The sequence below is a fragment of the Alteromonas sp. P256 genome (assembly GCF_036864455.1).
GTDB lineage: Bacteria > Pseudomonadota > Gammaproteobacteria > Enterobacterales > Alteromonadaceae > Alteromonas.
This window is the reverse complement of the sequence record NZ_JAZETM010000004.1, coordinates 173,014-288,356: the sequence shown is the minus strand read 5'-3', so window position 1 is coordinate 288,356 and position 115,343 is coordinate 173,014. Positions and strand designations below refer to the sequence as shown.

The window sequence follows — 115,343 nt, the reverse complement described above, 5'->3', positions numbered from 1 at the left end:
CATTGGGATCTCCTTTTTACACCATTACAACTAATACAGAGCAACTTCCCTCTGTACATTTTTTATCACAGCCGCACTGAGAATAAAACACTTATATTTACTTTTTATTAACAAAGTGTGGCATTTTCATGACATTGTTCAGGGCGAGCAAAGTCTATTTGCAGCGAGTAAACCCATGGTGAGTGTTAGACATTGTCTTAAACGCTGGCCAAAAAAAACGGCCGGGGGTAAGCCGACCGTTCAGTTTATTATTTGCACCAAGGCGGGGTGTGTTGCTACCCCATACTTTCCTTATTTTGGTGCATTCGCTGCTCTGAAGCGGGCAATCAATTGTTGCGTTGAAGCGTCAAAGTTGTCTTTGTCTGCTTCGCCTTGAATGCCTGCAAGTACTTGGTTTCCAAGTGCTTTACCTAACTCCACGCCCCATTGGTCGAAGGAGTTAAGGTTCCAGATAACGCCCTGAACGAATACCTTATGTTCATACGTTGCAACCAACGCGCCAAGTGTTTTAGGCGTAAGGCTATCAAACAAAAAAGTATTGCTTGGTTTATTTCCCGGCATGGTTTTATGAGCGGCTAGACGCTTGCGCTCTGCGTCGTCTAGGCCCTGACCATCTAGGTCTGCATAGCATGCTTCAAAAGTTTTGCCCTGCATCAGTGCTTGGGTTTGACCAAAGCAGTTTGAGGCCAACATTGCATGATGAGTGTCATCTTGATTCGGTACGTTAAGCGGCAACATAAAGTCAGCTGGAATGATGCCAGAACCTTGGTGGATAAGCTGGTGGAAACTGTGCTGACCGTTAGTACCTTCACTTCCCCAAATAATTGGCCCTGTAGGGTAGTCTACGCTTTCACCGGTTTGCGTCACCTCTTTACCATTACTCTCCATGTCCAGCTGTTGTACATAGGCTGGAAGACCACGCAAATAATGATAGTAAGGAAGAAGAACGTGAGACTGTGCATCAAAGAAATTGCGATACCAAACGCCAAGCAGGCCTAATAGTACCGGCATGTTCTCTTCAAGAGGCGCGGTGGTGAAATGGGTATCCATTTCAAAAGCACCTTCAAGCAGTGCTTTGTAGTTATCAAACCCAAGTGCTAATGAAATAGGAAGGCCGATAGCAGACCACAATGAATAGCGCCCGCCAACCCAGTCCCACATTGGGAAGATGTTATCTTCGCTAATTCCGAAGTCAGTGGCCGCTTTAACATTTGAAGATACAGCAACGAAGTGTTTAGCAATGTCTTGCTGCGTGCCGCCTGATTTTAAGAACCAATCTTTTGCAGTGAGTGTGTTTTGGAGTGTTTCTTGTGTCGTGAATGACTTGGAAGACATAACAACAAGGGTTTCTTCAAAATCTACACTTGAGAGCACGTCGTGAATGTGACAGCCATCAACGTTAGCAACGAAGTGTACTTTAACGGCGTTAACAGTGTGAGGCTTAAGCGCCTCAGTCATGATCTTAGGACCTAAGAACGAGCCGCCGATACCAATTGCAACAATATGTTTAACGGGCTTGCCGGTGTAGCCTTTGTGTTCACCACTGTGAACCGACTCGGTAAAGGCTTTCATTTTTTCAAGCGTTGCATGCACTTCAGGCATGACATCTTCGCCATCAACCATTACTGGGTGGTCAGAGAAGTTGCGCAGTGCAGTATGCAATACCGCGCGGCCTTCGGTGGTATTAATGTGTTCGCCTTCGAACATGCTTGTTCGAATTGTTTCTAAATTACATGCACGGGCTAAATCGAAAAGTGAAGAAAGCGCATCGTCGTTTACACGGTTTTTAGAATAATCTAAATAAATGCCGCATGCGTTAAGCGTCATCTTTTCTGCGCGATCATTATCAGACGCAAACCAGTCTCGCATATGTGCGCCTTTAACCGTCTCGGCTATCTTACTTAACGTTTTCCACTCGGGCAGTGATGTTAATACGCTCATTTACTCATCGTCCTTATGCGTTTAGCTTTTCGCGAAGTAAGGTTTCAAGCTTATCTTGGTCAGCGGCGAAATTACGGATCCCCTCTGATAGTTTTTCCGTTGCCATTGCGTCTTGATTCATATCCCAACGGAATTCGCTTTCAGTTAAGCGCGGACCAGGCGTTTGTGTTGCGCCATTGTCTTTAAGCATTACTTCAAGCTCACCGGGTTCATTGGCAAGTTCTTCAAGTAAAGCAGGGCTAATGGTTAAGCGATCGCACCCTGCCAACGCCTGAATTTCACCAATATTGCGAAAGCTGGCTCCCATTACTACGGTGTTGTAGCCGTGGTCTTTGTAATAGTTGTAAATGCTAGTGACCGACACTACGCCTGGGTCTTCGCTGGCAGCGTAAGACTCTTTGCCCGTTGATTTCTTGTACCAATCTAGAATACGGCCCACAAAAGGAGAAATGAGATAGGCGCCTGCTTCAGCACATGCTCTTGCCTGCGCGAAACTGAATAACAAAGTAAGGTTGCACTGAATCCCTTGTTTCTCTAAAACCTCTGCCGCTTGAATGCCTTCCCAGGTCGATGCAATTTTAATAAGAATGCGTGATTTATCGATACCCGCGTCTTTATAAAGCTGAACGAGGCGTTCTGCTTTTTCGATAGTGGCCGCAGTGTCGAAAGATAATCGAGCATCCACTTCGGTAGAAATGCGACCAGGAATCGTGCCTGAAATTTCTTTACCAATAGCGACCGCGAGTTTGTCTGAGGCATCAATAAGCTGCTGGTCAGCGTCATTCGACTGCAATTTAGCCCAAGCTACGGCGTCGTCAATCAAGCTTGCATACTGTGGTAAGCCAGCTGCTTTTAACAATAAAGACGGATTAGTTGTAGCGTCGACAGGCTGGTATTTTTTTATAGCGTCAATGTCACCGGTGTCGGCAACAACGGTAGTGATATCACGTAACGATGCTAGCTGATTGCTCATAATTCTCTCTATTAGTCATTCAAAATTTGTACAACTTGTCAGAGAGACAAGTTGAATTAAATGGTTCGTTTTTCTGCGAGTAGGGAATTAACGTTTGATTACGTTAATGAAATTCTTATTAGGCATAGTTATACCAAAATCATGTGACAAATTATAGCTTACAGGCGCTAATTTACTGCTAATCGGATTTCTCTGTTAAGCCAATTTGTATGTTTGTTGCAGGGTGTTATTTTTTCACTATCAGGTGGTGATATACTCAGGTTTATAAGAGCTAGTCTGCAGAAACCTAAGGAGTTGACATGTTAGTTGTAGTTTCCCCAGCAAAGAATCTTGATTTCGAAACTGAAATTCCAGTGAGTACGTTTACTCAGCCAACCATGATGGACGATACAAAGCGTCTTATGGAAGTGTGTCGCACTTTGTCGCCAGCAGACTTATCGTCACTAATGAAAATTAGCGATAAGCTAGCAACCCTAAACGCCAATCGTTTCGCTGAATTTTCTACTCCTTTTGATAAAGACAATGCCCGTCAGGCCATGTATGCGTTTAACGGTGACGTTTACACCGGGCTTGATGCATATACCCTCAGCGATGAATCGGTAGCTTTTGCACAAGATCACTTAAGAATCTTATCAGGGCTGTATGGTCTTTTACGTCCGCTTGATCTAATGCAAGCCTACCGCTTGGAAATGGGGACAAAACTGTCAAACCCAGAGGGAAAAGACCTGTACGAATTTTGGGGCGACCGCATTACGAAAGTACTGAATGAAGCCCTTAGTGCACAAGGTGACAATGTGCTTATTAATTTGGCGTCTAATGAATATTTCAAAGCAGTAAAGAAAAAAGAATTAGACGGCATGGTTATTACCCCTACGTTCAAAGACTGCAAAAACGGGCAGTATAAGATAATCAGCTTTTTCGCTAAAAAAGCGCGAGGCCTAATGGCCCGTTATATTATTGAGAATAAAGTGGCTGATGTAGACGGGTTAAAAGCGTTTGATACTGATGGTTACCAGTTTAGTGAAGAACAAAGCTCCTCAACTGAGCTTGTCTTTTTGCGCAACCAAGAAGCGTAACCCAATAAGAGTAACCCAAGAAGAATAACCTCGAGACGAAACCAGAAGACGTAATACTTAGCCGGCACGCCAGATGGCGTGTCGGTCTTGCCGTCTGCATACATTCGGTTATTTTAATACTGATACCTCTACCAACAGACTCTGTTTCGTACAGATACCTAGAGCTTTCCTCTTAAACAGCCCCCTTCGTATATATTGCGTAACAATTGATATGCACTCATGCATAGCACTTTGTGTGGATAAGGCCTAAAGTAGGCGTTAATCAATTAGGTTTGTAATTTTCGGGGGCAGGGGCCATATGAACTGTTCTCGACAAAATCTATTAAAAATAAAACGACAAGGGAAAAGGTATGATTATCAGAAAAATGCTGTTGATTAGCAGTGCAGTCGCACTAGCGCTAGGTACATCAGTTGCTATCGCAAATTCTCATAATGACGCTCTAAAAGAGCCAACCGTTATGCAAGAAGCTCAAAATGAGCATGAAAAACTTTTCGCGCTTTTTGCAGCATCCGATGAGCGTAATTTAGCGCTGAACCCTGTAATGGCTATATTTCGCGGTGATATGCGACGGGCAGATCGCTTGGGCGATTTTTTAACTGATGCTCATCAGTTAGCAAGCCGTACCAATACGCAGCTCAATTTATCGGAACTTGCGCAAATTGATAGACGCAAGCTAGATGATACTGACAAATTGGCTTATGACGTATTTAAATACAATCAAGAGCGCGCACTTGAGATGTCCTCTCCTGAGATAAGCGCCTTAACCGAAGTACGTCCTGTTAATCACTTTAGTGGGTTCCATACTTTCTATCCCTCATTTGCAAGCGGTAAGGGGGCAGCTCCTTTTAAAACCGTTGAAGACTACGAGAACAACTTATCACGCCACAAAGACTATATTGCCATTTCAGACCGCGCGATAGAGCGTTTTAAAGAGGGAATGGAATCTGGCGTGTTAGAAACTACGCTCACCATAGACCGCGTTATTAAGCAGTTTGATACACAGCTAGCAATACCGCTTAAAGAATCGCAGTTTTGGGGGCCTATGACCATGCTTCCAGAATCATTTTCTGATGAAGAAAAGGCTCGTTTAACGAGTGAATATGAGCAGGCTACGCAAGACATTTACGATGCAACCACTCGTATGCGCGACTTTCTTCAAACCGAGTACTTACCTGTTGCTCGTGAAACCATCGGTTTGAGCGACATGAAAGGCGGAGCAAAGCTTTATGAGCTAATGGTAGAAGGCTCGACTACATTGCCTTTGACTCCTGACGAACTGCACGAACTTGGTCTTAGAGAAGTAAAGCGCGTTAAAAACGACATGCTAGCAATAAAAGACGAAGTGGGTTTTGAAGGCACGTTAAACGAATTGTTTGATTTCGTGCGCACAGACCCACAATTTAAGCCTGAAAGTCGTGAAGCACTAACCCAAAGTTACTATCGTATTGGCAAAGAGGTAGACAAGAAAATTGGTGAGTATTTCTCATTATTGCCAAAGTCAGAGCTAGAGATAAAGCCTTACGATCCGGCTATTGAGCAGTTTAGCGCCGGTGGTTCTTATCAACCGGGTACGCCTGATGGGTCACGTCCAGGAACGTTTTTCTTTAACGCCTATGATTTACCTAGCCGTTTAACTACCGGGAACGTGACGCTATATCTGCACGAGGGTGCACCGGGCCATCATTTTCAAGTAAGCCTTGCTCAGGAAAATGACTCTTTGCCTTCATTTATGCGCTTTAGCTTTTTGCCCGCTTTCGGCGAGGGATGGGCGTTATACTCTGAAACGCTAGGGTACGAAATGGGCTTCTTCGACGATCCGTGGAACCGTTACGGCACATTGCAAGATGAGCAGTTAAGAGCCATGCGCTTGGTGGTTGATACCGGTATTCACGCAAAGGGGTGGAGCAGAGAAAAAGCCATCGACTTTATGCTTGATAACTCTGGCATGACGCGCACTGAGGTAGTGGCAGAGGTAGAGCGTTATATTGCTATTCCCTCACAAGCCTTATCTTACAAGGTTGGCGCATTAAAAATACAAGAGTTGCGCGCACGGGCTGAACAAGCCCTTGGCAAGAATTTTGATATTCGAGAATTCCATGCGCAGGTATTAAACACAGGTGGTATCCCGCTGGCTATTCTTGAACAAAAAATAGACCGCTGGATAGCTAGTAAAAAAAGCTAGTCATCAAAGTTAGCCTATTAAAAAAGTACGCACAAAGCCAGCTTTTGCTATCTCCAGCTTTTGCTATTAAGTGAAAGCTGGTTTTTTGATCTCACTTCCTCTACTCTAAAATTCAGCCCGTCGGGACTGGAAAGTAAAGTATGGGGAACGCAATGAAGCAACATAATAGATTTGTCGCGTCTTTAGCCGCTATTGGCTTTGTCTGTGTAGCGTTAAGCCTTTCTGGCTGTCAAAGCACCTCACAGCAGGTGAGTAGCAGCGATGATGTTTCCAGCAATCTGTCTTCTACACTCAACTGGCAAAGCGACAAATTTAGCCAAACCAAGGTTATTAAGCCTCATGAGATATTGGCGCTCACACCCAACCAAAAAGCGGAATTTTTATCCTTTTTCAATAGCGACGAACAGCAAGATGTGTCCCCCAATTTTCGTATATCCAATTTTTTAGAGAAATGGGCTACAGATTTTAGCTACGCAGGAGACACATTTACTGCAACAGAAGCCTTTGAAAAAAGGTCGGGAAACTGCCTGACGCTGGCAATACTAACCACTGCACTGGCTAACGTTGTTGGGTTAGATGTATATTACAAAAAGGTGTTCACGCCGCCTATTTACCGGCGTCACAATCATGTTTTGACCACCTCTGCCCATGTTAAAACCATTGTGCTTGGCCCTGAGGCGGAAGAGAAAAAGCTTGGCGTTGTTTATTTTCGTAGTCGCACTGTTATCGATTATTTCCCGTCATCACTTAACGACACAGGGGAATACGTAGCCTTTAACGATTTTATTTCTATGTATTATCAAAATAAGGCAGCAAAGGCGATGGCAGTGAATAACTCGTCGCTAGTCTACAGTTTACTATCAACCGCAATGCGCCAAACCCCGCTTAATTCAGAAACCCTTAACGCTTTGGCGGTGTTTTATCGTCAGAACATGCTGCATAAAAAAGCGCGAGACATATATGAATTTGCGATTGAGAATAATGTTGAATCTATACACACCTTATCGAACTACGCTGTGCTGTTATCCGAGGTAGGAGATAGTGCAACATTAGCGAAAATAGGAAGTAAGCTATTGGACGTTGAAGAGAGCAACCCCTATCAATGGTACGACCAAGGCGTTAAATATTTAGATCAAGGCGAAACAAGAAGGGCTGTTGCCCTTTTCAACAAGTCTATAAAAACCGGGCCCTATTTAAGTGAAGGTTATATGGGGTTAGCAAAAGCATACTTTTTACTCGGCGATATAGAACGTGCAGAGTCTAAGCTCAAAAAAGCAAAGGAGCTCGCTTTTGGAGAAAAGGAAAGAGGATTATACGCTGCAAAGCTTGATGCCCTGCAGCGTGTTAATAGATTTACCGATTAATTAGCAAAGTAACTTTATTCTTTAGACAACCAAAAACGCTTAGATTTTCGCAGCCAATTCGGCGCCCTGACGAATGGCTCTTTTAGCATCAAGCTCCGCCGCCACATCCGCGCCACCTATGATGTGTACCTTAAACCCAGCTTCTTCAAGAGGCGCTTTTAATGGCGTATATGGCTCTTGGCCTGCACATACAATGACGTTATCGACTTCCAGTAGTTTTGGTTTGTCGTTAATAACAACATGAAGCCCCTTGTCATCAATTTTCTCGTAAGATACGCCATTGATCATTTGCACGTTGTGAAGTTTAAGGGACTGACGGTGGATCCAACCTGTTGTTTTGCCTAAGCCCTTACCCACTTTTGTAGTTTTACGCTGAAGTAAAAATACTTCGCGAGTCGTGGGTGTGAGCTCTTTTTCCTTAAGTGCGCCGCCGGCGGCATAGCTTTTATCAATTCCCCAATGCTGCAGCCACTTGTCTCTATTTTCAGTAAGATCTGCATCTTCAACTAGGTATTCAGCGACATCAAACCCGATGCCTCCGGCACCGATCACCGCTACCCGTTGACCTACTTCAGCATGATCCCGCAATACGTCGAGATAACCCAACACTTTCGGGTGGTCGTGACCTTCAATCGTTAAGCTTCTAGGTTTAATTCCGCTCGCTAATATAACCTCATCGAAGCTTCCATCTTTTAATGTCTCTGTGGTTGCAAGAGTATTTAAATGAATAGTGACATTGGCGCGCGCTAATTGATATTTAAAGTAACGAAGGGTTTCATAAAACTCTTCTTTCCCCGGTATTTGCTTTGCGTAATTAAATTGACCACCAATCTCGCTAGCTTGATCATAAAGGTGCACATCGTGCCCGCGGTCGGCGGCGTACATCGCAAAGGATAGGCCTGCTGGCCCTGCACCAATAACCGCCAGTTTTTTCTTGTTAGAGGTTGGCGAGAAGGTGAGTTCGGTTTCATAGCAGGCTTGCGGATTAACTAAACAGCTTGCACGCTTTTGTTCAAAGGCATGGTCTAGGCAGGCTTGGTTACAGGCTATACAGGTGTTGATAAGCTTCGATTCATTTTGCATTGCTTTGGCAACAAAGTGAGCGTCGGCAAGAAAAGGGCGCGCCATGGAAACCATGTCTGCGTGACCCTCTGCCAAGACTGACTCAGCAACTTCTGGCGTATTTATTCGGTTAGTCGTCACCAGCGGCAATGATACCTCTGCCTTCATCCGCTTGGTTATCCAAGTGAAAGCCGCGCGCGGAACCGAGGTTGATATGGTTGGCACTCTCGCTTCATGCCACCCAATACCTGTATTGATGAGCGTTGCGCCTGCCTTTTCTATCTCTTTAGCTAAATAAACCACCTCACCCCATTGGGCTCCGCCTTCCACTAAATCCAGCATTGAAAGACGGTAAATAATAATAAACTCAGCCCCTACTTTTTCACGCACACTTTTCACTACCTCGATAGCCAGTCGCGCTCTATTTTCCAGACTGCCGCCCCACTCATCATCCCGTTGATTAGTGCGCTCACAAAAGAACTGATTGATGAGGTAGCCCTCTGACCCCATAATTTCTACGCCGTCATACCCAGCCTCTTGAGCTAAACCTGCGCAATTTGCATAGTCTTTTATTGTGCTTTTGATACCGCTTGAAGACAGTGCTCTGGGTTTAAAGGGGGTAATAGGGGATTTCACCGGTGAAGCTGATACCGCTAGAGGGTGGTAGCCGTAGCGGCCAGAGTGAAGAATCTGCATGCATATCTTGCCGCCTTCAGCGTGAACAGCCTCGGTAATAACTTTGTGTTTCTTAGCGTGTCTCTTACTGGTCATTCTCCCTGCAAATGGGGCTACCCATCCAGAAATGTTGGGACTTATTCCTCCCGTCACAATGAGGCCTACGCCGCCTTTTGCTCGCTCTGCATAGAATGCAGCTAATTTATCAAACCCGCCTTTTTCCTCCTCTAAGCCTAAATGCATAGAGCCCATCAAAGTGCGGTTTCGCAATGTGGTGAAGCCTAAATCGAGAGGCTCGAGAAGGTGAGGGTAGGGCGTAGTCATAGTCATTTATTTCTCTTTTTATATTTTTATGGGTTGCCTCAGGTCTTCTGAAGCGCTTTATATAAAGCAAAACGTGTTGAGGTGGATAATCTAAATTGCACAGGCCGCAAAGCAAGCGTTTCAACATATGATTCGCAGTTTACAAGCCGCACCTAACAAGCGCCTCTTATGCCTAATACAACATAATAATATGTGAATACATAAAATAATGCTGTTCTGATTATTTACTAGGAACAGCGTATCGTAAAGAGAGTTTATTAAAATATAGCGGACACAAAAAACGAGGTCAAAGACCTCGTTTTTAAAAGGTAGTCACTAAGGGCAGGGCGCCTTAGTCCACGTACATTTTTTGTTTAAACTTAAGGGTTTGCTTTTCAGCGGCTCTTTGAGCGGTGACTTCAAAGCGATAGGTCTCTTGGTCGCGAAACGGTAATACCGCCAAATAATAAATAGCATCACCATCTTCCACTTTCTTAAACGTCAACTGCTTTTTACTACCGAGCAAGTTTGTTGCGTTGCCAGTCACTGATACTCTCTGAGCTTCGCCAGAATCTTTATTTAACACCGAAATATTCACTAGTGCGTTGTATTTACTGCGAACGATACCGTAACTAGCTGCCACCTCAGGTGTTAAAAACGGCGTATTCACTACCATGTAGTGCATATCCCATTCACCAAGAGTTTCTTTTTGCTCCGCATGAGCCTGTACGCTTAGGCACATGAGTAACGTACCTATAAACACTGATGACAATTTTCTAACTATATTCACCGCTGTTCCTCGCATTGACATTAATTGCACCGTTTTTCTTCGATTTTTGGACCGCGTTAGCGTAACTCCTCACCTACGTAAACCTTCACCTACAAAGAGAGAGAGGATTGCCCGTTCATCATTTATACACTCATAGCACTCTAAGCGCGTCTTGGATCAGCAGCTGTAAAAACTGTAATCCAATAATTGCGATAAGCACCGACAAGTCAAGGCCGCCCAGGGGAGGGATAACTTTGCGAATAGGCGCTAGAAACGGTTCGGTAAGCTGATGTAGCACATAGTCTACAGGAGACTGACCCTGTGAGACCCAGCTTAAAATTGCCCGCAATAGCAGCACCCAGAATATAAGCGACAAGGTTTCTTTTATCACACCCATGACTGACATTATGGCAATTCCGATCGGGTTTAGATTACCGCCAGATATCAATATTAAGGTAGTGATTTTAAGCGCACAAACTGCAAGCGCTAGCACAAAGGTGGCTGTATCAAATCGACCTATGGACGGAATAACGCGTCGCAACGGTCCTACAACCGGATGTGTGGCCTTTACGATAAACTGGCTCATTGGGTTGTAAAAGTCTGCCTGTACCATCTGCAGCCACAACCTCAAGATGACAATCATCAGGTAAAGGTTAAATAATGTATCGACTAAAAATACCGTTGCGTTCATCTACTGTTTTTCCTGAAAAAACGATTCCTAAAAAAGTGTCTCAAAAACGTTAAAGTTGTTTTGCCATTTCTTCGGCTCGAGCGACGGCAGCGCGCATAGACTTGCTGACAATATCTTTCAAGCCTTCGTCAATAAACGTATTCACCGCTTGTGCGGTAGTACCGCCTTTAGAAGTAACTTGGGCACGAAGCTCGCTTAATTCAAGGTCTGGGTTATTGCACACCATTTCGGCTGCACCTAGCATAGCTTGCTGCACCATAAGACGAGACTGGTCTTTATCAAACCCCATATTCATAGCTTCTTCTTGCATATTCTGAAGGAACAAGAAGAAGTACGCAGGACTGCTGCCAGCAGCAGCAATGACACCATTGATACCATCTTCTTCATTAACCCAAACGGTTTCACCTACGCTGTTCATTACATCATCTACGTAGGATCTGTCTTCCTGCGTCACTGTGTCGTCGGCATACATACCCGACATGCCTTTACCCAATAAACTTGGCGTGTTGGGCATAATACGAACTACTGGGTAATCACCACCTAACATCTCTTGCAAGCGAGACACCGGAAGGCCTGCTGCAATACTCAAAAAGAGCTTACCCGCTAGGTCATTGTTTTTCTGTAAGTCAGCGCACATGTCGCCCATAATTTGCGGTTTTACTGCAAGCACAATGGCATCGGCAAACTGGCAGGCTTCATCGTTAGATTGGGTGGTTTGTATGCCAAACTCTTCTTTCAACTTGTCTAATTTCGGCGTAGACGGGTTTGCTGCAAGTATATTTTCTTTTGCATAGCCAGACTGAATTAATCCACTAATGATGCTGCGACTCATGTTGCCTGCGCCAATAAAGGCTAATTTTTTCTGTTGCATGTAAATCCTATTTGTTGTCTGTGTAATGCTTAAATCAACACGCATAATTGCACATAGGTAATGACGCAATTGCGTATTGCTTAGTACGTAGTTTAGTTGTGTGTTTAAACATTGGCGTCTCATTTTTAAGCGCTAACGTTGCACTTTTCAGCGCTGACGGCTCCCATTCAAACGCTGACGGCTCTCATTCAAACGCTGAAGACTCTCATTCAAACGCTTTGGAGGAAACGACTCAACCACGTTTACCAAAAATAGCAGTGCCTATACGCACCATTGTAGAGCCATTTTTGATGGCAGCGTTCATATCGCTGCTCATTCCTACTGATAGGGTATCAAAATTGGCCAGCGATTTGTGGTAATGGTCATATAATTCTTTCAGTTTACCGAGACTATGCGCTTGTTCCTCTTCGCTTGGATTGGCTTTTGGAATGGCCATGATACCGCGAAGACATAATTTTTCTTGCGATTCGATAAACTGAATTAAGCCATCAAGTTCGTTAGGTTTAACACCAGATTTACTGTCTTCATCATCAATATTAAGTTGAATACATACATTTAGCGCAGATAAGTTGTCGGGGCGTTGATCATTTAATCTTCGCGCCACTTTTTCTCTATCAACCGACTGCACCCAGTCGAAGTGTTCGGCAACGACCTTGGTTTTATTCGATTGAATAGGGCCTATCATGTGCCACTCTATATCGGTGAGGTGAGCAAGTTCCTGAACTTTTTCAACACCTTCCTGAACATAGTTTTCTGCGAACAATCGTTGTCCTGCTTCATACGCTTCAATGATATCCGATACGGGTTTAGTTTTGCTTACCGCTAGTAATTTGACTGAATTTGGTGGACGATGTACTGACGTAGCGGCTTGTGTAATTCCCTCTAGTGCGGAATTTATTCTTTCTGCTATTGTTTGCATTATTCACCTTGTTATGGAGAAGTGGTTGTGGATATTACCGAACTTTTAGCGTTTAGTGTTAAGAATAACGCCTCAGATTTACATTTGTCAGCCGGACTCCCGCCGCTTATTCGCGTTGATGGCGAAATGCGTAAGCTCAATGTTCCAGCCCTCGATCACAAGCAGGTTCATGGCCTTGTTTATGAAATCATGAACGACATGCAACGCAAAGAATACGAGGAAAACTTAGAAACCGATTTTTCTTTTGAAGTAAAAGGCCTATCGCGATTTCGTGTTAACGCGTTTGTGCAAAATCGCGGCGCAGCAGCGGTGCTTCGTACAATCCCAAGCGATGTGCTTACTCTAGACGACTTAGGTGCACCGGATATTTTCAAAGAAATTATCAATCAGCCAACTGGAATTGTGTTAGTGACTGGCGCTACCGGCTCGGGTAAAAGTACCACATTGGCGGCGATGGTCGATCACATTAATACTCACAAGCGTGAGCATATTCTTACCATAGAAGACCCCATTGAATTTGTGCACGACAATAAGCTTAGCTTAGTTAATCAGCGTGAAGTGCATCGGGACACACACTCGTTTAACAATGCGCTGCGCTCGGCGTTACGTGAAGACCCCGATGTTATTCTTGTAGGCGAGCTACGTGATTTAGAAACTATACGCCTTGCTATCTCCGCCGCGGAAACTGGTCACTTGGTATTTGGTACCTTGCATACCAACTCAGCGCCAAAAACCATTGACCGTATTATCGACGTGTTTCCGGCAGAGGAAAAGTCTATGGTGCGTTCAATGTTATCCGAATCTTTACGAGCGGTAATATCGCAAACCCTATTGAAAAAAGTTGGCGGCGGACGAATAGCTGCCCATGAGATTATGGTGGGAATCCCGGCCATTAGAAACCTTATCCGCGAAGATAAAGTGCCGCAGATGTACTCGGTTATTCAGACCGGTCAGGCTCATGGCATGCAAACCATGGATCAGTGTTTGCAGCGCTTGGTGGCAATGGGCGTGATTACAAAGCAAGATGCTGCGGCTAAGTCTGTTGATAAACAATCGATGAATAACTTCTAAAACGTTTGCTAAACATCCATATTCAGATCTAATTTTTCAGGTTTAAAACCCAGGAACCATAATGCTAGATTCGCTTTTACAAAAAATGATCGACGGGAATGCCTCAGATTTATTCGTCACGGCCAACTTTCCAATTAGTGCAAAAATTAACGGCAAGCTAACGCCCATCTCCGATTCAGATACCTCTGAAGAATTAGCGTTGTCTTTGGTTCATGAAGCGATGACAGAAAAGCAGCAACACGAGTTTCATACATCAAAAGAATGTAACTTTGCTATCGTTAGAGAGGGAATTGGGCGTTTTCGTTGCTCTGCTTTTTGGCAGCGTGACCAAGCGGGAATGGTTATTAGGCGTATTGTAACTCAAATCCCTAAAGCCGATGATTTAGGGCTACCGAGAGTCTTAAAAGAAATCATAATGGCAAAACGCGGGCTCGTGCTATTTGTAGGGGGAACCGGCACCGGTAAATCAACCTCCTTGGCCGCGTTAATTGGCCACAGAAATGAAAACTCTCACGGTCACATTCTTACCATTGAAGACCCAATTGAATTTGTGCACGAACACAATAACTGCGTTATTACCCAGCGTGAAGTGGGTATAGACACCCAGTCTTTTGATGATGCGTTAAAAAGCTCTCTACGCCAAGCACCAGATGTCATTCTTATTGGTGAAATTCGCTCTATGGAGACAATGGAATATGCCATGTCGTTTGCTGATACAGGGCATTTATGTGTCGCTACGTTGCACGCTAATAATGCCAACCAAGCCATTGAGCGAATAATGCACCTAGCGCCAAAAGATATGCATGACAAGCTGCGTTTTGATTTAAGCTTAAACATCCGCGCCATTGTTGCGCAGCAATTAGTGCCTACGCCAGACGGGAAAGGCCGAGTAGCGGCAATAGAAGTGCTACTCAATACGCCGCTGGTAAGCGACCTTATTCAACGCAACGAGATTGGCAGCCTAAAAGAAGCGATGAAAAAAGGAAAAGAGCAGGGTATGCAGAGCTTTGATATGGCCCTGTACGACCTGTATAAGCAAGGACGAATTGAAATGGACCAAGCGCTGCATCACGCTGACTCACCAAACGACCTTCGCCTTATGATTAAGCTAGATGCCAGTGATAACTCAAGTTTGGGAACGCTATCGAATGTGTCTTTTGATATGGATGAATAGCCACATGAGTAGGAGCGCCGCGGGAGTGACTGCTTGAAAAAACTGTTTTCCTCTGAGGATGCGTTTGAACTTCAGGCAGTGCGCAGCGAGCTTGATGCGCTTAGTATTCCCTACATGGTAAAAAATGAATTTGCTAGCGGAGCACTTGGTGAATTGCCCTGGCAAGAGGCACAGCAAGAGCTGTGGCTGGTTGACGACACGTGGTTTCATCGCGCTTCAAAGGTGGTAAACGGCATTAAAGCCAACTTCGCATCTAGCCAAGGTGGTAAGGGCCAAGAAGGGCGCGAATGGGTATGCAACCGTTGCGGTGAAGAAAATGGCAGTGCGTTCGAAGTTTGCTGGCAATGCGGCGATGATCTATAAGGCTACGAGAATCCAAAGGGCTAATAGTAGAGGGCACATTTTCAGGCGCCGACGCTTAAAAATCGTTTTAAAGCCTTACTCGTAGGCGCTTTCTATCCAGCTAGTAAAAATAACGCACGCCGACACACTATCAACTTTCTCTTTTGTCAGTTTTTTATACCCACCTAGCTCGAACAGCATGGCTTTAGCGTCGGTGGTAGTTAGCCGCTCGTCGCACACCTCCACTTTAACCCTAAAGCGATTGTGCAAGCGGTTAGCAAACTTGCGAGCCCGCTGGGTCATCTGCTGCTCGGTCCCGTCCATATTTAGCGGTAGCCCAACAACGACCACATCAGGAAGCCAATCCTTATATAAGGTTTCGATAAGGTCCCAATCGGGAATGCCGTCTCTGGCTTTCAAAGCAGGAAGGGGCGATGCGGTTCCTGTGACTTCTTGGCCTACGGCAACGCCAATGCTTTTAGTTCCAAAATCGAAGGAAAGTATGGTTCTGTTGCCAAGTTTATTTCCCATTTTAGGCATGACCAGAGCCTGGCGCTAATTGCCACACATCGACGCCAAGCTTGTTGACAGTAGCTTGCCATTTCTTATGGATGGGAGTGTGAAACAAGATTTCCTCATCAGCTTCAATCGTCAGCCATGCGTTATCTTGCATTTCCTGCTCCAATTGCCCTTTAGACCAACCGGCAAACCCCAGCGCAATAATGGCATCATCAGGGCCTTCATCGTTACCTATGGCGGTTAAAATGTCTTTTGACGTTGTTACCATCACCCCTGGTGCTAGGGCTAAACTCGAGGCCCAGCCCTTTTGTGTAGAGTGCAATACAAACCCTCGCTCCTGACTGACCGGACCGCCTGCGAGTACGATGTCTTCGGCTTTATCGTCTGACACCGTGAGTTCTTTATCGGTTTGCTCTAAAAGTTGCTTCACATTCATTGTGGAGGGTTGGTTAACCACAATACCCATGGCGCCTTCTGAGTCATGCTCACAAACATAAATCAAAGAACGAGAAAAATAAGGATCGTCTAGGCTTGGCATTGCTACCAAAAAGTGATTTTTTAAACTGGTTAACTCTGTCATATTTTTTTCACTTTCAGTTTATTTCTCTCAAAGTTCATCGCGTTCAGTTTTTATAAAGGCTGAGTTTCGTCAAGCCTAGCTTTTACTTGACCTGGGTTTTACCAAACCTGTGCTTTACCAAACCTGAGGTGCACTAAGCCTTCAGTGCCAAGCGTTTCTCTATTGCCTCAAACAGCTTCGCCATAATGTTGATACCGAAATGACGTTCAATTTCTCGTACGCATGTGGGGCTAGTAATGTTTATTTCCGTTATTTTATTGCCAATCACATCAAGCCCAACAAAAAGAATGTTGTTTTCTTTCAGCGTTGGTGCAATGGCTTCTGCTAACGCTCTGTCTGATCCAGAAATGGGTTGGGGCCGTCCGGTACCGCCAGCGGCTAAATTACCCCGAGTTTCTCCCTTGGTTGGTAAACGAGCCAAGCAATAAGGAATAACTTCACCGTCTACAATGAGTACGCGCTTGTCACCGTCTTTTATTTGCGGCAAATATTCTTGAACCATCATATAGCGCGCGCCTAGGTGAGTCAGCGTTTCAATGATGACCCCAAGGTTATTGCCGTCAGGCTTCACACGAAATATGGAAGCTCCGCCCATACCGTCAAGAGGTTTACAAATAATATCTTGGTACTTAGCGTGAAATTCACGAATTGGCACTTGGTTATTAGCAACAAGCGTAGCGGGAATATGTTCAGGGAAGTATGAAGTAAACAGCTTTTCGTTGTAATCTCGCAACGCCTGAGGGTTATTTACCACAAGGGCGCCTGCATCTTGTGCCAACGACAGCATTTGAGTGGCATAGAGAAATTCGCTGTCAAATGGCGGGTCCTTACGCATAAGCAATACATCGATATCACCAAGGTGAACCGCATTGGTGTCGGTAATATCGTAAAAGTCTGCGGGCTGATCTTTCACTGTTACCGTTTTCGCCAAACCCATTGGCTTACCGTTTTCTAAGTAAAGATCCTTAAGTTCAAAATACACTACAGTTGCACCGCGGCGCTGGGCTTCTAGCATCATTGCGAGGCTGGTATCTTTGTGTGGTGTGATGGCCTCAATGGGGTCCATGATTACGCCGACAGTATATTGCATTAGGTTCTCGCTTTTATATTAACGGTAGTCACTATGACCTTATACCCCTTTATGTTGGGGCGCTATACCACAGTTCAAGACAGCAGTACTGAGTTTAAAATTTTAATATACATTAAATGAAACAGATGCCTGCGCCACTGCTTAAACAGAATTCAGGCTACTCAGAAATCGCCATGTTGAGCTTGCAGTATGCTTAATGACGTGAGGGCTGCAGTTTCTGTTCTTAAAATTCGTGGACCTAAGCTTACCGACAGGTATCCATTTTCATTGGCCTGATGGATTTCTGTCTCAGAAAGGCCGCCTTCAGGTCCCACTAGCAATCTGTACCCTTGGGTATTGTAGGGTTGTTTAGCGAGAGGCTGTGACGCACCCGGAGCAAGGACTATACGAGAACTAGAAGTAGATTGAGACAACCACTGAACAAGGGAAACCGGTTCATTAAGCGTAGGCACTCTGTTTCGACCGCTTTGCTCACAGGCACCGAGGATAATTTTTTGCCATTGTTGCAGCTTTTTTTCCCAGCGTGATGGCTCTAATTTCACTGCACACCGCTCAGTAATGATTGGGGTAATTTCACTTACGCCCAATTCAACGCTCTTTTGCAACACCATATCCATTCGGTCACCTTTAGAAACGCCTTGACCTAAATGCAGATGCAGAGGTGACTCATTAGAGACAGACAAGCAGGCATCAATCTCAACGATAACGTTTTTCCGCTGTACACTGATGATTATTCCACTGTACTCATTGCCATCGCCGTTAAACAAAACAATTGGTCGATTAGGTTTTAGGCGTAAAACCGTTGCAACATGATGTCCTGCTTCTTGGGTAAGCTCAAACTCTTGTTCTAAGGCGATAGGCTCGGGGTAATAAACTCTAGGTATACGCATGAAAAATTTGCAGTTGTCGTTTTTGCGTATAATACGTGGGGAGGGGGTCTACATGCAACGCCGACGTCAGCGAAATCGGCGATAACACATTTAAACACGTTCTTTCTCGTCCTATATAACATCAGCACACTGAATTAGGTCAATGAGCGACTCAATATTATGAAAAAGTGTTACAGGACCAGTGCGAACGCTAAATAGAGACGTCTACGCGGCGCGGGCTGAATCCGTGGAACCCGACTGTAGAGAGTGAGTAGACGCCGGCACTGCATTTTCGCCTTTATCGACGTTTGTGTCTCGATGAGCCCGCGCGTGTTTGGTATGTTTGCCGGTGTCTGCTCGCAAAGAATAAACAAAAATTCCAGCAACGACAGCAAATAACGTGGTTAAGAGCAACATACGATAATCCTTTTTTATAATAATCTACTAAAGCATCAGTGTGGCTGTGGTTTTTATACAAAAGCGCACTTAATGTCTTTGCATTAGGAGTTCAATGAACCGACTTTCATTGAAAAGTCGATGCAATTTCCTAATGCACCATCCGTGAAGCTTTAGTGTAAACTTTTTTGATTAAAAAAACATCAGCACTTTTCTTATTACACTGTCTAAAAAACTATCTACGTGATCAATATGAAGATTTAAAATGGAGTATTTAAATTTATACGTAAACTGGGACGTGTTGCTCTGCATTGAATGGTTTCGATTTAGTCCGCTAGACCTTTAACCATTCGCCTTATTTAAATAGCTCACAGGTGCTGCAAGAATGTACAGCAAAGAACAACACGCCCTAAGACGATGTGCAAAGCATAAGTGAGAAATGTGACAGGTGAGTGAACACAAAATAAAGTTCGAAATGAAATCAAAATTATATTTGCAATGACAATAGAAAACGTAAATGTATAACCATAAAACTTACTACTTTTTGATAAAGAATGCCCTCTATAAGCTGCGTCCGCGTTAGACTTTAGCTTAGTTTTATAGATTAACTTAGTTTAACTATTGGTGATGTTAGTTTTTACTGATACCGTGAGTTGCATAGTAAATATAAACTCAACAAGGAATAATTATGGAAGAACAACTCTCGCTCTTTTCTGCAAGTGACGTTGAAAGGTATATAAATGATTACGCAATTCCATGGGGTATTAATATCGCCATGGCAATCGCAATTTATGTGATTGGTAAAATAGTCGTAGGCCTGTTGTTATCAGTTTTCAGACGCGTAATGGCCAAATCTAAATACGACGACATGCTCGTCGATTTCTTAGAAGCAATCATTAGCGCCATATTAATGCTTTTCGTTATTGTGGCATCGTTAGACCAACTTGGTGTTGATACCACATCGCTTGTTGCTATTTTAGGTGCAGCTGGACTAGCCATTGGTTTGTCATTACAAGATTCGCTCAAAAATTTCGCAGCGGGCGTTATGCTTCTAGTATTTAAACCCTTCAAATCGGGTGATTTTGTTGAGGCTGGCGGAACAGCGGGTTCTATTAAAAAGATTGGCATCTTCACTACCACAATGACAACACCTGATAACAAAGAAATTATCGTACCAAACGGTAATATCTACAGTGGAAACATCACCAATTATTCTGCTAAAGCAACGCGTCGCGTTGATATGGTAGTTGGAATTGGTTATGACGCTGACCTACTGAAAGCAAAAACCGTTCTACTAGAAATGATTGCTGCTGATGAACGAATTTTAACGGAGCCTGCACCACAGGTTGCTGTGTCTGAATTAGCCGATAGCAGCGTGAATTTTGTGGTTCGCCCATGGGTGAATGCAGCAGATTTCTGGGGCGTTAAGTTCGACTTCACTGAAGCGGTTAAATTGCGTTTCGATGAAGAAGGTATCTCAATTCCGTTTCCACAAATGGATGTGCATTTGCATAAAACAGATGGCGAATAAGACTACGCCCGCTTGATAATCAAAAACGCCGCTTTTAAGCGGCGTTTTTTTGTTACTGTTACTTTGAATTATTGCTTACAGTTGGGACGATTGTTCGTGGCTTGATAGTCAGCAAGCGCTGGGCTCATGTTTGCTCTTAAATCATCAATACGCGTTTGTGGAGCCGGATGAGTAGATAAAAACTCCATTGGGCTATTTCCTCCACTCGCTGCCTCCATATTCTGCCAAAGGTTGACAGACTGACGAGGGTCAAAGCCTGACTTTGCCATTAGCTGAAGACCTATTTCATCGGCCTCTGATTCGTGAGTTCTGCTGAAAGGTAATTGAACGCCAACCTGCATACCTAACCCGATAGCCGCCATAATAGGGCCAGACTGAGGCACTTCATTCGCTGCTAGCACTTGGCCTGCTGCCTGAGTACCCATATTAATTAAGGTAGATTGAGACATGCGCTCGTTTCCGTGCTCAGCGATTACGTGTCCTACTTCATGTCCAATGACTGCTGCAAGCTGGTGCTGGTTTTCAGCGACACCAAGAAGGCCAGTATAAACCCCTATTTTACCGCCAGGTAAGGCAAATGCATTGACTTGCTCGTCATCAAAAACAATCACTTCCCATTGCCCATCGAATACAGAAGCAGGCACCTGTGCAGTAATTGCATTGGCAATACATTCTACGTAGGTATTTTGTACAGGCTTGGTAGAAACTTTGAGTTCTTCTTTCATGCCTGAAAACGCTTGTGCTCCCATCTCAGACAACTGGGAGTCAGAAAAAAGCAGCACTTGGTTTCTGCCAGTTGGGGAGGTAGCACAGGCTGATAGTGCGAGCGCTGCGGCCACCGCCGCTGATAAGGTGAATTTCAATTTCATTTTGAGTCCTTTGTGTCTTTAACATCGTTTGGCTTTGGGCTTGATGATCTTTGGTCTGCACGTTTACGCAGTTTTTAAGCCAAAAAAGCGCATAAACGTGCAGACCAAAGGTCATAAGGCTAACGCTAAGCATACCTTTATTTTTGTTGCATCAATAGTGGCTAAATTATTTAGTGGTGACCGAGGTACGTAGCGGGAAAAATATCATCGCTAATTATGTAGTTGATAGCCCTTGGTAAAGCCTTTGCCAAATTAATATTTGTGTCATAAACTGGCTTTAATTTATACATAGAAGTTACATGATATTTCTGTTGTACTGGAATTATGTTGAACAGATACCTATACCTGCTGATTGTACTAGTGCGCAGGAAGCGATACCTATTTCAACAGTTCAACACTGAATAACACACTAATAAAAAGGAAATAAAAATGGCGGTGCGTAATAAATTCAAGTACGGATTACTCGCTCTTCTTGTGTCTGCATCATTAACGGGGTGTGGTCTGGATGGCGATGATGGTGAGCAAGGCGAAACGGGTGCTCAAGGGCCTCAGGGTGAACAGGGAACACCTGGCGCAGATGGTTCTGACGGTACTGATGCATCAATTGGTATCGCCTTAGATGTCGTTGGTCGTGCATTTTTAGGTAATCAGGGCGCTGCGGAAATTGTTCAATATCACGCAGATACCCAGACGATTTACGCGACTAACACCTCAACGAATACTATAGCGGTTATTCCCGCAAGCACTGTCACTACAGCGGCGTTGGGCGACCCGATAAACTCAATAAACCTGACACCCTCTACTGTTGATTTACCAGCGGACGTCAATGGTGTTGCTTTAGGTGGTGTTAATAGTATTGCGGTTAGCGGTGATCTTATGGCTGTTGCCGTATCCGCAGCAGTGAAAACTGACAACGGTTATGTGCTTTTCTACAATGGTTTAGATAGCGCAACGCCGGCATTTTTAGATTCGGTAGAAGTGGGCGCATTACCAGATATGGTGACGTTCACTCCTGATGGCGGCAAAGTGTTAGTGGCAAACGAAGGCGAGCCTTCGGACGATTACACGGTAGACCCAGTTGGTTCGATATCAGTTATCAATGTACTTGCCAGTGGTGAACCAGAAGAAACGGGAACCACCGTTGGGTTCACTGCATTTAATGGTTCACAAGCCGAGCTTATGGCACAGGGCATGATGTTTCCCAACCCATCTGGTCGCACAATCAATGGGACTGCCATTGCAACGACAGTGGCCCAAGACCTAGAGCCTGAGTACATCGCAGCAACTAACGACGTAGCGTACGTCAGCTTGCAAGAAAATAATGGCCTAGCGGTTTTAGATTTAGAGGAGTTAACGGTTGATGTTGTTGGGTTAGGTACGAAAGCATGGGCTGATTTGAATATCGATATTCAAGAAGACAGTTCAGTAAGCTTTGGTCAGTACACCGGTTTATACGGCGTGTATCAGCCAGACAGCCTTGCTACTTTTACTTGGAAAGACGCTAACTTTATAGTGACAGCTAATGAAGGTGATGCTCGTGAATACTTCTTTGATGCCGCTGATGATGCTGCATGTACCGCTGCAGGTGGCGTTTCTTTTGATGAAGACGACGGCTGTTTAGCGTACACTGATGAAGTACAAGTGGATGATTTAGTTGCAGAAGCAAACTCTGAATTAGCGATGTTGCAAGCTACTGGTGAAGCTGATGATTTGCGTGTTACGACAGCAATGGGTGATGCTGACAACGACGGTGAATACGACGCTGCATTTACCTACGGTGCACGTTCATTCACAATCTGGGATCAAAACGGTTTAGTGGTTTTCGATTCAGGTGATGATTTTGAACGCATTACGGCGTCGGTGCACGGCGCGCAGTTTAATAACAACAATGATGAGAACGAAAGCGATTCACGCTCTGAAAACAAAGGGCCTGAGCCGGAAGCCATTACTGTTGGTCAAATTGGCGATCGTACGTACGCCTTTATCGGTCTAGAGCGCATGGGCGGCATTTTCGTTTATGATGTGACTAATCCGTATGATGCGCAATTTACCGAATACGTAATTAACCGTGACCTAACTGAAGGCCTAACCTCTGACGATGTGATTGGCGACTTAGCGCCTGAGAGTTTAGTATTTGTTAGTGCTGACGATAGCCCAAGCGGTGAAGCGCTGCTGGTTGTCGGTAACGAAGTAAGTGGCACCGTTTCGGTATGGCAAATTAGCCAGCTGTAATAAAATATGACAACAACCTAGTGCGTTGTAATAGTGATAAAAACCCGCTTGAAAGCGGGTTTTTTTGTTTGCCCAGCGAAGCTGGCAAACCCGTCAGGTTGAAAGAAACCTGAATCACCCTGACTGAGGGGAAGATAATCCGAATGGCAAGGGCGTTGTTGGCCAACGGCAGGGTCCGAAGGAAGCCATAGGAAGTTAGAGGTACACAACGCAAGTGAACCTGATTCGGCAAGACAGGAGGGTAAGCGTGCAAAATAGCGTGAAGCCCGATACTCGGTCAGTCCTGTTTTGTGCTTGAGGGTGGGATTTCTAACAGGGAGCCAGTGCAGTAACTGGGGAAGCCTGGCACCTAAACTTACTTAGAGTAAGTGGTTAACGTTCAAGGGGAGACTCAAGATGTTAATCGGTGTGAGGTGGCAGATGAAGCCGTAGTAGTGAGTAAAGTTCGGCCTGTGAAAGCTAGTAATGGTGTGGAGGATAAAACCGAACTGACCATCAGCAGTGTTTGATGGCGTCCTTATCAGTCAAAAGCTGATTAGGATGGCGAAGGGCGGAAGTACATAGTCAGTCTGTGATGAGCAGATGTTTTTTTTTCAGTGGTACACGAATCGATTAGCTATCGACGTCTTTGTACTTGGTTTGTCGCAGAAACGATAGACTGGCTACGAAACGGTACATGGGAGTAATGTGGACATGTTGAGTAGATTGCCATTTGGCTAGCACGCTCAACTACCATGTGAAATAGACCAACACGAAGAGAAGGTATCGGCCCCACACAGCACACTGTCTTCGAGAGGAAGCGTGCGGGTTTATTATAGTTTGTACGGTCACTTGCTTAATAAAGCAAGACTGTTCAAGGGATTTAAAAAGGTATTCAAAGCGAAAGGCGCGGCCGGAATAGATGGGCAGAGCCTGAGTGCGTTTGCCTCAAATCTGGATAATGAACTTACGCAGCTTCTTCTCGAACTCAAAACCAAACGCTATCAAGCGCAACCGGTAAGACGGGTAGTTATCCCGAAAGACGGTGGCGGCGAGCGTCTGTTGGGAATCCCAACGGTAAGGGATAGGGTCGTTCAGCAGTGCTTAAATGACCTCCTAACCCCCATCTTCGAAGAGCAGTTCCACCCATCAAGCTTTGGTTATAGGCCGAAGCGGAGCTGTCATGATGCTATCAATAAAGCCACGATGTTTATCCGTCGATATAGGCGTCAACACGTGGTGGATATGGACCTGTCGAAGTGCTTTGATAAGCTGGACCATACGCTTATCATTAAGAGTATCAAAAGACGGGTCCGTGATGGCAGCGTGCTGAGCCTTATTACTCAGTTCTTACAAAGTGGAGTGATGGTAGATGGACATTGGCAGCAAACAGAAACAGGCAGTCCGCAGGGTGGGGTAATAAGTCCACTGATAGCGAACATCTATCTGGATGCGTTCGATGAGGAAATGAAACAGCGAGGGCACAGAATAGTGCGCTATGCTGATGACATCCTTATCTTGTGTTGCAGTCGTACAGCGGCAGAGAATGCCAAAGCACAAGCCACACATATCTTAGAAGGAAAGCTAAAGCTAAGTGTCAACACGGAGAAAACACATATCACACACAGTGACGATGGCGTGAAGTTCCTCGGTGTTGAAATCGGGACGAAACATACCCGCATACAACCTAAGAAACTCACCGCGTTTAAGGCGAAGCTAAAGCAGATGACGAAACGCAATGGCGGAAAACCCCTGCAATCAGTCATCAATGCACTAAACCCACTGCTAAGAGGGTTTGGTTACTACTTCAAGATAGCCAATGCGAGCAGGGCGTTCAAGTAACTTGCGAGCTGGCTACGAAGGCGCTTGCGCAGTATCCAACTCAAGTTATGGAAGAAGGCGAGCCGCCTCCATCGCTGGCTAAGACAGCATGGTTATAAAGGTCAGTTTGCCCACATCAACATGACGAGTTGGTGCAGTGCACGCAGCCCCTTAGCTAGCTATGCGATGCCAAACAGTTGGTTCGATGAACTCGGGCTAATGAACTTGGAGAATGTTGCAACGGGATATGTGTTTAGCAATTACGCTAAATAACTATGTGCATGAGCCGTATACGAGGCCCGTATGTACGGTTCTGTGAGAGGGATGAGGCGGTGACGCCTCACCCTACTCGATGTTTCAGGGGTTTGCGAGTCACTCTAGCGCATTTACACACTGTGAACTCACTGATATATGTAAGCGCGCCTCGATGTTGGAGAATAGTTACAGAGCGACTTGATTGAGGTAAGCTATAGCAAAAGAAGTGGCGTTTTATAGGATGCCAGCGAGCAAAGATGTCGAAGGTTTGCCTAATTCAAATACACAGATTGTGTATTGATGCCTTTAATATTGATGCGTAGGTGATTCAGCCGTAAATCAAGGCACAGGCGATTGCTTTAATAATAGGGTTTGTGCCCCTGTATTTGCCATCTAAGTTCACCAAATAATAGAAGCGTATAATTAGAAGAGAGTAGCTATGTCTCAGCAAGTCGTGATAAGTGGCGTGGGTGTCTGGCACCCTGAAGAAAGCATCACCAACGAAGAATTGGTAGCAAGTTACAATGCGTATGTAGACAGTTTCAACGAAAAGAATAAACAGGACATCGAAAGCGGCGACGTAGCGCCAATGCCTTATTCAAGTGCTGAATTCATCGAAAAAGCATCAGGTATCAAAAGCCGATATATCTATCAGAAAGAAGGTGCTTTGGATATTGAGCGAATGAAGCCTAAAATTTCTCCTCGCAGCGATGATGCCTTGTCCCATCAGGCTGAAATAGCTGTTGAAGCTGCGCGCTTGGCGCTTGATTCAGCGAACGTAAATGCAGAAGAGATAGATGCCGTTATTGTGTCGTGTGCCTATACACAACGGGCATATCCCGCAATTGCCATTGAAGTACAAGAAGCACTGAAAATAGAAGGTTTTGGTTTTGACATGCTTGTGGCATGCTCAGCAGCAACGTTTGGAATGCACAGAGCATTTGAAATGTTAAGTGCCGGCAACGCTTCTCGAGTGTTGGTGATAAACCCTGAGCTAGTATCGCCGCAAATAAACTATACCGATCGAGATAGCCACTTCATTTTTGGCGACGTAGCCACAGCAACCGTTATGGAATTAGCTGATACTGCAAAAAGCGAGCATGTGTATGACGTGCTGAGCACAAAAGCGGTCACCAAGTTTTCAAACAATATACGCTCGAATTTTGGTTATTTAACCAGAGCTGAAGACGTTGAACCCTACGGTGTCGACAAGTTGTTCCATCAGGCAGGGCGCAAAGTGTTCAAAGAAGTTTGTCCCATGGCGGCCTCACACATCGAAGCACATTTAGAAAAACATAATATTACGCCTGTGCAAGTGAAACGATGGTGGCTACATCAGGCGAATATCAATATGAATACTTTGATCTGCAAGCGCCTGCTTGGCAGAGATGCCACACAACAAGAAGCGCCAATTGTACTAGATGAGTATGCTAACACAGCGTCAGCAGGCTCGGTGATTGCGTTTGGATTGCATCATCAAGACCTAGTCTCTGGTGATGTGGGCGTGCTATGTTCATTTGGTGCAGGTTACTCGATTGGCTCGTTGGTCGTTAAAAAACGCTGAGCATTTAAAATCAAGCGTTTGAAGATAAGTGCTTGAAGACGATTAAAAGAATAGCGCTTTGAAAGAGCACTTGAGAGAATTAGCCTATCGGCACCCAAATAATAAGACTTACTAGGATGACAGCGAAGGGATGGTTTCAGATTTAGGTTATGGGCTAAATAGCCTAGCGCATTTAGCACTGCTACTTTTATTGCTAACGGTAAGGAAGCCAGGTGTAGCGAAGCATTTACTTGTGCTCGCTACTGCTACCACATTCGTTTGGTCGACAAGTTTAATTACGGTGCTGTTTGGCCCTATTTCACTAAACGGGTTGTTAACTGTCGACATTGTAAAACAGCTGGCGTGGCTTCTTTTTCTTGCTGGCTGTATTCAAACGAATTTTCAAAACCTTCATCACGTGCTTCGTCGCCCTGCGACACTAATGATCATAGCGCCAGCTTTTGTCGCACTGGTCGCTCCCTATCTATTTGCTATTGACCCTACGTGGCGTTTTCTAACCCTCATTGTGCTGTCGCTGGAGGTGCTGGTACTACTCGAGGTTGTCTATCGCCAAGCTGGACGGGAACAGTGGGCGTTTAAACCCCTTATCATTTACCTTGGTGCAGCAAATGTATTTGAATTTGTTACCTATGCAAATGCAACCATGGTGAACCAAGTCGAAGTCGGATACATTGCAGCGCGCGGTTATATCTATTTCCTGCTCATGCCGCTCCTCGTTATCTCCATTCGTCGTATCCATCACTGGGGTATCGACATTTTTATTTCCCGAGATGTAGTACTGCATAGCTCCCTGTTACTTGTGGCTGGTGGCTATTTATTTGTCATGGCCGTTGTTGGCTATGCGATTAACTTTGTAGGGGGGAGCTGGGGCGCCACAGTACAAATTATTTTGGTGGTCATGTCTTTCGCCTTGTTAGCCACTGTCTTTTTATCAAATGCATTTCGAACAAAAATTAAAATATTCATCACCAAGCACTTTTTTGCTAATCAATATGATTATCGAGTGGAGTGGGTCAAGCTTACAAAATGGTTAACTCGCTCAGGGGATAGTACCTCAGACGTTTATCATTCGGGGCTAACCGGTCTACTAAATGCAATTCAATACGATTCAGGTCTGTTGTTCAAAGTATCAAGAAGCGGCTTCGATTGCGTCGCCACGGCCGCACCGCCTAGCGATACAAGCTTGAATGACAAGCAGCGCGCTATGCTCACGCAGCTTATTGAATATAGCGGTGAGAAAGGGTGGGTAATTGATACGGATGCTTATTTGGTGAAGCCCTTTGACTATGAAGGGTTAAAGCTTGATAGAGAACTCTTAAAACAGTGGGATTACCAACTATTCATACCCTTCATGCAAGATTCCCAGGTGTGGGGCTTTGCGTTATTAGCCGCGGGTGATAAAGAAAAAGTCGGTTTGAACTGGGAGGTTAAAGATTACCTCAACGCAGTATCAGAGCAAGTCGGCACCTTTATACAACATCATGAAGCAGCCCAAGTCGTCGCTGAAAATGCACAATTTGCAGCTTTCAATCGAATGTCCGCATTTGTGTTGCACGATTTGAAAAACGTGCTCGCTCAGGTAGACCTCATTCTTGCTAATGCGCAGCAGCACAAGCACAATCCCGAGTTCATTGAAGATACGTTTGAGACGCTTGAGCACACAAAAGCGCGTATGGAAAAAATGCTGAAACAATTAACCGATAAAAAGGTCATTGAAGAGAGTGTGAATGATGAACAGTATCTATCGCGCATTGCCAATGAGGTAGTAACGCAGCGCTGCAGTTCAATTTCTCCCATACCAAAAGTCCATTTGATGAAAGAAGAATCTGTTATTGTGGACAAAGAGAAAGTGGCCAATGTACTTTATCACTTAATCAGTAATGCTCAGCAGGCTACCGCAGATGATGGCGAGGTTGATGTGGTATTGACGGTTGATGGCGCAGAGCGCACGCAAATGATCATGATTGAAGATACCGGTACCGGCATGGAGAGAGCCTTTATTGAAGAGCGCCTCTTTAAACCCTTTGACACGACCAAGGGGAATGCAGGTATGGGCATTGGCGCTTACGATGCAAAAACCTACCTAGAATCTATCGGCGGCAAACTTACCGTACAAAGTGAAGTGGGAAAAGGAAGCTGTTTTACTCTGCATTTTCCCATAGAGTAGGCGATGATAGTTTTCGCGAAATAGCGCTTAGGCGCATTGAGCACGCAATCAAATACGAGCGCAGTGGATTGTTCGCGGCGTATGATGAAGTAGAAGAATAGGATGACAAGATGACAGACACCATACTGGTAGTTGATGATGACCTCGGTATCCAAAAGCAGCTTAAGTGGAGTTTAACCGACTACAACGTTGTGTTTGCCGATGATCACACCTCGGCAATTGCCCAGTTGCGACGTCATGAGCCCAAAGTTGTTACTCTTGACCTAGGGCTCCCTCCAGACCCTGCAAACGCTTCAGAGGGACTGCGTATACTTCACGATATAATTTCTCTCGCGCCTCGTACAAAGGTAATAGTGGTAACGGGCAACAGCGATAAACAAAATGCGTTAAAGGCCATCGACTTCGGTGCCTATGACTTTTATCAAAAACCTATCGACTCAGATACGATAAAGCTGTTGGTAAATCGCGCCTTAAACTTAGCAAAATTGGAACACGAGAACGCTATTTTAGCCCGTACTCGTACCGGGATGTCTCGAATTGTAGGAAACAGCGAAGCCATTCAGACGGTGGTAAGACGTGCAGAAAAAATAGCAAATACTGATATCAGTACGCTGCTTCTTGGGGAAAGTGGTACAGGTAAAGAAGTGTTTGCCCGCAGTATTCACGAACATAGCCCGCGAAAAGATAAGCCGTTCGTAGCAATAAACTGCGCATCGATACCAGAAAATTTACTGGAGAGCGAGCTATTTGGTTATGAGAAAGGCGCGTTTACAGGCGCTAACAAAACTACGCTGGGTAAAATAGAAACCGCCCAGGGCGGGACTCTATTTCTTGATGAAATTGGCGATATGCCTATTGGCTTACAGGCAAAAATGCTGCGTTTTCTTCAAGAGCGCATTATCGAACGTGTAGGTGGAAGAAATGAGATACCCGTTGATATACGAGTTATCTGTGCGACCCACAGAGATCTGCAGGCCATGGTAGCGAGCGAAACATTCAGAGAAGATTTATACTACAGGGTAGGGGAAATGCCTATTATGATCCCACCGTTACGAGACAGGGATCAGGATGTCATTTTACTCGCACGAACGTTTCTCAATACTTATCGGGAAGAATTTAAAGCGAAGGCAAAAAGTTTTTCCGAATCTGCGGTTAATGCCATGCTTGCTCACAAATGGCCTGGCAATATTCGGGAAATGCAGAATAAACTTAAATCAGCGGTAATTATGGCCGAGGGAACGGTGATACAGCCAGATGATTTAGGGTTGTTACCTGCAGATGGTGTTGACGAGCCCACCACATTAAATTTGAGAGAAGTGCGAGAAATAGCGGAAAGCAAGGCAATTCGAAACGCTTATCAAAAAGCTGAAAAGAACATGTCAAAGACAGCGGAGTTACTCGGGGTTACAAGGCCAACGCTTTATTCGCTTATTGATAAATATCACTTGGAAGATATTAAAAGTAGCGACTGAGCTAGAGAAACAGGCTTGCGTACCTGTACCATGAAATAATAGGCCGTTAAAAAGCGGCGAGTAAACACAAGAACTGTTGAGTAGTTTCCATAACGTGAAGTGTTGATTGGCTTACGCCAACTAACACTTCACAGGGCAACTTGCTAAATAGCTAGGAAATTCGTACTCGTTGAATTAGCCTTGCGAATCGCATTCACTAAATTAGTCTTGCGTGTCGCATTCGCTAACGTCGCCACCCATTTTCTTCTTCATTTTGATACACGCTTCGCGCATTTTTTCTGATGCAGCATCTTTCAGCTCTTCAGATTTTTTAGCGCCTTTGTCCATCATTTCAGAGCCCATTTCTTTGCCGTCTTCGTATGCATCAGAAGCCATATCTTTGCCGTTTTCATACGCGTCAGACGCCATCTCTTTACCTTCTTCGTAGGCATCAGATGTTGCATCTTTGGTCTCATCCCATGAACCTGCTGCTTTCTCTTTTGCATTTTCATAGGTATCAGCAGTTGCTTCGCCTGCCTTTTCCATTTCAGCCATTACTTCTTCTTTTGGCTCTTCTTTCTGATCAGAGCAGCCTGCTACGCCAAGGGTGGTAAGTAGTAGTGCTAGCGCAATTGTTTTTGTTTTCATGGTAAAACTCCTTTTGCCGGATAATTTGAGTGCTGTTGTTACAAGTTGATAAGTGTAGAACAGGCAATGAAGAATCCATATTTTAGCCTTAGTCTTCGCTTAACTTCACGAGTCTAGCTTAATTCTAAAGCAAAGTGTGAGAAGTATTTGTAAAGCGAGAATTAGCGCCGCAAACGAAGAAACTGCAATGGGTCAATGCCATAGTGAATTAAATGGGGCCGTCAATTTAGATAGCTCCAACAGGCTTACTATGCCCTGTAAACATAACCTCAAGCTGGAAAGTATTTGGCTTTACTTCCACAAACAGCAGCGAACCGCATATATGGCAAATATGATGTGTTTCGCCGCTTGAGGCATGGAGTCGTGCGACACTTGATGGTGCGCAATCTACAATGACATGCTGTTTATCAGCTTCAAGTAGTATCTTACTGTCATCTGTTGGCAGTGACGTTGAAGAATGAGCTTCAAAATGGTTGCCATCGGCTAATTCAAAATGCACAGCTTGGCATTTGCAATTTCCCCTATACATACTGTTACCTCGTTACTTCTTCAGGCCATTGAATACTAGCGATATTGTTAAATGATGTTGCTATTCTTGAACTTGGAAAGTCGAACTTACAGTCTAAGGGCGTTCGATTGGCATCTGTCGTATGATACGTTTCGATTAGTCCAATCCACCCATTTCTCCCTGAAAGTTTAGCGGCATACAACGCATAATCAACTACCGCAAACGTTCGTTGCCACGCCTTATCGAAATGAGAAATTTCGTTAGGTGGCAGCAGTGAAAACCCAATGCTGCAGGTAAGCTTAACAGTCTTGTCATTGCCAATATTAAACACAGTGCTTGCGACTGTTGCCCGGCAACGCTCTGCTAATTCAGGAAGCTCTTCTCGCGAGGAGTGACGGCAAACCACAAGAAATTCTTCCCCGCCCCAGCGGATAATTAAATCGGTATGCCTAAATACCTCTTTAAGTACAGATGAAAATCCTTCGAGCACCTTATCGCCTGCCAAATGCCCATAATCATCATTGATACTTTTAAAGTGGTCTATATCAATGAGTAAACACAGCAGATCCCGCTGCTTTGACGGCGCAGATATATTGGCAATTTCAGCCTGACTGCGTTTAATCTCTGAAGGTAGTTGCGATTCCAAGTAATGTCGATTGTATAACCCAGTGAGTGGGTCGCGTAAGCTAACATGCTCTAAGGTTTTGTAGGCTTGTTCTAACTCACTATTTTTTTCTTGCAAGATTTCAGTTTGTTGCCTAACCTCACGGCGTAAAATAATGGTTTGTTGGCGCTGCTTAAACCTACTCCACATTAAAAAGAGCATGAGTAATACTGCTACAGATGCACTCCAGAAAAGGGTGTTTTTTAGTTTTTCTCGCTCTGCTTTTGCAATAACAAGCTGTTTGGACTCTTCCAGTTTTTCAAGCTCTCCGGACTGCCTGACAAGCTCAATTTCAGCTTGAAGCCCCTTTAAGGCATTCTGGGTTTCGGAATTAAGAAGCGCCTCGCGAAGCTCTTGAACCACCGACTGTATGTCCAGTGCTTTCTCGAAATCGCCAAGGCTAACATTGGCGCTTAACTGAATAGCTAAAAAGCGCAATTGGTCTCGCACGTTCCCATGTTTTCTAGCGTCTACGGTGCCGGCGCGGGCGAAGACGAGAGCTAGGTCAAACTGTCGTTCTCGCATATAGCCCTGAGCAAGCGCTAAGCGCACATCATTGACTAAACCAATTTGTCCTGATTCCAATGCAAAGCTCATTGCCTCTTGCAACAAAGCAGTTCCTTTAGCTGTGTCTCCCGTTTCTAACAGCGCTTTGCCCATTGACATCTTTGCCTCGAAAATAGCGCCTACATCATTGGTCGATAAAAGAAGGTCAAGCCCATCAGTAATTGATAGCAGTGCCTCTTCTTTCTCGTTGTCTCTTAACTGCAGGCTTCCCATTTTGGTTTTTATCATTCCCAATAAGCGCTTATTTTCTGCATTTGCGCTCAAGTCGGAAACTGCAGAATAGGCGTCCTCATAATACGTAAAGGCGAGGGAGGTGTGGTCAAGTAAAGCGTAAATATCTCCAATATGAGATAAGCACAAACTGGAATAAGTGACGTTGTCGTTATCTCGAAATACAGCCAAAGCGAGCGTTAAAGGCTCCAAAGCGAGCTCTAATTTATCTTGCTCTTTATATACAATGCCTAACTCTAAATGCACTCTTGCTTTAAGCTGTCTGTCATTTCGCATTTCGGCAATCGATAGGGATCTGCGCAAATACTCTTCTGCTGAAGCGTAATTTGAAAGGTGCCGTTCAGCGCTGGCTAAGTGTAGAAGTGAACGAGCTACGTTGAGTAACTGGCCTTCACGTGTATAAGTTTCAAGCGCTGCGTTTAATACTGCTTTGGAAACTTTAAATCGTGAGTAGGTTTGAAGCAGCTTTCCCAGTGGTAGATAACCTGATGAGGCGTTATCTTTTTGAAGCGACGTTTCTATAAAAAGCAACGCTTGTCTGTCAGCATCTGAATACCTTTTTGCTTCTAGAAGCCCGCTAATAACGTTGAGTTCATTGAATTCGTTTTTTTTATAACTTTGTGCATGCGATGGTGTGACGAAGATACTGCTTAGTAAAAGAGAAAGAACAAGAACAAGCGAGTGAATGAGCTTTAAGCTGTAAACCACGTTCTTCCTCCTGAGTTGCGTGATAAGATTTTTAATAGTAACTCTGTAGCTGATAGCGTTGTAGGTGTCGCGTTTTAGATAGAGCTTTTGGGCTCTTTTTTTAGCGGTCCTTGTTTTTGGAGCGCTAAGTAGCAAGTGCCGCCATGATGGCATCGATATGCTGCCATCATGCATAGACGATACGCTGTTTTTAAATAGTGTCTAAGATGGCGGTTATACTTTAGTATAAATAATTAAGCGAACTGAGCCTAAACAAAGCTCAGTGTTTTATAGTCTCTATTTCTTTATGAAGCGTGTTGAGTCACCACGCTCATTTCTTTTTAGCACCGCCACCTGTGCTAGCGCTTTCTGTAAATAGAGGTTTTGTTACTTGGCGTTTGGCAAATTCAACTGATATCCATTCTCTTATTAGTGCTGATTTCGCCACACCACTATCTTGTGAGAGTAGTGAAAGCTGTGTAATGCATTCGGGTGTAAGCGTGAAAGTTGCATGGCGCATTCCTTTTGGCTTCTTCTGAATGGCATCACACTTAACCGCTTTCAGACACGGTTTTAATTGGGTGCCTTTTGGTCTTTGGTGCGGGTTTGCCTGCGTTTCTAATGGCGTTTCTTGATGTAACCCCTTACCCGCTGCGTAAGATATAGCATCGTCAATAAACGAATCGACAGTGTGAAGCGTGGCTTTAGCTGACGGCTTCGACTTTTTGAGGCTGAGTAAACTCATGCGAATCCTCCACTTTTCCCGCTAATAGCTCTTCAAACAACGTTCTTATTTCGTGAGAGGCTTTACCTTCTGGCTCACTCTCTATGACTGACTGTCCTGATTCTTCTGAGTCATCATACATATTGCGGCTAAATGTGACTGCGTTAAGCACCGGAATACCGAAAGAGCGGCATACCTCTTTCGCTTCTAAAATTCGTCCTGCAAGGCTAGGAAGAGAAGGACACTGCGTTACAACAAATGCCGCATTCATTTTTGGATTTACCATTTTACACGTCGACAATATATCTTCCATGTGAGGAACGGTTTTTAAGTCTCTGCGTTTAGGGCGAAGCGGAATAAGAATATGATCGGCCACTGCCATAGAAGAGCGAAGTGCAAGGTTGTCTTGCCCACCACAATCTATTACGACGTAATCGTAATACTGGCGAAGATTTAAAAGTTCGTTACGTATTTTTCCGTATAACTGAACGCAATTTATTTCAGCGAGTCTCGGGTTGGCTTTTCTCTCTTGGATCCAATCCGATGTGGTTCGTTGAGGGTCACAGTCGACCATTAGCACATTTGCTCCTTTTTCGGTACGCAAATACACTGCTATGTTTTGGGCTAAGCAACTTTTACCGCTTCCGCCTTTTTCACCACCGACGAGAATAATCATGGTACAAACCCTCAAGTAAACCTTTAATAAATCGTTGTGCTACCAGCGCGAACCGCGTGTTGAATTTGCGGCGTCGGTAACCCATAAAATCAAGCATAGAAACACTTGAGTGAATCTTCAGCATCAAAAACGATATTAACGAATGTAGTTAAATACCTAATCATGATTAAGTGACCGTTGATATGGCATACTCGCACCGTAACGCAGTTTATAGAGCGTGCCGCAGTTTTAAGAGGCTATCTATTGATTTGTGATCTAACACAAACTAGTCTTGTTACAACGTGTTTTTCTATTGTGTACTTGAGATGCAGAATCACTGCACCTTTAATATGTGTCGCGAATCTGCGCACAAACAACATGTGGCGTGAGTGTGCGCACAAAGCACGTAGAGTGAACAATATTCACGCAGCAAAATTTGTACAGCAAAGATAAGCAGCCCCTAGTAACAGTAATTTTAATAGTGAGAGAAATATGTCAGAGAGCCGTTTCACATCCAAAGAAGGCCAAAAAGTACCAAGCGTAACGTTTCAGTGTAGAGAAGGTGAGTCGTGGGTAGCGAAAACGACGGACGACATTTTTGCGAAAAAGAACGTTGTCGTGTTTTCTTTACCGGGGGCATTCACGCCAACGTGCTCATCTACACATCTACCTCGTTTTAACGCCCTTGCGAAAAAGTTCGCTAAGCACGGTATCGACGACATTGTGTGCATGTCAGTGAATGACACTTTTGTTATGAATGCATGGTCTGCTGACCAAGAGGCAGAAAATATTACCGTTATACCCGATGGAAATGGAGAGTTTACTGATGGCATGGGCATGCTAGTAGACAAAGCAGACTTAGGGTTTGGTAAACGCAGCTGGCGCTATTCTATGCTAGTGAAAGACGGCGTGGTTGATAAAATGTTTATTGAACCAGATGTGCCGGGCGACCCATTTGAAGTATCAGATGCCGACACTATGCTCGCATACATAGCCCCTGAAGAAGAGGCGAATGCACCGGTTGCACTCATTACTAAACCCGGTTGTCCTTTCTGTGCAAAGGCCAAAGCACTGCTTACAGAAAAAGGCTATGATTATGAAGAGCTCGTGCTGGGCAAAGATGCGACGTTAACCAGCCTTTCAGCAATGAGTGGAAGAGAAACAGTCCCTCAAGTGTTTATCGGTGGTAAGCACATTGGTGGCTCTGATGATTTAGAAGCCTTCTTCAGCTAAACGGGTTGTTGTAAGCTAAAGGTAATTTGAACACCAATTAGCGGGGCCGTGATAACATGGCCCCGTTTTTTATTGTCATATGCTAACCGCCGTTTTTTTGAGTTTTTCCGTGGAGATTTAAGGTGTCGTCAAAATTAGGTTTTAAACTACTTTCTGCGCTCATACTGTCGTTAATGTCGATGTTAGCTGGGGCGAATGAAGCCAATGAACGCTTTAAAAGCTTTTACGAGAGCGAGTGGGGACAGACACAGACTTGCCGCGAAACGGCGTTAAATAAGTTTGGCGTTTGCAGCAACGTTTTGCGAAACGAGGGAAATGCGCCTTTTATTTTGCACAATAAAAATAGCGAACGGGTTGCAGTGTTAGTGCACGGTTTAAGCGACTCTCCCTTTTTCATGCGTGCAATAGCACAAGTATTGTTTGATGAAGGTTTTTCAGTTGTGGTGCCGCTGCTACCGGGTCACGGCTTACGAGAAGCCGATGACGATATGTCGGATTGGAACCTTGCAGAGCGCTGGCAAGCCCACGTAGACGATGTCATTTCATTAGCTGGCACTATGGGAGACACTCTTGTAGTCGGCGGATTTTCCACGGGTGGTGCGTTAGCCGTTGATAACTATCTTACCAAGGAAAACAATATTGATGGACTCATGCTGTTTTCGGGGGCGTTAGCGTTGTCTGATAACGCGGAAGGCATGTCTCGAATTTGGGGTATAAAATTGCTTGCCAAAATTGTTGATGGCACTTACGAAACTCATGGTCCCAATCCTTATAAGTACCCTAACGTGGCTGGTTTTGCTGGCTTAGAGCTAATGGATATCATTAATGATATTCGCGACGTGATGGATGCTTCCAATGGCACTGAAGATAGTTCTGATGGCAGTACTTTTGAAAAAAACAGCGCTGATAAAAACAGCGCTGATAAAAACAGCTCTGGCGCACAGAAGCACATAGACATCCCTGTATTTGCTGCCCACTCTCAGGCGGATTCAACAACACCCATTTACGGGGTTGAAAACCTGATAGCGCAAAGTAAAGGTATCAACACGTTTTTCGTGATTGATGAATCATACAAGCTTTGCCATGCCGACTTAGTCGTTAACGCTGCGCTGCTTGCCAAAATGGACTTTAATGCAAACATGGTCAATCAACAGGAAGAATGCGCTATTCCAAAAGCAAACCCGTTGTTCCCTACCATGAAACTGATGTTAGTTGATTACCTGGCTAATTTTAAGTAAAGCAGGTTTAAGCAAGTCAGGTTTAAGTAAGGCAGATTTAAGTAAGGCAGGTTTAACCGTTGCGTTAAAAATCAGTGGCACAAGCCAGTACAGCACACGTAAGTAAAACATAAGCAACGAAGCCGTTTTAAACTAAGTGTGGATTGCAAGCTGACGACACTATGATTCAATAGACAGTAGCAATAAACAGCAAGAAAAAGGGGCGTTTTCTGTAGTGAAAACGCCCCTTTTTTTAATATTTTAGATTACATAAGACTCGGTGGGCAACAGTTACAGCCGTCTTTAATAAACGTGTTTTAGTGTGTTTCTGCGTAGTCTTCTACCTGTTGCCATACACGCAGTAAATTGCCACTCAATATCTTCTCAATATCGGCTCGGCTGTAGTCTCTGTCTAACAAGCCTTGCACTAAGTTTGGAAAACTCGACACGTCCTTCAGGCCTATTGGTAATGAGTCGCCAACGCCGTCATAGTCTGAGCCAATGCCTACGTGGTCAACGCCAATTAACTTAACTACATGATCAATATGGTCCAACACTTCGTCAAGTGTAGAGTATGGATAAGGCACTTCTTTGCGATACTGTGCTTCAAAATCTTCGAGCTTAGGACTGTCTTCGCCTTCAGCTTTTATCAGCGCTTTTCGCGCGTTAGTGAGTCCAGTGCGCCATTGACCCGCTTCTTTAGAAACAAAGCTTGAGCCAAAGTTAATCATGATCACGCCACCATTGTCGCCCAGCTTTTTAATCATGTCATCGTTCATGTTGCGCTCAAACCCTGGAGTAAAACGGCGCAGCGAAGAGTGTGATGCAATGACGGGAACGTGAGTAAGCTCAACCACCTGATAGAAGGCATCATCAGATACATGAGAAATATCCAGCATAATGCCAATGTTGTTCATTTCGCTAACCAACTGCTTCCCAAACGGGCTCAGCCCTTTCCACTGTCGACGCAAGTCATAGGATGAATCTGAAATATGATTAGACTGGCTGTGAGCAAGCGTAATGTAGCGAATGCCGCGTTCGTAAAAATCCTTCAGGTTATCTAAGTTACCCTGAATAGGTGAGCCATTTTCCATTCCAAGTGGAAGTGAAATAATGCCTTTTTCAAAATGTGCCTTTACGTCGCTCGGGCTTTTGGCAATGGCAAACTTATCGGGCGCTCTCGCCACGATAGCCTCTACGGAGTCAATAAGTAAATGTGCCAGTTGGGTTGATTCGGGTGAGTTATCCAAACTGGCTGGAACATAAATACTCATAAAAGGAGCGTTTAACCCTCCTTTTACCGCCCGAGGATAGTCAAAGTCACCATCGTCGGTGGCTTTTGTCACATCAACCCACTGGTTTTTAACTCTATAGGGAACATCAATATGACCATCGACAATAATGGTTTCCTTGGCAATGCTCACCGCTTTATCTGAAGCACTGTATGATTTGGAAACTGTAGAGCCATTGTCCTGTGCCTGGTCTTGAGACAATGGTACAAAAGCGAGTGCGCCAGCAGACAATACGCTGGCGGTAAAAAATGTGGTGATAGCCAGTGCACACTTACTCTTTAAAAAGTGTGTTGTTGGTAGACGCCCCTTCATTATTCTATTCCTTATTTGTTATTTTCATTACTCGTGGGTCATTAGGCGTAGATATAAGCCCTTGTGTTAGAGCTTTTAAACCAAAGCTTAACAGACACAATGAGCCTAATGCATATTTTGGTGGGCTACAACGACTGCTTTTCTATCGCTTATTATCGCAGTTTTTAAACGGGTTATTAGGGCCTGTTTATCACCTGCCTTTCGACTATTAGGCCTATTGGGCTAGGTTTTTACCTCAATTGCTCATTTTTAAAGCGGTCGGGCGTATTTACCTCAAGTTTACATTGCAATAAAAATTTAAAACTTGTTATTGTGAAGCTTGCGTGACTTCATTGCGCGAATACGGGATACTTCATGGCGCTATTTTCGGGAGAATCCCTGGGCGTGTTGACCTTTGCTGTACATCAGAGGTCAGCACGCCCTAGCGCTCGTCCGATGGGTGATGACGATATATCACCTGAACGGCAAAACTACATTTTTTGTGGCTCCGCACTTATCAAAACAAAAGCAGGGGCCACCGTTAACAAGTATGAGAAATAAATATGGCTATTAATTTTGTACCGCTAGATAAAGAAAAGCATAAAGACCTGAAGGTTGCGGTAAATTCATCTTTCAGCTTCGCAAAAAATACTCACCTTGCTGCGGCAACAATTCGTGAGTTTGCACAACTTGCGGCAACTATGCCTTTAGTGTTCATCGAAGATCCAACATCAAAGCGTCACCACGTAGTCACTATGCTAGGTATGGAACAAGGTCAAAACTTGTTTTTAACTGGCGACACGTGGAAAGGCCCTCATGTTCCAATGAACATTCTTCGTTACCCGTTTGACGTTCGTCCAGACGGCGACAAACTAGGTGTATACATCGACGAGAACAGCGACTTAGTATCAACGGGTGAAGGTCAAGCATTGTTCACTGATGCTGGCGAGCCAAGCGAGTTCCTAGACGGTCGTCAGAAGTTCTTAGCAGACCTTGCTAACAGCGAAATGCTAACACAGCGTTTTGTTGCTAAAGTGGTTGAGCTAGACCTTCTTGATCAAATCCAAATTCGCCTAACTTACCAAGACGGTAAGCAACGCAATGTAACTGGCATGATGAGTATCAACGAGAAGAAGTTACTTGAGCTTCCTGAAGAGCAAGTACTTGAGTTACATAAAGCGGGCTTCTTAGGTGCAATCTACGCGGTAATGATGTCTGTAGGTCAGCTAAACCGTTTGGTTGAACTTTCTAACGAGACAGAAAACCCAATTCGCAACATGCAGCTTTCAGCCGTTCAGCCTGAAGATCAACAAGCAAGCGAAGAAGCCCCAAGCGAATAATACATTTAACAGTAGGCTATACGGCCTGGCGTATTTCAAAGCCCCGCTTTTTGCGGGGCTTTTTGTATCTCACACAAATCCACGGTTAGCGACACTATTTACTGCAGTTCATCGATTAATTTTTATAGGCTAAATTTCTTTTCCCATTATTTTTCTCTTTTTTACATGCCTAATCATACACTTCCTCTTAGTACTGTATATACACACAGTTTAAAGCCAGTAAATACGCGGGCTTGGCGTCGTTTTTATACTTGACAGTGGGGATCAATGATACCTAAACTGTCACCTAGTGGGTAAATGTGGCGAAATGTGGATCAAATCATCATCACTTTGCAGATTTGTACTCAAAAAGTAAGAAAAATAAAAGCAAATAACAAAAGGCTAGGGGAATGTTCCGCGGCGCTAACGCAATTAATCTGGATACAAAAGGCAGACTAGCTATACCTACGCGGTATCGTCAGTCGCTGCTGGATGATTGTGAGGGACAACTTGTCTGCACTGTCGATACACAGCAAAGTTGTTTGCTACTTTACCCACTTCCCGAATGGGAAGAAATCGAGCTCAAACTCATTAAGCTCTCTAGTATGGTTCCAGCCGAGCGCAGAATGCAGCGCTTGCTATTAGGCCATGCTTCAGAGGGGGAAATGGATAAAAGCGGTCGAATTCTTATACCTACACCTTTGCGTGCTCACGCAAAGCTATCCAAAGAAGTCATGTTAGTTGGTCAGTTAAACAAATTTGAAATTTGGGATGCCGATGTTTGGGCTCAACAAATTGAGGTTGATATAGACACCGAACGCAAAGGCGAATTTGAACTTACCGAACGGCTACAGGATTTCTCTCTATGACATCGCAAAACACGTCATCAACAGGCGAATTTAAACATATTTCCGTATTGCTTGATGAATGTATCGAGGCGTTATCTATAAAGCCTAATGGCACTTATATTGACGCGACTTTTGGACGTGGTGGCCACTCTGCGCACATTTTAGCGGCGTTAGGTAGTGGCGGGAGACTTATTGCGTTTGACCGCGATCCACAAGCTATCAAAGCAGCTGAACGCTTTGCCGAGGACGAACGCTTCAGTATTATTCACGCGCCCTTCGGCAATATGGCCGAAGAAATAGAAGCCTTAGGTTTGACGGGGAAAATTGATGGCGTATTAATGGACTTAGGTGTGTCATCGCCTCAGCTTGACGATGCTGAACGGGGTTTTAGTTTTCTTCGCGATGGCCCTCTTGATATGCGTATGGATACCTCTAAAGGCCAAAGCGCAGCGGATTGGTTGGCGCACGCAGAAGAGCAAGATATCACGCAAGTTATAAAAGAGTTCGGTGAAGAGAAGTTTGGCAAGCGAATAGCCCATGCCATTGTGAATACTCGCAAGGAAACGCCTATTACTCGTACAGCGCAATTGGCGAAAATTATTGATGAAGCCGTGCCGGTAAAAGATAAATATAAGCATCCAGCCACGCGAGCATTCCAAGGCATTCGAATTTACATCAACGCTGAGCTTGAGCAGCTTCGCGTTGGGTTAAAAGCAGCGACGAGGGTGCTGGCAAAAGAAGGTCGACTAGCCGTTATTTCTTTTCACTCGTTAGAAGACAGATTGGTTAAACGTTTTATTAAAGATCAGAGTAAAGGGAAGTCGGTTCCTCACAATATGCCCATTACTCAAGCCGAAATTGATGCCGACAAAGTGCTAAAAGCGCTTAGCCGAGCTATCAAGCCATCTGAGCAAGAAGTCATCAACAACGTGCGCTCTCGAAGCTCAGTATTGCGGGTGGCCGAAAAGCTATGACAACGCCGAATAAAGCCAGTACTAATTTTAATTTAATACTGATTATCGTCTCAGATTTGGCCCGCAACAAGTTGCGGGTTTTGTTATATTTGATGGTTATTACAAGTGCTATGGCCGTGATTTTGAGTAGTCACCACAATAGACAGCAAGTTATTGCATTAGAAGACCTTATGCAGGAGAAAGACGAGCTTGACGTTGAGTGGCGAAATCTCGTGCTTGAGCAACGCGCTTTGACCGAGCACAACCGCATCGAAACCTTAGTTGAAAAGCAGCTTGGTATGTATCGTCCTACTGCCGATGATGAAGTGGTGGTTAGACTTAAATGAGCACGGTATCAACTACTCGGTCGCGCAAGAAGACAGGCGCAAAACAAAACGTAACGCCAAGTTTCATGCACTGGCGATTCCTCGTTGTGCTTGTTGTTATTACCTCCGTGTTTGGCGTACTTGCGGCCCGCGCGGCGTTTATTCAAGTGATAGAGCCCGATGAACTTATTCAACAGGGTGATAGCCGCACACTGCGCACTCGCGATATGCCCACCTACCGCGGCATTATTACCGACAGAAACGGCGTTGAACTAGCGGTAAGCGTGCCGGTAAGAGCCATCTATGCCGATCCAAAAGTTATCCATGAAAACAACGGTTTTGAGGAAGTTCGCCGCTGGGATGCGCTGGCAGACGTTTTACGTCAAGACGTGACTGAACTGAAAGATAAGGTAGCAAACCCTAAACGTCGATTTGTGTATCTGCAGCGCCAGGTATCGCCAGCTATGGCCGAATACGTGGACAAACTGGATATTCCCGGTATTTATCTCAGAAGGGAAAGTCGCCGTTATTACCCAACCGGTGAAGTATCAGCACAGCTTATTGGCATCACCGATGTTGATGATACCGGTGTTGAAGGTCTTGAGCACATGTTTGATGAGTGGTTAACGGGTACGCCTGGCTCTCGAAAAATCCGTCGCGATGCAAAAGGGCGGCAGGTAGAAATTCTGGAGACCAAAGCAGGCGAAAAAGCCGGTAATCTTCAGCTTGCTATAGACCAACGTATTCAGGCTTTGGCGTATAAGGAAATTAAAGAAGCCATGATTTATTATCAGTCCAGCTCTGCATCAGCCATGGTGGTTGATGTAAAAACGGGCGATGTGTTGGCCATGGTAAACGCACCGTCGTTTAATCCTAATGACAGAAGTGACATTGCGCCGCACAGAATGCGTAATCGCGTGATTACTGATGCCTTTGAGCCGGGCTCTGCGTTAAAACCATTAGCGGTGCTAACGGCACTTGAGTTCGGTGAAGTAGAACCTAACGATACTATTGATACCAGTCCCGGCTGGATGCGTCTTGGCGGTAGCTTAGTCAAAGACTCTCGCAATTACGGTGAACTATCCCTTGAAGAAATTATTCAACACTCAAGCAACATGGGAACATCTAAACTAGGGCTTTCTGTGCCTAAAAACTTCCTATTAGACACCTACTACAACCTCGGTTTAATGAGCGACACTGGGCTTAATATGTCTGGGGAAAGCAGCGGCATTTTCCATGAAAGAAGCCGGTGGTCTAAATTTGAATTAGCGACGCTGTCTTTTGGCTACGGTATTTCGGTAACCACTGCTCAGTTAGCACGGCTTTACGCCACTATCGCCAACGGTGGAATTAAAACGCCACTTAATATGGTGAAGTCGCCAGAGCAGCCTGCATGGCAAGGGCAGGCCGAACGCGTGATTAGTGAAGAGAACGCAAAAGCCATTGTTCAAATGATGGAGAGCGTTACCCAGCGTGGTGGTACAGCAACCAAGGCTGCTGTACCTGGCTACCGTGTTGCGGGCAAAACGGGCACAAGTCGAAAAGCGGTGGCCGGTGGTTATGGCGAAGAGTATGTGAATATTTTCGCAGGTATTGCTCCTGTTTCCGATCCGCGATTAGTCACGGTTGTGCTTATCAATGAGCCTGGTGGCGATCTATACCACGCAGGCGATACCGCTGCCCCTGTATTTTCATCCATTATGGGCGGGGCACTTCACATATTAAATATTACCCCCGATGACAAGCAGGTCACGTTCAGTCGATTTTTGAAGGGAGGTGAAAGTGGTAGCTAACGCCTTCACTCAAAGCATTCGAGCCTTACTCGCAAAGTTTGGCGTAGATGCCCCAGATATCCGCGTAGAAGGACTCACCCTTGATAGCCGCGAAGTTAACACGCGCTCAGCGTTTGTTGCCATAAAAGGCCATGAAAGGGACGGTCGTGAATTTATTCCCCAAGCTATTAGCTTAGGTGCAAAAGTGATTCTGGCGCAAACTGACGACAGTGATGCCCATGGCGCTATGGAGATGCGTGACCATAGCGTTATCATCTCGCTTTACCAGTTGCCTACTTTGCTATCCACATTAGCGGGCGCATTTTACGATTATCCTGCACAAAAAATGACATCGGTTGCGGTAACGGGTACAAACGGAAAAACATCGACAGTTCAATTGCTTACGCAACTTAAAGACGCGCTAGGTACACGCAGTGCCAGTATTGGAACCTTAGGTAGCAGTGTGTTTGAAGGTGCCGATACTCAGTGGCAGACGACGTCAGCGGCGAATACCACGCCCGATGCCATTCGCATGCAGTACTTGTTGGCAGAGTTTGTGCAAAGCGATGTGCAGCACGTTGCGTTTGAGGCGAGTTCTCATGCTCTGGTTCAGGGGCGTCTGAGTCATGTTAAAACCGATATTGCGGTGTTGACCAACTTAACCCGGGATCATCTTGATTATCATGGCTCTATGGAAGAGTACGCGAAGGCTAAACGTTTGTTGCTAGAACAACCGGGACTTTCGGCAATTGTATTAAATGCAAATGATGAAGAAAGTAAGCGTTGGGACAGTGCGGCAGCACAACACATTACGCGTGTGTGGACTGGTGTAACTAGCAACGAAGTTTCAGTAAGTACGTATGAAAACCAATGCTCCGCTTTAACTACGACTGCAGAGAACACCGCTAGCAAATATTGTTTTGCGTTAAATGCCGAGTATCACGAAGCCGGATGTCGTTTTGACATCCAAAGCTCTTGGGGGAATGCCTCGATAGCGCTTCCGTTATTTGGAGCATTTAATGTAGCCAATGTGCTGAGTGCCATTGCGACTTTATTGCACCAGGGAGAGCGCTTTAACGAGGTGGTCGGCGCCGTCAACGCAACTAAACCCGTTGAAGGGCGTATGGAAGTATTCCCCTTCCAAGCTCACGCCAATGTGGTTGTGGATTACGCTCATACTCCCGATGCCCTTGAAAAAGTGCTTGCCAGCGCTAAGGCACATACAGAAGGAAATGTATGGTGCGTATTTGGCTGCGGTGGAGATAGAGATAAAGGAAAGCGTCCTTTGATGGCGCGCGCGGCAGAAACGGGTGCAGACAGCATAGTGATTACCACCGACAACAGTCGAAGTGAAGCGCCTGAGGACATTGCAAAAGACATTGTTGAAGGGTTGCACAACCCAGACGTTGCGGTGTCTATCCCCGATAGAGAGAAGGCAATTCGTTACTGTTTAGCGCACAGCGCAGCGGGCGACATTATCATCGTGGCGGGTAAAGGCCACGAAAATTACCAAATTATTGGTGATACGAAAATAAATTACGATGAACGTGCAGTAGTGGCGCGACTACAACAGGAATACAGCAAATGATAATTACAACGCTGTCTTGGGTAGCCGAGAAAATAAACGGTACATTAATAGGCAATGATTGCGACGTTTCAAACGTTAGCACAGACACCCGGACAATTAGCGAAGGGGCCGTTTATCTTGCACTCAAAGGCCCTAATTTTAATGGTCACGATTTTGTTAACCAGGCAGAGCGAGCAGGTGCAAAAGCGATAATCGCTAGCGAAGATATTACGACATCCTTACCCGTTATTCAGGTTTCAGACACAAAAGTAGCCTTAGGGTTATTAGGGGCGGCAGTAAAAGCTTCTGTGGCTCCAAAAACTATCGCCATAACAGGCAGCAGTGGCAAAACCACAGTAAAAGAAATGTGCGCATCCATATTGCAAGGTTGCGGAAGTGTGTTGGCCACAAAGGGCAATTTCAATAATGATATTGGTGTCCCGCTTACCTTGCTTCGCCTTGAACCTCATCATGACTTTGCCGTTATGGAGCTTGGTGCAAACCACAAAGGTGAAATTGCCTATACCACCGAACTGGTAAAGCCCGACGTTGCCACCATTGTGAATGCCGCTGCATCGCACCTTGAAGGGTTTGGCAGCGTAGAGGGTGTGGCGCGAGCTAAAAGCGAAATTTTTGATGGCCTGGGCACTGATGGCGTTGCCGTAGTGAACGTCGACAGTGAATTCGGTGGTTTTTGGTTGGAAAAAGTGAGCGGCAAGCAAACCCTTACGTTTTCACCAGAACAAAAAAATGCAGCAGACTTCACTGCCACAGATATTGAAATAAAAGACAACGGCTGTGCGTCTTTTACGCTGAATACACCAGACAGTCACATTGCTATTGCGCTAACTATTCCCGGTATTCACAACGTAGGCAATGCACTACTTGCAGCGGCTCTCACGCTGAATGTTGGCGCCACTCTTGCCGACGTAAGCGCTGGGCTCAGTGCAATGAATCAAGTCGATGGCCGACTTAACGTTAAGCGGCTCAATAAGCAGTTACGGGTGCTTGATGATACTTACAACGCCAATGTTGCCTCGGTGAAAGCCGCTATTAACACCTTGGGCGAATTTTCTGGTTCCAAAGTACTCGTTCTAGGGGATATGGCAGAGCTTGGTGATGAGTCAGATTATTACCATCAGCACGTCGGCGAGTATGCAAAGCAGCAGGGTATAAATTACCTTTACACCATGGGTGCTCTAAGTCATCTGGCGAGTGACTCATTCGGAGGGCGACACTTCGACAACCTTGAACGTCTAATAGCCTCACTACATGACGACGTAGTGACCGCGCACAAAGATATTTCAATTTTGGTAAAAGGATCCCGTAGTTCAAAGATGGAGCAAGTCGTTAAGGCTATTGAAGCCTCTTCATTCGGGCAGTGCGATAGTAATGAGGAGCAAAGTAAATGTTAATGTGGCTGGCCGATTGGCTTACTCAATTCGATTCAGGGTTTAATGTATTCTCGTACCTCACGTTACGGGCTATCTTAAGTACCTTGACTGCGCTTCTTATCGCTATTCTTATCGGTCCTAAAATGATCCGCTATTTGCAAAACATGCAAATAGGCCAAACGGTGCGCGACGATGGTCCGCAAAGTCACTTATCGAAGTCTGGAACGCCTACCATGGGCGGCCTCCTCATACTCGCGGCAATTGTAATAAGCGGTTTGCTGTGGGCTGATTTATCAAATCGATACGTGCTTGTGACGCTTACCGTGGTCGTGGCTTATGGCATTATTGGTTTTGTTGATGACTACAGAAAAGTAATACGCAAAGACTCAAAGGGCCTTATTGCTAGGTGGAAGTACTTTTGGCAATCAGTGATTGCGTTGGGTGTTGCGTTTTATCTTTACAGTAGCGCTACGCTAAGTGCAGAAACATCTCTATTAGTCCCTTTCTTTAAAGAAGTATTCCCGCAGTTAGGGATATTTTTCATCATTATTACTTACTTCGCTATTGTGGGTACCAGTAACGCCGTGAACTTAACCGATGGCCTTGATGGCTTGGCCATTGTCCCAACCATATTAGTTGCCGGTGCGTTTGCCGTTTTTGCCTATGTGACAGGAAACGCAAATTTCGCGGCCTACCTAAATATTCCACACATCCCCCTTACTAGTGAACTGGTGATTGTCTGCACAGCTATGGTGGGCGCAGGACTTGGCTTTTTGTGGTTTAACACCTATCCAGCGCAAGTATTCATGGGCGACGTGGGCTCGTTAGCATTGGGCGGCACACTTGGTGTGCTAGCGGTATTAGTAAGACAGGAGTTAGTACTTATCATAATGGGCGGTGTATTTGTTGTAGAGACGCTTTCCGTGATCTTACAAGTGGGCTCTTACAAATTGCGCGGGCAACGTATTTTTAGAATGGCACCTATTCATCATCACTATGAATTGAAGGGGTGGCCTGAACCCAGAGTTATTGTTCGATTCTGGATCATATCCATTATTTTAGTGCTAGTAGGTCTAGCAACATTGAAGTTGAGATAAGTCGATAATGACGTATAACGTACGCGAGCACAGCTATGTAGTAGGAGGCCTTGGAATAACAGGTCAGGCTTGCGTGCGCTTCTTACTTCAACAAGGCGCTAGTGTAAAAGCGTTTGATACGCGACCTTCAGCTTCATCGATAATGGCTTCAATGCCAGAAGCCATGCAGGTAAGCATGAAGGGCAAAATAGAAACGGCCTCCTTGTCTGCCGCTTTTTTCGATAACGTAGATACACTAGTACTCAGCCCTGGGTTATCGCCGGATATAGAGCAAGTTAAGTTAGCAAAGCAATGTGGCGTTGAAGTCATTGGTGATATAGAGCTTTTTGCTCGACTTAACACCAAACCCGTTCTCGGTATTACCGGTTCAAATGGCAAGACCACAGTGACCTTACTGACTACGCACTTGCTCAACTCGCTTGGCGTTAAAGCAATTGCCGCTGGCAATGTAGGGCTTCCTGCTTTAGATACGTTGGATTCTGATGCAGACGTTATTGTGCTTGAGCTTTCTAGCTTTCAGCTTGAAACCACATCAAGCCTGTCGCTCTGTGCCGCAACTATTCTAAATCTGTCCGACGACCACCTCGACCGTCACGGCTCGTTTGAACACTATGCCCTTGCAAAACATCGTATTTTTGATAATGCATCGCAGGCCATTGTTTGGCGCGATGGTCATCATGTCGCACCTCAATCATCATCTGTTGTACAGCTACACTATGGGTTAGGGGAGGCGCTGCAAGGTTTCGGTGTTAGCGGTTCTACCGAGAAACCGCAGCTAACCTTTAACGGTAAACCTCTTTGCAGCCTCAGCAGCATCCATCTTGCAGGCACGCATAACGTGCTTAACGTAATGGCATCGCTAGGTCTTTGCTATGCGTTAAATAAGAGCCATGCGATTGAGATAAATGTAGAGGCAGCGGCAACACATATCGGCAGCTTTACCAGTGCTCCACACCGCTGCGTTGAAATTGCAAACAATGGCGTACGCTTTATTGATGACTCAAAAGCCACAAATGTAGGCGCCACCATTGCCGCCCTTGAAGGATTAGCGCCTGTCACACAAGGTAAACTTATCCTTATTGCCGGTGGAGATGCCAAAGGCGGCGATATTAATGCGCTGTCTCCCTATTTAAATCAGTTTGTCTCACACGTATTTGCCATCGGTAAAGATGCGCCTTTGTTTTCCAATGCCTTTGCCAACACCATAATAAGTAGCAATTTAAACGACGCAGTAAAAAGTGCATGCAAGATAGCAACCAATGGCGATGTGGTATTGCTGTCTCCAGCCTGCGCTAGCATTGATATGTTTAACAACTATATGCACCGTGGTGATGTATTTAAACAGGCGGTTGAAGAGGTATTTGCAGCATGATGTTAACCTCTACCAAACTCAGCGCGCTATTTGCAGCCAAGCATGATAAAGCGCAGCAGCCAACGTACCCTTACGATGCTACCTTGGTGCTGATTGCCCTCGCCCTTATGAGCATAGGCGTCATTATTGTTACCTCGGCATCAATGCCCGTGGCTGACCGATTACACGGTAATCCTTTTCACTTTGCTATTCGCCACGGTATTTATATCGTCGGCGCCATCTTAGCGGCTATTGCTGTATTGCAGTTGCCCATGCAGTTTTGGCGTGTGACCAATCCTTACCTTCTTTTTGCTGCAATAGGCTTATTGTTAGCAGTATTGCTTATTGGCCGCACCGTCAACGGCAGTACCCGATGGTTAGCACTTGGGCCCATTACCATTCAAGCAGCCGAACCGGCAAAGCTATTTTTCTTTGCTTACCTAGCTGGGTATTTAGTTCGTCGTTATGAAGAAGTTACCGAGAATTTAAAAGGGTTTATCAAGCCCCTGGGCGTATTCTTCTTACTTGCGCTATTACTGCTACTGCAGCCAGATTTAGGCACGGTTGTAGTGATGTTTGCCACCACTATAGGGCTGTTGTTTTTAGCTGGCGCACGGTTGTGGCAGTTCTTCGCTTTAGTGTTTGTAGGGCTTATGGCAGTGGTTGCGCTTATTGTATTTGAAGAATACCGACTTAAGCGCGTGACATCGTTCTTAGATCCGTGGGCCGACCCTTTCGGCGCTGGATATCAGTTAACCCAATCGCTAATGGCCTACGGTAGAGGTAATTGGTTCGGTCAAGGGCTAGGTAATAGTCTACAGAAGTTAGAGTTTTTGCCTGAAGCCCATACCGATTTCGTGATGGCAATATTAGCTGAAGAACTGGGCTTTGTGGGCGTTCTCGCTGTGCTGGGCCTCATTTTATGGATGGTGATTAAAGCACTGCATATTGGCAATCACGCATTGGAGAGAGGACGAGCCTTCGACGGATTCCTATCTTACAGTATCGGCATTTGGTTTAGCTTTCAAACGGCGGTAAATATTGGCGCTAGCGCAGGTATTTTACCCACAAAAGGGCTTACGCTACCCCTTGTCAGTTACGGTGGTTCTTCCCTTATTATCATGTCGATTGCAGTTGCCATTTTATTGCGAATAGACTTTGAGCTTCGCGTAGATGGCGTACAAGCATTAAACCGCGGGGAAAAGAGAAAGGCTAAGGCTTCCGCATCAAATACCAAGCCCAAGGCTGATGCAACATCAAACGCTGCGGCGAATGCTTCTTCACAGGCTGCATCTAGCACCTCTGTTGCTAAATCAAAACCCGAAGATGAAGGCAAGGCCGGTATCAAAGCTATACTCGCGCGGGTAGCAGAGGAGGCCGATAATGACTAAACGCTGTCTTATCATGGCCGGCGGCACTGGCGGGCATGTATTCCCTGGGCTTGCAGTAGCCAACGCGTTGCGTACAGAAGGGTGGGATATTCATTGGCTTGGTACTGCCGAGCGAATGGAAGCGAATGTAGTGCCAAAGCACGATATTCCTATTCACTTTATTCCGGTAAAGGGTTTACGTGGCAAAGGTATGTCAGCGCGTATTCAAGGTGGCATCGCGCTACTAAAAAGTTTGCTATCGGCTAGGCGTATTATCAAGCGTATACAGCCTGATATTGTCGTTGGTTTTGGCGGTTATGCGAGTGGACCTGGTGGCATAGCGGCAAAAACCCTTGGCATTCCGGTGATTATTCACGAGCAAAATGCGGCTGCCGGAATGACCAACAAACTATTGAGCAAAGTGGCGCATCGCGTATTACTTGGGTTTGAGGATGCGAAAGCGCAATTTGCTAACGTGGCCAGCAAAGTACACGTTGTTGGCAACCCGGTTAGAGAGGATATCTGGGAAGTCTCTCGTAAGTCTCACTCACAGAAGGTTCATCAAAGCGAACCCCAAGCGGTTAATAGCTCGGCCAATGAGAGCAACGCATCATGCCTTAACATGCTAGTTGTTGGCGGCAGTCTGGGAGCGCAAGTGCTCAACGAAGTGGTGCCACAAGTGTGCGGCGCGTTAAAAGGCTTATCCATTGTGCATCAATGCGGCAAAGATAACGCCTTGTCTGTAAAGCAAACCTACGATCACTTAGGCGCTAATACGGTAGATGCGGTTGTGAGTGATTTTATCGACGATATGGCAGACGCTTACGAATGGGCCGATTTTATTGTATGCAGAGCAGGTGCGCTTACTGTTAGCGAAGTTGCCGCGGCGGGAAGAGCGGCAATTTTTGTTCCGCTGCCTCATGCGGTGGACGATCATCAAACTAAAAATGCACAGTCGCTGGTGAAGCAAAGCGCAGGCGTCATGATTGTGCAATCGGTATTAAAAGAGAATTTAGGACAAACCGTTCGTCATTGGATACAGCATCCAGAGGACTGTTTGAAAATGGGCGAGCTTGCTCGTAAATGCGCAAGCCCCCATGCCACACATCAAGTAGTAAGCCACATCAAGTCAGTGGTAGGAGTAGGGGACTAATGGTTTTTAAAACCCCATTTGAAAGCCCGCAAATGCGTCGGGTGAATAACATTTTCTTTATCGGTATCGGCGGCGCCGGTATGGGTGGTATTGCAGAAGTTCTTCTTAATGAAGGGTATCAAATAGCGGGCTCAGATATTCAAGAGGGCCCAATGACAAAACGCCTAAGCGAGTTAGGTGCTGAAGTTAAAATTGGACACCGAGCGGAAAATGTCGATGGCATGGATGTGATTGTCGTCTCTAGTGCGATCAACGAGGAAAACCCTGAAATAATCACCGCAAGAGAAAACCGTATTCCCATTATTCGTCGAGCTGAAATGCTTGCTGAGCTAATGCGTTTTCGCCACGGAATAGCGGTTGCTGGTACGCATGGTAAAACGACTACAACCAGCTTAATTTCGACCATTTTTGCTGAGGCCCACTACGACCCAACCTTCGTGATTGGTGGGTTACTAAATAGTGCTGGCACCAATGCTCGCTTAGGGAAAAGTCGTTACCTTATTGCTGAGGCTGATGAAAGCGACGCATCATTTTTGCACCTACAGCCTATGGTCTCCGTAGTGACCAATATTGAAGCTGACCACATGGATACCTATGGCGGCGACTTCTCAAAGGTTAAAGATACCTTTGTGGATTTTCTGTCTAACCTGCCATTTTACGGTCAGGCCATTGTGTGTGGCGATGATACCAATATTCAAGAAATACGTCCGCGTATAGGAAGAAGCATCGTTACTTATGGCTTTGAGGAGCATAACGACTATCGCGCCAAGAACATTACGCTGTCCTTTGGTAAAGCGAATTTCACTGTACACCGACCTGATGCTGAGCCCCTTGAGATAATGCTCAACTTAACCGGTAATCACAATGTGCTTAATGCGCTCGCCGCCATAGCGGTAGCTTGTGATGAAGGCATTGATGATGAATCAATAGTAAGCGCACTGGCAAGCTTTGGCGGTATAGGGCGTCGATTCGAACAGTTAGGCACGTTTAATACCAGTAAAGGTGAAGTGTGTTTAGTCGATGACTACGGCCATCACCCTACCGAAGTAAAGGCGACAATTGCGGCAGCAAGAGCCAATTGGCCAAATAATCGCTTAGTGATGGTTTATCAGCCTCACCGCTACACGCGAACTCGAGATTTGTACGAAGACTTTGTTGAGGTGCTATCAAGTGTTGATGCACTGCTGTTGCTTGATGTGTATGCCGCTAGCGAGCAGCCCATTGAAGGGGCAGATAGCAAGTCATTGTGTCGCTCTATTCGATTACGAGGCCAAATAGAGCCGGTATATGTGGGTGATAAAGAGGCGTTGCCCACAATATTGGCGAACATATTACAAGGCGGCGATATTGTTATGACACAGGGCGCAGGCAACATCGGTCAAATTTCAAAACGATTAGCGGCGTGTGAATTAGAGCCAGCGAAGCTTGCTAGTGGCGGAGGTGACCATGCTTAAGCCAATGGTGACTTCTCATACACCAGAGCAATACGGCAAAGTTGCTGTGTTACTTGGTGGTGACTCTGCCGAGCGCGAGGTATCGCTTAATTCGGGTAATACGGTGTTAAACGCCTTGATACGACAAGGAGTTGATGCCTTTGCTTTTGACCCTGCCGAGCGCCCGATTACCGATTTGATTGACTTAAATGTCGATCGCGCGCTTATCATGCTGCACGGCCGCGGCGGTGAAGATGGCTCTATGCAAGGTGCACTTCAGCTGCTCAAAATTCCCTATACTGGCAGTCGAGTTTTAGGCTCTGCATTGGCAATGGACAAAATCCACACTAAGCAGGTGTGGCAAAGTCTTGGCTTACCTACAGCGAAATATGAAATTGCTGACAAAAGGCGCTTTGATGCTGGTAAGTGCAGCGCTATAATGGAAAAGTTGGGAAATGAGGTCATGGTGAAACCGGCTCAAGAAGGGTCGAGTATTGGCATGGCAAAGGTGATAAGCGCTGAACAACTAGAAACGGCTGTGCAAGATGCCTTTCAATATGACGATCAAGTATTGTTAGAGCAGTATATCGACGGCCCTGAGTTTACTGTTTCTGTTGTTCAGGGGCAGGCTTTACCGTCAATTCGTATGTCTACGCCTCACACGTTCTACGACTATGCTGCGAAATATCAGGATAATACAACCGAATACTTTTGCCCAAGCGGCTTATCAGAAGCGCAAGAAGAGCAGCTGGCATCGCTAGCATCTCGCGCTTTTGACGCTATTTCAGGAAGCGGCTGGGGAAGAGTAGACGTGATGCAAGACAACCAGCGCCAGTTTTATTTGCTAGAAGCGAATACGGTGCCCGGTATGACTGAAAAAAGCTTAGTGCCAAAGGCAGCAAAAGTGGCAGGGCTTAGCTTCGATGAGTTGGTGTTAAGCATTTTATCAACGAGCTTTGATAGCGTTGCTAACAATGCGAATAACTAAAGCCGCGCGAATGACAAAAGCCGCTGATGAGTCGGGCGCAGGTTCAAAAGCTAAAGCGCCGAAGAACAATAGGCGCACAATGTGGGCCGGCGTACTCTTTTTGCTGTTGGTGATATCGGGTGTGGTGTTTGGCGGCATAAAAGCTAATCAGTACTTGCATGATGAACAACAAATGCCGGTACAAGTTATCGATTTTTCTGGGGATTATCAGCATATCGATATCACTAAGCTAGAGAGATTGATTAGAAAGGCGCAGCCCGGCAGTTTCTTTGCTTTGGATGTTAATGACGTGTTTGAGTTAGTTGAAGCACAGTCATGGGTATACCGCGCGTCGGTTCGCAAAAAGTGGCCGAACACGCTGAAGATTTATTTGGTTGAGCAGCAAGCCGTTGCAAAGTGGAACGAAGACTTGCTGCTTAATCCGTACGGCGACACCTTTAATGATGAAGGCGTTGAGATTGATTTGCCGCGGCTGTATGGTCCCGGTGGTAGTGAGAAAACGGCGCTAGAAGGCTTTAACAGCATGCATGCACTGATAGGCACTACCAATATGGCTATTGATGAACTGTCACTCAGCGAGCGATTTGCTTGGCAGGTACAGCTAGAAAATGGCATTAGATTGAATTTAGGGCGCCAGGATTTTATCGATAGGCTACAGCGCTTTATCGATGTGTATCCACTGTTAGCGCAACAAGAGAAGGCTGTACGTTACGTCGACCTTCGCTATGACACCGGTGTCGCTGTTGGTTGGAATGAAAACGACAACAGCAACACGACAAACAAAGAGAGTTAAGAAAACCATGTCAAAACCTGCGGAACGCAATTTGATTGTAGGACTAGATATCGGCACCAGCCAAGTTAAGGCCGTGGTGGGCGAAGTACTAGATGATGATCAAATCAGTATTGTTGGTGTGGGCACTCATGCATCGAAAGGCATGGATAAAGGTGGCGTTAACGATCTGAATTTAGTGGTAAAATCAGTACAACGTGCTGTTAATGAAATGGAATTAATGGCAGATTGTCGTGTTTCGTCGGTGTTTATGTCTATTTCAGGACGTCATGTTAAATGCCAAAACGAGAACGGCATGGTGCCAATTAACAATCAAGAAGTGACACAAGAAGACGTGGACAACGTTATTCACGCGGCGCGCAGTGTGCCAATAGCAGCTGAAAGACGCTTACTTCACGTGTTGCCACAGGAGTTTACTATTGATGTGCAAGAGGGGATTAAAAACCCCATTGGTATGTCAGGTGTGCGTATGGAGGCCGATGCACACATCATTACCTGTGCTGATGATATGGCTAAAAATATGGTGAAGTGTGTAGAGCGCTGCGAATTAAACGCTGACCAGCTTATTTTCTCTGCACTGGCCTCAAGTTATGCAGTACTCACTGATGATGAGCGCGAGTTAGGCGTGTGTGTGGTTGATATCGGTGGCGGTACCATGGATATGGTTATTTACACTGATGGCGCAATTCGTCACACTGCAGTAATACCTGTTGCTGGCAATCAGATTACGAGCGACATAGCGAAAATATTTAGAACACCTATTAGCAATGCGGAAGAGATTAAAATCAACTACGCGTGTGCATTAAAAGATATGGTGAGTATGGAAGACAGCATTGAAGTGCCTAGTGTGGGTGGACGTCCCGCCAGAGTCATGTCTCGTCATACATTAGCGGAGGTGATTGAACCTCGCTATCAAGAACTTTTTGAACTGGTACATGATGAGATTCGTGCCAGTGGTCTGGAAGAGCAAATTGCTGCGGGCCTTGTGCTCACAGGAGGCACCGCGAAGATGGAAGGTGCTGTTGAATTTGCCGAGGAGCTTTTCCAGATGCCCGTACGCGTGGGCAACCCCATCAATGTGAAGGGCCTAGCCGAATATGTTGATGATGCCGGATTTGCAACTGTAGTGGGTTTACTGCAATACGGCAAAGTACAAACTGATAATAAGAATTCCAGCACGCAAAAATCGAGCGAAAGTTTGTTTCATCGAGTGCAAAGCTGGTTTAAAGGTGAATTTTAATTTTTTAGGGGGCGCTGCAGTAAAGGCATTAAGACTAGCAGGATGCTATTAGTCAACAACGTGACCTAGTGCAGTGTTTTAAAGACGTACAACCGGAGAGTAAGTATGTTCGAATTAATGGATAGTCACGGCGAAGAAGCCGTAATCAAAGTCATCGGTGTAGGCGGTGGCGGCGGTAATGCAGTTGAGCACATGGTGTCTCAAAGCATTGAAGGCGTTGAGTTTATTGCTGTGAATACTGATGCACAGGTACTTCGTAGTTCAAATGCAGATATTACGCTGCAAATTGGCTCAAGTGTCACAAAAGGGTTAGGTGCAGGCGCCGATCCAAATATCGGTAGAGATGCAGCGCAAGAAGACAGAGAAACTATTCGCCAAGCGTTAGATGGAGCCGATATGGTTTTCATTACCGCAGGTATGGGCGGTGGTACTGGAACGGGAGCTGCGCCAGAAGTGGCAAAGATTGCCCGAGAAATGGGTATTCTTACTGTGGCCGTGGTAACCAAACCCTTTCCTTTTGAAGGTAAGAAACGTACCTCTTTTGCTGAGCAAGGTATTGTTGAGCTAGCGAACAACGTTGACTCATTGATCACTATCCCTAACGAAAAGCTGCTAAAAGTAATGGGGCCTGGTACGCCGCTTCTTCAAGCATTTAGCGCAGCGAACGATGTATTACGCGGTGCGGTTCAAGGTATTGCTGAACTGATCACGCGTCCTGGTTTGATCAATGTGGATTTCGCCGACGTAAGAACTGTTATGTCTGAAATGGGTAAAGCCATGATGGGCAGCGGCGCGGCAAGCGGTCCAGACCGTGCTGAAGAGGCAGCTGAATCTGCCATTGCGAGTCCGTTACTTGAAGATATCGATTTATCAGGTGCGCGAGGCATTCTTGTTAACATTACTGCGGGCCCAGACTTTGCTATCGACGAGTTTGAAACCGTGGGTAATGCAGTTAAAGCATTTGCATCTGAAAACGCTACTGTTGTTGTTGGTACCGTTATTGATATGGAAATGACGGACGAGCTACGTGTCACTGTTGTGGCCACGGGTATTGGTGCAGAGCGCAAGGCTGATATTTCTTTAGTCAGTACTGAAGGTTCTCGCTTAACTCAGCCTGCTAAAGAGTACGGTAGTAATAGCAATACATCCGAATCACGCTCTTCTGTTGGTGGTACCGAAGGCAACCAAGCATTAAAAGCGGAAGACAGTGCTCAGCCTGACAATGACTTGGAATATTTAGATATTCCTGCGTTTTTGCGTAAGCAGGCAGACTAACGTACTGCCTGGCGTTTTTGAGACATTTTCGAGGCATTTGGAAAAATCTGCGAAAAACGTCAGGAAGCTACGGGGAATCTTTTGGCTTTGCTGTGGTCTGAGTCATGCGGTTATTCTCTTGTGGCTAGAGTGTTATGGCTAAGCTGTTATGGTTAAAGCATTATGGTTCGAATCTGAAGCTTAGAGTGAGACAAGTATTGGTTGAATAAATTGCGAGCGAGTACGGGGTGCTTTTTGAACTACCTCAAGGTTTGTTTAAGCAAGTTATTCAGCATTTTTGCTCAGGCAAAGCAGTGGGAGAAATTCCACAATCTGTGTGTTTTTTGACATGTGAGTAATAACTCACTATAATTCGCGCCCGCTTTTTTAAAAGGTAAAAGCATAAGCAAATGATTAGACAACGTACAATCAAGCATCCGGTTCAAGAAACCGGCATTGGGCTTCATAAAGGGGAAAAGGTCACGATGACTCTCCGGCCTGCGCCTGCGAACACGGGAATCGTGTTTAGGCGTGTTGACCTTATCCCTCATGTTGATATTCCTTCTCGCGCCGATGCGGTAGGGAACACCATGCTGTGCACGTGTTTAAATAACGAAGACGGTGTGACAATTCAGACCGTTGAACATCTTGCTTCTGCTCTTGCTGGCTTAGGCATCGACAATATCATCGTTGAAGTTGACAGTAACGAACTGCCAATCATGGATGGAAGTGCAAGTCCGTTTGTATTTCTGCTTCAAACGGCGGGTATTGAAGAATTAAATGCACCTAAGCAGTTTATCCGTATAAAGAAACCGGTGCGCGTAGAAGATGAAGACAAATGGGCTGAACTGGTTCCTTATGACGGCTTTCGTGTAGATTTCAAAATCGACTTTGACCACCCAGTTATTAGCGAAACCCGCCAACACATGGTGATGGATTTTGATTCATGCTCTTATGTTAACGAAGTTAGCAGAGCGCGCACATTCGGTTTTATGCGCGATCTTGAGTATATGAATGCGAATAATCTGGCATTAGGTGGCAGCATGGAAAACGCCGTGGCTCTTGACGAGTTCCGCGTGTTAAACCCTGAAGGTTTGCGTTACGACGATGAATTCCTAAAGCATAAGATTTTGGATGCTATCGGTGATTTGTATCTTGGCGGCAACAGCTTAATCGGCGAACTGAGAGCGTATAAAACCGGTCATGGTTTGAATAATAAGCTGCTGAATGCCCTACTAGCACAACAAGATTGTTGGGAGTTCGTGACGTATGACTCTCAGGAGTCCGCGCCAATACGCTACGCACAACCCGTATTAGCATAATTTGAAAAAGCCGCCAACTTGGCGGTTTTTTTTCACGTGGCAATCGTTTCAATAAATGATAAAGTAAGCCGATAATTTACAGAATTCCGTCTCGACATTAATAATAAAGCCCTAGGGAGTTAGCCTAGTGCGCAAAGAACACGTTCGAGTGTGAAGTCCAATTCCGTTTTGTGGTATGAAGTTAACAATTACACTAGCAGGTAAAAATACACGCTATCGGCACAGTATCAGTGTCCGTACGCTTGTGAGCGCGACTGTGCTCACATCTATTTTTATGCTGGTGTCGAGCCGTTCAACAGAGTCTGTTCCTGAAGACGTTGCTCGGGTTCGCTTAGCTCAATCACAAGTCGATGGCGCTAGAGAAGACATTGACGCGCTAAAAAATCAAACCACAACGAAATTAAAAGCACTGCTCTCACGTGTGGCCGAACTCTCGGCACAAGCAACCATTCTTGACGAGCAAGGCAAACAAATTGCAACAGACTTAGGTATGTCAGCGGCTGACCTGGACGCTTTCGTACCGGTATCGATACCAGACAACATCCAAGACGACCCCATCCTCAATGAGATAGCCAAGCTAGAGCAATCACTCGATTTGAAATCGCAACAGCTAGCTATGCTTGAAAGTTTGGTTCGGGGTCACCATATCCAAGAGCAGAGTCGATTATCTGGTCGTCCGATTGCGTCGGGATGGTTGTCATCTTATTACGGTATGCGGGCCGACCCGTTTACTGGCGAATCTGCCATGCACAAAGGGCTAGATTTTGCTGGAGAGGCGGGTGTAGACGTAGTGACAACAGCTGCAGGTATTGTTACCTGGGCAGGTGATCGCTATGGTTATGGCCAACTAGTAGAAATTGATCATGGAGATGGATTCGTTACCCGCTATGGGCACAACGACACACTGTCTGTTTCCATCGGTGATGTGGTTACCAAGGGGCAACCTATCGCTAAAATGGGCAATACCGGTCGTTCGACTGGCGCTCATGTTCACTACGAAGTAATAAGAAACGGAAAACAAGTCGATCCTCTACCTTACGTAAGAAAAAGATAAAGGTAGCAGCCAGGTAAGTAGGGTAATTCCTGCGTCAATATAAAGTGCATTTTTAAGCAGTGTTTACGCACTACAAACCGCATTTTATGTGAAAATCGCAAGGCAATGTCACATGGTGGCTTCAGTCTTATACAATTAATTTTTGCTGTACCTTTGGTATGGCGTCTCGACAAGTAGTGGAATAAAAAAGCTAATGTTTTCAAGCATCCTTAGAAAAGTATTCGGAAGTAGAAACGACCGTCTATTAAAAAAATTACGTAAAAACGTAGATGCCATCAATGCACTGGAAGCAGAGTATGAAAAGCTTTCTGATGAGGCGCTAAAAGCAAAAACTGACGAATTTAAAGCGCGCATTGAAAAGGGCGAAACCCTGGATGCGTTGCTAAATGAAGCGTTTGCGACGGTGCGAGAAGCCAGTAAACGCGTATACGGCATGCGTCACTTCGACGTGCAAATGTTGGGCGGTCAGGTACTGCATCAAGGTAACATTTCAGAGATGCGTACTGGTGAAGGTAAAACACTAACTGCAACCTTGCCTACCTATTTAAATGCATTATCAGGTAAAGGTGTGCACGTTATTACCGTGAACGACTATCTTGCCAAGCGTGATGCGCAGTGGAGTAATCAGCTGTTTAACTTCTTGGGCATGGAAGTCGGTTGTAACATTCCGGGCATGTCCTCTGAAGAGAAGCGTCAAGCCTACCAGGCCGATGTGACCTACGGTACGAACAACGAATTCGGTTTTGACTACCTACGCGACAACATGGCGTTTAGCCCCCAAGACAGAGTACAGCGTCCTCTAAACTACGCAGTAGTGGATGAGGTTGATTCAATTTTGATTGATGAAGCGCGTACGCCTTTGATCATCTCTGGTCAAGCTGAAGATAGCTCAGAGCTTTATCGCAGAATAAACGTGCTTATTCCTCAACTTGTACAGCAAGAAAAGGAAGATGAAGAAGGCCAAGAAGGTGATGGCGATTACACCATTGACCTTAAAGCCAAACAGATTCACTTAACTGAACGTGGGCAGCTTCACGTAGAAGAAATTCTTCAGGAAGAAGGCGTGCTACCCGAGGGCGAATCTCTATTCGCTGCGGGCAATATCTCGTTACTGCATCATATTAATGCTGCACTGCGTGCCCATAAGCTATTTACTAAAGACGTAGACTACATTGTTAAAGACGATCAGATTGTTATTGTTGATGAGCATACTGGTCGAACAATGGAAGGGCGTCGCTGGTCTGAAGGTTTACACCAAGCGGTAGAGGCGAAAGAAGGCGTACGCATTCAAAACGAAAATCAAACGCTTGCTTCAATCACTTTCCAGAACTATTTCCGCATATACAACAAACTGGCGGGTATGACAGGTACGGCAGATACAGAAGCGTTTGAATTCCAGCATATTTATGGCTTAGAAACCGTGGTTATTCCCACCAACAAGCCAATGCAGCGCAAAGACATGGCTGACCTTATCTACTTAACTGCCGAAGAAAAATACGAAGCGATAGTAGAAGATATAAAAGACTGCGTGAAACGTGGGCAGCCTACTCTGGTAGGTACGGTATCGATTGAAAACTCTGAGCTCATTTCACGTATTCTGAAAAAGGCGAAAATTCCGCACAAAGTACTGAATGCTAAATTTCACGAGCATGAAGCTGACATAGTGGCACAAGCGGGTAAAACCGGTGCCGTAACTATTGCGACTAACATGGCTGGTCGTGGTACCGATATTGTATTAGGCGGTAACTGGCAGGCTGAAATTGAAAATATTGAAAATCCTACCGACGCTCAGGTAGAGAAAATTAAAGCAGAGTGGAAAATAAGACACGACGAAGTACTCGCTGCTGGTGGTTTACACATCATTGGTACTGAGCGTCACGAATCTCGTCGTATCGATAATCAGCTTCGTGGACGTTCAGGCCGTCAGGGTGACCCGGGTTCAAGCCGCTTCTATCTATCGTTAGACGACGCGCTTATGCGCATATTTGCCTCTGAAAAAATGGGCAACATGATGAAGCGTCTAGGCATGGAGCGTGGCGAAGCTATTGAACACCCTTGGGTGACCCGCGCTATTGAAAACGCACAGCGTAAAGTGGAAGGCCGTAACTTCGATACCCGTAAACAGCTTCTTGAATACGATGACGTGGCTAACGATCAGCGTAAAGTTATTTACGAGCAGCGTAATGAACTACTCGATGAAGGCGATATCAGTGAAACGATTTCTGCTATCCGTGAAGACGTTATCACGAGCGTTATAGACGAATACATTCCACCGCAGTCTCTTGAAGAAATGTGGGATGTAAAAGGCTTAGAAGAGCGCTTGAAGGCAGACTTCGCTGTGGATTTACCGGTGCAGTCATGGTTAGAAAACGACGACAAGCTTTATGAAGAGAAGCTTCGTGAACGCATTCACGGTGAAGTAGTAGGCGCTTACACAGAGAAAGAAAAAGTAGTAGGGGCTGACGTGTTACGTCAGTTTGAAAAAGCCGTAATGCTGCAAAACCTAGACAGCCATTGGAAAGAGCATTTGGCGGCTATGGATCATCTTCGTCAGGGCATTCACTTGCGTGGATACGCACAGAAAAATCCTAAACAAGAATACAAGCGAGAGTCCTTCGCGCTATTCTCACAAATGCTTGAGACCCTAAAGGTTGAAGTGATCACCATTCTTGCTCGCGTAAAAGTACAGGCAGAAGAAGACGTGCAAAAAGTGGAAGAGCAGCGTCGCCAAGCCGATGATGTACCTAAGAACTTTGAGCATCAAGATGCTTCTGAAACGCAACCAGAAGAAGCGAGCAATACGCCGCGCACCGCAGTGAGAAATGGCCCGAAAGTAGGCCGTAACGATCCGTGTCCGTGTGGTTCTGGCAAGAAGTATAAGCAGTGTCACGGTAAATTGAATTAATGAAGACAGTACACGTTGCCGTGGGCGTAGTTGCCCGCGGCAGTGACATTTTTACTACCCTTCGCGCTAAAGACGCTCACCAAGGCGGCAAATGGGAGTTCCCAGGGGGAAAAGTTGAAAGCGGAGAAACGGTTATTGATGCACTAAAGCGAGAGCTCGCTGAAGAGATTGGCATAGACGTGCTATCTAGCGAGCCGTTAATACTTATCGAGCATGACTATGGCGATAAGCGCGTAAAACTAGATGTGCATCGTGTGACGCAATTTACCGGCGAGCCTCACGGCAAAGAAGGGCAGCCTTCAAAGTGGCAGTCGTTGAGTGACCTTAACAGCGATGAATTTCCTGCGGCGAACAAACCCATCATACAAGCTTTAGCACTTCTTTAAGCTCTTTTTTGTACTGAATGTCATACACATGGCGTTCAGTTACGCAAAAACTCAAAAATTTTCTTTTCAGAATTTCTCCTATTAGAAAAAAGGTAATTGACATTTTTTCAATTGTCACCCTTTTAAATTTTATTTTGCAGATCAACATTTTACTTTTTATGTGACATTAGTGTCATTTGTGTATTCTGCCTGTATCTCCGAAATTTCAGTAGCGGCATAATTCCCTTAGTTCGTTATTTCTATACTTTAGTATTTTGATTTATACCTAAATTGTTCAGAAAGTCGCTGATAGTAAATAGCGTATCTATCTTGAACCGTACTGAGGTAACCCATGGCACTCAAAAAAAACACCGAGCAAAGCTCTGCCCCCACCGTTAATGTTGACGCTAGAATGAGGAAACAAGCGGAAGATGCACGTAAAAAGGCGCGCACGCTAGCGAGGCAACAACAAGCAGCTGAGCGGATTGCAACGGCAACAACTGAGCTTGCAAGTGGAATCAACGAATCATCGAGTGCTACAGATCAACTCTCAACTGCGGTTAGTGAAATATCGGCTGGAGCAGAAGAGTCAAGTAGTGCAAGCCAAGAAAGTCTGGCAGCCATCACTCAAATTGCGGGCGGTTTGGCAGAGCAAACTGAGCTATCTAGCGCGACGCTAGGTAAATCCAACGAGCTAAAAAAATATATTGAAAGAGTGGTCAGTGATTTGGCGATTATGATGTCAAGCGTAAAGGTGGCATCTGAAAATCAATCCCGTTCTGTTGTTATGATGAGTGAATTAGAGCAGCAGGCCTCCAACATTGGCGAGGCGGTCAAACAAGTGACTCGCATTGCTGACCAAACTAATCTTCTCGCTCTTAATGCAGCAATTGAGGCGGGGCGAGCGGGTAAGCACGGTAAGGGGTTTGCGGTTGTCGCTGATACGGTGCGTGCTTTAGCAGAAGTATCTGATAAGAGTGCATCTGAAATTGCAAGGCAAATCGAGTCTATTCAAATGCAGTCGAACCAAGTTTCAGACTCTGTGAGATCATCCTCTGAGTCAGCACTTGAAGAGGTAAAAAAAGGAGAAACAGTTACTTCGCAACTCAGCACGATAAAAGAAGACATGCAAGCAATTTCGGATGGTGCTTACGAGCTTCAAGCTCAGGTTAAATCGATGGAAAATGCTGCAACAGAAATTCAGAGTGCTTCAGAAGCTATTTCATGCGCAGCCGAAGAGCAGTCATCAGCCGCCCAAGAGGTTTCTTCTAATGTCGCTGAACAAAGCGCTGCACTGACCCAAGCAGAGCAAGCCGCACAGTCGCTCGAAATCATAACTGAGGAGCTACGCAATAGTACCGACATTAATAAAAGCGCGGAAGAAGTCGCCTCCTCTGCTGAAGAACTCTCTGCCACCTTGGAAGAGATCAGTCGGTCATCAACAGAAATATCAACCGCTCTTACTCAGGTTAACAACGGTGCTCAGCAAGCCGCAAGTGCGGTTGACCAGGCGGTTGGTAACATTGAAATTCTTCGAGAGGGTGTGGATAAGGCCTCTTCACAATGCGATACAGCTTTAGAAAAAGGTGAATCCATTTCTGTCTTACTCGCAACGAATAAATCACTTATCGAAGAGATGGTGTCGGGAATTGATATCGCGCTTGAAACCAGCAAAGAAAATGTCTCATCCATTTCTACCATGGAAGCAATGACCCGACAGATTGATAAAGTAATAGACACTATTACCACAGTATCAGTGAAGACTAGCATGTTAGCGGTTAACGGTGCTGTGGAGGCGGCAAGAGCGGGCGAATTTGGAAAAGGCTTTGCTGTCGTTTCTTCCGATATTCAAAGTTTAGCAGATGAAGCGGCGGAAAACGTGGAGCAAATCAAAGACTTAATAAAAGCAATTCAAGATCAAACAGTTAAAGTCAAATTTGACCTTACTAATGTTGCAGAGAGCGCATCGCGGGAAGTTCAAAAAGCTCAGCAAACAATGAAGGATGTGGAAAAAATCAATATGGATATTGGCGAAATCGTTAAGTTCAACCAAGGAATGAAAGACAGTGGACAGGAAATATCAGCGGGGGTAGCACAAGCGCAAAAAGGGCTGGAGCAAATTGCCACTGCCAATGAGCAGGCCAGCAGTAACTGTCAGCAAGCACTTGTGGCTGCAGAGCAGCAGAGTAGGGGAATGGAGTTACTCGCTAAGTCCATTGAAGAAATTGCGTCTGTAGCTGATGAAATGCAAAACGGCTAGTTTGAGTGGCCGATAGAAATCGGTCATTTAGATTTGATTTATGCAAAGTGGTAAAAACGAAGCGGTCAAGATGAGGAAGCAGTGATGAGTATAACCGAACAAGTTCACACTGATAACGCAGATGTTGAAAAACAATTTGTTTCTTTTTTAATTCAAGAAGAGTGTTTTGCATTCCAAATGTTATCAGTCGGAGAAATCATCAGAGTTCCAGTTTTGGTGTCTGTCCCATTAGGGCCGCCTCAAATGCAAGGACTAGCAAATCTTAGAGGAAATGTGCTGCCAGTTTACGATCTGTCAATGATTTTACTTGGCACGCCTTCAGTGGTATCCGATGTGAATCGCGTGATTGTAGTTGATACAGAGCTTGGGAGTATTGGTTTTCTTGTAGACAGAGTTCTCAAGGTGTACAGCGTGCCAAGCAATTGCGTGGTCGACAGCGATAGTAAAGCGGTCGCTGTGGCTTACGACTATTTAGACGGAATTATAAAGCAGGCAGATATGCCCGTTGAGCAAATTCTGAATGTGTCTTCACTAGCTAGAGCACAATCAATAGCAAAGCTAGAATCGAAAAATACTACCCTTTCTCACTTTGCATCAGCTGACAGTAAGACGAGCATTGAACAAGAGGCAGATGACCTGCAGCAACTTGTGTGTTTTTCGCTAGAGGCTCAAGACTTTGCTCTGCATCTACAGGACGTGCAAGAAATAGTGCGGGTACCAGATTCCATGTCGCAATTACCCGATAGCCTTCCTTGTGTTTTAGGACTTGTTAATCTCAGGGGGCGAATTATTCCTATTATCGATCTTGCGTCGACCATACATATGAAAAGATCTCAAATTAATGATGCAAGCAGAATTGTGATCATACATAGCGCACATTATGGAAGTATTGGCTTCGTTGTCGCTAAGGTAAGCAACGTCATGTCAATTTGCAGTAATGAGATGGAGCCTGTTCCTAGTGTTTGTAACGATGGCGCAGAGTCTGGCTTCCTCGAAGCGGTTTACCGACGAGACGGCGGCAAAAGTTTAGTTTCAATAATCTCGTTGGAGAATATTTTCATGCGTTCCTTATCACATACGCTAAGTACGGTGGAAACCAATCTTATAGGAGAGGAAAACGTGACTGAGGTTAAGCAAGATTCGGTGGGCGAAGACGACTATGAACAGTACGTCATATTCTGGATTGAGGGACAGGAATATGGCGTTAGTATTGAAGACACTCAAGAGATAACTCGTGTACCAGAAAAGCTAGAGAGTGTGCCAGGCACTCCTCACTACCTGAAAGGAATTGTTAACTTAAGAGGTACAGTTTTACCTGTAATCGATTTGAGAAGCCGTTTAAACCTGTCTTCGTCGCAAAGCTGTGAGCGTCAGAGGATTGTTGTACTGACAAAAAATAAGTTACGTACAGGTTTCATTGTAGACAGCGTTGTTGAAGTAAAAACCGTGGTGCGAAATGCGATTGAAAAAGCACCTTCCTTATCGGATTCACAAAGTGAATTTTTAAATAGGTTAATAAAGCTCAGCGATGAAAAACGCATTATCCAACTTATCGAGCCTAGTGTGTTGCTTCACGACAGTGCTGTAGAAACTGCTCGTGGTTAAATGTCTTATCGCTTGAGAGGTCAAGAAATGCCCATTAAAGTTCTTATCGTCGATGACTCCGCTCTTATGCGCAAACACTTCTCTAACCTATTCATCAGGGAGGGGTTTGTGGTTGATATAGCGCGCAACGGAGAAGAAGCACTTAGCAAAGCCGTTGAGTTTCAACCAGATTGCATTACGTTAGACATCAATATGCCCGTGATGGACGGGATGACATGTTTAGCTATTTTGAGAGATTTGTACTCTTGCCCAATTATTATGGTTTCATCGCTCACTCAAAAAGGTGCGCTCGTCACCTTAGAAGCGCTCACCTTAGGCGCCGCCGATTTTGTACTAAAAACTGGCGGAACCGTATCTCGTGATATTGCAGACATAGAAGCTCCCCTAATTGATAAAATCCATGCTCTGACAGACGCGGTTAAGCCAGTACGAGCAATTCGAAAAGTAAATTCAACTGCAGCCCCTGTCCCGCACAATACATCTTCAAACCGGAAGGTGGATGTCGTGCTTATTGGAGTTTCAACTGGCGGTCCAAAAAAACTTGAGCAAATTTTAACTCAGCTTTCGCCACAGTTTCCGGCTCCCATTGTAATTGCTCAGCACATGCCAGCTTCATTTACCAGCGCTCTCAGCAGTCGGTTAGATGGAATTTGCCCCCTTCCTGTTATGGAAGCCGGCAATAAAACCAAGTTGAAGCGCGGATGCGTGTATATAGCAAAGGGGGATTCGGACGTCGTATTCTCAAAATCAGGCCAGGACATCTTTATCAGGCCCGTTCCCTCTAGTCCTTCTTTTCTGTGGCACCCGAGTGTAGATCGCATGGTTGAGTCTGCACTTTCCTGCTATGAGCCGATGAATATGGTTTGTGTTCAACTCACTGGAATGGGGTATGACGGGGTGCAAGCTATGAGTAAAGCGTTCAAAGGTGGGGCTATAACAATTGCCGAAAGTGAAAAGTCCGCAGTGGTGTTTGGCATGCCTAAAGAGTTAATAGAGGCTGGATGTGCCAGTTTTACCCTTGATAGCCATCATATTTCCGGAAAATTGAACGCATTGTGCCGCTGAGGAGATTCAAATGGGCTTGAAAAAGAAAAATGACATTAGTTTTGAAACTGAATTGAGCGAGTCAGAACGCCGTGCAGCAGCCAGAACCTACGAACAATTAATTCGCGATTTATCCTCAAATGACATAGAGGTAAGACGCTGGGCAATTCGTGATTTAGGGGCCAGTGACACTGCGGACGAAGTGTTCATCGAACGGCTTCACAAAGAGACTGACGTTACCATTATTGAGGCGCTATTCTCTGCTTTAGACAAGACGTTTTCGTCAAAAACAGCAAATGAGATGCTTGATTTGCTCAAATCAGAAAACGTTCAAGTTCGAAATGGAGCTATAGAACTTTTTCAGCTCAATCCTGTTGAGTTCGCCTCTCAAATTGACAATATCATCGATGATAACGATCCAGATATACGAATTTTCTGTGTCGATATTATCGGTGCTGTTGCACACAAAGAGGCTATAAACTGGCTACATAAAATTGCTCTTACGGATACAAACATAAATGTTGTAGGAACCGCATTAGACAAACTCACAGAGGTAGGCGACGGCACAACGTTGGAAATATTGCCATTGGTTGCTGAACGACATGCTGGCAATTCGTACATAGAATTTGTCATCAATATTCTCTATCAACAGCTAGGTTCAGCTGATGAATAGCGCATCATTAGACAAAATTTCAACAGCAGATTTTGAACGCTTCCGCTCACTGTTTTATCGAAAAACAGGTATTCACTTTGAAGATGGGAAGCGTTATTTCGTGGATAAACGGCTCTATGAACGAATGAAAGTCACGGGGCATAGAACATTTAAAAGCTACTTTACGTTCATGCGATTTCAGGCAAGCGGTGATGAATTTCAAAACTTAGTGAATGCCATGACAGTCAACGAAACGTACTTCTTTCGTGAAGACTATCAGTTTTCTGCCATGACAAAACATATAATGGACGAGCTTGATAGTATGCGTCAGCCTGATGAAGACCTTAGAATTTGGTCGGTTCCCTCTAGCACTGGCGAAGAGCCTTATTCTATTGCAATTCAATTGCTTGAATATTGGAAGGGAATATCACATCGAGATGTAGAAATAATTTCTTCAGACATCGATAGTAAGGTCTTGCTAGCAGCAAAGAAAGGACTCTATTCAAAACGCTCGGTACAGAATATTCCAGTGGATATTCAAAGAAAATACTTTGTAGAAAACAATGGGCAATTCCAACTAATTGAAGATATTCGCGATTCTGTTTCATTCACTCTCGCCAACATTTTATCTTCAAGCAATATGAAGCAGTTTCGACACTTTGACCTCATATTTTGTCGTAATTTATTGATTTACTTCGACGATGACTCACGCAAGCGGGCAGCACAAGTTTTGTACGATGCTATGAAGCCAGGAGGTTATATTTTTCTCGGTCATTCTGAGTCGATGAGTCGCATATCGTCTATGTTTAAAATTAAAAGATTTGGTGATGTGATTGCTTACCAAAAACCTATCACAGGAGGTGAGTGAGATGAAGAATATAATGATTGTTGACGACGCCACTACAGTTCGTATGTTTCACAAAGGCGTTATTTCTTCTATAAACCGGCACATAGAAGAGGCTGAAAATGGCGTAGAGGCATTAGAGAAAGCGCTTAAAGCTCCTATTGATCTGTTCTTGGTTGACATCAACATGCCAAAAATGGACGGGTACCGACTATGCCAAGAAATCAGACAACGTGACGAGCTACGCACATCCACAGTCATCATGATAAGTACAGAGTCAGCGAAGCAGGATGAGGAACGGGCCTATAGAAGTGGTGCAAATTTTTATATGTCTAAGCCTGTAGACAGTGAAAAGCTCAAAGTGCTTGTTGGGGTTATATTAGGGGATGCGGTATGAGTGAGCTTCTAGATGTATTTATTAATGAGTCGAGAGAAAATCTAGAGTCAGCAAGTCGAGGCCTGTTAACGATACAGTCCTCGAGCTCTCACAACGGTATCATTGACGGTATTTTCAGAGATATCCACACAATTAAAGGCTCTTCTGATCTTTTCGATATTAAACCCCTCACCGCGTTAGCGCACGCCGCAGAAGATTTGCTTGATTGCCTACGAGCGAGTGAAGTTGTTTATACCGAAGAAATTGGTGACCTTCTACTAGAGGTGCTAGATCAAATATCCTCGTGGTTCGATGAGCTCGAACTCGGTACTGAAAACATGAACGAATGGAAACCAGTTTCAGTAAAACTAAGCGATTTATTGCGTGCATTCATTAGTGCAGACAACGCAAAGGGCACCAGCGATGAAGAGCCGCCGCACCCCAACTCATTGACTTCTGTAAATGTTACTGGAAATACAACGAGTGAATCATCTAGCGCTGGCCCATTCAATAGCACTATAGGTACATTCACATCCAAGTTTTCATCAAGCTCGGCAATCACTCTTTTGGCAAAAACGCAAAGTGAAAACCTGTATCTTATAGACTATCAGCCAGATCACGACTGCTTTTTTCGGGGCGAAGATCCGTTCAATGTCTTAATCACAATGCCTGGTTTATTGGGCTTCAAAGCAGCAGTTCCACTTTTAACAAGCGAAAGCGATATTTACCAGAGTGCTCTCTCTTTTATTGCCATCGGTGAAGCGGATATAAGTGAAATCGATAGCCATATGGCATATTACGAGGGACAGTATCACGTATCGCACATCTCTCGCCGCGAATTAGCATTGTCTTTTTCCGCTGAAATAAGAGACGCTGTCGAGAAACTTGCGAATAAAAGTCTCCTTATTGCGATTGAAGATGGTGAGTTGGAGCAGATACAAAGTGTTGCCGAGTTACTTCAAACCTCGGGTAATCACGACCCTATCACAAATGCAGTGCTCTGTTATTTGGCAAAAGGAAATGAGTACCCTGCTAATTCTTCTCAAGCCCATATGCAAGATAGCCTGAAGCTAGAATCTGTTCAGCTTACAGACCATAAACACGTTAAATCTATCAGCCTCTATGAAGTCGAGCTATTGCAACAGCAGCGCAAATTACTTGATGCAGAGTATTACAATCGCGAGCTTATGCTTCCATCAGTAGCGAACTTAACGCAACAATTGCTGAGTCGTCTTGCAATTGAATGTGATTTGACCTGTGAGGAGAGCATACGAAATGCGATAGACCGCGCCCTGTCAGTGGCGAGCCCCCCTTTAGAGCATTCGCAACCAGAGAACGACAGTAGTTCAATAGATGTTGATTCTCATAACAGACACGCTTCTTCAAATTCACCCGCTGAAGAGGTGGCTAAATCAGAACGCCACGTCGTGAAAATGCTCAAAGTCGACCAAGAAAAAATTGATTATCTCATGGATATCGTTGGTGAACTGGCTGTCGCAAAAAATTCTTTACCCTACTTGGCAAAGCAAGCTGAAAAAGAAGGGGGAAGTAAAGCGTTGAGTAAGCAGATTAAGTCTCATTTTTCTATCGTGAATCGTTTAACTGAGTCGTTACAAAGCGCTGTGCTTCAAATTCGTATGGTGCCAGTATCTCATGTTTTCGAACGGTATCCTCGTTTGGTGCGTGACCTTGCTAGAAAGCTTAATAAAAAAATTGAGTTAGTTATGAGTGGAGAGGATACAGAATTCGACAAAAATTTAATCGAATCACTGTCTGAACCGCTTATTCACCTGCTGCGAAATAGCATTGATCATGGTATTGAGCTTCCAGATTTAAGGATACAGCAGGGTAAAGCGGAAAAAGGAAGAATAGATCTTATTGCTACTCCGCTTGATGATAGCGTTGTCATTGAAATTCGCGATGACGGTAAAGGAATTGACCCTGAAAAATTAAAAATACTTGCCTTCCAAAAGGGCATCATCACTGAACATCAGCTAGAAACACTGAATGATGAGGATGCGCTTCAACTTATTTTTGCTCCGGGATTTTCAACCAACGAAGAGGTGTCTGATTTATCGGGACGTGGAGTTGGCATGGATGCTGTGCGCACCATGGTAAATCAGGCCGGCGGAAAAATTGAGATGAGCAGCGAGCTCGGTATTGGAACCACATTTAAACTAATGCTGCCTCAAACCATGTCGGTAAACCATGTAATGATGTTTGAAGTTGCCGATCAAATGTTCGCTGTCAGTATGGATGCGGTTGTTGAAACAGTAAAAGTACATCGAAGTGAAATTCAACGAATTCGCAATCAGAATGTACTTGTTATCCGCGATAAGTTAATCCCGCTGTGTGAACTGCGGTCGGCGCTTGGTTTTGAAAATCAAGAAAAGGGAGAAGAGTGTTCTATCTTAATCGTGACTTCTCCTACCGGCGAGCATGGATTGGTGATAGATAAATTTCACGAGGGAATAGATGTTATTCAAAAGCCTTTAGAGGGAGTCCTGTCTGGCTATTCCCATTTTTCAGGTACAGCACTACTGGGCGATGGGCGTGTGCTGCTGATTGTAAATATTCCGGAGATACTCGCATGCCATTAGTATTGAAGAAAAAAGTGGCGGTGCTGCGTGGGCACTGCGAAATAGAGGACGCAGAAAGCTTGTTCAATTGGCTGCAGGAGGCCTCTGGACGTTCGTTAAATTTAAAAGAGCTGACCTCCGCGCATACAGCTATCTACCAGGTGATTTTAGGGTTCCAACCTACAATATCGATAATGCCTGAGGACACTTCACTGTATTGGCTTAAAGAACTATTAACGCACGATTCGAAAGAGGTGTGGTTGTGATGCGGATTGTAACGGTCGCAAATAGGAAAGGTGGGAGTGCTAAAACGACCACTGTCGTAAACCTTGCCTATGGTCTTGCGACTAGGGGGCGACGTGTATTGGTATTAGACCTAGACAATCAAGGGCATGTGCTACACGGATTCTCTCAAGGCGAGCAAAGCCCTATTACGCCTGCTTTTCCAATTGAGCATTTTTATAAACAACTTGTGGCAGTGCACCCCAATATTGATATCACAGAAGTGAACAATACAAGTTCCGATATTGGAAGCCAGATCCAGTTGCAAGCGGTAAGAGAGTGGTGTGATGATTCAAGATTGTGCGCACGCTACGACGTGATTCTTATTGACACCCCACCAACGCTCAATGCTCAGCTAATGGCTGCATTAGCGGCCGCTACAGAAATCGTTATACCCGCTGCTCCATTGCCCCTTAGCTCCGATGGTGTAGATAAACTGCTTTTTGCTTGTTTAAAAGCGGTGTCAGAAAGAAAGTTTAGAGCAAAAAGCATAAAGCTACTCCCTGTCATGGTTGAGAAAAACGTGAGGCTTCATCGCTTAACGCTTAACCAGTGGAGAGAGAGGTTTGGGAACACAAAAGTATTCTCCCCTATTCATAAGTGCATCAAATTGGCGGAAGCATTCAGTACCAATAAGCCAATCAGTGAGTTTGCCCCTCAATGTCGGGGAGCGAAAGACTACGACGCACTGTGTAACGCCATAATTTCACAGTAACAACGGAGCCATTATGAGTATAATTCATTTAATTGACGATTCTGCAACCATGTTAATGAGTATGGAAATGTTACTTAAGCGAGCAGGATATACCGTAACAAAATCAAACAGTGCTGAAGCTGCGATCAAAGACCTTGAAGAGATCACGCCTAAACTCATCATCACAGATTTAAATATGCCAGGTATGAATGGAATAGATCTCATTCAGACTCTTAAAAAACAAACAAAATTTCGGTTTATGCCGATGCTGATGTTGACTACTGAGTCACAGCAAAGCCGACGTGAGGAGGCGAAGCGAGCTGGTGCAACAGGTTGGTTGGTTAAGCCCGTAGAGCCCGATCAGCTCATTGGCGTAATAAAGCAACTGGTTCCTGCAGCATAAGGTTAAACACGATGAAAAAATCAACTTTTTTTGATGATCAGTTTGTTGCGAGCAGAATGAAACTTGCAAATATGAAAATCTCTATAGATTCTTTGGTCAGTTTTTTCAGTCTTCAAAGAATGGTGTTTTGTGCCTGCATAACCCTCTCTTTGCTCATAGGGCTTGGAGCAAATATTCACTCAAGTTTATCAATGGCTCTTGGTGGAGCTCTTGATATGGCTCTCGTTGCATCAGGAATTTTGTTCACCTGCTATTGGAATACGAAGAAGATGAGGAAGGAGTTGAATGCAGAGATACACATACAAAATCTCTATTTAAAAGAAGCGTCAAGTCAATTAAACGATACCCATAGTCAAGTAAACGATTACGTTGCAATACTGAAAGGACAAATTGATGGGATTAGTACGATTACCGAAGAGGCGTCATTAGAGCTAATGACTGCGCTTTATGAGATCGAAAGTTCCATTCAAAGCAGCTTAGACAACGTTGAAATAAACCAACGTCAAAGTGTTAATTGCAAGAAGGAAAGTGCAACTGAGTTTTTAAAAGTTGAAACGCGCTTATCGCAAATACAGACTCTTATAAACCAGCAGCGAGAGCAAGATATCGAACACAATGAGTCTATCCAAAATGTTATGTCCGAAGTGGAGAAACTCAAAGAGTTGACGGATTTAGTCAAAAACATCGCAAACCAAACTAACCTTTTAGCGTTGAACGCTGCAATAGAAGCAGCAAGAGCCGGGGAGTATGGCCGAGGTTTTGCAGTGGTCGCAGAGCAAGTTCGTATTCTGTCTTCGCAATCTTCTGAAGCAGCAGATAAAATTGAATTTGGAATAAAATCGGCGCTTGATGCTGCTCGTCTTCAGGGCGATAAAATGTTGGCATCTACCCAGTCCAACGAAACCTGTGACTTGCTAAGTGGTTTCTCAAGCTCCTTGAAAAGCATTACTCAACACTACAAGTCATTAGAAGATTTAAATCCTGCAATGCTTGCGTGTTTTGAAAAAAGTGCGTGCGAAGTCGCGAAGAAAGTAAGTGGAGCAATTGGTAAAATTCAGTTTCAAGATATCATTAGGCAGCGCGCAGAGCACATAAAGCTAGAACAAGATGCTATTGTGGGATTGTTCGGCCATTTTTCTTCATATATTGATTCTCGAGAAGAGTTTGATGAAACTTTTAACTTAAATACAAAGAAGATGTTTGAAAATTACGTTATGGAAGATCAGCGTAAGATTCACTTTGATATCAATGAAGATAAAGGTAACAGCGTTAAAACAGAAGTTGAAGAAGCGAGAGAGCCCAAAATACAACTATTCTGAGAAGCGATATCGCCAAGCACTGAAGTGCAAAGCACATCGCTCCTCTTTGTATGATTTTAGTTCTGCTATAGCGTAATTAGTGACGAGGTGGCAAAGGCCACATCTAGTTTGTGATAGGCCGCTTCATTGATAAAATGCGGGTAGGTTGGCTCTGTACCTTCCCAAACAACATCTTTACCATCAAAGCGCCTAAACATGGGCGCGCCAGGCATTAAGGGGACAAAGTCGTTGTCTTGCAATGAATGGTGGATCATGGCTGTTCGGTTGCCTTCATCATTTAACGGAAAAGAAATGTTCTCACCGAGTCGAAATCCCTCGCAGGCCTCTAAGTCGTCGCACTCGCCTTTGTTATAAGCAACACAAAAGGCCAACAAAACTTCTGCCATCTTTTGTGTGGCTAAGTACACGTCCTCTCGCAATACGCCTTGAGGCTGGGCGCCAACCTCAATCATCACGCCATATTTACCTGTAGTACACAAATAACCGTGAGACGCATAGGGCTTTTCGTCTTCAACTAAAATATTAGCTTCTGGCATATTTTGCTTTACGTAGCGCGCCATTTTAACGTACACATCACTTGTATCGAGAATGATAAGCGTTGCACCCATATTGCTGGTGGTATTGTGTATATCGATTACCAAGTCGGTGGAAGCATTGCCTTTCGGGCCTAATTGTTCGTTAATTGTTTTTGCTAACTTGTGTTCTTCACTCGTGCTGGCAGCTTGAAGTGAATCGAATTTTAAGGCGTCGAGTGTAAACTGACGATTTAAATCTTCCTCTAAAAACCGAACGTTGGCCGCGATAGCAGCTGGGTTGGCAGTATAAAGCGTGACGTCTAACTCACTAAACTGAGTAGGAATGCCGCTAGATTCCCAATTTTGGATAAGCTGAATGCCGCTCATTTCATTGCCGTGAGTACCACCTACTAATGCAATATGGTTAATCATGTTGTCCCTCAAATAGATAAATTAGTGCTTGAAGAAGTCGTTAGGCTGCTGCGCTAACATTGCCTCTATTTCTTCTATATCCATAGCTTGCGGCGTAGCATCTTGAGCTGGCTTACCGGCTATTTTTCTATCTTCACCGGCCCATTCACCTAAATCAATTAGCTGGCACTTTTTACTGCAAAAAGGGCGGTATTCACTTTGTGGCGACCACACAACAGGTTTGGTACAAATAGGACATTTTACTTCCATCTATCTCTCCAAAAAGAAGGCTAAAAAACGCTAGGGCATATTCACCCTTGCTAAGAAAAAACCACATGTGTTCACGTACACTTTAACTAGGCTAATGCACTAAATGAGCTTCTAAGAAAAATTATCTATAGTGGCTCGATTTTATGCTTTGTAAATACAGCCCTAGTCAAGCGTTACAAATATCAGTTAATTTGCAAAGTGTATGTACGGATTTTAGTAATGGTTAGCTCTTAATGACAGATTAGCAGGCCGCTAAAAGGAATTGAACGTTTTCTTCTACAGAACCGCTCTTACTGTCATCACTTGAGAAAAGCATAAAGCGAAGGGCATAGCGATACTTGTTACCGCTAAGGGTAGGGTAGTAACCTTCATCGGTGCGACATTTGACTCTTATAAGTTCATTTTTGTCTTCTGCTGCCCCTTGATAAAAGCCGCTTTCTGCAACGGTATCTTTAAATTGACCTCGTTCGCGAATGAACGACAGGCCTACCGTGATAGCGTCATCTAATAAGGCAAGGGTATCTAGCCATAGCGCTATTTCTGTTAAGCGACGCTCAAGAGGTTGATGTAACCAGAAATGCAAATTAGGTAAATCAAAACTGCAGGCACCGCCAGGTATAGCGAAACGTTGCCTTATGGAGCTTAATAATTTGTCTTCTTTCAGCGCACTGCCAAATCGACCTTCAGTTTTAATTTTTTGGCGTAAACGCAATACGGTTTTTAATGCATGATCAAGGGCAGTAGAATCGATTTTAGGGTGTTTTGACCAGTAAAAGAGGCTCTTTTCATGAGCTTCTAAGTCTTTAGTGAGATCTGAGCGAAGATCGATACGCTCTATGAGGTCGAGCAGCTCAAAGAGTTGCTCAAAAAATACAAGCTGCAAGGTACTTTGCTCTGCCTTAGCCGTAATTTTAAGTTGCCCAAGCAGCTGTTCTACGCGTAGGTAATTACGCACCTTTTCCTTTAAAGGGAATTCGAATACAGCGTCGCTCATGGATATCCTTTAAATACAATTACGTAAGGAGAAAGCGTAAAGCCTAAAGCATAGTGACCGTTAAGCCAAGTATACTTACCAACCAAACTATTATTTAGATACTAAGTAGATACTAAATGAGCAAAAAAGTTTCAAAAACAGGCAAATTGTCATCAATCGCTGTTAGCGCGAGGTGCCCTAACTATTCGCCGTGTCTAATGAGCGGAATAAGCAAATGTAACAATGTGCAGAGAGAGCAGGTTTGCCTTAGAGTCAGAGGGTTCTTGAAGCTTGCCTTAATAATTGATGATGTAAATCTGCTACCTGCTGCTTAAGCGATAGTAAGCTTGTATTATTATCTAATACATAGTCAGCCGCATTTAAACGTTCTTCGCGGGTAGCTTGGGCATCCATAATGTTCTTTATCGTTTCTACATCACTGCTATCTCTATTCACTGCACGAGTCAGCTGCGTGCTTTCGCTGCAGTCAACCACAACGACTTTGTTGCACATCATAGTGAGGTTGTTTTCAACAAGAAGCGGTACAGAGAGTATGCAGTAAGCGCTGGCAGACTTTGCTATCAGATGCTGCATACGCTCCCGTATGAGGGGGTGAAGTAAGCTATTAAGCCAGTCTTTCGCAGTGCTATCGGTAAACACTAACTTACGAAGTTGTGCTCTATCAAGGGTGCCACTGCTCAGCAGCACATTATCGCCAAAGCGCTCGACAATACGCTGCAACCCAGTGGTGCCGGGTAAAACCACATCTCGTGCTACTTCATCGGCATCGACAACGTCAATACCATGGGTTTTAAATAAATCGGTAGCGGCCGATTTACCGCTACCAATACCGCCAGTCAGGCCAACAACAAATGTGTTATTCAATTTTTACTCTCCCAGACACGTGAAACAAACACACTAAGCCAATCAATTTATCCAACACATTTAGCAAGCACATCCCGCAGGTGTTTATTCGCTAAACGTTCTAGTTTCCGAACTCGTGCTGTTTGACAGCTGCGCCTCTGTTGAACTGTAAGCTTGAGTTATAAGCTCGACTGATAAATTGACGTTGCCGAACTAAATTTTTCAAAGCTAATTAGGGCGTGTTAATCCTCGTTGTAGGAGTTTTGGGCTAAATGTAAAGCAAAGACCAACACGCCCTAGTCTATTGCTATAAAACCATATCGAGGTAGGTGGTAATAATAACGTCTTTGTATAAAAGCGTCAGCCAGCCTGCAACTGCTAAGTAAGGCCCAAAAGGGATCGCCAGCGATTTACCCTTATTTTGTATCATCATAATGGCAATCCCGATAATGGCGCCCACAAAGGACGACAGTAAAATAATAACCGGCAGGCCCTGCCAGCCAGTATAGGCCCCAAGCGCAGCCAGCAATTTAAAATCGCCATAGCCCATACCTTCCTTGCCAGTCACTAACTTAAACAGCCAATAAACAGACCATAAGCTTAAATACCCTGCAGCAGCGCCAATTATGGCATCGGTAGTGCCAACAAAAACGTCACTCGTGCTTAATAGTAAACCAAGCCAAAGCAGTGGCAGCGTAAGTTGGTCTGGCAGCAACATTTTGTCCACGTCGATGAAAATAAGCGAAATAAGTACATAGGTAATTAAAATGGCCCACACGGCTTGGGACGTTGGCCCAAAGTGATATGCAGTAAACGTACAGGCGATAGCAGTAAAAAGCTCTACCAGTGGATAGCGAGGGGAAATGCCCGTTTTACAGTTGGCACATTTGCCTTTTAAAAACAAATAGCTGAGTACTGGAATATTTTCCCACGCTCGAATGGTATGCCCACACTTAGGGCAGGTGCTATCAGGCTTTACTAGGTTAAACGGGGCCGAGGGGGTAGGGCGGGTAGAGAATGCAGTATCAACAGCAGAAGCAGCATTGGCGTCTTCATCACTATTTACTTCAGCAAAGTAACTGTCGTACTCTTCTTGCCAGCTTCGCTCCATCATAATTGGCAGGCGATAAATAACCACATTCAAAAAACTGCCAACCATCAGGCTAACCAGAAAAACGAACACGTAAAAGAACTCTGGGTGGAGTTGACTGAGGGTAATTATTGCATCCATTAAAGCAGTTCCATTAATGTAATTCTGTTATCAGCAACGTATTTACGCGCTACCTATACCTAACAGAATAAGAAAAAGCCCGCGACAGTGCGAGCTAGTTATTTGTTATTGTTTTTAAGCAGCGTGATTCACACTTTCCTTTGAGAGAGCTTGCTAGCCTTTGTGCTAGCTTTTGTGCTAGTTCTACGCTGAGCTCATTCGAGCAAACATTTATAAAAATGCTTAAGTAATTTATACCACGTTACCCATATCGAAAATAGGTAGGTACATGGCCACAATTAAACCGCCAATTACCACGCCTAATACCGCCATAATCATAGGCTCAAGTAAGCTGGTTAAACCATCTACCATATCATCTACTTCGGCTTCATATATTGTGGCAATCTTGCTTAGCATCTCATCAACAGCACCAGACTCTTCACCAATAGCAATCATCTGCGTCACCATATCGGGAAATACGTTGGTCGCGCGCATGGCCACATGCATGGGGATACCGCCCGCTACTTCTTTACGCATATATAATATCGCTTCCCTATATACGGCATTGCCAGATGCGCCTGCGGCAGATTCAAGGGCACCGATAAGGGGCACACCTGCGGCGAACGTTGTTGCAAGGGTGCGGGTGAAGCGAGCAATACTAGCCTTCTTTAGAATTTCGCCAATCACAGGTATTTTCAATACCAATCTATCGCAACGATCGCGTAAGTTTTGGCTTTTTTTATAAGCTCGCCCAAATAAATAGCCAGCAATACCCACGGCTATGGCAATAAAAATACCGTAATCTTGTACAAATCGAGAGATGCCCAAAACGAACTGCGTAAATGCGGGTAACTCAGCCCCAAAGCTACTAAATATTTCTTCAAATTGAGGCACCACAAAAATAAGTAGGATGGTGGTGACTATAAAGGCCACTACGACTACTGCAATAGGATAAAACATGGCCTTTTTAATTTTAGATTTTAGGGCTTCTGCTTTTTCTTTGTAAGTCGCAATTCTATCGTAAATAAGTTCAAGTGCACCGGACTGTTCACCGGTATAAACCAAGTCGCAGTACAGATCGTCGAAATAATTAGGATGTTTTCTAAGAGCTGAAGATAATGGGTTACCCGCTTTAACTTCTTCAGTTATCTCTCCTAAAAGTTTGCGCATGCTTACTTTTGCATGGCCTTGGGCAATCATTTCAAGAGACTGGATAAGCGTTACACCGGCGCTAAGCATAGTAGCTATTTGGCGAGAGGTGACTGATATGTCTGCCGCATTTATTTTTGCACCACCAGAGCCAAATAGGGGTTTTGCCAGTTTTTTTACCTTGTTTGCAGATATACCCTGGCGGCGTAATAGGTTTTTAGCTTCAGAAAGAGAGATTGCTGATATTTCGCCTTTGCGAGTTTGACCCCTTTTGTCTTTTCCCTGCCAAGTGTAAGTGGCTGCTGCTTTTGCCATAACCGAATCTCAAAGCCTGGTTAAATAAAGAACATTAATGTAAAAAACGAAAAAACCCGACAGGCGCCGGGTTTCTGATTATCGTATCGATACTAGCAAAGGCCAGAGTTTACACAACCACCTGTTCTTTCCCAACTTACTGCGCCATTCGCAATCGTACCAGTCAGGATTAGTGTATCTGTCGCAGCAATACCGCTACCTGCAACTGGAGTGACTGTAATAGTGTAGCCATTAGCTGCATCACCACCGAGTGCTATAGTATTAACCGTGTCGGCATTTGTCCATCCTGTATTAACCGCAATATCAGTGCAGTCTGCTGGTACGCCAGTTTGCGCACAAACTTCAACAGCTGTTTTAGCTGCGCTAGATGCTGAAATTACTTCGCTGTAGGTAGCACGTGCTGTATAAGTCTGATACGCAGGCAATGCAATTGCTGCAAGAATACCGATGATTGCAACAACAATCATTAATTCGATTAAGGTAAAACCTTTTTGGTTTGCTTTATTCATTTTCATCATGGTCTATCTCCGGGACGCGTATAACACGCTAAGTTTAAATAAATTCAAATTGACGTTTATACCCGAGTCGTCCTTAAACGCCCCTGGTACTTGATGCTCAGTATAGAATTTTCTTTGCCTATGACAAGTATATAGAACTATACCTATGTCTGACTCAGTCAGTATGCCACGTTCGTTCACGCCATTGCAGCTCTATGTTATTGAACTTTCGTATAAAACTATTACCATTGTCAAAGTATGTTGAACAATACAGGTCGTAAGATTTAATGTTTCATATACTGACCTTCGCTCAATTAATCGTTACAGGTGCTCACTGCCGTTTTCGTTTTACACAGTCGCCGATAATTTTGGTTGATTTTCGGCTTATTAACTTTTCAATATCAAGTGCTGTAAGTACAAGTAAACGAATTACCGTCTTAATCTAACTGGATACGCAGCGATAAATCAATAGCTTGCACGTGCTTTGTTAGTGCACCTGAAGAGATATAATCTACCCCAAGTTTTGATAACGAGGCCAAACGCTCATCGGTGATGTTGCCAGACACTTCAAGCTTACACTGTGCGTTATTCATAACTACTGCCTGCTGGATCTGTTCGTTAGTAAAGTTGTCTAGCATTACAATATCAGCACCGGCATTAAGGGCCTGTTGAAATTCTTCAATGCTCTCAACTTCAACCTCAACCGTTTTTCCTGGCATGTTGGCTTTTGCGCGGCTTATTGCGTTGTGAATACTGCCGCAGGAGAAAATGTGATTCTCTTTAATTAAGAAGGCGTCGAACAGCCCAACACGGTGGTTTTGCCCTCCGCCACAGCGTACGGCATATTTTTGCGCGTATCTAAGCCCTGGAAGGGTTTTTCTTGTATCAAGAATTTTGGTATTTGTACCGGCTAAATACTTGGTGTAAGAAGCGGTTACTGTTGCACTGCCTGATAAGGTTTGTAAGAAGTTAAGCGCGGTGCGTTCAGCGGTCAGAATCGCTCGGGCAGAGCCAGACAAGCTCACTAACACCGTATCAGCTTCTACATGGTCACCGTCTTTTACATGCCAAGTTACCGACACTGACTCGTCTATTAAGGCAAACGCTTGGTTTACCCAAGCAACACCGCAAATAACGCAAGGCTCTCTGGTAATGATGGTGGCACTTGCTGTTACTTCTTTATCAATTAGGTTGGCAGTTATGTCGTTATCGGCATTCAGTTCACCACCTAAGTCTTCAATGAGGGCTTGAGAAACCTGTTCGCGGATGGCTTGTATATCGGGTGACGTCATCTTCATCGCTGTTGTCTTTTCACTTTGTCTTGTCAGAGGGTACGCAATATTAACCAATCGCCACGCTGAGTAAACTCTAATTGGCGAAGAACGCTCATTCCGAGCAATATATGGTTATCTTGCATACCAGGGTTTAAGTTAGCTTTTACATTTCGTACTTCTATATCACCAATGCGAAGTGTGTCTATGGTGGATTCGGCTATTCTGACCGTTCCGTTTGCGGTTCTGGCCAGTGCTTGGCGGCCTGCCTGCAATTGAAGCTTACTGGCTAAATGCGCTGGCACAGCAACATCCGTCGCACCAGTGTCGACTAAAAAGACAACCTCTTCACCGTTAATATAGCCGCTGGTAACATAATGGCCCTGACGGTTCTGTTTAAGGCGCACTTCGGTTTGCGATCCCATTTGCTGCGAAATAGGCGTGCTATTCGGGTTAACTTGTTTTTCCAATAGGCCGGAAAAAACATACACAAGTAAACCCAGTCCGCACACCCACGCTAATAGCACCATCCACTTTCCTGCGGTGCTTGTTTCATTGTGTTCCTGAGACATTACTCTCCCGTTAGAGCGCTTATCATCGCTTTTATACTAGTTGTTTCCTTAGCTTTTTTCATCGCTTTTTAGAACCTACCTTTGGCTTACGTTATTGATTTTGTCAGTACAGGAATGTAACACTTCTATATCGACAGACACTTTATATGTACCATTTCATAGTTTAATCTGCTGCCAAACATAAACGTAAACCCCACATCGAGGCGCTTCACCCTATGCTGAAATACGACAATGCGACCTTTGTACCGTCTCCTCACTGTGATGCTCGTCCTGATGACGCACAAGTAAGCCTGCTGGTGGTTCACAATATTTCTCTACCACCCTCCCAATTTGGTACGTCGGGAATTCGTGATTTGTTTATGGGGCAGCTTAATATTAATGAACACCCTTTTTACCGGGAAATTGCCGGTCTTCGGGTATCGGCACATTGTGTAATATATCGTACGGGTGAAATTGAGCAATTTGTTCCATTTAACCAGCGGGCATGGCATGCAGGTCTGTCCACTTATCAGGGTAAAAGCAGGTGTAATGACTTTTCCATTGGTATCGAACTTGAAGGCACTGACACGTTGGCTTACACCGATAAACAGTATAGCGCATTGACAAAACTGACTCATTTCATCGTTAAGCACTATCCTCATATCTCGTTAGGGCGTATCGTAGGTCATAACGATATCGCGCCAGGGCGAAAAACCGACCCTGGCGTTGCATTTGATTGGGCTAGGTATAGAAAGACCCTTATCAATTTACTGTAGGTCACTCTTAGTAAACAAAGTAGTAAACCAAGTGATAAAATGAGTAATAAAATGAATGCCGATAAAGTGGGTCACCGCGCTTAGTCAGGCTCAATTAACAACTAAGATAAGTACGTGCATTGCGTCAAATAACCGGAAGCGATTTACCACATGATTTTAATGAGTTTGCTATTAGTACTTAGTTTAGAGCGATTAGTAAGTAAAGAGCCTCGTTGGCATATTGAAAAGTACGCCAGTCAATATCGCGAGTGGCTTATTAAAAAGCGCTGGCTGTCTAAAAAGAACACGCCTGCATCATTGTACCTGTGCCTGCTAACTCCGGCCGTTGTACTTGCAGCAATAGAATATTTTGTTTTCGGCGCTTTTCTCACGTTTATCGAGCAAAGCGTTGTCCTATTTATCTGCATCGGTTGCCCTGCACTAAGAGCTACGTATAAATGCTTCTTAAATGCGGCAGAGCGAAATGATTTGCAGGCCTGTAGTATGTACACCGACCAATTGGGTCACTGTACCAATGAGCGTGATGGTCAAAGTAGTCTTAACGAAAACGCAAATAATGAAGAGGCTGACGACACGAGTAGCGCAAAGTATCAAGGTCAAAGCTTTGGACAACATTTAACATGGCTCAATTATCAGCACTACGCAGCCGTTATGCTGTGGTTTATCGCGTTTGGCGCGCCTGGCGCATTATTTTACAGCCTGAGTAGAAGTACTACCGAAGCGCTATGCGCAGCTAGTCATCCTATGCGCGAAACCGCCGCTCGCCTCATGTTCGCATTAGATTATATTCCGGTGCGAATTACCGCATTTGGTATGTTGATGATGGGGCACTTTTCTCGTGCATTACCAGAATGGATTAAATATGCGCTGCAATTAGATGTATCTGCCTACGACGTACTCACGATTATTTCGGCGAAAGCTGAAATGCTGACGTCGGAAGAACAAGCGCTACAGGCTGAAAATGCATCGGTTGAACCCAAGGTGCTTGTAAAATTAGCAAAACGTAATGTTATTTTTTTACTGGTTGTAACGTCGGCACTTACGGTTATAGGTAGTCTCGCATAATCACTATTTTTAACATTTAAAACGTTGAAAGCATTTGGTCTAGTAAAAAACTGTTGCTAGATCAGGTGCTTTTGTCTTTTCACCTACTTTCAACTTCTCATCAGACCAGTAATGGTTTAAATACTTTTCTTAACAAATTCAACAATAAAGCTTAACAGACAGCAAACTCAGTCAGGTTTGCTATGCTTGAGAGTATTTACCTTAAAAACGATCTGCCTTAAACTGTATAGGTAAAATGGTATTACCAATTTTGTCTGGGGTTACATCAATACCATTAATTTAGCGTATTCACAGCTGTTATTTACACCGAAGGGCTTTACCTAAGAGCTAAGCCAAAACAGTACACCAGAGGAACTAGAGGCCGCATGCGTCAGCAGCGAAAAAAACTAGCAGATGTCATAACTGAGCAACTTGAATCTATGATTCTTGATGGTTCTCTGTTGGCGGGGCAAAAATTGCCGCCAGAGCGAGAGCTGGCGCAAAAGTTTGATGTGTCTCGTCCTTCTTTACGTGAAGCTATTGGTAATCTGCAGGCCCGTGGTCTAGTAGAAAGAAAGCAAGGTGGCGGTACGTTTGTCAACCGCAATCTCAATGCAGCAATGAAAGATCCACTCATGGATTTAGTGAGCAAACGTCCAGAAACTCAGTTTGATTTACTCGAATTTCGCCATGCCTTAGAAGGTATGTCGGCTTATTACGCTGCGCTTCGTGGGCAACCAGAAGATATTGAGGCACTAACCCAGGCGCTAAATGAGCTTCCGTCGCCAAAAGTGAGCGAGAGTAAGCGCGCTCAGGCCGAGGCGCTAGGGCAGTTTTACATCATCATGGCTCGAGCTTCGCACAATATGGTGCTGCTTCACGTAATGAGTACCATGCAAAGTATGTTGGTTGACAACATAGAACGAAATTTAGACATGCTGGCGATGCACACCGATGCCGTGGCAGATATTGCCAAACAGCGACGAGAAATTGTGGAAGCCATAGCGTCGCAAGATCCAGAAGCGGCTCGTCAAGCATGTAACACGCATTTGGCGTTTATCGAGAAAACGCTGTTAACCATTAATCAGCGCGACACTCGTGTCCAGCGAGCGTTGCGTCGTTTAGAGATTTAGCCTCGAGCACGCTGCTCGCGGTTAATTATTCGCAGAGGCCGGTCGGGTTGTACCCGTGCCACTGCCCAAGCAGGTGAGCCAGAACGGGTCACTGTGAGTACAACGTAGTTTAGTATTCCTCCTTCAACGCAGGGTGTAAATGTTGCGTAAGGAGGTTTTTCTATATAAGCAAAAATAGGATGGCACCATGACTGATATGATGCACCAAGATGTGGACCCTCAAGAAACTAAAGAGTGGCTAGATGCACTCGAATCAGTATTTGAAGAGGAAGGTGTAGAACGCGCTCATTACTTACTTGAGAAGCTTGTTGATAAAGCTCGCCGTAGTGGAGCTCACTTACCGTACGACGCCACAACAGCGTATATCAACACTATACCCGCAGCGCAAGAGCCTAACATGCCTGGCGATCTCACTATCGAAGCGCGCATCCGTGCGGCAATTCGTTGGAACGCACTAATGATAGTGTTACGCGCGTCCAAGAAAGATTTAGAACTTGGTGGTCACATTGGTAGCTTTGCCTCTTCAGCCATGCTGTACGATGTTGGCTTTAACCACTTTTTCAAAGCGCCAACTGATGGTAACGGCGGCGACTTTATATTCGCTCAGGGCCACATTTCTCCAGGTATTTACGCTCGTTCTTTCATCGAAGGTAACTTAACGGAAGAGCAGCTAAACAACTTCCGTCAAGAGTGTAACGGCGATGGACTATCATCATACCCGCACCCGCATTTGATGAAAGACTACTGGCAGTTCCCAACAGTATCTATGGGCCTTGGTCCACTTCAAGCGATATACACAGCACGTTTCTTAAAATACCTCACTAACCGCGGTATTAAAGACTGTTCAGCTCAGCGCGTATACTGCTACATGGGTGATGGTGAGTGTGATGAGCCAGAGTCATTGGGTGCCATTGGCTTAGCGTCTCGCGAAGGCTTAGACAACCTAACATTTGTTATTAACTGTAACTTACAGCGCTTAGACGGCCCTGTACGTGGTAATGGCAAAATTATCCAAGAGCTTGAAGGTACATTCCGCGGCGCAGGCTGGGAAGTGGTTAAAGTTATTTGGGGTAGTTACTGGGATGAACTTCTTGCCCGCGATAAATCAGGCAAGCTCATTCAGCTTATGGGCGAAACCGTTGACGGTGAATACCAGAACTGTAAAGCGAAGGGCGGTAAGTACACCCGCGAAAACTTCTTTAACAAGTACCCAGAAACAAAAGCGTTAGTGGCTAACTATTCAGATGAAGACATCTGGCGCTTAAATCGTGGTGGGCACGATCCGGTTAAGGTATTTGCTGCATATCAAAAAGCCATCGATACCAAAGGTCGCCCAACGGTTATTCTTGCGAAAACCGTTAAAGGATTTGGTCTTGGCTCATCGGGTGAAGCGCAAAACGTGGCTCACAACGTGAAGAAAATGGAAGTGGAATCTATTAAGAAATTCCGTGACCGTTTCAACATTCCTATTGAAGACGACAAAATTGCCGATCTTCCGTACTACCGCTTCCCAGAAGACAGTGAAGAACTTAAGTATCTGAAAGAGCGCCGTGAGGCACTTGGCGGATATCTTCCAGCGCGCAGAGAGCAAGCAGAAGAACAGTTAGAAGTACCAGAGCTAAAGGCCTTTGACGCTATTTTAAAAGGCTCTGGCGATCGTCAAGTGTCATCTACCATGACCTTTGTTCGCGTACTTAACGCGTTGCTTAAAGATAAGAAAATTGGTAAACGCATTGTGCCAATTATTCCTGATGAAGCCCGTACATTCGGTATGGAAGGTCTGTTCCGTCAGGTAGGTATTTACGCTAATGAGGGACAAAAATACGTTCCACAAGATGCCGACCAAGTGGCTTACTATCGCGAAGATAAGAAAGGTCAGGTACTGCAAGAAGGTATTAACGAACTAGGCGCAATGGCGTCTTGGGTAGCGGCGGGGACGTCTTACTCAACGTGTAACGCGACCACTATTCCTTTCTATATCTACTACTCAATGTTCGGTTTCCAACGTGTTGGCGACTTAGCATGGGCAGCGGGCGACAGTCAGGCCCGTGGTTTCCTATTAGGTGCTACAGCAGGTAGAACAACACTCAATGGTGAAGGTCTACAGCACCAAGATGGCCACTCACATGTACAGGCTAACTTAATTCCTAACTGTGTAACGTACGATCCGACGTATGGCTACGAAGTGGCGGTTATCGTACAAGATGGCTTGCGCCGTATGTACGGTGAAAACGAAAACGTTTTCTACTACCTCACGTTAATGAATGAAAACTATCAGCACCCTGCGATGCCTGAAGATGATGATATTGCAGAGCAAATCATCAAAGGTATTTATAAGCTAGAGCGTGTTGAAGGCAAGAAAGCTAAGCACAATGTTCAGTTAATGGGCTCGGGCACTATTTTGAATGAAGTGCGCAAAGCGGCGCAAATTCTTAGTGACGATTACGATGTGTCTTCTGACGTGTACTCGGTAACGTCTTTCAACGAGCTGGCTCGTGAAGGTCAAGGCATAGCACGCTGGAACATGCTTAACCCAGAGGCAGAGCAAAAAACACCGTATATAAGTCAAGTGATCACAAAAGATGCAGGCCCAGCAATTTCTGCAACAGACTACGTGAAGAACTACTCTGACCAAGTTCGCGCTTTCATCGATACAGAATATCGTTGTTTAGGTACAGACGGCTTCGGAAGAAGTGACAGCCGTGAAAACTTGCGTACGCATTTCGAAGTGAATGCTGCCTACATTGTAGTGGCATCACTTTACGAACTTGCACAGCGCGGTGACGTTGAGAAAAAAGTGGTGGCAGATGCCATTAAGCGTTTTGAAATTAACGCTGAAAAACTTAACCCACTTTACGCCTAGTCACAGACACATAAGGTATTTTACATATGTCAGATATTCAAAAGATTGTCGTTCCCGATGTTGGTGGTGACGAAGTTGAAGTTATCGAACTGTGTGTCTCCGTTGGTGACACATTAGAGGCAGATGAAGGGATTGTTACTGTAGAGAGCGATAAAGCATCTATGGACATTCCTGCGCCGTTTGAAGGCGAAATAGTAAGCCTCTCTGTTGCCGTGGGTGACAAGATTAAAGAAGGCGACGTTATCGGCGAGATCAAAACCAGTGCTGACTCTGAGGAGAACAGCTCTGAGGCTGATGATTCTAAGGCTAATGATTCTGAGGCTAATGATTCTGAGGCCAATGATTCTGAGGCAAGTAGCTCAGCAGACAGCGCCGAGTCAGACAGTGAGTCATCTTCAAACGAATCGCCTAAAGAAGAGTCTGAATCAACATCAGACTCTGCTAAGTCTTCAGGCGGCAACGTGATTGACGTTGCTGTACCCGATATTGGTGAAGACGGCGAAGTTGACGTTATCGACGTGCTAGTTGCGGTAGGCGATACCATTGAAAAAGAAGATGGTTTAATTACGCTAGAAACTGACAAGGCAACTATGGACGTGCCCTCTAGTCACGCCGGTACCGTAAAAGAAGTTCTCATAAGCAATGGCGATAAAGTTAAAGAAGGCACCGTGGTTATCAAGCTTGAGGTGGGTGGTTCTGACTCATCCGAAAGCGCCGAAAGCTCGAGCACTGACTCTTCAGATAGCGCTGACAAAGACGCCGAGTCGTCAAGCGCCGCATCTTCTGATTCGTCATCAAGTGAAGTAATTGAAGTCGCCGTTCCCGATATTGGTGAAGACGGTGAAGTTGATGTTATCGACGTACTTGTGTCAGTTGGCGACACCATTGAAAAAGAAGATGGTCTGATTACCCTTGAAACCGATAAAGCCACCATGGATGTGCCATCGACACATTCAGGTACAGTAAAAGAAGTGCTTATTTCAACAGGCGATAAGGTTAAGCAAGGCACACTAGTGGTGAAGTTAGAAACTAGTGGTGGCGCGTCAACCTCTTCAGCAAAAGAAGAAAGTAAATCTGAAGCACCTAAGCAGTCAGACTCTTCTAGTAAAGAAGCTGCGGACAAGAAGACTGAAGAAAAGTCAAAAGCGCCAGCACAAAAGCCTGCGCCGGCTAAAGCAGACACAGGCTCTGACTCTGGCTCAGACAAAGAAGGCAATGACGGAAAAGCTCATGCTTCACCATCGGTGCGCCGAGTGGCCCGAGAGTTCGGTGTCGACCTCACCTTGGTAAAAGGCTCAGGTCGTAAGAATCGTATTTTGAAAGAAGACGTTCAAGAATACGTCAAAGCTGAACTGGCTAAGCCTAAAACGGCTGCCGCGTCAGGTAATGCACCTGTGGGTGACAATGTACTTCAAATTGTGCCGGTTAAACCTGTTGATCACAGTAAGTTTGGTGAAATTGAAGAGCAGAAGCTATCGCGTATCCAGAAAATATCGGGGCCGTTCTTACATCGTAACTGGGCTACAATTCCACACGTTACGCAGTTTGATGAGGCCGACTTTACTGACGTTGAAGCGTTCCGCAAAGAACAAAATGCTTACCACGCAAAAGTTAAGTCTGGTTTAAAAATCACGCCACTTGTTTTTGTTATGAAGGCGGTAGCGAAAGCGCTAGAAAAATACGAAGTGTTCAACTCGTCGCTATCTGAAGATGGCGAAAGCTTGATCATTAAGAAGTTCATCAATATCGGTATTGCGGTGGAAACTCCTGGCGGCCTTGTCGTACCTGTAATCAAAGATGTAAACAAAAAAGGCATTGAGCAACTGTCTCAAGAGCTTATTGATACCTCTAAGAAGGCACGTGAAGGTAAGTTGAAGTCTACCGATATGCAAGGCGGCACGTTCACTATATCTAGCCTAGGTGGTATTGGCGGTACGGCGTTTACACCAATTGTTAATGCACCAGAAGTGGGTATTTTAGGTGTCTCTAAATCAGAGATGAAACCAAAGTGGAATGGCAATGAATTTGAACCTCGTTTAATGGTTCCGTTAAGCTTGTCATACGACCACCGCGTTATTGATGGCGCAGTAGGTGCAAGGTTTGCTGCAGAAGTTGCTGCTAACCTAACTGATTTACGTAGAATTATACTTTAAAAAAAGTCGTATAATGTTTACATTATGATGAATATTTTTAACGATTTTATAGGCCCTTAGGGCGGTATTTAGGTTATGCTAACACCTATGTGTGTAAGCAACGTGTGTTAGCATAATCAAAAAAGAGGATTGAGGTTCACAATGAGCGAAATTAAAACGCAATTAGTGGTACTGGGCGGCGGCCCTGGCGGTTATTCTGCAGCATTCCGTGCGGCCGATTTAGGCGTTGAAACAGTTATCGTAGACTCGCGCGATTCATTGGGCGGTGTATGTCTTAATGTAGGCTGTATTCCATCAAAAGCACTGCTTCACGTTGCAAAAGTAATGAAAGAAGCTAAGCACTTGGCAAGTCATGGCGTGAGCTTTGGTGAGCCAAAGATTGATTTAGATAAAGTTCGTGACTATAAAGACGGTGTTGTTAAGCAGCTTACCAACGGCCTTGCTGGTATGTCTAAAATGCGCAAAACCCAGCATGTTAAAGGGTATGGTAAATTCACTGGCAGCAATACTCTTGAAGTGCAAGGCGACGACGGCGTTACCATTATTACGTTTGAAAAAGCGATTATTGCTGCGGGCTCTGAGCCAATCAGCTTGCCATTCATTCCAGAAGACGATCGCGTAATCGACTCAACTGGCGCTTTGGAAATGAAAGATATTCCAGAGAAAATGCTAGTGCTTGGCGGTGGTATTATTGGTCTTGAAATGGGCACAGTGTACGAAGCGCTTGGCTCTAACGTTGACGTAGTTGAGTTTTTAGACCAGCTTATTCCAGCTGCCGATAAAGACATCATGAAAGTATTCATGAAAGACTACAAAGAAAAATTCAACATTATGCTTGAAACCAAAGTGACTGCGGTTGAAGCAAAAGACGATGGTTTGTACGTTACCTTTGAAGGCAAAAAAGCACCTGCTGAACCAGTTCGTTACGATAAAGTACTTGTAGCAGTTGGCCGTAAGCCAAATGGTAACTTAGTGAGCGCTGATAAAGCCGGCGTAAATGTTGATGAGCGTGGTTTTATCAATGTTGATAAACAAATGCGTACTAACGTAGACCATATTTTTGCCATTGGCGACCTTGTTGGTCAGCCTATGCTTGCGCACAAAGCAGTTCATGAAGGTCATGTTGCTGCAGAAGTGGTTGCTGGCCAGAAGCACTATTTCGACCCACGTGCTATTCCTTCAGTTGCCTATACAGAGCCAGAAGTTGCTTGGGTTGGTTTAACTGAGAAAGAAGCAAAAGAGCAGGGCGTAAACTACGAAGTCGCGTCGTTCCCGTGGGCTGCATCAGGCCGCGCAATTGCTCAGGATTCTACTAACGGTTTGACTAAGATGATTTTCGATAAAGACTCTGGTCGCGTTATCGGTGGTGCAATGGTTGGTACTAACGCGGGCGAAATGCTTGGCGAAATTGGCCTAGCTATTGAGATGGGTGCTGACGGCGAAGACGTTGCACTTACTATTCATGCTCACCCTACGCTAAACGAATCAATTGGACTAGCGTCTGAAATATTCGAAGGAAGCATCACTGATTTGCCAAACCCTAAGGCAAAGAAAAAGAAATAAATCGCTTTTTTCTGATGTAATCAAAACCCGCTGCACAGCGGGTTTTTTGCGTAGCGACGTTGTCAAACGTTAACGATAACGTAAGAGTTAATGCTTTTGCCTTTTTTATTTTTTACTGGATTATTTTAGCATTATCACTAACACTGAGACGTAGCGTGAAGATAGCGAATAGGCGTTGTATCGGTGTTCAATAAGCGTGGTAAAAAATGACTGAAGCTGAAAATAGAATAGTCAATATAAACTCGAAGCATGGTGAGTATGCCATTGAGCTTAAAGGCAATATCATTCGAGTTGACGGCAAAGGTGTTATTAACAAGTCCATACTTGAGCAATATTTAGAAGACGTAAGGACAATTACCAGTGCGTTGCAAGGACAGCCTTGGGGATTTTTAGGGTTCGTAAACGGTACTGGAATCCTCACGCCCGAAGCCGAGCATGCGCTGGTGGTGTCTATTCAAGTGCGCAAGCAGTTTGGTATGAGGGCATGTGCGCTCGTTGTCACTAATGCAGATATTCCTAGCCTTGTGAAAAATCAATTTGAACGAGTGTATCAACGTGCACAAATTGATTATCGGTTCTGTGCAAGTGAAGATGAAGCATATCTATGGTTAGGTACACAAGATTGCTCAACCGCTTTCACTGAGTAGCTAAGCGGTTGCAGCCTATTAATTATATAAGATTTACGCAATTACCTTGTCTTTAGGTGTAGGTTGTGGCGTAGTCTTTTCAACGCTACCGTTTATGCTGTGTAAATTTGCTGGAGTGAATTCGCTGCTGTCCATATTGCGCTGTGCCATTAGGCGTTTCACCGTATCTTCACAATACCCTTTTCTGCAGCATTGCGACAACAGTAACTTGTGGCGCTGCGCCCGTTCACGAATAAATTTCACAACTAGCCCTCGCAGCCACTGCAACCCAGCGTCTTGGTCTTGACGTTTGTGCCACATTACCGACAGTGATGAGCTTACAATTTCCACGGGTGTTTCGAATACAGCCAGCTCACCAGAAAATATTTCTTTTTCAACCACCAAAGACGGTACTACACAAATAAGATCACTTTCTTTCAACAGCGGCGCCGCGTTGTAAAATTGATTCACTGACATTGCTACACGCCTTTTTAACCCAAGGTTAGCCAATACTTGGTCAGTCGGGCCAGTAACATCACCGGTCATCGACACTAGCAAATGATCAGCTGCAACGAAGTCATCTAATGTAAGTTGAGATGCAGCAAGGGGGTGGTCGGGACGCATCACTACTACCCAGCTAGGATCTAACGCATGCTCTGCGCGAATTACCGAATCAGGCTCTTGATGCTTTGAAAATGTTAACTCAGCCTCAGCGTCTTTTAATATTTTGTCTGTTTCCATATCGTAATTTGGAATTGCGTGAATATTAATGCCGGGTGCCTCATTTTCAATCACCTTTCTAAGAGGGCCCCATACCATAGAAACAATACTGTCGGTAGCGGCTATACGAAAAGTGCGTTTAGCAGTAGCGGGATCAAAATTGGTGGGGTTAACCGCCACCTCAAGCTCACCTAATGGTCCTTGAATCTGACTCCATAAATTCTTTGCATAAGACGTGGGCTGAATTCCTCTTCCGTCTTTTACAAACAGTTCATCTTTCCATGCGCTTCGCATCCTCGACAGCGCGTTTGAAACAGCGGGCTGAGTCATTGAAAGCCTGTCTGCTGCTCGTGTAATCGCACCTTCTGTCATAATGGCATCAAATATCATGAGTAAATTTAAATCGTGTTGGCGCATTGTAGTCTCCATCGAAGCTCAAATTACTGGGCGCAGTTTTGTCTCTATCCCCACATTTTACATTATTTGCACCGAGCATTAACGCAACTTTTACAGTAGTAGTATGCATCATAAAATGTGATGTGTTGCATATGAAAATATAATTATTTTTATTGTTTTAACTTTAGCATAATACTTCCCATCAATCCTATAGCTAACTTTTAAAGAGTATCTTGCAATGAAAAGTTTAACCCGTTTTATGGCAGTGGTAGGTCTCACTGCACTTATTGCCGCATGCGGTGATAAGCAGGAATCTGACCAAATGATGCAAGCGAGTCAAGGTGTGCCAGTAGATGTTGCGACCGTGGTATCTCAGCGTTTGACCGAATGGGATAACTTTACCGGACGTCTGGAATCGCCGCACATTGTAGCGCTTCGTCCTCGTGTTTCAGGCTATATTGATTTTGTTGCCTATGAAGAGGGTGAATATGTTGAGCAAGGGCAAACCTTGTTTCTTATTGATAATAGAACCTTTAAAGCAGAAGTATCCCGTTTAACGGCGCAGCTTGAAGAAGCAAAAAGCCGACTATCTCTTGCCAAGCAAAATTACGACCGTGCCTTTAAGTTGCGTAAAACCCAAGCGGTATCAGAAGAAGTTCTAGATGCTCGACTAGCCGAGAAGAATCAAGCGATGGCGAGTTTAAATCAAACGCAGGCGTCATTAGAAGTTGCCAGATTAAATCGCGGTTTTGCACGTGTTGAAGCACCTATTTCGGGTCGTGTATCGCGTGCTAATATCACCGAAGGTAACTTTGTTACCGCAGGGCAAACCGAACTTACCCGTATCGTGTCTACCGACCGTTTGTATGCCTACTTCGATATTGACGAGCAAACCTACCTTAATTATTTGTCTGATAAAACCAATGCCTCTACCGCAGTGAGTGAGCAGCCAGTAGCAATGCGCTTGGCAAACGAGAACGATTACATGCATTGGGGGCAAATCGATTTCATTGACAACCAGGTTAATGCAAATACTGGCACTCTTCGTGTACGCGCTGTGTTCGACAATGAAAACGGCCGTTTAATTCCTGGTTTGTTCGCTCATTTAAAACTTGCTGGTGATACCAACGAAAAGGGCATACTAATTAAAGAAAGAGCCATAGGCACCGACCTGAATAATAAGTACGTGCTTGTGGTAAATGATGATAATAAAGCGGAGTACCGCCCAGTCACGTTAGGCGACAAAGTAGGAAGCATGCGCATTATTAAGCAAGGACTTTCTACAGACGACACGATTGTAGTTAACGGACTTCAACGAGTTCGCCCGGGCGCAACCGTGGCCAGAAACAAAGTTCCCATGAGTGATGAAGATGCGCTTGCAAACTTAGAGCATTGGCAGTCTCGCGTTGACAGCGCAACGCAACTTACTCAACACATGGCGCAGGTGGAAGACGTGTTATCAGGAGGTTCATTCTCTACCGGTTCAGCAGCGGCAGGCCTTAAATAATGAATGTTTCGCAATTCTTTATTAGCCGGCCGATATTCGCCGGCGTATTGTCCATACTTATTTTCATCGGTGGTGCCATCGCGGTATGGCAGCTACCTATTACTGAATATCCTGAGGTAGTGCCGCCCACTGTAGTAGTCACGGCAAACTATCCTGGTGCTAACCCTGAAGTAATAGCAGAAACCGTCGCCACTCCGTTAGAGCAAGAGATTAACGGGGTAGAAAATATGCTGTATATGTCATCGCAAGCAACAAGCGATGGACGTATGACCCTCACGATTACCTTTGCCATTGGCACCGACCCTGACGATGCCACAACCCTTGTACAAAACCGTGTTAATCGCGCGACCCCACGGTTGCCACAAGAAGTACAGCGCCTTGGTGTAGTGACCGAAAAATCATCTCCAAATTTAACCATGGTGGTGCATTTAACGTCACCGGATAATCGCTACGACATGCTGTATTTGTCGAACTATGCCGATCAAAATGTAAAAGATGAACTTGCGCGAATTGATGGTGTTGGTCAGGTGCGTTTATTTGGCGCAGGTGAGTTCAGCATGCGCGTATGGCTCAACCCAAGTAAGCTTGCTGCACTGCAGATGAACCCCGGCGACGTGGTTGCCGCCATTGCAGATCAAAATCAACAGGCTGCTGCTGGTAGTTTGGGCGCACAGCCTACTGGGTCTAGTGAATTTCAACTGTTAATCAACGTTCGCGGCCGGTTAAAAGACGAGTCAGAGTTTGAAAATATCATCGTTAAAACTGGCGATGATGGTGAAATTACGCGACTAAAAGATATAGCGCGTATAGAGCTTGGTGCAAATACTTACTCGTTGCGTTCGCTACTTAATAACAAGCCGGCTGCGGCAATCCCAATTTTTCAGGCTCCAGGTTCAAATGCAATACAGATCTCTGACGATGTCCGCGCTCGCATGGCTGAGTTATCTCAGCTGTTCCCTGAAGGGCTAGAGTTCGACATTGTTTACGATCCCACTGTGTTTGTAAGAGGCTCCATAGAAGCGGTAGTAAACACCCTTTTTGAGGCAGTGTTGTTGGTGGTGCTCGTCGTGGTTCTGTTTTTGCAAACATGGCGCGCCTCAATTATTCCCTTAGTGGCGGTTCCTATTTCGTTGGTAGGTACCTTTGCATTTATGCAGCTAATGGGCTTTTCCCTCAATGCGCTGTCGTTGTTCGGATTAGTACTGGCAATAGGTATTGTTGTTGATGATGCCATTGTGGTGGTGGAAAACGTAGAGCGAAATATCGCAGAGGGTAAAACGCCTTTCGATGCCACCGTGCAGGCGATGAAAGAGGTTACTGGGCCTATTATTGCCACTACGCTAGTGCTGGCAGCAGTATTTGTTCCCACTGCATTTATGAGCGGTTTAACAGGGCAGTTCTATAAACAGTTTGCGTTAACCATTACCATTTCAACGGTTATCTCTGCGATAAATTCTTTAACTCTCAGTCCAGCGCTGTCTGCGCTGTTGCTAAAACCTCATGGCAAGTCTAACGATTGGCTAACGCGGGGCATGGACAAGGTGTTTGGCAGATTTGTGTTTGCGCCCTTTAATCGTTTGTTCGAGCGCAGTGCAAAAGGGTATACCAATGCGGTTGGTGGATTAATCCGTAAAAGCAGCATTGTATTAGTGCTTTACGCCGGCCTTATTGCGCTAACTTACAATCAATTTGCTACTACGCCAACGGGGTATGTGCCCCCTCAAGATAAGCAATATCTTGTGGCGTTTGCGCAGCTTCCTAATGCAGCAAGTTTGGACAGAACCGAAGAAGTTATTCGAGAGATGTCCCGTATTGCAATGGAACACCCGGGTGTTTCAGACGCGGTAGCATTTCCTGGGCTAAATATTAACGGGTTTACCAATAGTCCCAGCTCGGGCATCTTGTTTACACCGTTGAAACCCTTCGACGAGCGGCAGTCTCCAGAGTTATCGGCAGGTGCCATTGCCGCTACACTAAATCAACAGTTTGGCTCGATAAAAGGCGCCTATGTGGCCATATTCCCACCGCCGCCGGTAAATGGGTTGGGTACGATTGGTGGCTTTAGATTACAGGTTGAAGATAGAGGCAACCTTGGGTTTGAAGAGCTAGAGAGAGTTACTCAAGAAGTGATTGGCAAAGCGTGGCAGCATCCTGCGCTTACCGATGCTTTTACCAGCTTTACCGTTGCCGTTCCGCAATTAGATGTGGATGTAGATCGGGAAAAAGCAGTCAGTCAAGGGGTAAACATAGATACCTTGTTTACCACTATGCAAGCTTACTTGGGCTCGCTGTATGTGAACGACTTCAATCTATTTGGGCGAACTTATCAGGTGAACGTGCAGGCCGATGCACAGTACCGTCAAGATATAGAAGATATTAGCCAATTCAAAATACGAAACGCTCAGGGCGACATGATCCCCCTTGGTTCTTTTTTAGATGTTGAGCATAGCGCCGGCCCAGACAGAGTGATGCATTACAACGGTTATATTACGGCGGAAATTAATGGCGCACCTGCACCTGGATATTCATCTGATCAGGCGAGAGCCGCTATTGAGGAAATTCTTGCCGAGACATTACCGTTAGGCATGACCTACGAGTGGACAGAGCTTACCTACCAGCAAATACTGGCAGGTAACGCAGCGGCTTATATCTTCCCACTTGTTGTGCTGTTGGTGTTCTTAGTCTTAGCGGCTCAATATGAAAGCTTGCGTCTGCCGCTAGCCATTATTCTTATTGTGCCTATGACCCTGCTAAGCGCGTTAATAGGGGTTAAAATTTACGGTGGAGATAACAACATATTCACCCAAATAGGGTTAATCGTGTTGGTAGGCTTAGCAACTAAAAACGCCATTCTTATTGTAGAGTTCGCGAAAGAGTTACAAGACAGCGGCATGAGCGCGTTAGCGGCAATTAAAGAAGCGAGCCGCTTGCGTTTACGCCCTATTTTAATGACTTCAATCGCCTTTATTATGGGGGTATTGCCTATGGTGCTTTCTACTGGTGCAGGGGCCGAAATGCGTCAAGCCATGGGTGTAGCGGTCTTCTCGGGCATGATAGGAGTCACCGTCTTTGGCCTTATCCTTACACCGGTGTTTTATTACTTACTGAAACGGAAAGGCTAGAGCGTATCGACTAGCGCTTTTATTCTTCGTTTTTATTAATTGAACATTTCCGTCTACCCAAGCGTTGCTCTCTTAAGGAGCCTTTTAGGCCACTCAATTGAGTGGCCTTTTTTTCAACTAACGGTTTTTCACATTTTCAAATTTGGTCTTTGCCTCTACGTATTGAGTGTAGCGCTTGGCAAGTTCAGGGTTTGAATTTATAAGGTCAGCCATTTTCTTAGCCATTTCTTTTTTCTTTTTTGCATAGATTAAACGTAAGGCTGCTTTGTCTGGCACTGCGTTCAAAATTGAGCTAGCGTCAAGCCTGCCACTCCTCAAAGCGGCAGTCTCTAGCTCTCTAGCGTTTTCAATTTCTACAAATCGGGGGATGCAGGCGCGATGCTTAACTTTTGACTGAAGATGCATTGAGCGCATTTCACAGTCCATTCGAAATTGATTTTCATCTATAAGCTCGTTGTACAGATCAAAAAAATTATCTTCTTGACGATAGAAGGCTTTTCGCAGCAGATTGGCTGGCATTTTTCCTAATACTTCTATCTTTTCTACATCATCATTAACTGTATTTTTATTGTTTACTTTCGCGCTCTCTATTTGCGCCGCTTCTATTTGAATACTTTCCATGTAAAAAGCGTAGCCTGCCTCTACTGGGGAGATGAGTAGCAAAAGCATAAAAGCAGCGAATTGGCGTGTTACAATAAATCTCTTATTCTTACTCATCACACTGTCCTTTTCATGATTTTAAATTTAACCATAGACTAATGAAAATAGAAATCAAATGAGATAAATGTCTTTGTCGTTTCCTATTAATTAGAGTCCATCCAATCAAGCGTGTATATTTAACAATAGTTCAGTTGAGCTCTGCCGTACAAAGGAGGTTAGTTATATGAAAGTTGGCGCCGCAATAATAATTTCTCTGGGGATGATTGTTGCCACGGCTTTTCTGGGTACAACCCTATCTGCATCGATGAAAGATATGCAAACCTGGAATAGGGTGGTAACGGTAAAAGGGTTATCAGAACGGGAGTTTGTTGCCGACCAAGTTATTTGGCCAATTCAGTTTGTGGATGCGGGTAACGACCTACCGGAGCTTTACGAGCGAATTGAGCAAAATAGTGCAACAGTAGTTCGCTTTTTAAAAGAAAGCGGTATTAAGTCAAAAAGTATTACCATTGGCAAACCCCAGATTACGGACAAACTTGCACAGCAGTACGGTGGTGGCGAAAGGGCCTCTTTTAGATATAGCAGTGTTCAAACTATTACTGTATTTTCAACGCAAGTAGAAACGGTTCGCATAGTCATGCAGCAGGTGGGTAAGCTAATTAAATCGGGCATAGTGTTATCGGAGAATCGCTATGAAAATAAACCTGACTACGTATTTACTCGATTAAACGAAGTGAAACCGTCGATGATTGAGGAAGCCACATTAAATGCAAGAGAAGTGGCTGAAAAGTTCGCAACAGATTCGCAAAGTACGTTAGGTAAAATCAAGCGAGCCAATCAAGGTCGCTTTAGCATAAGCAGCAGAGACAGTTATCACCCTCATATTAAAAAAGTGCGCGTGGTATCGACCATCGATTACACGCTAGTAGATTAGTTAAAGGCGTTATTTACGCTGAAGGCTCCGAGAAGCTATCGGCTTATTTGATGCTAATGTCTAGTAGCAGTAAGGTTGAATTTCGTGTTTAATCGGCGCTGTGAGTTCGCTAACGTTAACATCACATTAGAAAGGGCTGCGGTAACGAGTTCATTCTAGCAAAAACATTGAGAGATCATGTCACAGCAGAAACCACAGTCTGAACAACTGGAGTTCTTTGAGATACCAAGCCCGTGTATTGGAGTTTGCGAATCTGGGCCCCGAGGTTTTTGCAAAGGCTGTCTTAGAAGCCGAGATGAACGTCTTTATTGGCTTCAAGTAAATGATACAACAAAACGCCAGATTATAGCGGCCTGCTTGAGGCGCAAACGCGCTATTATTACCAGAGCGCGCAAACAGCAAAAAGAATCACAAAGTAAGAAGACAAATAGCCAAATAGGCCTGTTTGAGAATGAGCAACGCGATAATGAATAGCTGCTGAGACGAGAGCTAAAAGGCGTCAAATGCAGTAGCCATAGTCGCGTCTAAGACCAATTGAGAGTGTGTTAATGTCGATAAAGAAATACGTAAACTTTGCCACTAAATCCTTTGCGCTTCCCGATGTGTGCGTAAGGTTGCGTGAATTACTCGACTGCCCGCGTTCAAGCGCTGAAGACCTAGGTCACTTAATCAGTATTGACCCCTCGCTTACGGCTAAGGTACTTCGCCTTGCAAACAGTTCTTTGTTCCGTTTTCCCTCTCAAATTGAGTCTGTGTCAAAAGCCATAAATGTGATTGGCGGCGAGGCGCTGTATAACTTAGTCGTCTCTGAAACAGCCAGCACTGCTTTTAAGTGTTTTGATTCTGAACTTATCGATTTAAAACAACATTGGCACGCGTCAGTTTATTCAGGCATGGTAGCCAAACACTTGGCTATGAGTACCAATGTAAAGATCATAGAGCGCTTTTTTGTCATGGGAATATTGCAAAATTTAAGCGAGCTTGTAGTAGCAAAGCGTTCTCCAGCGCTTTACCAACAATATTTAGACACTGACAAGTCACTTCTTCCCTACCAGCGTCAAAAGCAGGTTTTCGGTTTTACCTTCGCACACTGTAGCGGTATCATATTGGAAAGTTGGAACTTACCTATTGGATTATTCTACCCAATCACGCATGTGAACGATGAAGCGAGACAATCATCAGATCGCGAAATTGGGGTGTTAGCGTTGTCCAATCGAATTGCTGTGCGTCAGTTAGATAAAGAAAATCATTCAGGTATTGAACTTTTTACTTCTGAAATAGCCAATACAGTAAGTTTGGACATGGAAATGGTAAGTAATGCCACTGATTACGCAGAGCGCGAAACAGTGAAAATTGCCGCACTAATTAAATGAGTCAAAGCGTTATTTGCAAACAGTACCTTTGCAAATAGTGCCTTTGCAAACATAGCACTTTAGTAAACATAGCACTTTAGTAAATATAGTGGATAAGTAAATATACTGCTTAAGTGACTGTTCTTATAGCTAGTCATTGCTAACTCGTGGCTCAACGCTCAAATGGACTTGAATAAGTGTTTTACTTAAAAGCACTCTCAAATAGAAAGTTCATAAAAGCCAATAACAAAAACGATAAAGCCAACGTAAATTTAATTATGCTTACTGACCTCATTAAGACCTGCTTCGCGCTGTGCGTTATGTGCACCAGCATCTCTTCATTTGCGCAGGCCACCGATCTTATTCAAACGCTGTATCACGCTGACTTTACACCTGACACCGACGACACTATCCCGCAATTCAATCTTGATGGCGAGCTTGGTGTTTTGGTGAACACCGGAAATACATCTGCGGCAAGTGTAAAAGCCGCAGTGAATGCCGATCATGAGACTGAAACGTGGAGCAGCGTTTACTTCGCAGAGCTCCTTTATAAAGAGAGTGCCACCATAGGCGCTAAACGAGATATTAGTGCGCAGCGCTTTTTTGGTAGCGCTCAATTTGATTACAAGCTTGTTGCCAATGGTCGTCGATTTTTTATGTATGGTGATTATGAAGATGACAGGTTTACTGGTTATGAGCACCGTGCGTCGCTAGCAGCGGGTTATTCCGAGCGACTCTGGCGTAACGAGGACAGTGAGTTTCGTTATAGCATAGGCCCTGGTTACAGCTTCATTGAGGCGCAGGCGGACAATAACACCATGGTGAACGACGGCGTTATAGTAAGAGCGTCTGCAGAATATAAATACCGCTGGAGTTCAGGTGCCAAATTAAGGCAATTTGTAAGTACAGAAGCGGGTGAAGAGAACACTAAATCCCGCAGTGAAACCTCTTTATCTGCTAATGTTTTTGGTTCTCTTGCCATGAAGTTATCCTTCATTTTAAACCATGAAACAGATACCGCGGAAGACATAGCGCCTTTAAGCACCGAAACCTCTGTGGCTCTTGTTTACCAATTTTTTTAAACGTTGTTTATTCGTTGTACGCTTTACTACTTTCGGCGATTTTTTGACCTTTTCTCGTTGACTGTCAATTTTTAATCGGTACACTGCGCGGCACACATTATCAGCAGCGATTTATATCGTTGTCATTATCCTGAAAATAGTTGTGTTGCGTCGTCAATGAAGTGATCGCAGCGTAACGAAGGGAAAGTTAATCAATAGGACTGTTCAATGAAAAAGCGCGTTCTGGCATCCATAATCGCATTCTCACTTGCACCCTCTGCTTTTGCTCAAGACAAGCCAAAGCCTAAGCCATTTACTATGGAAGGTGAGTTAGGGTTTATCTCAACAACGGGTAACACAGAAACCACATCAATAAATGCCGGTATCACTGCGCATCAAGAGTTAGAAATGTGGAGCAATGATTACCTGATTGAAGGTCTTTACAAAGAAGAGACTGTAGAGGGTGACGACGGTGAAGACGTTGAATTTACATCAGCACAAAAGTTTTTCGCCTCTGCACAGGGTAACTATAAATTAGATAATCCAGATAATCGCTTGTTCGGCTTTGCCTCGTTTGAAGATGACCGCCTGAGCAACTTTAATTATCAAGCTACGTTAGCACTCGGTTGGAACCAAAAGGTATTACAGAACGAGAGACATACACTAGAATATTCAATCGGTCCGGGTTACTCGTTTGTTGAAACACAAGAAGGTGAAGATCAAGACAGTGTAATTGTTCGTGCTTCAACAGCATATACATGGTTGATTTCAGACACGTCTAAGTTTACTCAAACACTGAGTACGGAAGTGGGTTCTGAAAATACTAAGTCTCGTGCGGAATCAGCACTCACTGCAGTGATCACAGGTAATCTTTCAATGCGTTTGTCATTCAAAATGGATCACAACTCAGACGTAGCTGAAAACAGAGATAACCTTGATACCGAAACAGCGGTTAGCTTAGTATACAATTTCTTTTAAACAAGCTGATACACAAACAGGGTTAACTGTGTAGTGATATAAAAACGCCGCATCGATATTTGTCGATGCGGCGCTTTTGTTTGTGGCTATTGACCATTGTAACGAGTCGCTAGGCATTCAGCCGCCCGCTAGGCTTTCAGCAAGTATGCTGTGCGACCTAGTGCAATATCCGTGTTTTTATAGTGCCGTCAATTTGCTGCAGTTCAGCAAGGGCTTCATAGCCTCTGTCTTCTTTAACATCTACTACCACGTAACCAATTTCAGCGTTCGTTTGAAGGTACTGCGCTTCAATGTTGATGCCTTTCTCTGCAAACGCTTGGTTAATTTGCGTAAGAATACCTGGCTGGTTCTTGTGAACGTGAAGCAAGCGTGAGCGGCTGTTGTGCTCTGGCAGCGATACCTCTGGGAAGTTAACTGCAGACAGCGTTGAGCCGTTATCGCTATATTTCGCAAGCTTACCTGCCACTTCAATACCAATATTTTCTTGCGCTTCTTGGGTGCTTCCCCCAACGTGAGGCGTAAGAATTACGTTGTCGAACTCGCGTAAAGGTGATTCAAACTCTTCGCCATTTGATTTGGGTTCAACTGGGAATACGTCAATGGCAGCACCATTTAACTGACCGCTTTTAAGTGCTTCCGATAGCGCGTCTATATCAACCACCGTACCACGAGACGCATTAATGAGTATACTGCCAGGCTTCATTTGAGAGAGCTCTTTTTCACCTATCATGTTTTGCGTTTCAGGTGTTTCAGGCACGTGAAGTGTGACTACATCAGAGGTATTAAGCAGTTTCTCTAGAGACTTGACTTGGGCTGAGTTGCCAAGCACTAGCTTGTCTTCGATGTCGAAAAACTGCACGCGCATGCCCAAGTGTTCCGCCAAGATGCTAAGCTGCGTTCCAATGTGGCCATAACCAATAATTCCCAGCGTTTTGCCTCTTGCTTCGTAAGAGCCAACAGCGGTCTTTTCCCATTCCCCGCGGTGTGCTTTTGCATTTTTGCTTGGCACTTGACGAAGTAAAAGAATGATTTGGCCTAGCACTAGCTCGGCAACAGAGCGAGTGTTTGAAAAGGGCGCGTTAAACACAGGAATACCGCGACGTTGAGTGGCAGCTAGGTCAACTTGGTTTGTACCAATACAAAAGCAGCCAATAGCAACAAGCTTTTTGGCGGCGTCCACCACCCTCTCTGTAATTTGGGTACGAGAACGAAGTCCCACGAAGTGAGCATCTTTGATTTTTTCAATTAACTCATCTTCTGGAAGAGAAGTTTTAAGATACTCAATGTTTGTGTAACCGTTATTTTTAAGTGTTTCGAGCGCGCTCTGGTGAACACCCTCTAACAATAAAATTCGGATTTTGTCCTTCTCAAGTGAAACTGTACTCATGAACTCGCTGTCTCTCGCTGTTGTGATTCGGTTCGAAATGTGGCTTGAGCCATCTAGACGTCTAAAAGAAAAATAACAGAAAACGCCCTCAGTTAAAAGGAGTATTTCACTTAAAGGTTTTTACACCTTCATCGGTTGCTGAAAGCACGATATCCGCGCCGCGCAAAGCGAAAATTCCGTTAGTGACAACTCCGGGAATATTATTGATTGCTTGCTCTAATTCACGAGGATTGAGTATGTCTAAATTGTGGACATCTAAAATGACATTGCCATTGTCGGTCACGACACCTTGACGGTATTCAGGATCGCCACCTAGTTTCACTAATTCTCTAGCCACAAACGAGCGCGCCATAGGGATCACTTCTACCGGAAGAGGGAAATTACCGAGTACAGGAACGCGCTTACTGTCATCTACAATACACACGAATGTTTTTGCCACGCCAGCCACTATTTTTTCACGTGTAAGCGCAGCGCCTCCGCCTTTAATCATATGCTTGTGTTCGGTGACTTCGTCGGCCCCATCAATATACACCGATAGGTTGCTAACGTCGTTGAGTTCAAAAACCTCAATGCCTAACGCTTTTAGCTTTTCCGTAGAGGCTTCAGAGCTTGATACAGCACCCTCTATTTTATGTTTGATTTTGCCTAATTCTTCAATAAAAAAGTTAACGGTTGAACCTGTGCCTACTCCAACAATGCTGTCTTGTTCAACATAGTCTATTGCCGCTTTCGCTACTGCCTGTTTTTTCGCGTTCTGATCCATTGTTACTCTCCTTTTAGTTTGCTTGGAGTGTAACCGATAAGACGCGAAATCGCAGCTTTATGTCTTCAAAAGAAATGGATCTAGGATTAGGGCGTAATATCAGAAAAGCTGAGTATTCTGTTTGGAGTCACAATAATATCTACCGGAATATCCCAAGGCTCAAAGGGCAGGGTCTCAACTTCTTGCTCATCGTGTGCAATACCAATCAAAATGGGTTTTTGTTGAGTAAATTGAGTAAATGCCAGCGTTCGGTCGTAGTAACCGCCGCCCATGCCCAGTCGATTGCCGTTACCATCAAAGCCCACCAACGGCATTAAAATAACGTCTATGGTGCTAGTGGGAATAACGTTTGGGCAGGCCAGTTCAGGCTCATCAATATTGTATTTATTTTTTACAAGCGTGGTATGTGGGCCATATTCAAGAAACAGCAGGTGGCCTTTACAAACAGGATGTATCACGGGCAGTGAGAACGTTGTGGGCATCGATGTAAGCGCTGATTTAGGTGCTGATGCAGATGAATAATCGATGCCGCTCACCATTTTTTTGCGCATACCTTTGGAACGGCTAAACGTATCTTGCATAAAGGTGCTAAGGTTTATTTCTCCATCGTTCGCTAAATACCCAGCAATTGACTTTGCCTTAGTGACACACGATAAAGAATTTAACTGTTGGCCAATCTGCAGCGCAGAATGCGCACGTTGCTCAGGCGGTATGCTATTTCTTACGTTTCTTAGGCTTTTACGCAAATGTTTGCGAAGACTTGCTGTGCTCTCGGCACGCTCATTATTGGGTAAAAACTTACTCATCGCCATGTTACTCTCCAACCAACTCGCCTTTATTCGTGATTCTAATCGACTTTCGCTTGATTAAAGCTCGCTCAGCCTAAGTCTTTTTAAGTCAGGCATTCTTAACTAGGCATTCTAATTAGGTACTTTTAACCAAGAAAGTGGTTTAGTACTTTTACTAGGTTGGCTGCATTAATTGGTTTCGTCAACACGTGGTCCAGCCCCCTCTCTTTCAAACTGTCGGAAGTAGTAATAGCATCTGCGGTGAGTGCCACAATAGGAAGGTTAGGGTACTGAGTTTTAATAAGCCTAGATGCCTGGTCGCCCTGGATACCGGGTAAATTTATGTCCATTAAAACAAGGTCGGCGTGATTGGATTTTATGTATTCGACGCCTTCTTCACCCGTATCAACAATGGTAAACGCCAGCCCTAACTTCTCAAAAAGCGCTGCAATAACTGCTTGATTAATAGGGTGGTCTTCTACGATCAGAATATTTACGGGCTTAGAAATAGAAAGTTGCGCGGATGCACTTTGAGGAGAGGCTTCTGCCACCTGATTGTGGTCCATCTGCGCAGACGGAATTGAGATACTGACTCTTGTACCTTCTTGCAGTTTACTTTTAAGTTTTATTGAGCCATTCATTAGCTCAACGAGTTGTTTAGATATACTTAGCCCCAGACCAGAACCCGGTATTTTATGTGCATTTTCCATACGCTCAAACCGAGCAAAAAGGCGCGCTTGATCGTCATCGCTAATACCAATGCCTTCATCAATAACAGAAAATATTAAAGCGCCTTTTTTGTATTTTACCAAACAAGACACTGTCTTATATCTGGGCGTAAATTTAATGGCATTGGAAAGTATATTTAGCGCAATTTGCCCAAATTTAGTGTCATCTAAATAGATAGAAGCTGGAAGGCTAGTATCTAGTGTTGCAGTAAACGTGATGTCGTTTTGTTCGGCGCGAACACGGGTAACTGAAAATAGGTGAGTGAAAAAATCGTTGGTATTAATAGGCCGTGGCATAACACGCATTTTACCCGCTTCTATCTGCTTAATATCAAGCACGGAGTTGACGATTTCCAGCAGGCGTTCGCCGCTTTTGTTAATGTGCGAAAGTGAAGAGCTAAATTGAGACGGAAGCGAAAGTTTTCGTGCCTCACTCTCTAGCAAATTGCTGAACGTGTTAATCGCGTTAAGCGGCGTGCGAATTTCATGGCTGACATAAGACAGAAAATCAGACTTAAATTGGCTTGTGCGTTCAAGCTCTCTATTTTTACGTCTTAATTCTAGGTGAGCAACCACTGATTGCCCCAGTGTTTCTAGTGCTTGTTTCTGTTCTTCTGTTAGTTTATTTGGCTTTTTATCAATGGCGCAAAGCGTGCCAATTGAATGACCAGAGGGGGTAATAAGCGGTGCACCCGCATAAAATCGAATATCAGGAGAGCCAGTTACAAGAGGGTTGTCGCTAAAACGCTCATCTTTGGTGGCATCAGGCACTTCAAACACTTTTTGCTGCAATATGGCGTGTGAGCAAAATGCGATTTCGCGAGGTGTTTCTTCGGCAGCAAGGCCAATACGAGATTTAAACCACTGCCTATCCGGATCGATTAGACTAATAAGCGCGATAGGCGTACCGCAAATTTGTGACGCTAGCGCAGTAAGGTCGTCGAACAGCTTTTCAGCTTCAGTATCTAAGATGTCATAGCTTAGAAGTTCAGCTAACCGTTCTTTTTCATTTTCTGGCTCAGGGGCAGACTTCATAGCTCTGGTTTTTAACCTTCAAGTACATGTTCGTTAGGGGAATCTATTGATTCCCCTAACGATATTACTAAAGAGCGTAGGTGTCTATGAACAATTTCTCAAGCTTACTATGGTCTACTTTCGTCGCCACTTTGATCGTATTTGCGTCGTTCCAAAGTGGACTTGGTGTTGTGCCTTTAGGTGCGACTACCGTTTGGCCTCTGTCTAGCGAGCCTGTTCCAACCCTAACGTGGCCCTCGGTTAATTCAAAAAGCTCTGGGTGGCGAAGGTGAGCAATAGGAAACGCATCGTGGAAGAAACACACTCTATCTTCTCTATTTTGCGAGTAAAAATCCATATAGAACTGGGCGCTTTCTTGAACGAAGCCACCTAGCGTTGGGTTTTTCTCAGCCAGTACGTCAACAAAGGTAGGTGCAAATGGCACGTCATTGGTTACGTCTAAACCAAACATAACCAAATCCCAGTCTGCAGCAAACACTATTTCTGCTGCATGAGCATCATTCCAAATGTTTGCTTCTGCAACCGGTGTTACATTGCCAGGCACAAATGCAGCGCCGCCCATTATACTCACGCCTTTCACTAATTTTGGTAGTTCTGGCTCCAAACGAAGCGCTAGTGCTAAGTTACCAAGCGGGCCTATTGCAACTAACGTGATTTCACCTGGGTATTTTCGCGCCATATCAACGATAAACTGTGCTGAGCTGCGTGGGTCAAGCTCGCCTTTAGGCGGCTCTGGTTTAATATGGCCAAACCCGTGCTCTCCATGAACGAAGTGAGCATAAGTCGACTCTTCGCCAACCCAAGGCATGCCAACCCCTTTTGTTACTGGAATGTCGTTCTTGCCAGCCAGTTCGCAAAGCGTTAGGGCATTTTGCGCTGCCATTGTAACGGGAACATTACCGTAAACCGTTGTTAAGCCAAGCAGTTCAATATCAGGTGATTGAAATGCAAAAAATATGGCCATTGCATCATCAATGCCCGGATCGGTATCTAATATTATTTTATGTGCCATGAAATTCTCTCTGGGATATTTTTAGCCGGAATGCTTTGCTAAAAAACGGTCTACTTCTTTCTGGGTTGGAATACTTTGCGCAGCGCCCTCGCGGGTAACGGCTATTGCAGAAGCCGCGCATCCGCGTTTAAGTGCCTGTTTAGCGTCTGTGTGATTACTGTACGCTGATAAAAAGTATCCAATAAACGTATCGCCTGCGGCGGTCGTATCAACAGCATCAACAGAAAAGGCATCAACGTTAATGACTTCGCCTTTTCTCAGCATCATTACACCGGCTTTACCCAACGTGATAATGACTTCACAGTGGGCCCACTGCTGCTTAAATTCATCAACAATATCATCCATTGCTTCTTTACCAGTTAGCGCGGCGGCTTCTGTTTCGTTAACGATAAGCAAGTCTATACAATCGTGAGGCAATGCTTTAACCGACTCGCTCATTGGCGCAGGGTTAAAGGCAACTTTCAGTTGTTTTTCTTGTGCTTGGCGAAGCACTTCATCAATACTGCTAGTTTCGTTTTGCGCTAGCACCCAGTCTGCAGGCTTGGTGTCATCTAACGCGGCCATAACGGTTTTAGCTGTAATGGTTTGGTTTGCACCGCCAAAGAGAACGATGGCATTTTCGCCGCTTGGGGTAACTTGGATTATGGCATGACCTGAGGGAGTCTCAGAGCATTTTACGCCGCGACAATCTACACCTTTTTTAATCAACGCTTGCTTAAAATAGGCGTCATTTTGGTGGATACTGCCTACATGCCTAACATCGGCACCGGCTTGCGCTAGCGCAATTGATTGGTTTGCGCCTTTACCGCCTAACAAGGTTTGGTAGTGCGTGGAGGCGATTGTTTCACCAGGTTGAACAAAGTGCTCTACTTGGTAAACGTGGTCGATATTAATGGAGCCAAAATTTATTATTGCCATTTCTTCTTCCGTCGAAAGAGGGCGTCTCCCAGAATGCCGCGTGTCCATTTTCGCCCGTGAACCGAAATGTTCAGGGCGGAAGAATCACTATGACCGTAGGCTTCTCGATACGAGCCGAGCTTGCACAATAGTTACAGTTTCAACTTCCTAGGTTTATAGCATCGGCCAGGGACATGAATGAACTAGCAAACATCCCAGGAAACATTGTTGTTGTATTAACGCAACAGGGTATATGAAACGCATGTACTAGTGAAGGAGATCACTCTTGTGCGTAGCAAAACTTTGCGTTGTTGAGTATAGCTGCTTAAAGAATACTTTATTCTTGACCATGTGGTCAGCACCTGTTGGTCAGCAAGTATACACGCATATACGACAAGCTCAAGAAAACCGCGTTCTCTCTTTACGCTAGGGCTTTCTATCCGTTGCAAAGGGAAGTCCTTGTCCACGTCCTAATACTAGTAGAAATACACGAGTGTTACCAGAGAAGATAAAGGTTTTACTGCTTTTGCTCACTCGCTTGAACAGTGAGTAATCAAATTGGCAAAAGTAGGTTTTATATCCCGATTTTGCTACTATAAAACCACAGTGTAAGCACGGTGGTTATCTTTTTGGCGTTGTTTTACTTCGTGTGGTTCACTCATACCTAAGCGGGTGTGCTCAAGCCTTAAAAAAGCGGATAAAGGCAAAGAGAATAATTCCCATGCATTACATCAAATTTCAAATATAAAGAGAGTTATCAGTGGAAAAGCAGCTTGATTACGACAGCGTTACCAATAAATTGTCACAACATGGCGTAGTGGTAGATGGCGCCGAAATACACGGCATCCTCTGCGGCATGCTGTGTGGTGGTATGTCTCTTACCGATCAAAAATGGTTAGAAGCGTTAAGCGAAACGGTGAATCAAGACGAAAGCTTTAGTGAGCCGGTTGTGTTTACGCTAACGACTTTATTTAACCAAACTTGCCAGCAGTTGCTTGAACCTGAGTTTGCACTTACCTTGCTACTTCCAGAAGATCATGCCCCTATAAACGATCGCGGCGCTGCTCTGATTAATTGGGTACAAGGCTTCATGCTTGGGTTTGGATTACACCAGCAAGATTTAGTGAAGTGCAGCGATGATGTAAAAGAAGCACTTGAAGACTTTTCGGACATTTCTCGTATGGAAGAGCCAATGGATGCAGACGAAGAGTCTGAAAAGGCACTTTTTGAAGTAGAAGAGTATGTGAAGATTTCAGCAATTCTCTGCTTTAGTGAACTTGGGCAGTCATTGCTGGACGATCAAAAAGAAAAGCCTTCAATACACTGATTGCTAAACATACATGCTTTATCCATCTTTAGTAAAAAAAAGCCGACAGGGTTTGTGAATTTATGATTAGCGCGCAAGAGTTTATTTCTAGGCAAGATAGATTATTGGCACAGTGCCAGCCAAACAGTGTATGCATTGTACCGGCGGCGTCTTTAGTTACCCGCAGCCGAGATACGGAATACCTGTTCAGACAAGACAGCGACTTTTGGTATTTAACGGGTTTTGAAGAGCCAAACGCATGGTTAATCATTTCAAATCATCCCCGCTATGGTGAAAGCTACCGCGCAATGGTAGTGCAAGCCAAAGACAAACAAGCAGAAGTGTGGCAAGGAAAACGATTAGGCGCTGAGGCGGCATTGTCCCGATTTAGCCTAGACGAGGCATTTGAAGAGCAAGAGTTAGAAGAAGCTATTCTTGAAGCCATGCAGGGACAACAACATCTTTATGTGGCTCTTGGCGCAAATGAGCAGCACGAACAGTTAATTGTTAATGCTTTGAAGACGTTGAAAGAAGCACCGAAACAGTCTCTTGCACCTGCTACTGTGCACGATATACAGCCTCTGCTACACGAGATGCGTGTGTATAAGTCGGCAAGTGAAGTTGCGGTTGTGAAAGCGGCCTGTGAAATAAGTGCTCGTGCCCACAAACGCGCCATGCAGTTTGCGCACCCGGGGTGCTTTGAATATCAGTTAGAAGCTGAACTTCATCATGAGTTTGCCATGGCGGGCGCACGCAGTCCGGCTTACGGTACCATAGTGGGTAGCGGAGAAAATGCATGCATACTGCACTACACGCAAAATAGCGCTCAAATTAACAATGGCGATTTAGTGCTTATTGATGCGGGTGCCGAGTATCAAGGGTACGCTGCCGATATTACGCGCACGTTTCCGGTGAACGGTAAGTTTAGCGACGCACAACGCGCCATATACAGTTTGGTCTTAAAAGCGCAAAAAAGCGTTTTAGATATGCTGGCTCCGGGCGTTACTTTGCCTCAGGCAATGACACACAGCGCAGAAGTGATCACCGAAGGGTTAATTGAGCTCGGTATATTATCCGGCAGTGTTGCGGAAAATTTAGAAAATCAAACCTGGCGACAATTTTATATGCACGGTTTAGGGCACTTTTTAGGCTTAGATGTGCACGATGTTGGCGATTACAAACACGATGGGGATGACCGAGCGCTCAGCCCTGGCATGGTCATTACCGTAGAGCCTGGAATCTATATTAGCAGCGATTGCGATGTGCCAGATCGTTTCAAAGGTATTGGCGTAAGAATAGAAGACGATGTAGTTATTACCGCTACCGGCGTTGACATTCTTACTAAAGACGTGCCTAAAGAGATTGATGAAATTGAAGCATTAATGGCGTAATTTAGCCTTTAATAAGACTGGGCTGAACACATGCACCGAGAAGGAACGTACTAAGTGAAGAGTGTTGATGTAGTTGTTGTGGGCGGCGGAATTGTCGGTTGCGTTCTCGCTACAGGGCTGTCTCAGGACTCAGGGCTGTCTTCAGGCTCAGGGCTGTCCCAAACCTCAGGGCTATCTAAGCGCTCAGGGCTGCAAGTCGCTTTGATTGATTCGGCAGCGCCAGTTTCATCGAGCTCGCTGAAAACAAAAGCACCAACAAAAACACCTGTCACCAACGACTTCAATCCATTTACCGATACCCGCGTTATCGCTCTTGCTCGGCGCACGGTACAAGAGCTTAAAGCACTCAACGTACAGTTAGATAAGCTGGCAGAATACAGCTTTGGCGAATTACCGCCGACCATTAATGCTATTGAAGTAAGCGACAGTGGCCATCTAGGGTTAGTGAATTTAGCAGCAAAAGACTTTCATATTTCGTCGTTTGGGCAGGTGGTCTCATTAAGTGCATTGACTAAGCTTGTTGCAGACTCTAATGACAGTTACGAGCATGTAGCGCCTGCGAAGGTAGTGAGTGTAAAGCAGCATGTTGACCACACCGACGTTACTCTAGACAACGGCGAATGTTACCGCGCTAAGCTGCTGGTGCTGGCCGATGGGGGGCGCTCTCCACTGGCAGAGCAGGTGGGTATAGGCAGAAACGAAAGCGACTACGGGCAAACCGCCATTGTGTTTAATGTGCATACTCAGCTAGCCCACAACAACAAAGCTTACGAGCGTTTCACCGACTCAGGCCCATTAGCGTTTTTACCCTTTGATAACGAAATAGACGGTGAAAAGTCATCAAACAACGGGTTTTCTGTGGTGTGGACAGTAAAGTCTGACAAAGCTGCACATCTATTAGCCATGTCGGCCAATGAGTTTGCTAGTGCGCTACAAGATGCCTTTGGCTATCGCCAAGGCAAAATAGAAAAGGTTAGCGATAAAAGTAGCTATCCACTTTCACTAAAACTCGCCAGCGATGTGACTGCTCACCGAACAGTGATTGTGGGTAACGCCGCACAGGCGCTTCACCCCATAGCGGGGCAGGGCTTTAACCTGGGTCTTAGAGA

Annotated in this window: 99 protein-coding genes and 1 other RNA gene (2 of these 100 only partly in view); 62 read left to right on the top strand and 38 right to left on the bottom strand. The window is 44.8% G+C overall.

Annotated elements, in window-relative coordinates; genetic code table 11:
* The 3 genes from V7R39_RS09040 to tal all read right to left on the bottom strand — a co-directional run.
* Positions 1-3, bottom strand: the 5' portion of a protein-coding gene (locus V7R39_RS09040) for a DUF3545 family protein (RefSeq protein WP_012519516.1). It extends 174 nt beyond the left edge of the window; the window shows 3 of its 177 coding nt (coding positions 1-3); it begins with the start codon at positions 1-3; its stop codon lies off the left edge, out of view.
* 288 nt (positions 4-291) lie between these two features.
* Complete coding sequence (gene pgi, locus V7R39_RS09035) at positions 292-1,941, bottom strand: glucose-6-phosphate isomerase (protein ID WP_334030170.1); 1,650 nt, start codon at positions 1,939-1,941, stop codon at positions 292-294.
* Positions 1,942-1,954: 13 nt separating this feature from the next.
* On the bottom strand, positions 1,955-2,914 hold the full coding sequence (gene tal, locus V7R39_RS09030; RefSeq protein ID WP_163104518.1) for a transaldolase: 960 nt from the start codon (positions 2,912-2,914) through the stop codon (positions 1,955-1,957).
* A 299-nt stretch (positions 2,915-3,213) separates the two neighbouring features.
* Between tal and yaaA the strand changes: the two genes are divergently transcribed.
* The 3 genes from yaaA to V7R39_RS09015 all read left to right on the top strand — a co-directional run bounded on the left by yaaA (position 3,214) and on the right by V7R39_RS09015 (position 7,537).
* Positions 3,214-3,990, top strand: a complete 777-nt coding sequence (gene yaaA / locus V7R39_RS09025) for a peroxide stress protein YaaA (protein ID WP_163104520.1) — start codon at positions 3,214-3,216, stop codon at positions 3,988-3,990.
* A gap of 350 nt (positions 3,991-4,340) precedes the next feature.
* A complete protein-coding gene (locus tag V7R39_RS09020; protein ID WP_334030168.1) occupies positions 4,341-6,173 on the top strand; it encodes a DUF885 domain-containing protein in 1,833 nt (610 codons plus the stop codon).
* A gap of 152 nt (positions 6,174-6,325) precedes the next feature.
* Positions 6,326-7,537 carry a tetratricopeptide repeat protein gene (locus V7R39_RS09015; RefSeq protein WP_334030166.1) on the top strand — a complete coding sequence of 404 codons (1,212 nt, stop codon included), beginning with the start codon at positions 6,326-6,328 and terminating at the stop codon, positions 7,535-7,537.
* A 39-nt stretch (positions 7,538-7,576) separates the two neighbouring features.
* Here the strand turns inward: V7R39_RS09015 and V7R39_RS09010 are convergent, their stop codons facing one another.
* From V7R39_RS09010 to V7R39_RS08990, 5 genes are all read right to left on the bottom strand, one after another.
* Positions 7,577-9,604 (bottom strand): NADPH-dependent 2,4-dienoyl-CoA reductase, encoded by a 2,028-nt coding sequence (locus V7R39_RS09010; RefSeq protein ID WP_334030165.1) that lies wholly within the window; start codon positions 9,602-9,604, stop codon positions 7,577-7,579.
* 325 nt (positions 9,605-9,929) lie between these two features.
* Positions 9,930-10,319: a DUF4426 domain-containing protein gene (locus V7R39_RS09005; protein WP_334030221.1), complete on the bottom strand. Its 390-nt coding sequence runs from the start codon at positions 10,317-10,319 to the stop codon at positions 9,930-9,932.
* 178 nt (positions 10,320-10,497) lie between these two features.
* A complete protein-coding gene (locus V7R39_RS09000) occupies positions 10,498-11,037 on the bottom strand; it encodes a YggT family protein (protein ID WP_334030164.1) in 540 nt (179 codons plus the stop codon).
* Positions 11,038-11,086: 49 nt separating this feature from the next.
* Positions 11,087-11,908 carry a pyrroline-5-carboxylate reductase gene (proC, locus tag V7R39_RS08995; protein ID WP_334030163.1) on the bottom strand — a complete coding sequence of 274 codons (822 nt, stop codon included), beginning with the start codon at positions 11,906-11,908 and terminating at the stop codon, positions 11,087-11,089.
* Positions 11,909-12,140: 232 nt separating this feature from the next.
* Positions 12,141-12,827 carry a YggS family pyridoxal phosphate-dependent enzyme gene (locus V7R39_RS08990; protein ID WP_334030162.1) on the bottom strand — a complete coding sequence of 229 codons (687 nt, stop codon included), beginning with the start codon at positions 12,825-12,827 and terminating at the stop codon, positions 12,141-12,143.
* 27 nt (positions 12,828-12,854) lie between these two features.
* Between V7R39_RS08990 and V7R39_RS08985 the strand changes: the two genes are divergently transcribed.
* The 3 genes from V7R39_RS08985 (at position 12,855) to V7R39_RS08975 (ending at position 15,435) form a co-directional block, all read left to right on the top strand.
* Positions 12,855-13,898, top strand: coding sequence for a type IV pilus twitching motility protein PilT (locus V7R39_RS08985; RefSeq protein ID WP_163104530.1), 1,044 nt, complete (start codon positions 12,855-12,857; stop codon positions 13,896-13,898).
* A 61-nt stretch (positions 13,899-13,959) separates the two neighbouring features.
* Positions 13,960-15,072, top strand: a complete 1,113-nt coding sequence (locus V7R39_RS08980) for a PilT/PilU family type 4a pilus ATPase (RefSeq protein ID WP_334030161.1) — start codon at positions 13,960-13,962, stop codon at positions 15,070-15,072.
* A gap of 33 nt (positions 15,073-15,105) precedes the next feature.
* Positions 15,106-15,435, top strand: a complete 330-nt coding sequence (locus V7R39_RS08975; RefSeq protein ID WP_334030160.1) for a putative signal transducing protein — start codon at positions 15,106-15,108, stop codon at positions 15,433-15,435.
* Between the two features lie 75 nt (positions 15,436-15,510).
* On the opposite strand, the gene ruvX is transcribed toward V7R39_RS08975, so the two are convergent.
* The 5 genes from ruvX to V7R39_RS08950 all read right to left on the bottom strand — a co-directional run bounded on the left by ruvX (position 15,511) and on the right by V7R39_RS08950 (position 18,889).
* Positions 15,511-15,954: a Holliday junction resolvase RuvX gene (ruvX, locus tag V7R39_RS08970; RefSeq protein ID WP_334030158.1), complete on the bottom strand. Its 444-nt coding sequence runs from the start codon at positions 15,952-15,954 to the stop codon at positions 15,511-15,513.
* Complete coding sequence (locus V7R39_RS08965; RefSeq protein WP_334030157.1) at positions 15,947-16,513, bottom strand: YqgE/AlgH family protein; 567 nt, start codon at positions 16,511-16,513, stop codon at positions 15,947-15,949. The genes ruvX and V7R39_RS08965 overlap by 8 nt, the downstream gene beginning before the upstream one ends.
* 133 nt (positions 16,514-16,646) lie before the next feature.
* Positions 16,647-17,603 (bottom strand): glutathione synthase, encoded by a 957-nt coding sequence (gshB, locus tag V7R39_RS08960; protein ID WP_334030156.1) that lies wholly within the window; start codon positions 17,601-17,603, stop codon positions 16,647-16,649.
* Positions 17,604-17,764: 161 nt separating this feature from the next.
* A complete protein-coding gene (locus tag V7R39_RS08955; RefSeq protein WP_334030155.1) occupies positions 17,765-18,493 on the bottom strand; it encodes a 16S rRNA (uracil(1498)-N(3))-methyltransferase in 729 nt (242 codons plus the stop codon).
* Between the two features lie 204 nt (positions 18,494-18,697).
* Complete coding sequence (locus V7R39_RS08950; protein WP_334030154.1) at positions 18,698-18,889, bottom strand: hypothetical protein; 192 nt, start codon at positions 18,887-18,889, stop codon at positions 18,698-18,700.
* Between the two features lie 667 nt (positions 18,890-19,556).
* Here V7R39_RS08950 and V7R39_RS08945 point away from each other — a divergent pair.
* On the top strand, positions 19,557-20,399 hold the full coding sequence (locus V7R39_RS08945) for a mechanosensitive ion channel family protein (RefSeq protein ID WP_334030153.1): 843 nt from the start codon (positions 19,557-19,559) through the stop codon (positions 20,397-20,399).
* Between the two features lie 68 nt (positions 20,400-20,467).
* On the opposite strand, the gene V7R39_RS08940 is transcribed toward V7R39_RS08945, so the two are convergent.
* Positions 20,468-21,268 (bottom strand): M48 family metallopeptidase, encoded by an 801-nt coding sequence (locus tag V7R39_RS08940; protein ID WP_334030152.1) that lies wholly within the window; start codon positions 21,266-21,268, stop codon positions 20,468-20,470.
* A gap of 429 nt (positions 21,269-21,697) precedes the next feature.
* Between V7R39_RS08940 and V7R39_RS08935 the strand changes: the two genes are divergently transcribed.
* From V7R39_RS08935 to prsR, 5 genes are all read left to right on the top strand, one after another.
* Positions 21,698-23,500: a choice-of-anchor I family protein gene (locus V7R39_RS08935; RefSeq protein WP_334030151.1), complete on the top strand. Its 1,803-nt coding sequence runs from the start codon at positions 21,698-21,700 to the stop codon at positions 23,498-23,500.
* 801 nt (positions 23,501-24,301) lie between these two features.
* A complete protein-coding gene (gene ltrA / locus V7R39_RS08930; protein WP_334030149.1) occupies positions 24,302-25,321 on the top strand; it encodes a group II intron reverse transcriptase/maturase in 1,020 nt (339 codons plus the stop codon).
* A gap of 673 nt (positions 25,322-25,994) precedes the next feature.
* Positions 25,995-27,119, top strand: a complete 1,125-nt coding sequence (locus V7R39_RS08925) for a beta-ketoacyl-ACP synthase III (protein WP_334030148.1) — start codon at positions 25,995-25,997, stop codon at positions 27,117-27,119.
* A 130-nt stretch (positions 27,120-27,249) separates the two neighbouring features.
* Positions 27,250-29,286, top strand: coding sequence for an XrtA/PEP-CTERM system histidine kinase PrsK (gene prsK / locus V7R39_RS08920; RefSeq protein ID WP_334030146.1), 2,037 nt, complete (start codon positions 27,250-27,252; stop codon positions 29,284-29,286).
* A gap of 110 nt (positions 29,287-29,396) precedes the next feature.
* The gene (prsR, locus tag V7R39_RS08915; RefSeq protein WP_334030144.1) at positions 29,397-30,758 is read left to right on the top strand and encodes a PEP-CTERM-box response regulator transcription factor; all 1,362 of its coding nucleotides are present in this window, start codon (positions 29,397-29,399) and stop codon (positions 30,756-30,758) included.
* Between the two features lie 201 nt (positions 30,759-30,959).
* Here the strand turns inward: prsR and V7R39_RS08910 are convergent, their stop codons facing one another.
* The 5 genes from V7R39_RS08910 to V7R39_RS08890 all read right to left on the bottom strand — a co-directional run bounded on the left by V7R39_RS08910 (position 30,960) and on the right by V7R39_RS08890 (position 35,442).
* Positions 30,960-31,385, bottom strand: a complete 426-nt coding sequence (locus tag V7R39_RS08910; RefSeq protein WP_334030143.1) for a hypothetical protein — start codon at positions 31,383-31,385, stop codon at positions 30,960-30,962.
* A 226-nt stretch (positions 31,386-31,611) separates the two neighbouring features.
* Entirely contained in the window at positions 31,612-31,914 is a 303-nt protein-coding gene (locus V7R39_RS08905; protein WP_334030142.1) for an ADP-ribosylglycohydrolase, read from the bottom strand.
* Between the two features lie 4 nt (positions 31,915-31,918).
* Positions 31,919-34,063 (bottom strand): diguanylate cyclase, encoded by a 2,145-nt coding sequence (locus tag V7R39_RS08900; RefSeq protein WP_334030140.1) that lies wholly within the window; start codon positions 34,061-34,063, stop codon positions 31,919-31,921.
* A 310-nt stretch (positions 34,064-34,373) separates the two neighbouring features.
* Positions 34,374-34,787, bottom strand: a complete 414-nt coding sequence (locus V7R39_RS08895; protein WP_334030138.1) for a replication protein RepA — start codon at positions 34,785-34,787, stop codon at positions 34,374-34,376.
* Positions 34,747-35,442, bottom strand: coding sequence for an AAA family ATPase (locus tag V7R39_RS08890; RefSeq protein WP_032097450.1), 696 nt, complete (start codon positions 35,440-35,442; stop codon positions 34,747-34,749). Before V7R39_RS08890 ends, V7R39_RS08895 begins: the two co-directional genes overlap by 41 nt.
* 471 nt (positions 35,443-35,913) lie before the next feature.
* Here V7R39_RS08890 and V7R39_RS08885 point away from each other — a divergent pair, with 471 nt between their 5' ends.
* Positions 35,914-36,654: a glutathione peroxidase gene (locus V7R39_RS08885; protein ID WP_334030136.1), complete on the top strand. Its 741-nt coding sequence runs from the start codon at positions 35,914-35,916 to the stop codon at positions 36,652-36,654.
* A gap of 173 nt (positions 36,655-36,827) precedes the next feature.
* Positions 36,828-37,892, top strand: a complete 1,065-nt coding sequence (locus V7R39_RS08880) for an alpha/beta hydrolase (protein WP_438823531.1) — start codon at positions 36,828-36,830, stop codon at positions 37,890-37,892.
* Between the two features lie 296 nt (positions 37,893-38,188).
* On the opposite strand, the gene V7R39_RS08875 is transcribed toward V7R39_RS08880, so the two are convergent.
* A complete protein-coding gene (locus V7R39_RS08875; protein ID WP_334030134.1) occupies positions 38,189-39,475 on the bottom strand; it encodes a dipeptidase in 1,287 nt (428 codons plus the stop codon).
* 542 nt (positions 39,476-40,017) lie between these two features.
* Here V7R39_RS08875 and V7R39_RS08870 point away from each other — a divergent pair.
* The 31 genes from V7R39_RS08870 (at position 40,018) to V7R39_RS08720 (ending at position 76,013) form a co-directional block, all read left to right on the top strand.
* Positions 40,018-40,794 (top strand): SapC family protein, encoded by a 777-nt coding sequence (locus V7R39_RS08870; RefSeq protein WP_334030132.1) that lies wholly within the window; start codon positions 40,018-40,020, stop codon positions 40,792-40,794.
* Between the two features lie 389 nt (positions 40,795-41,183).
* Complete coding sequence (gene mraZ, locus V7R39_RS08865) at positions 41,184-41,642, top strand: division/cell wall cluster transcriptional repressor MraZ (RefSeq protein ID WP_032097455.1); 459 nt, start codon at positions 41,184-41,186, stop codon at positions 41,640-41,642.
* Positions 41,639-42,595, top strand: a complete 957-nt coding sequence (gene rsmH, locus V7R39_RS08860) for a 16S rRNA (cytosine(1402)-N(4))-methyltransferase RsmH (protein WP_334030130.1) — start codon at positions 41,639-41,641, stop codon at positions 42,593-42,595. Before mraZ ends, rsmH begins: the two co-directional genes overlap by 4 nt.
* The gene (gene ftsL, locus V7R39_RS08855; protein ID WP_334030128.1) at positions 42,592-42,921 is read left to right on the top strand and encodes a cell division protein FtsL; all 330 of its coding nucleotides are present in this window, start codon (positions 42,592-42,594) and stop codon (positions 42,919-42,921) included. The genes rsmH and ftsL overlap by 4 nt, the downstream gene beginning before the upstream one ends.
* The gene (locus V7R39_RS08850) at positions 42,918-44,693 is read left to right on the top strand and encodes a penicillin-binding transpeptidase domain-containing protein (RefSeq protein WP_334030126.1); all 1,776 of its coding nucleotides are present in this window, start codon (positions 42,918-42,920) and stop codon (positions 44,691-44,693) included. The genes ftsL and V7R39_RS08850 overlap by 4 nt, the downstream gene beginning before the upstream one ends.
* On the top strand, positions 44,683-46,260 hold the full coding sequence (locus V7R39_RS08845; RefSeq protein ID WP_334030125.1) for a UDP-N-acetylmuramoyl-L-alanyl-D-glutamate--2,6-diaminopimelate ligase: 1,578 nt from the start codon (positions 44,683-44,685) through the stop codon (positions 46,258-46,260). The genes V7R39_RS08850 and V7R39_RS08845 overlap by 11 nt, the downstream gene beginning before the upstream one ends.
* On the top strand, positions 46,257-47,654 hold the full coding sequence (locus tag V7R39_RS08840; RefSeq protein ID WP_334030123.1) for a UDP-N-acetylmuramoyl-tripeptide--D-alanyl-D-alanine ligase: 1,398 nt from the start codon (positions 46,257-46,259) through the stop codon (positions 47,652-47,654). Before V7R39_RS08845 ends, V7R39_RS08840 begins: the two co-directional genes overlap by 4 nt.
* Positions 47,648-48,730 (top strand): phospho-N-acetylmuramoyl-pentapeptide-transferase, encoded by a 1,083-nt coding sequence (gene mraY / locus V7R39_RS08835; protein WP_334030122.1) that lies wholly within the window; start codon positions 47,648-47,650, stop codon positions 48,728-48,730. Before V7R39_RS08840 ends, mraY begins: the two co-directional genes overlap by 7 nt.
* A 7-nt stretch (positions 48,731-48,737) precedes the next feature.
* Complete coding sequence (gene murD / locus V7R39_RS08830; RefSeq protein WP_334030121.1) at positions 48,738-50,102, top strand: UDP-N-acetylmuramoyl-L-alanine--D-glutamate ligase; 1,365 nt, start codon at positions 48,738-48,740, stop codon at positions 50,100-50,102.
* The gene (ftsW, locus tag V7R39_RS08825; protein WP_334030119.1) at positions 50,099-51,472 is read left to right on the top strand and encodes a cell division protein FtsW; all 1,374 of its coding nucleotides are present in this window, start codon (positions 50,099-50,101) and stop codon (positions 51,470-51,472) included. The genes murD and ftsW overlap by 4 nt, the downstream gene beginning before the upstream one ends.
* Complete coding sequence (gene murG / locus V7R39_RS08820) at positions 51,465-52,604, top strand: undecaprenyldiphospho-muramoylpentapeptide beta-N-acetylglucosaminyltransferase (protein ID WP_334030118.1); 1,140 nt, start codon at positions 51,465-51,467, stop codon at positions 52,602-52,604. The genes ftsW and murG overlap by 8 nt, the downstream gene beginning before the upstream one ends.
* Positions 52,604-54,058 (top strand): UDP-N-acetylmuramate--L-alanine ligase, encoded by a 1,455-nt coding sequence (murC, locus tag V7R39_RS08815; RefSeq protein WP_334030117.1) that lies wholly within the window; start codon positions 52,604-52,606, stop codon positions 54,056-54,058. The genes murG and murC overlap by 1 nt, the downstream gene beginning before the upstream one ends.
* Positions 54,051-55,025 (top strand): D-alanine--D-alanine ligase, encoded by a 975-nt coding sequence (locus V7R39_RS08810; protein ID WP_334030115.1) that lies wholly within the window; start codon positions 54,051-54,053, stop codon positions 55,023-55,025. The genes murC and V7R39_RS08810 overlap by 8 nt, the downstream gene beginning before the upstream one ends.
* 79 nt (positions 55,026-55,104) lie before the next feature.
* Positions 55,105-55,818 carry a cell division protein FtsQ/DivIB gene (locus V7R39_RS08805; RefSeq protein WP_334030220.1) on the top strand — a complete coding sequence of 238 codons (714 nt, stop codon included), beginning with the start codon at positions 55,105-55,107 and terminating at the stop codon, positions 55,816-55,818.
* A gap of 7 nt (positions 55,819-55,825) precedes the next feature.
* Positions 55,826-57,055, top strand: a complete 1,230-nt coding sequence (gene ftsA / locus V7R39_RS08800; RefSeq protein WP_334030113.1) for a cell division protein FtsA — start codon at positions 55,826-55,828, stop codon at positions 57,053-57,055.
* Between the two features lie 105 nt (positions 57,056-57,160).
* Positions 57,161-58,330, top strand: coding sequence for a cell division protein FtsZ (gene ftsZ / locus V7R39_RS08795; RefSeq protein WP_032097468.1), 1,170 nt, complete (start codon positions 57,161-57,163; stop codon positions 58,328-58,330).
* Positions 58,331-58,719: 389 nt separating this feature from the next.
* Complete coding sequence (gene lpxC, locus V7R39_RS08790) at positions 58,720-59,631, top strand: UDP-3-O-acyl-N-acetylglucosamine deacetylase (RefSeq protein WP_269520804.1); 912 nt, start codon at positions 58,720-58,722, stop codon at positions 59,629-59,631.
* Positions 59,632-59,806: 175 nt separating this feature from the next.
* Positions 59,807-60,685 carry a M23 family metallopeptidase gene (locus V7R39_RS08785; protein WP_334030110.1) on the top strand — a complete coding sequence of 293 codons (879 nt, stop codon included), beginning with the start codon at positions 59,807-59,809 and terminating at the stop codon, positions 60,683-60,685.
* A 193-nt stretch (positions 60,686-60,878) separates the two neighbouring features.
* Positions 60,879-63,590 carry a preprotein translocase subunit SecA gene (gene secA / locus V7R39_RS08780; RefSeq protein WP_334030108.1) on the top strand — a complete coding sequence of 904 codons (2,712 nt, stop codon included), beginning with the start codon at positions 60,879-60,881 and terminating at the stop codon, positions 63,588-63,590.
* Positions 63,590-63,976 (top strand): 8-oxo-dGTP diphosphatase MutT, encoded by a 387-nt coding sequence (mutT, locus tag V7R39_RS08775; RefSeq protein WP_334030106.1) that lies wholly within the window; start codon positions 63,590-63,592, stop codon positions 63,974-63,976. The genes secA and mutT overlap by 1 nt, the downstream gene beginning before the upstream one ends.
* A gap of 331 nt (positions 63,977-64,307) precedes the next feature.
* Positions 64,308-66,215, top strand: coding sequence for a methyl-accepting chemotaxis protein (locus tag V7R39_RS08770; RefSeq protein ID WP_334030104.1), 1,908 nt, complete (start codon positions 64,308-64,310; stop codon positions 66,213-66,215).
* An 84-nt stretch (positions 66,216-66,299) separates the two neighbouring features.
* Entirely contained in the window at positions 66,300-67,820 is a 1,521-nt protein-coding gene (locus V7R39_RS08765) for a chemotaxis protein CheW (protein WP_334030102.1), read from the top strand.
* A 27-nt stretch (positions 67,821-67,847) separates the two neighbouring features.
* Positions 67,848-68,885 carry a chemotaxis-specific protein-glutamate methyltransferase CheB gene (gene cheB, locus V7R39_RS08760; protein ID WP_334030100.1) on the top strand — a complete coding sequence of 346 codons (1,038 nt, stop codon included), beginning with the start codon at positions 67,848-67,850 and terminating at the stop codon, positions 68,883-68,885.
* 10 nt (positions 68,886-68,895) lie between these two features.
* Positions 68,896-69,537, top strand: a complete 642-nt coding sequence (locus V7R39_RS08755; RefSeq protein WP_334030098.1) for a HEAT repeat domain-containing protein — start codon at positions 68,896-68,898, stop codon at positions 69,535-69,537.
* Entirely contained in the window at positions 69,530-70,384 is an 855-nt protein-coding gene (locus tag V7R39_RS08750) for a CheR family methyltransferase (protein ID WP_334030096.1), read from the top strand. The genes V7R39_RS08755 and V7R39_RS08750 overlap by 8 nt, the downstream gene beginning before the upstream one ends.
* A 1-nt stretch (position 70,385) precedes the next feature.
* Positions 70,386-70,757, top strand: a complete 372-nt coding sequence (locus V7R39_RS08745) for a response regulator (protein ID WP_334030094.1) — start codon at positions 70,386-70,388, stop codon at positions 70,755-70,757.
* On the top strand, positions 70,754-73,336 hold the full coding sequence (locus tag V7R39_RS08740; RefSeq protein WP_334030092.1) for a chemotaxis protein CheA: 2,583 nt from the start codon (positions 70,754-70,756) through the stop codon (positions 73,334-73,336). Before V7R39_RS08745 ends, V7R39_RS08740 begins: the two co-directional genes overlap by 4 nt.
* Positions 73,327-73,581, top strand: a complete 255-nt coding sequence (locus V7R39_RS08735; protein ID WP_334030090.1) for a hypothetical protein — start codon at positions 73,327-73,329, stop codon at positions 73,579-73,581. The genes V7R39_RS08740 and V7R39_RS08735 overlap by 10 nt, the downstream gene beginning before the upstream one ends.
* On the top strand, positions 73,581-74,312 hold the full coding sequence (locus V7R39_RS08730) for a ParA family protein (protein WP_334030088.1): 732 nt from the start codon (positions 73,581-73,583) through the stop codon (positions 74,310-74,312). Before V7R39_RS08735 ends, V7R39_RS08730 begins: the two co-directional genes overlap by 1 nt.
* 13 nt (positions 74,313-74,325) lie before the next feature.
* Positions 74,326-74,694: a response regulator gene (locus V7R39_RS08725; RefSeq protein WP_334030086.1), complete on the top strand. Its 369-nt coding sequence runs from the start codon at positions 74,326-74,328 to the stop codon at positions 74,692-74,694.
* 11 nt (positions 74,695-74,705) lie between these two features.
* On the top strand, positions 74,706-76,013 hold the full coding sequence (locus tag V7R39_RS08720; protein ID WP_334030084.1) for a methyl-accepting chemotaxis protein: 1,308 nt from the start codon (positions 74,706-74,708) through the stop codon (positions 76,011-76,013).
* 65 nt (positions 76,014-76,078) lie between these two features.
* Here the strand turns inward: V7R39_RS08720 and V7R39_RS08715 are convergent, their stop codons facing one another.
* The 9 genes from V7R39_RS08715 to V7R39_RS08675 form a co-directional block, all read right to left on the bottom strand.
* On the bottom strand, positions 76,079-76,960 hold the full coding sequence (locus tag V7R39_RS08715; RefSeq protein ID WP_334030083.1) for an aspartoacylase: 882 nt from the start codon (positions 76,958-76,960) through the stop codon (positions 76,079-76,081).
* Positions 76,961-76,981: 21 nt separating this feature from the next.
* On the bottom strand, positions 76,982-77,209 hold the full coding sequence (yacG, locus tag V7R39_RS08710) for a DNA gyrase inhibitor YacG (protein ID WP_032097484.1): 228 nt from the start codon (positions 77,207-77,209) through the stop codon (positions 76,982-76,984).
* Positions 77,210-77,450: 241 nt separating this feature from the next.
* Positions 77,451-78,203 carry a cell division protein ZapD gene (gene zapD / locus V7R39_RS08705; RefSeq protein WP_334030081.1) on the bottom strand — a complete coding sequence of 251 codons (753 nt, stop codon included), beginning with the start codon at positions 78,201-78,203 and terminating at the stop codon, positions 77,451-77,453.
* A gap of 252 nt (positions 78,204-78,455) precedes the next feature.
* Complete coding sequence (coaE, locus tag V7R39_RS08700) at positions 78,456-79,067, bottom strand: dephospho-CoA kinase (protein WP_334030080.1); 612 nt, start codon at positions 79,065-79,067, stop codon at positions 78,456-78,458.
* Between the two features lie 286 nt (positions 79,068-79,353).
* Positions 79,354-80,277: a prepilin peptidase gene (locus V7R39_RS08695; protein ID WP_334030079.1), complete on the bottom strand. Its 924-nt coding sequence runs from the start codon at positions 80,275-80,277 to the stop codon at positions 79,354-79,356.
* A 231-nt stretch (positions 80,278-80,508) separates the two neighbouring features.
* On the bottom strand, positions 80,509-81,720 hold the full coding sequence (locus tag V7R39_RS08690; RefSeq protein WP_334030078.1) for a type II secretion system F family protein: 1,212 nt from the start codon (positions 81,718-81,720) through the stop codon (positions 80,509-80,511).
* 92 nt (positions 81,721-81,812) lie between these two features.
* Positions 81,813-82,238, bottom strand: a complete 426-nt coding sequence (locus V7R39_RS08685) for a pilin (RefSeq protein ID WP_334030077.1) — start codon at positions 82,236-82,238, stop codon at positions 81,813-81,815.
* Positions 82,239-82,654: 416 nt separating this feature from the next.
* Positions 82,655-83,509: a carboxylating nicotinate-nucleotide diphosphorylase gene (gene nadC / locus V7R39_RS08680; RefSeq protein ID WP_334030219.1), complete on the bottom strand. Its 855-nt coding sequence runs from the start codon at positions 83,507-83,509 to the stop codon at positions 82,655-82,657.
* A gap of 32 nt (positions 83,510-83,541) precedes the next feature.
* A complete protein-coding gene (locus tag V7R39_RS08675) occupies positions 83,542-84,060 on the bottom strand; it encodes a retropepsin-like aspartic protease family protein (protein ID WP_334030075.1) in 519 nt (172 codons plus the stop codon).
* A gap of 215 nt (positions 84,061-84,275) precedes the next feature.
* Between V7R39_RS08675 and ampD the strand changes: the two genes are divergently transcribed.
* The 7 genes from ampD to V7R39_RS08640 all read left to right on the top strand — a co-directional run bounded on the left by ampD (position 84,276) and on the right by V7R39_RS08640 (position 94,218).
* Positions 84,276-84,815: a 1,6-anhydro-N-acetylmuramyl-L-alanine amidase AmpD gene (gene ampD, locus V7R39_RS08670; protein WP_334030073.1), complete on the top strand. Its 540-nt coding sequence runs from the start codon at positions 84,276-84,278 to the stop codon at positions 84,813-84,815.
* Positions 84,816-84,974: 159 nt separating this feature from the next.
* Positions 84,975-85,880: a beta-lactamase regulator AmpE gene (gene ampE, locus V7R39_RS08665; RefSeq protein ID WP_334030071.1), complete on the top strand. Its 906-nt coding sequence runs from the start codon at positions 84,975-84,977 to the stop codon at positions 85,878-85,880.
* Positions 85,881-86,245: 365 nt separating this feature from the next.
* Positions 86,246-86,992 carry a GntR family transcriptional regulator gene (locus V7R39_RS08660; protein ID WP_334030069.1) on the top strand — a complete coding sequence of 249 codons (747 nt, stop codon included), beginning with the start codon at positions 86,246-86,248 and terminating at the stop codon, positions 86,990-86,992.
* 187 nt (positions 86,993-87,179) lie between these two features.
* The gene (aceE, locus tag V7R39_RS08655) at positions 87,180-89,855 is read left to right on the top strand and encodes a pyruvate dehydrogenase (acetyl-transferring), homodimeric type (protein WP_032097493.1); all 2,676 of its coding nucleotides are present in this window, start codon (positions 87,180-87,182) and stop codon (positions 89,853-89,855) included.
* Positions 89,856-89,881: 26 nt separating this feature from the next.
* Positions 89,882-92,008 (top strand): pyruvate dehydrogenase complex dihydrolipoyllysine-residue acetyltransferase, encoded by a 2,127-nt coding sequence (gene aceF / locus V7R39_RS08650; RefSeq protein ID WP_334030067.1) that lies wholly within the window; start codon positions 89,882-89,884, stop codon positions 92,006-92,008.
* A 141-nt stretch (positions 92,009-92,149) separates the two neighbouring features.
* Complete coding sequence (gene lpdA / locus V7R39_RS08645; RefSeq protein ID WP_334030066.1) at positions 92,150-93,571, top strand: dihydrolipoyl dehydrogenase; 1,422 nt, start codon at positions 92,150-92,152, stop codon at positions 93,569-93,571.
* Positions 93,572-93,777: 206 nt separating this feature from the next.
* Positions 93,778-94,218, top strand: a complete 441-nt coding sequence (locus V7R39_RS08640; RefSeq protein ID WP_334030064.1) for a hypothetical protein — start codon at positions 93,778-93,780, stop codon at positions 94,216-94,218.
* Positions 94,219-94,251: 33 nt separating this feature from the next.
* On the opposite strand, the gene V7R39_RS08635 is transcribed toward V7R39_RS08640, so the two are convergent.
* A complete protein-coding gene (locus V7R39_RS08635) occupies positions 94,252-95,334 on the bottom strand; it encodes a LysR family transcriptional regulator (RefSeq protein WP_334030062.1) in 1,083 nt (360 codons plus the stop codon).
* Positions 95,335-95,551: 217 nt separating this feature from the next.
* Here V7R39_RS08635 and V7R39_RS08630 point away from each other — a divergent pair, with 217 nt between their 5' ends.
* Entirely contained in the window at positions 95,552-96,820 is a 1,269-nt protein-coding gene (locus tag V7R39_RS08630) for an efflux RND transporter periplasmic adaptor subunit (RefSeq protein ID WP_334030061.1), read from the top strand.
* Positions 96,820-99,942 carry an efflux RND transporter permease subunit gene (locus V7R39_RS08625; protein WP_334030060.1) on the top strand — a complete coding sequence of 1,041 codons (3,123 nt, stop codon included), beginning with the start codon at positions 96,820-96,822 and terminating at the stop codon, positions 99,940-99,942. The genes V7R39_RS08630 and V7R39_RS08625 overlap by 1 nt, the downstream gene beginning before the upstream one ends.
* A 117-nt stretch (positions 99,943-100,059) precedes the next feature.
* Here V7R39_RS08625 and V7R39_RS08620 read toward each other — a convergent pair whose 3' ends face one another.
* Positions 100,060-100,662, bottom strand: coding sequence for a hypothetical protein (locus tag V7R39_RS08620; RefSeq protein WP_334030058.1), 603 nt, complete (start codon positions 100,660-100,662; stop codon positions 100,060-100,062).
* 163 nt (positions 100,663-100,825) lie between these two features.
* Here V7R39_RS08620 and V7R39_RS08615 point away from each other — a divergent pair, with 163 nt between their 5' ends.
* The 5 genes from V7R39_RS08615 to V7R39_RS08595 all read left to right on the top strand — a co-directional run bounded on the left by V7R39_RS08615 (position 100,826) and on the right by V7R39_RS08595 (position 104,927).
* Positions 100,826-101,536 carry an SIMPL domain-containing protein gene (locus tag V7R39_RS08615; RefSeq protein ID WP_334030057.1) on the top strand — a complete coding sequence of 237 codons (711 nt, stop codon included), beginning with the start codon at positions 100,826-100,828 and terminating at the stop codon, positions 101,534-101,536.
* A gap of 177 nt (positions 101,537-101,713) precedes the next feature.
* Complete coding sequence (locus V7R39_RS08610) at positions 101,714-102,010, top strand: DUF1289 domain-containing protein (RefSeq protein ID WP_334030055.1); 297 nt, start codon at positions 101,714-101,716, stop codon at positions 102,008-102,010.
* A 74-nt stretch (positions 102,011-102,084) separates the two neighbouring features.
* Positions 102,085-102,909 (top strand): HDOD domain-containing protein, encoded by an 825-nt coding sequence (locus V7R39_RS08605; protein WP_334030053.1) that lies wholly within the window; start codon positions 102,085-102,087, stop codon positions 102,907-102,909.
* A 299-nt stretch (positions 102,910-103,208) separates the two neighbouring features.
* Positions 103,209-103,970, top strand: coding sequence for a DUF481 domain-containing protein (locus V7R39_RS08600; protein WP_334030052.1), 762 nt, complete (start codon positions 103,209-103,211; stop codon positions 103,968-103,970).
* A 207-nt stretch (positions 103,971-104,177) separates the two neighbouring features.
* Entirely contained in the window at positions 104,178-104,927 is a 750-nt protein-coding gene (locus V7R39_RS08595) for a DUF481 domain-containing protein (protein ID WP_334030051.1), read from the top strand.
* 157 nt (positions 104,928-105,084) lie between these two features.
* Here the strand turns inward: V7R39_RS08595 and serA are convergent, their stop codons facing one another.
* The 7 genes from serA to ssrS all read right to left on the bottom strand — a co-directional run bounded on the left by serA (position 105,085) and on the right by ssrS (position 111,762).
* Positions 105,085-106,314: a phosphoglycerate dehydrogenase gene (gene serA, locus V7R39_RS08590; RefSeq protein ID WP_334030049.1), complete on the bottom strand. Its 1,230-nt coding sequence runs from the start codon at positions 106,312-106,314 to the stop codon at positions 105,085-105,087.
* A gap of 106 nt (positions 106,315-106,420) precedes the next feature.
* On the bottom strand, positions 106,421-107,077 hold the full coding sequence (gene rpiA / locus V7R39_RS08585; RefSeq protein WP_163104663.1) for a ribose-5-phosphate isomerase RpiA: 657 nt from the start codon (positions 107,075-107,077) through the stop codon (positions 106,421-106,423).
* A gap of 86 nt (positions 107,078-107,163) precedes the next feature.
* Positions 107,164-107,889: a 5-formyltetrahydrofolate cyclo-ligase gene (locus V7R39_RS08580; RefSeq protein ID WP_334030048.1), complete on the bottom strand. Its 726-nt coding sequence runs from the start codon at positions 107,887-107,889 to the stop codon at positions 107,164-107,166.
* Positions 107,890-108,011: 122 nt separating this feature from the next.
* Positions 108,012-109,628 carry a hybrid sensor histidine kinase/response regulator gene (locus V7R39_RS08575; protein WP_334030046.1) on the bottom strand — a complete coding sequence of 539 codons (1,617 nt, stop codon included), beginning with the start codon at positions 109,626-109,628 and terminating at the stop codon, positions 108,012-108,014.
* Between the two features lie 67 nt (positions 109,629-109,695).
* Positions 109,696-110,640, bottom strand: a complete 945-nt coding sequence (locus V7R39_RS08570) for a nucleoside hydrolase (RefSeq protein WP_334030044.1) — start codon at positions 110,638-110,640, stop codon at positions 109,696-109,698.
* Positions 110,641-110,661: 21 nt separating this feature from the next.
* Positions 110,662-111,558, bottom strand: a complete 897-nt coding sequence (locus V7R39_RS08565; RefSeq protein WP_334030043.1) for a ribokinase — start codon at positions 111,556-111,558, stop codon at positions 110,662-110,664.
* A gap of 21 nt (positions 111,559-111,579) precedes the next feature.
* A non-coding RNA gene (gene ssrS, locus V7R39_RS08560) (6S RNA) lies at positions 111,580-111,762 on the bottom strand.
* 535 nt (positions 111,763-112,297) lie between these two features.
* Here ssrS and V7R39_RS08555 point away from each other — a divergent pair.
* The 3 genes from V7R39_RS08555 to V7R39_RS08545 all read left to right on the top strand — a co-directional run.
* Positions 112,298-112,864, top strand: a complete 567-nt coding sequence (locus V7R39_RS08555) for a UPF0149 family protein (RefSeq protein WP_334030042.1) — start codon at positions 112,298-112,300, stop codon at positions 112,862-112,864.
* Between the two features lie 62 nt (positions 112,865-112,926).
* The gene (pepP, locus tag V7R39_RS08550) at positions 112,927-114,234 is read left to right on the top strand and encodes a Xaa-Pro aminopeptidase (RefSeq protein ID WP_334030041.1); all 1,308 of its coding nucleotides are present in this window, start codon (positions 112,927-112,929) and stop codon (positions 114,232-114,234) included.
* Between the two features lie 54 nt (positions 114,235-114,288).
* A protein-coding gene (locus V7R39_RS08545; protein WP_334030039.1) for an FAD-dependent monooxygenase crosses the window boundary here: on the top strand, positions 114,289-115,343 show its 5' portion. It continues 271 nt past the right edge of the window; only the first 1,055 of its 1,326 coding nucleotides appear in the window; its start codon is at positions 114,289-114,291; the stop codon falls past the right edge of the window.

Bases quoted from the DNA above. Each gene is read 5' to 3' on its own strand.
- pgi (WP_334030170.1), bottom strand. From the start codon at position 1,941: ATGAGCGTATTAACATCACTGCCCGAGTGGAAAACGTTAAGTAAGATA.
- tal (WP_163104518.1), bottom strand. From the start codon at position 2,914: ATGAGCAATCAGCTAGCATCGTTACGTGATATCACTACCGTTGTTGCC.
- yaaA (WP_163104520.1), top strand. From the start codon at position 3,214: ATGTTAGTTGTAGTTTCCCCAGCAAAGAATCTTGATTTCGAAACTGAA.
- V7R39_RS09020 (WP_334030168.1), top strand. From the start codon at position 4,341: ATGATTATCAGAAAAATGCTGTTGATTAGCAGTGCAGTCGCACTAGCG.
- V7R39_RS09015 (WP_334030166.1), top strand. From the start codon at position 6,326: ATGAAGCAACATAATAGATTTGTCGCGTCTTTAGCCGCTATTGGCTTT.
- V7R39_RS09010 (WP_334030165.1), bottom strand. From the start codon at position 9,604: ATGACTATGACTACGCCCTACCCTCACCTTCTCGAGCCTCTCGATTTA.
- V7R39_RS09005 (WP_334030221.1), bottom strand. From the start codon at position 10,319: ATGTGCCTAAGCGTACAGGCTCATGCGGAGCAAAAAGAAACTCTTGGT.
- V7R39_RS09000 (WP_334030164.1), bottom strand. From the start codon at position 11,037: ATGAACGCAACGGTATTTTTAGTCGATACATTATTTAACCTTTACCTG.
- proC (WP_334030163.1), bottom strand. From the start codon at position 11,908: ATGCAACAGAAAAAATTAGCCTTTATTGGCGCAGGCAACATGAGTCGC.
- V7R39_RS08990 (WP_334030162.1), bottom strand. From the start codon at position 12,827: ATGCAAACAATAGCAGAAAGAATAAATTCCGCACTAGAGGGAATTACA.
- V7R39_RS08980 (WP_334030161.1), top strand. From the start codon at position 13,960: ATGCTAGATTCGCTTTTACAAAAAATGATCGACGGGAATGCCTCAGAT.
- ruvX (WP_334030158.1), bottom strand. From the start codon at position 15,954: ATGCCTAAAATGGGAAATAAACTTGGCAACAGAACCATACTTTCCTTC.
- V7R39_RS08965 (WP_334030157.1), bottom strand. From the start codon at position 16,513: ATGACAGAGTTAACCAGTTTAAAAAATCACTTTTTGGTAGCAATGCCA.
- gshB (WP_334030156.1), bottom strand. From the start codon at position 17,603: ATGCAATATACTGTCGGCGTAATCATGGACCCCATTGAGGCCATCACA.
- V7R39_RS08955 (WP_334030155.1), bottom strand. From the start codon at position 18,493: ATGCGTATACCTAGAGTTTATTACCCCGAGCCTATCGCCTTAGAACAA.
- V7R39_RS08950 (WP_334030154.1), bottom strand. From the start codon at position 18,889: ATGTTGCTCTTAACCACGTTATTTGCTGTCGTTGCTGGAATTTTTGTT.
- V7R39_RS08945 (WP_334030153.1), top strand. From the start codon at position 19,557: ATGGAAGAACAACTCTCGCTCTTTTCTGCAAGTGACGTTGAAAGGTAT.
- V7R39_RS08940 (WP_334030152.1), bottom strand. From the start codon at position 21,268: ATGAAATTGAAATTCACCTTATCAGCGGCGGTGGCCGCAGCGCTCGCA.
- V7R39_RS08935 (WP_334030151.1), top strand. From the start codon at position 21,698: ATGGCGGTGCGTAATAAATTCAAGTACGGATTACTCGCTCTTCTTGTG.
- V7R39_RS08925 (WP_334030148.1), top strand. From the start codon at position 25,995: ATGTCTCAGCAAGTCGTGATAAGTGGCGTGGGTGTCTGGCACCCTGAA.
- prsK (WP_334030146.1), top strand. From the start codon at position 27,250: ATGGTTTCAGATTTAGGTTATGGGCTAAATAGCCTAGCGCATTTAGCA.
- prsR (WP_334030144.1), top strand. From the start codon at position 29,397: ATGACAGACACCATACTGGTAGTTGATGATGACCTCGGTATCCAAAAG.
- V7R39_RS08910 (WP_334030143.1), bottom strand. From the start codon at position 31,385: ATGAAAACAAAAACAATTGCGCTAGCACTACTACTTACCACCCTTGGC.
- V7R39_RS08905 (WP_334030142.1), bottom strand. From the start codon at position 31,914: ATGTATAGGGGAAATTGCAAATGCCAAGCTGTGCATTTTGAATTAGCC.
- V7R39_RS08895 (WP_334030138.1), bottom strand. From the start codon at position 34,787: ATGAGTTTACTCAGCCTCAAAAAGTCGAAGCCGTCAGCTAAAGCCACG.
- V7R39_RS08890 (WP_032097450.1), bottom strand. From the start codon at position 35,442: ATGATTATTCTCGTCGGTGGTGAAAAAGGCGGAAGCGGTAAAAGTTGC.
- V7R39_RS08885 (WP_334030136.1), top strand. From the start codon at position 35,914: ATGTCAGAGAGCCGTTTCACATCCAAAGAAGGCCAAAAAGTACCAAGC.
- V7R39_RS08880 (WP_438823531.1), top strand. From the start codon at position 36,828: ATGTCGATGTTAGCTGGGGCGAATGAAGCCAATGAACGCTTTAAAAGC.
- V7R39_RS08875 (WP_334030134.1), bottom strand. From the start codon at position 39,475: ATGAAGGGGCGTCTACCAACAACACACTTTTTAAAGAGTAAGTGTGCA.
- V7R39_RS08870 (WP_334030132.1), top strand. From the start codon at position 40,018: ATGGCTATTAATTTTGTACCGCTAGATAAAGAAAAGCATAAAGACCTG.
- mraZ (WP_032097455.1), top strand. From the start codon at position 41,184: ATGTTCCGCGGCGCTAACGCAATTAATCTGGATACAAAAGGCAGACTA.
- rsmH (WP_334030130.1), top strand. From the start codon at position 41,639: ATGACATCGCAAAACACGTCATCAACAGGCGAATTTAAACATATTTCC.
- ftsL (WP_334030128.1), top strand. From the start codon at position 42,592: ATGACAACGCCGAATAAAGCCAGTACTAATTTTAATTTAATACTGATT.
- V7R39_RS08850 (WP_334030126.1), top strand. From the start codon at position 42,918: ATGAGCACGGTATCAACTACTCGGTCGCGCAAGAAGACAGGCGCAAAA.
- V7R39_RS08840 (WP_334030123.1), top strand. From the start codon at position 46,257: ATGATAATTACAACGCTGTCTTGGGTAGCCGAGAAAATAAACGGTACA.
- mraY (WP_334030122.1), top strand. From the start codon at position 47,648: ATGTTAATGTGGCTGGCCGATTGGCTTACTCAATTCGATTCAGGGTTT.
- murD (WP_334030121.1), top strand. From the start codon at position 48,738: ATGACGTATAACGTACGCGAGCACAGCTATGTAGTAGGAGGCCTTGGA.
- ftsW (WP_334030119.1), top strand. From the start codon at position 50,099: ATGATGTTAACCTCTACCAAACTCAGCGCGCTATTTGCAGCCAAGCAT.
- murG (WP_334030118.1), top strand. From the start codon at position 51,465: ATGACTAAACGCTGTCTTATCATGGCCGGCGGCACTGGCGGGCATGTA.
- murC (WP_334030117.1), top strand. From the start codon at position 52,604: ATGGTTTTTAAAACCCCATTTGAAAGCCCGCAAATGCGTCGGGTGAAT.
- V7R39_RS08810 (WP_334030115.1), top strand. From the start codon at position 54,051: ATGCTTAAGCCAATGGTGACTTCTCATACACCAGAGCAATACGGCAAA.
- V7R39_RS08805 (WP_334030220.1), top strand. From the start codon at position 55,105: ATGTGGGCCGGCGTACTCTTTTTGCTGTTGGTGATATCGGGTGTGGTG.
- ftsA (WP_334030113.1), top strand. From the start codon at position 55,826: ATGTCAAAACCTGCGGAACGCAATTTGATTGTAGGACTAGATATCGGC.
- ftsZ (WP_032097468.1), top strand. From the start codon at position 57,161: ATGTTCGAATTAATGGATAGTCACGGCGAAGAAGCCGTAATCAAAGTC.
- lpxC (WP_269520804.1), top strand. From the start codon at position 58,720: ATGATTAGACAACGTACAATCAAGCATCCGGTTCAAGAAACCGGCATT.
- V7R39_RS08785 (WP_334030110.1), top strand. From the start codon at position 59,807: ATGAAGTTAACAATTACACTAGCAGGTAAAAATACACGCTATCGGCAC.
- secA (WP_334030108.1), top strand. From the start codon at position 60,879: ATGTTTTCAAGCATCCTTAGAAAAGTATTCGGAAGTAGAAACGACCGT.
- mutT (WP_334030106.1), top strand. From the start codon at position 63,590: ATGAAGACAGTACACGTTGCCGTGGGCGTAGTTGCCCGCGGCAGTGAC.
- V7R39_RS08770 (WP_334030104.1), top strand. From the start codon at position 64,308: ATGGCACTCAAAAAAAACACCGAGCAAAGCTCTGCCCCCACCGTTAAT.
- V7R39_RS08765 (WP_334030102.1), top strand. From the start codon at position 66,300: ATGAGTATAACCGAACAAGTTCACACTGATAACGCAGATGTTGAAAAA.
- cheB (WP_334030100.1), top strand. From the start codon at position 67,848: ATGCCCATTAAAGTTCTTATCGTCGATGACTCCGCTCTTATGCGCAAA.
- V7R39_RS08755 (WP_334030098.1), top strand. From the start codon at position 68,896: ATGGGCTTGAAAAAGAAAAATGACATTAGTTTTGAAACTGAATTGAGC.
- V7R39_RS08750 (WP_334030096.1), top strand. From the start codon at position 69,530: ATGAATAGCGCATCATTAGACAAAATTTCAACAGCAGATTTTGAACGC.
- V7R39_RS08745 (WP_334030094.1), top strand. From the start codon at position 70,386: ATGAAGAATATAATGATTGTTGACGACGCCACTACAGTTCGTATGTTT.
- V7R39_RS08740 (WP_334030092.1), top strand. From the start codon at position 70,754: ATGAGTGAGCTTCTAGATGTATTTATTAATGAGTCGAGAGAAAATCTA.
- V7R39_RS08735 (WP_334030090.1), top strand. From the start codon at position 73,327: ATGCCATTAGTATTGAAGAAAAAAGTGGCGGTGCTGCGTGGGCACTGC.
- V7R39_RS08730 (WP_334030088.1), top strand. From the start codon at position 73,581: ATGCGGATTGTAACGGTCGCAAATAGGAAAGGTGGGAGTGCTAAAACG.
- V7R39_RS08725 (WP_334030086.1), top strand. From the start codon at position 74,326: ATGAGTATAATTCATTTAATTGACGATTCTGCAACCATGTTAATGAGT.
- V7R39_RS08720 (WP_334030084.1), top strand. From the start codon at position 74,706: ATGAAAAAATCAACTTTTTTTGATGATCAGTTTGTTGCGAGCAGAATG.
- V7R39_RS08715 (WP_334030083.1), bottom strand. From the start codon at position 76,960: ATGATTAACCATATTGCATTAGTAGGTGGTACTCACGGCAATGAAATG.
- yacG (WP_032097484.1), bottom strand. From the start codon at position 77,209: ATGGAAGTAAAATGTCCTATTTGTACCAAACCTGTTGTGTGGTCGCCA.
- zapD (WP_334030081.1), bottom strand. From the start codon at position 78,203: ATGAGCGACGCTGTATTCGAATTCCCTTTAAAGGAAAAGGTGCGTAAT.
- V7R39_RS08695 (WP_334030079.1), bottom strand. From the start codon at position 80,277: ATGGATGCAATAATTACCCTCAGTCAACTCCACCCAGAGTTCTTTTAC.
- V7R39_RS08690 (WP_334030078.1), bottom strand. From the start codon at position 81,720: ATGGCAAAAGCAGCAGCCACTTACACTTGGCAGGGAAAAGACAAAAGG.
- V7R39_RS08685 (WP_334030077.1), bottom strand. From the start codon at position 82,238: ATGATGAAAATGAATAAAGCAAACCAAAAAGGTTTTACCTTAATCGAA.
- nadC (WP_334030219.1), bottom strand. From the start codon at position 83,509: ATGACGTCACCCGATATACAAGCCATCCGCGAACAGGTTTCTCAAGCC.
- V7R39_RS08675 (WP_334030075.1), bottom strand. From the start codon at position 84,060: ATGTCTCAGGAACACAATGAAACAAGCACCGCAGGAAAGTGGATGGTG.
- ampD (WP_334030073.1), top strand. From the start codon at position 84,276: ATGCTGAAATACGACAATGCGACCTTTGTACCGTCTCCTCACTGTGAT.
- ampE (WP_334030071.1), top strand. From the start codon at position 84,975: ATGAGTTTGCTATTAGTACTTAGTTTAGAGCGATTAGTAAGTAAAGAG.
- V7R39_RS08660 (WP_334030069.1), top strand. From the start codon at position 86,246: ATGCGTCAGCAGCGAAAAAAACTAGCAGATGTCATAACTGAGCAACTT.
- aceE (WP_032097493.1), top strand. From the start codon at position 87,180: ATGACTGATATGATGCACCAAGATGTGGACCCTCAAGAAACTAAAGAG.
- aceF (WP_334030067.1), top strand. From the start codon at position 89,882: ATGTCAGATATTCAAAAGATTGTCGTTCCCGATGTTGGTGGTGACGAA.
- lpdA (WP_334030066.1), top strand. From the start codon at position 92,150: ATGAGCGAAATTAAAACGCAATTAGTGGTACTGGGCGGCGGCCCTGGC.
- V7R39_RS08640 (WP_334030064.1), top strand. From the start codon at position 93,778: ATGACTGAAGCTGAAAATAGAATAGTCAATATAAACTCGAAGCATGGT.
- V7R39_RS08635 (WP_334030062.1), bottom strand. From the start codon at position 95,334: ATGCGCCAACACGATTTAAATTTACTCATGATATTTGATGCCATTATG.
- V7R39_RS08630 (WP_334030061.1), top strand. From the start codon at position 95,552: ATGAAAAGTTTAACCCGTTTTATGGCAGTGGTAGGTCTCACTGCACTT.
- V7R39_RS08625 (WP_334030060.1), top strand. From the start codon at position 96,820: ATGAATGTTTCGCAATTCTTTATTAGCCGGCCGATATTCGCCGGCGTA.
- V7R39_RS08615 (WP_334030057.1), top strand. From the start codon at position 100,826: ATGAAAGTTGGCGCCGCAATAATAATTTCTCTGGGGATGATTGTTGCC.
- V7R39_RS08610 (WP_334030055.1), top strand. From the start codon at position 101,714: ATGTCACAGCAGAAACCACAGTCTGAACAACTGGAGTTCTTTGAGATA.
- V7R39_RS08605 (WP_334030053.1), top strand. From the start codon at position 102,085: ATGTCGATAAAGAAATACGTAAACTTTGCCACTAAATCCTTTGCGCTT.
- V7R39_RS08600 (WP_334030052.1), top strand. From the start codon at position 103,209: ATGTGCACCAGCATCTCTTCATTTGCGCAGGCCACCGATCTTATTCAA.
- V7R39_RS08595 (WP_334030051.1), top strand. From the start codon at position 104,178: ATGAAAAAGCGCGTTCTGGCATCCATAATCGCATTCTCACTTGCACCC.
- serA (WP_334030049.1), bottom strand. From the start codon at position 106,314: ATGAGTACAGTTTCACTTGAGAAGGACAAAATCCGAATTTTATTGTTA.
- rpiA (WP_163104663.1), bottom strand. From the start codon at position 107,077: ATGGATCAGAACGCGAAAAAACAGGCAGTAGCGAAAGCGGCAATAGAC.
- V7R39_RS08580 (WP_334030048.1), bottom strand. From the start codon at position 107,889: ATGGCGATGAGTAAGTTTTTACCCAATAATGAGCGTGCCGAGAGCACA.
- V7R39_RS08575 (WP_334030046.1), bottom strand. From the start codon at position 109,628: ATGAAGTCTGCCCCTGAGCCAGAAAATGAAAAAGAACGGTTAGCTGAA.
- V7R39_RS08570 (WP_334030044.1), bottom strand. From the start codon at position 110,640: ATGGCACATAAAATAATATTAGATACCGATCCGGGCATTGATGATGCA.
- V7R39_RS08565 (WP_334030043.1), bottom strand. From the start codon at position 111,558: ATGGCAATAATAAATTTTGGCTCCATTAATATCGACCACGTTTACCAA.
- pepP (WP_334030041.1), top strand. From the start codon at position 112,927: ATGATTAGCGCGCAAGAGTTTATTTCTAGGCAAGATAGATTATTGGCA.